Here is a 110,089-nt window from a genome sequence, read left to right as displayed (position 1 = left end):
CCTCGTGCGGCGCCGCGCGGGGGCGGGGAGCGGCCGGAGCTCCTCGGGGCGGACGGTGGCGGCGCCCTCGTCCAGGGCCGTCCGCAGCAGCTCGTCGGAGAACCTGGTCATCTTTCCTCCTCGTACCGGTCGCGGAGCGCGTCCAGGCCCCGGGAGATGGTCGACTTGACGGTGCCGGGCCGCACGCCCATGGCCGCGGCGATCTCCGCCTCGGACAGGTCGAGGTAGTAGCGCAGGACGATCGCCTCCCGCTGCCGGGCGGGCAGCCGGCCGAGGGCCCGCAGCACGCGCCGCCGGTCGTCGGCGATCAGCGCGTCGCTCTCCGCCGACCACACCGGCTGCGGGGTCTGGAACAGCCGGTGCGTCAGGGCCCTGCGGCGCAGCAGCGTCCGGCCGCTGTTCAGCACGGCCGTGCGGGCGTACGCGAGCAGTTCCGCCTGCGCTTTGGGCAGCCCGCTTCCTCTGCCGCGCCGCTCATGGCGCCGCTGCATGCGGGCGTACACGTCCTGGACGATGTCCTCGGCCGTGCCCTGATCGCCCACGAGCAGCACAGCGAGCCGTACAAGCGACAGGTGATGGGCGTGGAACAGCGCCGCCAGCCCGTCGCCCGCCCCATGGTCGGCGACGTCATCACCGCCTTCGCCGGGTCTCTCCGACATGTGCCCGGGCGTGCCGCCGCCGGCGGCGGACAGTCCGCGATGCAACCTCATGCCTTGAGAACCAACGAACCCGCAAAAGGTTGCTTCACTCCGTCCACAATCTCCCTGACGGCCCTTCCCGCCTCCTCATTGGGCGGACGCACCGCCCCGCACACCCGCCGCTAGGCGCGGTCACCGTTCCCCTGGCCCGATGCCATGCCGCCTTTGGGGCGACCATAGGCTGCCCTTCATGACCGGCGAGTACCAGCACTGGGAGAACGTCCCCACGCGGTGGAAGGACAACGACGTCTACGGGCACGTCAACAACGTCGTCCACTACTCGCTCATGGACACCGTCATCAACGAGTGGATGATCCGGACGGCCGGTTTCGACCCGGTGACGTCCGCCGCCATCGGCCTCTGCGTCGAGTCGCACTGCGAGTACAAGGCCGAGGTGTCGTTCCCGGACGCGATCAAGGTCGGGCTCCGCATCGGCAAGCTGGGCCGCTCCAGCGTCCGCTGGGAGGTCGGCATGTTCCGCACGTCCGACGGCGCCCTCATCGCCGAGGGACACTTCGTGCACGTCTTCGTCGACCGGGACACCCGCCGCCCGGTCGAGATCACCGGCCCCGTCCGCACCGAGATGGAGAAGCTGATCCCATGACCGAGACCCGCGCGGCCGTCCTCGTCGAGTCCGGACGCCCCGCCCCCTACGCCGACTCCCGCCCGCTGGAGATCACCGACCTGCGCCTCGACCCGCCGGGCCCCGGCGAACTCCTGGTACGGATCGGGGCCGCGGGCCTCTGCCACTCCGACCTCTCGGTCATCAACGGCTCCCGCCTCCGGCCGCTCCCGATGGCCCTCGGCCACGAGGCCGCCGGCGAGGTGGTCGAGACGGGCACCGGGACGGAGTTCGCGCCCGGCGACCGCGTCGTCCTCGCGTTCGTCCCGGCGTGCGGGCACTGCGAACGCTGCGTCGGCGGGCGCCCCGCCCTCTGCGGGCCCGGCGCGCAGGCCAACGGCGCGGGCACCCTCCTCGGCGGCGGCAAGCGCTTCGTCGCCGCGGACGGCACCCGCCCCAACCACCACCTGGGCGTCTCCGCGTTCTCCGAGTACACCGTCGTGTCGGCGCGCTCCGCCGTGAAGATCGACCCGGACCTGCCGTTCGACATCGCCGCGCTCTTCGGCTGCGCCGTCCTGACCGGCGCCGGCGCCGCCCTCTACAGCGCGGCCGTCACCCCCGGCGACACCGTCGCCGTCTTCGGCCTCGGCGGCGTCGGCCTCTCCGCCGTCCTCGCCGCCAAGGCCGCCGGCGCCGCCGTGGTCTACGCGGTCGACCTCGTCCAGGACAAACTCGACCTCGCGGCCTCGCTCGGCGCGCACCCGGTGCCGGGCGGCCCGGACGCCACGGAGGCGCTCCGCGACCTGACCTCCGGCGGCGCCGAGAAGGTCATCGACACGACGGGCGTCGTCCCCGTCCTGGAACAGGCGTACGCCGCCACCCGCTCCGGCGGCACGACGGTCACCGTGGGCCTGCCCGCCCCCGGTGCGCCGCTGACCCTGCCCGCCCTCAGCCTCGTCGCCGAGGAGCGGACACTGCGCGGCAGCTACCTGGGCTCCTGCGTCCCCCGCCGCGACGTCCCCCGCTTCATCGCGATGTACCGCAACGGCACCCTCCCGGTGGACGCCCTGCTCACCGGCAGCCTCCCGCTGGACGACATCAACACCGGCTTCGACCGCCTCCACACCGCCAAAGCAGTCCGCCAGGTCATCACCTTCTGACCTCTGCGCCGGCGAAACCGGCGATTCAGGCGATGCGTCCTATCTGTGCTGTGGACGAGAACGAACGGCACAACACGGAGCCCCTGAGCGGCTGGCAGAGCCTCCGCCTCGGCCTCATCGGGGCGTCTCTGATATTCGCCGTCTTCGCGCTGATCCGTGCGGGGTTCGGCTACCACGAGGCGTCCGTCCTGAGCGACGACCGCGTAGTGGTCAACGGCCAAGTAGGCGACGTCGAGCATCGCAAGGGCAAACAACACGCGAGAGTACGCTTCACCACCCGCGACGGCCGCGCCGTATCCGCCGAGGTCAGCGCATGGAAGGACCTGCCGGCCGAAGGCGACCGCGTGACCGTCTGCTACGCCCGGCGAGACCCCGAGTCCTACGTCCAGGACGCCCGCATCTGCCCCAACTTCGCCGGGCCGCGCTCCGAAACGAAGTTCGCCCTCGTCCTCCTAGCCTTCGCCGCCGCCCTATGGCTCCCCGGCCTACTACGCCGCCTCGCGGCATGAGTCCAGGACGGGTTGCGGTATGTCACAGGTGGTTCCTAGCGCCAGGGATCGAGGGCGTGCTTGCCCTGGGTGGCGCCGGCTTCGAGTTGCCGTAGCACCTCGGGCCCGTCGGCCAAAGAGTGAACCTGGGGAGTGCCCGGCGGGTAGACGCCGTTGCTGACGAGCGCCTCGATCTCGGTGAGCAGCGATCGGTAGAGGGACGGAGCCTCATCCGCGAGCGCACCGATGTGCAGGCCCTTGATCTGGACGTGGTGGGTGAAGACCAGGTCGCGCGTGGTGACGGCGGCGTCGCCCGAGGCGGCGCCGAAGACGACGATGCGGCCGGTGAAGGGCTTGGTGACCGCCAGGCTGGTCTCGAACGTGGCCTTGCCCACCGATTCCAGGACCGCGTCGACCCCGGCCCCGCCCGTCAGCCGGAGGATCTCGGCGGTCAGTCCGGGGTGGCGGCCGTCCAGGACCTCGTTGGCACCGAGTGCCTTGACGGCGGCGTGCTTGGCCGGGGAGGCCGTGGCGATGACACGGGCGCCGTAGTGGCGGGCGAGGCGGATCGCGGCCTGTCCCACGCCTCCGGCCGCGGCATGGACGAGCACCGCGTCGCCGGCCCTGATCTCACCCAGCGGCTTGAGCGCCGCCAGCGCAGTGGCCCAGTTCAGCACCATCCCGAGCGCTTCGGCGTCGCTCCAGCCGTCCGGCACGGGCAGGACGCCGGCGGCCGGCATCGTCATGTACTGCGCGAAGGCGCCCGGACCGGCTCCGACGACATGGGTGCCGAGCGGAAGCGGACTCTCGACGTCCGCGCCGACCCCCACGATCTCGCCGGCGGCTTCGAAGCCCGCCACGTAGGGCGGCTGCGGCCCTCCGCCATAGGTCCCGCAGGTCTGCATGACGTCGGCGAAGTTGACCCCGGCTGCCCCGACGCGGACCAGGTACTCGCCGGGCCCCGGGGTGGGACGGCGGTGACCGGTGTCGAGGCCCAGGTCGTCCGGCCCCCGGTGCGAGCGCTGGATCAGTGCCCGCATCGTCTGGTCAGCGGTCTGCCGCAAGTCGTTGATCTCCATGCGCCAGAATGTAGGAACCTGACACTTGCGTCAAGGTCAAGCGGCTCTCAGAGACCGGTGCGACGGGCCTCCCGAAGGTAGGCGTCCAGGGCCGCCTGCTGATCGCTGAGAACGGCGATGCGTGAAGCGAGCCGATCGCGATGGCTCCGCACCTCATGCAGGAACTCCGCGGACACCGCCCCGGTCCCGGCATCGGTTCCGTCGGTGAGACCGGGCAGGACTTCCCTGATCAACCGCACCGGCAGGCCGGACTCCAGCAGGGAGCGGATGACGAGCACCCGGTCGATCGTGGACTGGCAGTAGTCCCGGAACCCGTTCCCGAAGCGGCCAGGGACGATCAGGCCCTCATCCTCGTAGTGCCGCAACGATCGAGCACTCGCACCACTGACCCGCGCCGCCTCGCCGATCTTCATACCGACGCCAACACCCAAGACCACCAAGACCTTCCACCCTCATCTTGCATCCGGCGGATACTGCGTCGGCATGCCCGGCAATGGTCCTGCACGGCTGCCCGTCAAGCACTGCCGGAGGGGTGTTCCGCTATCAACCTCTGGAGGTCGAACGTGAGGAGCATGGCATAGCCACCGATCGCTGCCATGTTCTCGAAGATATCCCTGGCCACTGCCTCTTCGTGCGCCTTGTCGCTTTCGAAGGAGCGCAGTGTGATGACTATCGGATACTGGGAGAAATTGATGCCGTAGTCGTCTTCGAAATCGTGGTGCAGTTCGACCTCCACCGCCACTTCGCGAGTTTGTCCGGCATAGGCGATGGGATTGTCCTTTGCGGCGAGCTTGCACATTCGGCAGTCGGCGGCCGTCGCTATGTCGCTCACCAGTCGTTCTATTGAGTTGTTAGTTCGAATAAATATCTCATGATAGCTGCTCATAGTGCTCCTCAAGGCCAACTTATCTCGTACCCGTCACCTAGGATCCGGATTGTATCCATGCGCCCTGGGTTGTGGCGCAGGAACCGCTCCAGGCCCTCTCTCGCTCCATCCTCTGTCAGTGCGGTGCCGCGTGTGTCGATGATTGCGTTCGATGCCTGTCCCTTCGCCTTGTTCAAGGCGTTCTTGACGCTCCCGGGTACGGCACCTGGATCAAGGCTTTTGAACTCGACGGGAACGTCGTCCACGAGAGCATCCGGTGTTCGCGTGCCGTCGACCTTGGATTCTGGCACTGCCTCCACGCGGCGGCCCTCTGAAACCAGCAGGTCTGCAATCAGGCGCTCTCCCTGATTGAACTTCTTTCTAGATTCATCGAGCTTTCCGCTTTTGGTGCCCTTCTCGATGGGGTCGAGTTTTGGTTCCTCGTGGTCTCCGGTCAGCTTGTTGGTTTTGGGGGCTTCGGCGGCGGCTTCTTGGAGGGCTCGGGCGGAGGTGGCGGTTTCGGATTTGCCGGTGCGGCGGAGGGCCGCGGCCAGGCGGGCGGCGACGCCCGAGCCTGAGCCCGTACCGCCGGTCACCGCGGTGATGACGATGGTGGGAGCGGCCTCGCCGAAGGCGCGGACGGGGTCGCGTTTCCATTCTTCCCAGTTGACGGCGGCCTTGGCGAAGGCGATCGGGTGCTGGACGCCCTGGGCCAGGCCCTGGATCTGGCCAACGGGGCCGCGCTCCAGCCAGCCCTTGGGCTTGATCGCTAAGTAGACGGGGGCCGTCGTGGGGTTGCCGGCCAGGGCGCTGAGACCCATGTCCTTGACACCCTGGCCGAGGCCGGGGAGGTAGTGGTGGACGTAGGCGTTCCAGCCGTCGTGCAGGACGTTGCCGGTTTTGGCGGGCTCGACGACCTGCTGCTGGTCTGTCTTGAGGAGTTCTTCGCGGCTTCGGCGTATTGCGGGCTTCTGGTCGGAGACGGTCTGGGCGGCGCGGGAGATCGTGCGGGCGGGGGCGGTGCTGAGGCCGAGGTTGGCGAGGATTTCGGAGAGGGCCTGGGCGGCGTCCTCCCAGGAGTTCGCGGTGCGGGTCAGTTCGGTGCTGAGTTGGTCGAGGGCGTCGGGTGAGCCGCTGCGTGCGGTGGAGGCAGAGCGGCCGCCTCGGGGAGGGCCCGGGATGTACGGTTCGCGGACGCGCGGTGGGCCGGCTCCGGCGGCCACCTGGCGGACGGAGTCGAAAGCGGCGTAGAAGGCGGCGCGGACGTCCTCGTGCTGGTCCGCGAGGGTCTTCTGGAGGCGCTGTCCGGCGGGGCCTGTCAGAGCGCCGTCTAAGAGGAGGGTGTGGGCGCGTTTCAGGGCGGGGCCGTGTTCTTCGGCTAATCGTGCGACGTGGGGTAAGAGGGACGCCGCTTGTTCTGCCCGGTCCATCGAACCTCCTGCCCGACGGATTGTCAGGTTAGGGGTCGTGGAGCCGTTGGGCTATGGGGTTTTGCGGCCTGGTCAGGTCAGGAGTTGGGTTGTGAGGAGTTGTTCGAAGTCCTTCTCGAAGGACTCGTAGAGGGTGCGGAGGGCCGGGCCCGGCCAGGCGGGTGGGAGGAGGGGCGGGGGGAGCAGCGGGTCGTTCAGGAGGTGGCGGAGGACGGCGGCGGCCAGGGTGAAGCGTTCGGCCATGCCGGTGGTGCCGGAGAGGGCCGTGCGCAGGGTTTCGGCCTTGGACGTCCAGGCGTCCAGGTCCCAGAGGGTGGCGGCCAGGGCGGCGGGGTCCTCTTCGGGGCGGCCCTGCAAAAAGGTGCACTGGCGGACGACCGGCTCCGGGCGGGTGCGGGTCAGGTTGGCGGGGCGCAGCCAGGTGCCCTCGCGAAGTTCGGCGAGGCGGAGCGCGGACATGGCCTGGCGCAGGGCGGTGCGGTCGGCGGCGGGGCGGCGCTCGGCGGTGATGACGGCGATCTCCCACGTGCCGTCCCATGGGCGGGTCGGCGGGCGGCGGGCCTCGTCCTGGCGGGCCTGGCGGGCGAGGAGGCGGTCGGTGAGCGCGTACCCGCCGGGGGTCTGGACGAGGTCGCCGGCGGCCACCATGCGGGAGAGCGCGACCCGGACCGTCCCCTCGGCGATGCCGAACAGGTCGCCGACGCGGACGAGGTGGCGGGCCGGGAGCCGGGGCGGGTGGACGCCGAGCAGCGTGCTCAGCACGACCGAGCGGGCGGTGAGCGGGCGGATGTCCGGGTGGTCCATGGCGGGCTCGACCCTACCCGGCTAGGGGGTCCCGTTCGGGGACGGTCCGTGCGGCACGGGCGGCAGGTAGACCGTGGCGAGGAGGCCGCCGGCGGGACGGGGGCTGAGGTCGAGGGTCCCGTCGTGTGCTCGGACGATGCTGTGCACGATGGCCAGCCCGAGCCCGACGCCCGCGTGCTCGTCGGTGCGCTGGCGCTGGGTTCCGCGTTGGAAGGGCTCGATGAGGGTCGGAATCAGCTCCGGCGGTACCGGCCGCCCGGTGTTCTCGACCCGCAGGACGCTCGCGCCGTATCGCGATTCGGTGTGGACGGTCACAGTGCCGCCGGTGGGGAGATTGTGGACGATCGCGTTCTGGACGAGGTTGGTCACCAGCCGCAGGATGAGTTCCGCGGAGCCGAGGGTCTGCGCCTTGTCGCCGGTGACGGCGAGCGTGATCTGGCGCCGTTCGGCGAGGGGGAGCAGCGTTTCGGCGGCCTCTTCGGCGACGAGGGACAGGTTGACCACCTCGCGGCTGAAGTTCCTGCGGTCGGCGCGGCTGAGCAGCAGGAGGGCCTGGGTGAGGTCGATCGCCCGCGTGTTGACCGTGTGGAGGCGTTCGATGAGCTGGTCGTGGCCCCGCGCGGGGTCGTTGCGGGCGACGTCCAGGAGCGTTTGCGAGATCGCCAGCGGGGTGCGCAGCTCGTGGGAGGCGTTCGCGGCGAACCTCTGCTGTTCGGCGACATGGCGTTCGAGCGTCTCGAGCATGGTGTCGAAGACGTCGGCGAGTTCGCGGAACTCGTCTCCGGGGCCTTCCAGGCGGATCCGGTGGGACAGCGACCCCTGGGAGGCCAGCCGTGCCGCGTCCGCGATCCGGGTGAGCGGTGCGAGCATCCGGCCGGCGAGGAGCCAGCCTCCCACCAGGCCGAACACCAGCAGGAAGGCCATCGCCGCGGCCGCGCGGGGGACGAAGGCGCGCTGGAGGTCCTCGCGGCCGGGGATGAACGGCGGCGCCGGCCGCCCGTGCCGGTGGGTCCATGGCCCGAGCTGGACCGCGCCTTCCGGGACGTACCGCAGGAGGAACACCCAGACCACGGCCAGCAGCAGGGCGCCGGCGACCATGAGGAAGCCGGCGTAGCTGAGGGTGAGTTTCAGCCGGGCGCTGAGCCCTGGACGCCTATCCATGGGCGCCGCCGGGGTGGATGAGCATAGTTGCAGGTTAAGCGGCACTTCATATCGCCCACGTATGCAAACTCGGGGCATCACCCCGGGTTCGTGGGCACGGGCACGGTGGCGGTGTCGACCAGGCGCGCGACCAACTCCTCGTAGGGAAGTCCGACTGCGGCGAACATCCTCGGCACCTGGGACTGGGCCGTCATGCCCGGCATGGTGTTGACCTCGTTGAGGACGGGTCCGTGGTCGGTGAGGAAGAAGTCGATGCGGGCGACACCGGCGCAGCCGAGCGCGTCGAACATCCGCAGTGCCGCCCCGGTCAGGGCCGTCCGGTCCGCCTCGCCGAGGTCGGCGGGCACGCTGAACCTCGCCGACCCGTCGTACTTCGACTGCGTGTCGAACAGGCCGCCGGCGTGGATCTCCAGTGGCGGCGACGCCCGGCGGCGGCCATCGGCCTCACGTAGGACGGCCACGTCGATCTCCCGTCCCGGGACGACGTCCTCGATCAGGATCCGGTCGTCGAATCGCGCCGCACAGCGCAGCGCCTCGCGCAGCTGGGAGGCGTCGCGTGCCAGGGCGACACCGAAGCTCGACCCGGCCGAGGTCGGCTTCACCACCACGTCCGTCTTGAACTCGATGTCGGCGATCTCCGCCGCCGTCACCAGCCGGCCAGGGGCGGTGTGGATTCCGACGGCCTCCGCCACGAGCTTGGTCGCCCACTTGTCCATGCCGAGCGCTCCGGCGCGCAGGCCCGAGCCGACCATCGGTTTGTGCGCGAGGGCGCACAGTGCTGCCAGCGTCCCGTCCTCGCCGGACGGGCCGTGGATCGCGGGGAAGACGGCGTCGGCGCGTTCTATGACGCCCAGTGCCGCCGCCAGGGAGGCGATGGTGCTCGGCGCGAGCGCGTCCGTTTCCTGCCTCCACGTGCCGTCGCGGTCGATGGTCAGAGTGTCGACGCCGAACCCGTTGGAACGCAGCGCCTGCGCGATCGCCGCGGCGGTCGCCAGGGAGACGTCGTGCTCGGCGTTCTGCCCGCCGCCGATGACCGCGATTCGCCGTGTCATGCGATGCTCCTTTTCACACGCGGCCCGATGCCGGTGACGATGGTGTGCGGGATGGTCCCGGCCCAGCGGGCCCAGTCCCGGATGGTCGGGGAGGCGCCCCCCGCCGGGCCGAAGACGGTCGCGGACGTGCCGGTCCGGAAGGCGTCGGCACCGGTGTCGATCACGATCTGGTCCATCGAGACGCGTCCGACGACCGGGAGGCGGCGCCCGGCGATCTCGACGCCGGCCTGGGGCGAGCACTCGCGCGGGATCCCGTCGGCGTACCCGACCGGCAGGACGCTCAGATGGGTGGCGCGATCGGTGACGTACGCGCCGCCGTAACCGACCGGGGTGCCCGCCGGGACCGCCGCCGTGTGCACGATCGGCGCGGTCAGCCGGGACGCGCCGTGCATCTCCACGGTCTCGGACGGGTCGATGCCGACCAGTCCCGCCCCGACGCGGACCATGCTGAAGTGCGTCGCCGGGTCGGTCAGCGTGCCCGACGTGGCCGCGAGATGGACGAGCGGCGAACCGAGCCCCGCGGCTTGGACGGCCTGCCGTGCCCGGCGCATACGGGCGACGGCCGGCGCGTTCGCCGCAGGGTCGGCCCGGTCGGCCAGCGGAAGATGCCCCATGACGCCGGTGACGCGGATCTTGCGAGCCTGCTGGGCACGCTGAGCGAGGCCGATCAGGTCGTCCCACCGGTCGCCGGGGCAGCCGCCACGGGACATCCCGGTGTCCATGTGGAGATGGATCCGCACTGTCGACACGGTCTGCGCGACGAGCGCTTCGAGTTCGTCCACCGACCCGACCGCGACATCGACCCCGGTGGCGGCCACCGCCTCGGCGTCGATCCCGGAGGGGTGCAGCCAGGTGAGGATCGGCACCGCCAAGCCGGCGGCGCGCAGCGCGGAGGCGTCCGCGAGGCTCGTCGTCCCGAGCCATCCGGCACCGGCGGCGACGGCGGCTTCGGCGACCGTGACGGCGCCGTGGCCGTAACCGTCGGCCTTGACCACGGCCATGATCGTGCTCCGGGTCCGCGCACGGACCTCGGCCACGTTCGCGGCCACCGCCGCAGGCAGCGTCTGCAAGGTCGGGGGCGGAAATGTGCCTGAGCGGCGCTCAGGCGAGACTGCGAGCCGATTCACGGCTGCCTCCACGGGTGCTGGGGCGGCTCCGCGTACATCGGCGGACGACGGTCGGCGGCGGCATCCGGATGCGGCAGCCGGACCGGCTCGAAGGTGCGGTACTCGAAGTGCCACCACTCGTTGCCGTAGATGCGGTAGAGCCCGTACCGCCCGCCGTGCCGTTCGAGCCACCGCGCGCCCTCGGTCGGCCGGACGTCGATCGCGAGCCCCCGCACGTGGCTGGACTCGTCCGGTGGCAGCACCCGGCGCCGCGCCGCGGGCACCGAGCCGGTGCGCCGCACCTCAGCGGTGAAGAGCCGGTGCTGTTCCGCCGCGTCCCGGTATCCCGAGGTGAGGCCGATCAATTGCCCGTCGCGCCAGAACGCCTCGGCCCGCGCGTGCGTGAACGCCAGCAGCGTTTCCGGTGCCAGCCCGCTGAGGTTCTCGGCGGGGAAGCGCATTCTCAACGCCCATTGGCAGGCGAGGAAACGGGCGCGGCCCGGTGCACGGCAGAAGGCGATCGGCACCAGCAGCACCGCGAGGAGCCGAGTGACGGTCGCCAGGAGGCGCACTTTCAGCGCCGAACACGAAATCGCCACGACTCACCGCCGAAGGGTCAGGTCGTGGGCGGGGCCTCGGGCGGTCAGGGAGTGTGATGCGCTGTGGGGCATGCCTCCACTGAAGAGGGAAGGCTGTTGCGGTGCCGTATGCGGTTTTCAATACGCTCGCGATACACCGACATTCAGCCCGACCGCAGCGAGGGTGCTCAGGCGGGGGTGCTCAGCCGGGGGACACGAGGAGCCGCCAGTCGCCGCGTGCCTCGATGTGGAGGAAGGTCGAGCCCGCCAGCTCGCCGTCGGCGGAGGAGCGTCCCTTGCCGGACAGGACGCGCGGACCCAAGGCGAATTCCGGGGTCAGCTCGGTGACCCGGTAAGCGCCCCCGTCCCTGTGCTGCATCTGGATTCGCGCCGATCCGCCGATGTAGCGGCAGAGGAAGGCGCCGCGTGAGGCGATGGCCTGCTCGACGGTCGGGACACTGTCACCGGGTTGCAGCCAGGCCGACCACGTGCCGCCGCACTGGATGCGCAATTGGACGGGCCACTCGCTCTCCAGAGAGAGCGGCCGCACTATGCGAAAGGCCAGCGGCTCCTCTTGGAGGCGCACGGCCTTTCCCTGGTGGACGCGTTCGACCCGCGCGCCTCCATGGAGGCGGACGATGAGCACCGATGGCACGTCCCATTTGGGGCGGTGCAATGTCGCTTCGCCGGCGCCCGCCCTTTGACGTGCTGTTTCTTGCCCAGATTCGGCGGGGCGACCTTGAACGGGGCGGGCTGCTTCCCAGGACGGGACGACGGCTGAGCCGGCTTTCGGCGGACAGGCGCGGGAGCGGGAGCGGGTGCCGGGCGGACACCGGTCGCGATCGGCGGCAGGCCCTCGGTCAGCCGGACGGCGTCGGCCGCGCACACGTCGACGTCGCGCGGGGCGCCGCCCGGCGGGGCCCAGGAGACGCGGTTCACGGACGGGCCGTGGCGCGGGTCGAAGAAGCAGAGAGGCCGGCCGGACAGGGCGGCGTTGGCGCGGGCGAGCGCGGCGCGTCCTTCGGCGAGGGCGCGCAGGACGTCGGCGGCGTCGTCCCGGTCGCGGTCGCCCAGGAAGCGGACCTTGGCCTGCTCGTAGGCGTCGAGGGCGCGGGCGTAGTCGGCCATCAGCGCGGGGTCGGCGCCGTGTTCGTCCGGGTCGAGGGGGAGGAGCGCGAGTTCCTCGCCGAACGCGGTGATGTCGGCTTCGATCTCCGCGAGTTCGTCGTCGCGCCGCCGCCTGAAGATTCCGAACACCGACCGCCCCCTGTGATCAGGCAGATCGTATCGATGTGCGCGTTTCGGGCGCGACGCTGTTACAGGCTTCCATCATGTGACGAGAAAGCGTAATGTCGGACCCATGACGTCCTATCTGATCGAGCCGTTCGACCGGCTGCCGTTCGGCGGCGCGGAGAAGGCGCGCCGGTACGCGACCGAGCGCTACCAGGGGGCCGCCGGCCGCAACTGGTACGACTGCGACCCCACGCTGCGGTTCCTCATGCGGCGCCACCTCGGGGACGGCTTCGGCTGGGCCGAGCCGCGCCTGAAGGAGATGGGCGCGCTGATGGGCGGGCCGATCGCCGAGCGGGCCGAGCAGACCGACCGGAACCCGCCGCGGCTGGAGAAGTACGACCGGTGGGGGCGCGACGTCAGCGAGGTCGTCATGCCGCCGTCGTTCGAGGCGGCCCGGCGGGACATCGTCGCGACGTCGTTCACCCGGCCCGGCTTCGTCGCGGAGGCGAAGGCGAACGGGGTCGACCCGGCGCCGCTGGGCGTGGCCTGGAGCTACCTCCTCGACCAGGCCGACATCGGCATGGCGTGCGCGCTCGGGACCGGCGGCGACATGGTCGTCCAGCTGACGGAGATGTTCGCGCCGGAGGACGTCAAGGAGCGGGTGCGGGAGCTGTTCGCGGCCGGGGAGATGTCCGGCGAGGCGGCACAGATGCTGACCGAGCGGTCGGGCGGGTCGGATCTGGGCGCCCTGGAGTCGACGGCGTCCAAGGACGGGGACGCCTGGCGGGTGAACGGGCTCAAGTGGTTCGCGTCCAACGCCAACGGGTCGGCGTTCGTGGTGCTGGCCAAGTCGGAGGGCGCCGCCGACGGGGTGCGGGGCATCGCGCCGTTCCTCGTCCTGACCGAGCGGCGGGACGGGACGCGCAACGGCGTCCGGATCCGCCGGCTCAAGGACAAGCTCGGCACGCGCTCCGTGGCCTCGGCGGAGATCGAGTTCACGGACGCCGAGGCGTTCCTGCTGGCCCCGTCGTCCAGCGCCGGGCAGGGCGGCGACGGCAAGGGCCTGGCCCGCATGATGGAGCTGACCAACGGAGCGCGCCTCGGCATCTCGATGATGGGCCTCGGCTGCGCACGCCGGGCGCTGGTCGAGTCGCTCTGCTACGCGCGGGCGCGCGAGGCGTTCGGTGCTCCACTGGCCGACCAGCCGCTCATGCAGAGGAAGCTCGCCGAGCTGATCGTGGAGACCGAGGCCGCGCAGGCGCTCGTCTTCGACGGCTATCTAGGACGCCCCAGGCTGCGCATTGGGGCGGCGCTCATCAAGCTGAGGGCGGCCAGGCTCGGTGTGACGGCCGCCAGCGACGCCATCGAAATCCATGGCGGGAACGGCTACATCGAGCAGTGGCCGGTGGCGCGCCTTCTGCGCGACGCCCAGGTCAACCCCATCTGGGAGGGCGGCGACAACATCCTGTGCCTGGACGTCCGCCGCGCCATCGAACGGCAGGACGCGCACGAGCCGTTCCTGGAGAGGCTCACGCAGGCCGTCCAGCAGGCGCCGCAGGGGGACGACGCCACGGCCGAGTTGGTCGGCGAGCGCATCGAGAATGTCCGCCAGGCCATAGCTGCATGGCGCGGCCTGGACAGGACCGTCGCCGAGGCGCGCCTCTTCCCGCTCGCCCAGTACATGGCGGACGTCTATGCGGCAGCCTTGCTCCTGGAGCAGGCGGGCTGGGAGCGCGCCGACTCCGGCACGGACCGCAAGGCGCTCGTCGCCCGCCTCTACGCCCGGACGCACCTCGCCGACGCCGGACCGCTGCGCGCGATCGACGCCCCCGCCGAGGACCTCGACCGCTTCGCCGAACTGGCGGACGGCGCGTTCACCGGCGACTAGCCCGACGGCGCCGCGGCGCGGGCCGGTGATCATTGACCGAACAGGATTCGGGCCCGTAGGTTCCTGGGAGGCGGCAGCCCCGATCGAGGAGCGATGCGATGACGCTTACCGTGGCCGAGGCGGGCCTGGACCTCGCCGATCCGAAAGCCTACGCCGACGACCGGCGGCTGCACGCGTCGCTCGCGCTGCTGCGCCGCGAGTCGCCGGTGCACCGGGTGGACGCCCCCGACTACGACCCGTTCTGGGCGATCACCAGGCACGAGGACGTCCTGGAGGTCGAGCGCAACCACCAGATCTTCCTGAACGCGCCGCGCCCGCTGCTCGGCACCGCCGAGTTCGACCGGCTGAACCGGGAGCGGGCCGAGCAGGGCATCGCGCTGCGCACGCTCATCCACATGGACGACCCCGACCACCGGGTCATCCGGGCGATCGGCGCGGACTGGTTCCGGCCGCGCGCGATGCGGGCGCTGGAGCCGCGCATCAAGGAACTGGCGAAGCGGTACGTCGACCGGATGGTGGAGCGCGGCGGCGAATGCGACTTCGCGCAGGAGGTCGCCGTCCATTTCCCGCTGTATGTGATCCTGTCGCTGCTCGGGCTTCCGGAAAGCGACTTCGGCCGCATGCTGAAGCTGACGCAGGAGCTGTTCGGCGGAGACGACGCCGAGTTCCAGCGGGGCACGAGCAACGAGGAGAAGCTGCAGGTCCTGCTCGACTTCTTCGCCTATTTCCAGGAACTGACGGTGGCGCGCCGCAAGGACCCGACCGACGACCTCGCGTCCGCCATCGCCAACGCGCGGGTCGACGGCGAGCCGCTCAACGACTTCGACACCGCCTCGTACTACGTCATCATCGCGACGGCCGGGCACGACACCACCAGCGCGACGATCTCCGGCGGTCTGCACGCCCTCATCGAGCACCCCGACCAGCTCGAACGGCTCCGCGAGAAGCCGGAGCTGATGCCGTTCGCGGTGGACGAGATGATCCGCTGGGTGACGCCGGTCAAGGAGTTCATGCGCACCGCCACGCGGGACTACGAACTGCGCGGCACGACCATTCGCGAGGGCGACGCCGTCCTGCTCTCCTACCCGTCGGCGAACCGCGACGAGGACGTCTTCGACGACCCGTTCGCCTTCGATGTCGGCCGCGACCCGAACAAGCACCTCGCGTTCGGTTTCGGCGTCCACTACTGCCTCGGCGCCGCGCTCGCCCGCATGGAGATCCGCGCGTTCTACGAGGAGCTGCTGCCGCGCCTCCGCTCGATCGAACTCGCCGAGGAGCCGGTGGGCATCGCCACCACGTTCGTCGGCGGCCTGAAGCGCCTCCCGATCCGCTACTCCATCGCCTGAGCACGGCCCCCTCCCTCCTCCCGAAGGAAGCCCTGGTGCAGATCAACGCCGCGGTGCTGCGCGCCGCAGACGCCCCGTACACGATCGAGTCGCTCGACCTCGCCGACCCCGGGCCCGGCGAGGTGCTCGTCAAGATCGCGGGCGCCGGGATGTGCCACACCGACATGCTCGGACGGGTGCCGGGCGACCTGGTCGCGAAGCCGGTCGTGCTCGGCCACGAGGGGTCGGGCGTGGTCGAGGCGGTCGGGCCCGGCGTCACCGGCCTCGCCCCCGGCGACCACGTGGTCATGTCGTTCGACTCGTGCGGGACGTGCGACACCTGCCGCACCGCGCGCCCCGGCGCGTGCCCGCAGATGATGGCGCTCAACATGCTCGCGGTGCCGCTGGACGGCGTGCCGCGCGCCACGGCCGGCGACGGCGAGGCCGTCCACACCCGCTGGTTCGAGCAGTCGTCGTTCGCGAGCCACGCGCTCGGGACCGTCCGCAACGTCGTGCCGGTCACCGCCGACGCGCCGCTCGAACGGCTCGGGCCGCTCGGCTGCGGCGTGCAGACCGGCGCGGGCTCGGTGCTGATCTCCCTCGGCGTCCGCGCCGGCGACAGCATCGCGATCTTCGGCGCGGGCGCGGTCGGGCTGTCCGCCGTGATGGCCGCGCGGGTCGCGGGCGCGACCACGATCGTCGCCGTCGACCTGCACGAGTCCCGGCTCGACCTGGCCCGCGAGCTGGGCGCCACGCACGTGCTGAACGGGGCGGACGCCGACATCGCCGGACAGATCCGGGCGATCTCCGGCGGCGAGGGCGTCCGGTACTCGTTCGACACCACCGCCGTCCCCGAGGTGGTGTCGACGGCGGTCGCGTCGCTGTGCACCACCGGCGTCTGCGGCCTCGTCGGCGTCGGCGCCGCCGAGTACCGGCTGGACGCGAACCTCCTGCTCATGGGCCGGACGGTCAAGGGCATCATCGAGGGCGACGCCGTCCCGCACACGTTCATCCCGACGCTGATCGAGCTGTGGCGGCAGGGCCGGTTCCCGTTCGACCGCCTCATCACGACCTACCCGCTCGACCAGATCAACCAGGCCGAGGGCGACACGACGTCCGGGAAGGTCGTCAAGCCGGTCCTGATCCCCTAGCCGGGCGTCAGAAAGAGGGCCGGCCACCGGTCCGAAGCGCTCGACCGCGCCTAGACGACGCGGTGGAGGAGGGCGTCGCCGCGTATGAGCCGTCGGCAGTTCTCCGCGGCGACGGTGAAGTAGCGGTCCCAGGTCTCACGGGTCAGCCAGGCGACGTGCGGCATGACGACGACGTTGTCCAGGGCGAGGAGCGGGTTGGACGCGTCCGCCGGCTCCTGCTCGAAGACGTCGAGTCCGGCGCCGCCGAGCCGGCCCGATGCCAGCGCGTCCACCAGGGCAGCTTCGTCGATGACCGCGCCGCGCGCCGTGTTCACGACGATCGCGCCGCCCGGCAGCAGCGCGAGCCGCCCGGCGTCGAGCAGGTGGTGGGTCTCGTCGGTCAGCGGCACGTGCACCGACACGATGTCGCTCGCGCGCAGCAGGTCGTCCAGCTCCCGCCAGGCAAGGTCGTCGCGGCGCGGCCGCCGCGACGTGTAGAGGACGCGCGCGCCGATCGCCTCCAGCATGCCGCGCAGCAGCGTCGCGATCTCGCCGCCGCCGAGCAGGCCGACCGTCCGTCCGGCCAGTTCCCCGCCGACCAGCGCCCGGTCGGCGGGCCAGCCCGCGCCGCGCCGCGTCCGCGCGTCGAACGCCACGACCCGGCGCAGCGCCGCCAGCATCAGCAGCAGGGACGTCTCCGCGACGGCCTGCGCGTTCTGCCCCGGCATGTTCGCGACCGCGATCCCGCGCTCCTTCGCCGCGTCCAGGTCGATCGTGTTGACCCCGGTGCCGAGCTTCTGGACCAGCCGCAGCTTCGGCGCCCGGTCCATGTCGGCGGCCGTGAGCGGACGCAGCACGTGCCAGACGACCTCGGCGTCCGGCAGCAGCTCCGCGAACCGCGCGTCGTCCTGCTCGGAGCAGCTCACGATGTCGAGACCGGGCTCGGCGTGGTCCATGTCGTAGTGCAGCAGCACCCGCATGCCGCCCCCCTTCCGTCCTTCGGGGAACCCCGGGTCGGCGCCGGGTCTTCCCCCCGGATTATCGTGCGGATCATGGGGAGGAGTCCCACCGAACCGCGCGAGACGAGGTAACGCCATGTGGACGGACGTCCCCATCATCCAGGCGCCGATGGCGGGCGGCCCGTCGACGCCCGCCCTCGCCGCCGCCGTCTCGGACGCGGGCGGCCTCGGCTTCCTCGCCGCCGGCTACAAGACCCCCGAGGCCATGCGCGCCGACATCGCCGCGACCCGGGAGCTGACCTCGCGCCCGTTCGGGATGAACCTGTTCATGCCGTCGCTGGACGAGATCGAGCCCGCCGAAGTCGCCGCCTACCGCGACCGCCTCGCGCCCGAGGCCGACCGCCTCGGCGTCGCCCCCGGCACCCCGGGCGCCCGCGACGACGCCTACGAGGCCAAGGTCGCCGACCTGCTGTCCGACCCGCCGCCGTTCGTCAGCTTCACGTTCGGCTGCCCGTCCCCGGACGTCATCGCGGCGTTCCAGGCCAAGGGCGTGACCGTGATCGTCACCGTGACGTCGGTGGACGAGGCGCGCCAGGCGTCCGCCGCCGACGCCCTCTGCCTCCAGGGATCCGAGGCGGGCGGGCACCGGGGGTCGTTCACGAACACCTCCGACGAGCCGCTGCCGCTGCGCGTCCTGCTGCACTCCGTCCGCGCGATGACCTCGCAGCCCCTCATCGCGGCCGGCGGCCTCGCCTCGGCCTTGGACATCGCCGAGATCCTCTCCCTGGGCGCCGTCGCCGCCCAACTGGGCACGGCGTTCGTCCGCTGCCCGGAGAGCGGCGCCAGTGCCGTCCACAAGGCCGCCCTGACCGACCCGCGCTTCACCTCCACCGCACTGACCCGCGCCTTCAGCGGCCGCCTCGCCCGGGGCCTGGTCAACCGCTTCCTCACCGACCATTCACCGCACGCACCGGCCGCCTACCCGGACGTCCACTACGTGACCTCACCCCTGCGCAAGGCGTCCGCCGCACAAGGCGACCCGGACGGCGTCAACCTCTGGGCGGGCGAGTCCTTCCACAAAACAACCGAAACCCCCGCCGCCGACCTAGTACGTGCCCTAACCCCCCGCTAATGCCGGACTTGGGACGGCCGTCACGCCCACACCGAGAGCGACAAGATCTCGGTCGCGCCGCGGCGTGGGGCTCCTAGAGGTCGTTGCCCCAGTCCCAGAGGGCTTGGAGGACTGGGCCGAGGCGGTGGCCGTGCGGGGTGAGGGCGTATTGCGTCCGGGGCGGCCATCCCGCTTGGCGGCGTCGTTCCACCACTCCGCACTGGACGAGATGCGCCAGGCGGTCGGCCAGCACCTTGTCCGACAGCACGGGCAGGGCCTGCCGCAGTTCGGTGAACGACCGGTCTTCGCGCAGCAGTTCGCGGACGACCAGCGTCATCCAGCGTCCGCGCAGCACGTCGAGCGTGATCTCCACCGGGCATGAGGGGGTCGGCTCGGCCACGGCGGCGCGCGGATCGTCGGGCAGGCCCGGGTGGCCAACCGTTTGGTGAGTCACGAAAGCGCCTCCTAGCGTTGCCGCGTTCCTGCCCTGTCTACCCGAAGGACACCGCATGCCGCGCCTTGCCGACCGTCCCGAAGACGTCCCGCACGTGTTCGCCGAACGCTTCAACTCCGGTGACCCGTCAGCGGTCGCGGAAATGTACGCCGAAGGGGCGGTCTTCGTCCCCGTTCCGGGCACGCCGCTGACGGGCGATGACGCCCAGGCCGCCAATGCCGAATTCATGTCGCTGGGCGTGCCGATCGCCGTCGTCCCACGCCATGTCCACACGGCGGGCGACCTGTCGCTCCTCATCGTCGACTGGGTGATCGAAGGCCACGACCGAGACGGGAACTCCGTCCGCATCGAAGGCACCGCCACCGACGTGGCCCGCCGCTGCCCGGACGGCCACTGGCGCTACATCATCGACAACCCCTTCGGCACCGCCCCGGCCCCGGCCTGACGGGCGTCCTGTTTGGCGAATGGCCTCAGGGGTAGCCGACCACAGGCAGTGACGGACTTTTCGACCCTTCCGACGCAGACGCCCAGGGGGTTGCAGAACGTGCAGGACAACTCGAAGCCGCAAGTTCTCTCGGAGCCGGCGCCGCCCTACCCCAAGCAGCGGCAGCGGCCGCCCGGCAGCGAGCAGGACGCCGAGCTGAAGCCCCGCTACCAGGCGGAGCGCTACCGCGCGGCGGACAAGCTGCGCGGCAAGGTCGCGCTGATCACGGGCGGAGACTCGGGCATCGGACGCGCGGTGGCGGTGCTCTACGCCCGCGAGGGCGCGGACGTCGCCATCGTGTACCTGCCGGAGGAGCAGCCGGACGCGGAGGAGACCCGCCGCGCCGTGGAGGCCGAAGGGCGGAGGTGCCTGCTGCTGCCCGGCGACCTGGCGGAGGCGTCGTTCTGCCGCGACGCCGTCGAGCGGACGGTGCGGGACCTGGGCGACCTGAACATCCTGGTGCAGAACGCGGCGCACCTGAACAGCCAACTGGACCTGTCGCAGCTCTCCTACGAGGACTGGGACCGCTCCTTCAAGGTGAACGTGTACTCCTACTTCCATCTCGTGCAGGCCGCGCGCCCGCATCTGAAGGCGGGCGACTCCATCATCGCGACCGCCTCGGAGGAGGCCCTCAAGGGCAGCGACACAATGATCGACTACGCGGCGAGCAAGGCGGCCCTCGTCAACTTCACCAAGTCGATCGCCTTCCATCTGGCCAAGGACGGCATCCGCGCGAACGTGGTGGCCCCGGGCCCGACCTGGACGGTGCTCAACATCGCCGACCCGAACATGCCGGAGGACGGGCTCGCGAACCTCGGCAGCGAGGGCCCGATGGGACGCGTCGCGCAGCCGGAGGAGATGGCGCCGGCGTACGTGTACCTGGCGTCCGACGCCGACTCCAGCTACACGGTGGGCGAGATCCTCGCCGTCACCGGCGGGCTGACCACCACGCGCTGATCCCCGGTCAGGCGCGTCGCTCCCGGGGCTCGGCGGTGGTCCAGTTCCAGTTGGCGATCGTGGTGCGCATCGCCAGCCCCCGGGTCACTCGCCCGCTTCGCCTTCCCGGATCCGCGCCCTCCCTCTGCGCCGTTCACGCCATGCGAGAGGAACCAAGAAGATCCACAACCCGGCACTGAAGGCCAAGGAGGAGTGGCCCGAGCCCATCAGCGCCGACATGGCGACGAGACCGAGCGACCATGCGAGCGGACGCAGCAGGACCGGACGGTCTGCTTGATCCCACCCCCGCGTCCGAGCATGCCGCCGAATGTAGATCTCGGCGAGCACGCCCACGCCCACCTGGGCGCACGCCCACACGACGAACCAGGCCGACCAGAAGAGCAGTTCGCCGCGAACGGCGCTGGCCACGGAAACGAGTAGGACGGCCAAGAGCGCCAACAGCCGTCTGCCGGGGTTCTGCCTCACCCACCACCTCCAGGACGCTCGTCCGAAGCGTCCACCGTCCGACAGCTCCCTACATGAAAGCGCGAGCACGGACGCTTGAACACGGGGTTCTTCGGCGGTCGCGATGTCCGAGCGCGGCATGGCGGCCGGCGCGTCCGGACGTGCCGGCTGCGGGCATCCGCATCCTCGTTGACTGCCGTTCGCACTAGGAACTAAAGTACTTCGTACTACATACATTCCGTATCGCGAACAATGGAGGGCCCCATGAACGAGCGCGTGACCCCCGGCGGCTCTCAGTGAGCGCCGCGGGGCCGGACGGCGCCGCACCTGCCGAGGCGAACGGGGGCAAGACCCTGGCCGCCCTGGTCGTGGCGGTGTTCGTGTATGCGCTGATGCAGACCGTGGTGGTCCCGGCGCTGAAGGTGCTGGAGACGGGCCTGCACACCACGTCCGCCGCGGCGGCCTGGATTCTCACCGCGTTCCTGCTGTCCAGCGCGGTGCTGACGCCGGTGCTGGGACGCCTAGGCGACCAGTACGGCAAGCGCCGGGTGATCCTGGCGGTGCTGGCGGTCTACACGGTCGGGATGGCGGGCGCGGTCGCGTCGCAGAACATCGGCCAGCTCATCGCCGCCCGCGTCTTGCAGGGCGCGGCGCTGGCGGTGGTGCCGCTGTCGATGGCGATCCTGCGGGAGGCGCTGCCGGTCCGGCGGCTGCCTTTCGCGATGGGGCTGGTGTCCGGCGTCGTCGGCGCCGGGGCGGGCGCCGGGCTGATCGTCGGCGGGCTGCTGGCCGACCATCTGTCGTGGCGCTGGCTGTTCGTCCTCGGGACCGTCCTCGCGCTGGTCAGCCTGGTGCTGGCGGCGCTGTGGGTGCCCGCCGACCGGCGCACGGCACCGGGCGGGATCGACATGCCGGGCACCGTGCTGCTGGGCGGAAGCCTGGTGGCGATCCTGCTCGCGCTGGCCAAGGGGCCATCGTGGGGCTGGTCATCCGGACGGGTGCTGGGGCTCCTGGCCATCGGCGTGGTGCTGTTCGTCGCGCTCGTCGCGGTGGAGCGGAGCAGGCGCGACGCGCTCATCGACGTCGCCGAGCTGGCCGACCGGCCGATGCTGATGACGCATATGGCGGCGTTCCTGTTCGGCGCCGGCTCCTACTTCTTCTACCTGGCGCTGCCGCTGTACGCGCAGCAGCGTCCCGCCGGAACGGGCGTCGGGTTCGGCGCCTCCGTCACCGAGGCCGGCCTGCTGATGCTGGCGGGCGCGCTGGCCGTGATCCCCGCCGGGATGGCGGTCGGACGGCTCGCGACGGCGCTCGGTCCCCGCTGGCCGATGGCGGGCGGGTTCACGCTCATCACCGCCGCGTCGGTGCTGTTCGCTCTCGCCCACGACCACAAGTGGCAGCACGCGGTGTTCTACGCCGTCGTCGGGGTCGGAACCGGCCTGGTCATCGGCGTGCTGCCCAAGCTGATCGCCGACATCGTGCCGCTGGAGCGCACCGGCACCGCCAACGGCCTGAACAACATCGCCCGCACCGTGGGCAGCGCCGTCGGCACCGCGCTGGCCGCCGCCGTGATCGCCTCGGCGAACGCCCCGCGCGGCGCGACGCCCGACTCCACCTACACCACGCTGTTCTGGCTCGCGGCCGCCGCCGGCGCACTCGGTGTGGTGGCCGCCTTCCTCGCCGTGCGCCGCCGCGTCGCCGCCGACGCCCCGGCCGCGGGCGCCGCCCGTCCGCAGCAGCCGCAGACCGCCAAGTGAGACCGACCACCGAGTGAGACAGAGCATGAGCGTCTTCAGCACGGCCGAACTCGCCTACCTGCGCGACGGAGACCCGCGCCGGCTCGGGCGGCTCGCCACGGTCGGGGCGGACGGCGTCCCGCACGTGGTGCCCCTGGGCTGGTCCCTCGATCCGAGCGCGACCTTCATCGAGATCGGGGGCCGCGGCCTCGTCCGGTCCAAGAAGTTCCGCGACGTGGCCGCGACCGGCCGCGCGGCCCTGGTCATCGACGACGTGCTGCCGCCGTGGCGGCCGCGCGGAGTCGAGATCCGAGGCCGCGCGGAGGCCGTCCCCGGCCCGGCGGCGCACATCCGCCTGATCCCCGAGCGCGTCATCAGCTGGGGGCTCCACGACGGCCCGACCATCGAGGCCACCTACCGGTCCCGCGACGTGGCCGGGGGCGGACATGCCTGACTACGGGCACCGCCTGCGCTTCGCCGCCACCATCGTCCCGACCGCCCATGGCTCGGGGCGGAGACGGCCCCGGCCGTCCGGAAACTGGTCGAGGTCGAACGCCGAGCCTTACCGGCAACGCCGTGCCTGACCAGTAATGCCGTGCCTGACCGGCAACGCCGTGCCTGACCGGCTCACGGGCGTCGAGCGGGTCTCACGTCACGGCGGCCGGCCGGACGAAGCCCTGCTCGGCCAGGATCAGCGCGACCGCTGACGCCAGCCGGTCGCGGTCGTCGCGCTCCAGCCGTTCCACCATCGAGTCCAGCCGTGCGACGACATCGTCGTGCGCCCGGCCGGCGAGCCCCGCGCCGTCTTCGGTCAACGCGACGCGCCAGGCCCGCCGGTCGGCCGGATCGGCCACCCGGGCGACCAGTCCGCGCTTCTCCACCCGGTCCACCAGGCCGGTCATGCTGGACCGCTCCAGATGCATCAACCGGCTCAGATCGGTCATCCCGAGCGGCTCGTCCAGCAGCATGCACACCAGCTGCAAATGCTGCGAGGTGAGGCCGTGGTCCCGGGCGACGTCGGCGAACACGTGCTGCACCAGATGCGACAGCCGGACCAGCGCGTCGGCCATCCCCAGCCCACCGGGCCCCGGAATCGTCATCACCCACCTCCCGCCGGAAGTCTAAACGCCACCCCTCGCAAGCCCCTGGAGAGTGGAGCGGTCTCAGTGGAGGCGGTTGTGCAGGGGAGTGGCCAGTTCGGTGGTGCTCAGGACGAGGGCCACGGTGTAGTCGATCAGATGGTCGCGGCCGATGCCGAGGTCTCCGCGGAACCAGGTGGTGAACAGGTCCCACAGGCCGGCCGTGAGCGTCAGGCCGGTCATCTCCAGGTCGATGTCGGGCAGCAGGACCTGGTCCAGGGTCGCGTGGGTCTCGGCGGCGAAGATCGCGGCCAGCGTCCGGACGATCTCGATGCGGCGCCGCTGGAGCAGCGGCGAGGCGGGGAACGCGTGGGTGAGGATGTGGGCGCGGCGCGGGTCGCCGGTCAGGAAGTCGAGGACGGCGGTCACCGCGGCGCGGGTGCGGGCCTGCGGCTGCCGGGGCGCCCGGTGGGCGGCCGAGAGGATCACGTCCGTGCCCAGGGCGACCTGGTCGTCGACGACCGCGAGGAGCAGGGCGTCCCGATCCGGGAAGCTCTCGTAGAAGTAGCGGTCGTTGAGCCCGGCCTCCGCGCACACCTTCCGGACGGTCGTGGCGGCCAGCCCCTCGGTGCCGAGCAGTTCCAGCCCGGCCGCCAGCAGCGCGGCGCGGCGGCGGGCGCGGCGCTGGTCGGCGGGCACGCCGCCGTACGGGCGCGCGGGTGCGGGCTCGGAGGTCACAGCCCAGATTGTGCCCCATCCCTTGACTTCACCCGCAGATCTGGGGACGCTGAACACCAGATATCTGGTGTGACGCTTCACCAGAATCGCGGACGAGACCGGGAGCGTGAGGTCCGATGGCCACCGAGACCCCCCGAAAGCTGACGCCGGGGGACATCGACCTGAGCGACCTGCGCTTCTGGACCCGCCCCCTCGACGAGCGGGCGGCGGCGTTCGCGGTGCTGCGCGCCCAGCCGAAGCCGGTGTTCCTCGTCCTGCCGAAGCTGCCCTTCCTCCCGCAGAGCCCGGGATCCTGGGCGCTGACCCACCATGCCGAGGTGACGGAGGCCAGTCGCCACCCCGAGGTGTTCAGCAGCGAGCCCAGCGCCACCAGCCCGGCCGACATGCCCCGCTGGATGGACAAGTACTTCAACTCGATGATCGACATGGACGACCCGCGGCACGCCAAGATCCGCCGGATCGTGTCCCGGGCGTTCACCCCGAAGATGCTCGCCAAGGCCGAGGACGACATCGCGCGCCGCGCCGCCCGGATCGTGGACGAGCTGATCGAGGCGGGCGGCGGCGACTTCGTGTCCCGGTGCGCGGCGCGGCTGCCGGTCGAGGTCATCTGCGACATGCTCGGCATCCCCGTCGAGCACCACCGCCGGGTCGTCGAGTGGACGAACGTCATCGTCGGCTACAGCGACCCCGAGTACGTCGGCGCCACCTTCGACTACGGCGGCGGCAAGGCGAAGATCGGCCGACTGGCCACGATGCGCATGCTGGGCACCGTGGCGTCGGCGGGCTGGCGGCTGCACCGGCTGGCGTTCAAGCTCGGACGGCAGCGCCGGGCCACGCCCACCGACGACCTGACCTCGGCGCTCGTCAACGCCAACGTCGACGGCGAGCGGCTCAGCCCACGCGAGTTCGCCGCCTTCTTCCTACTGCTCGTCGTCGCCGGCAACGAGACCACGCGCAACGCGATCGCGCACGGCCTGAAGCTGTTCACCGAGCACCCCGACCAGCGCGAACTTCTCCTCGCGGACTTCGACGGACGCATCGGCGGCGCCATCGAGGAGATCGTCCGCTACAGCAGCCCCGTCATCTTCATGCGCCGCAACCTCACCCGCGACTACGAGATGAACGGCCACACCTACCGCAAGGGCGAGCGGGTGACGCTGTTCTACTGGTCCGCCAACCGCGACGAGGCCGTCTTCACCGACCCGGACCGCTTCGACATCCTGCGCTCACCGAACCCGCACGTCGGCTTCGGCGGCCCCGGCCCGCACTTCTGCCTCGGCGCCAACCTGGCCCGCCGCGAGATCACCGTGATGTTCCGCGAGCTGTTCACACGCCTGCCCGACATCGCCGCCGGCGACCCCGACCGCCTGATGTCCGGCTTCATCAACGGCTACAAGCGCCTCCCGTGCACCTTCACCCCGCCCGCCGCCCGTCCCCGCACCCCCGCGTGACGGCCGCCGCGAGACGCTACCGGGCACGGGCCGGTGTGACTAATGTGCCACTGTGACGCAGGACGTGGGAAAGGTCGTGCTCGGCCGGTACCGGCTGCTCGAGGTACTGGGCGAGGGCGGAATGGGCGCCGTCTGGCGCGCGCACGACGAACGCATGCGCCGGGACGTGGCGCTCAAACAGCTCAAACTCCCCCTGGGCCTGGCGGCCGGGGAGCGCGAGCAACTCGTCGCGCGCATGGAGCGGGAGGCGCGCTCCGTCGGAATGCTCAAGCACCCCGGCGTCATCACCGTCCACGACCAGTTCCACGACGACGACGGCCTGCCCTGGATCGTCATGGAACTGGTCCGGGGCCGCTCCCTCGCCGATCTCCTCCGCGACCACGGCCCGCTGGACGAGGCGGAGACCGCCCGCATCGGCGCGCAGATCGCCGAGGCGCTGGCAGTCGCGCACCAGGCGGGGATCGTGCACCGCGACATCAAGCCCGCCAACATCCTCCTGGAGGGACGGCGGGTCGTGGTGTCCGACTTCGGGCTCGCGGTCGTCCCCGGCGAGACCACCCTCACCGCCACGGGCGCGCTGCTGGGCACCCCCGCCTATCTGTCCCCTGAACAGGTCAACGACCGGGAGGCGACCGCCGCCTCCGACATGTGGTCCCTGGGCGCCACGCTGTACGCCGCCGTCGAGGGCCGTCCCGCGTTCACCGGCGGCTCCATGGCGGCGCTGCTGCTGGCCATCTCCCGGGGCGACCCGGCTCCCGTCCAGCGTGCCCGGCGGCTGGCGCCGATCCTGCGCGACCTAATGCGCCTCGACCCCCGGCACCGTCCCACCGCGCAGGCCGCCGCAGCCACCCTCGCAGCCCTCGCCGGAGCGGCCCCCGCCGCACCTGCCGCCACGGAACCGGCCCTGCCGGCCCCGGACCTCGCCGTCCCACCGCTCCCGCAACTCTCCCGCCGCACCTATCTCGTCACCGCGGGCATCGCGGCCCTCGCCTTGGCCGTCCCCGTCGGCTACGCCGCGACCCAGGAGAACGGGTCAGGACGCCCCCGCAAATCACCTTCCCCCACCGCACCGTTCCTCATCGGACAACCGCTGGCCGGCCACACCCTCTCCGTCAACGCAGTGGCGTTCAGCCCGGACGGCAGAATCCTCGCCTCCGCAAGCGACGACCGCACAGTTCGGTTGTGGGACGTCGCCACCCGCACACCCCTCGGCGCACCCCTCACCGGCCACGAGAAAGACGTCACATCCCTGGCGTTCAGCCCCGACGGCAAGACCCTGGCCACCGGCAGCCGGGACACGACCGTGCGCGTGTGGGACGTGGCCACCCGCAAACCCATCGGCAAACCCCTCACCGAACACGAGGACCCGGTCAGGGGGGTGGCCTTCAGCCCTGACGGCAAACTGCTGGCCACCGCGGACGTGGGCAGCCTCCTGCTGTGGAACGCGTCCACCCGCAGACCCATCGGCGGCCCCCTCGAACAACGCGGCACCTTCGACACGATCGCGTTCAGCCCGCACGGCAGGACGCTGGCGGGAGACGCCTACGACGTGGTGTTGTGGGACGTATCAGGCCGCAAGCCCCGCGCCCGCGCCATCAAAGGCGACACCACCGGCGTCCTAGCGGTGGCGTTCAGCCCGGACGGCAAGCTGCTGGCCGGTGCCGGCGAGAAAAAGCAGGACGACGTGCGCCTGTGGGACGTGGCCGCCCGAACCCAGCTCCCCCAGTCCTTCGTCAACCACACGGAAGACGTCAACGCGGTGGTGTTCAGCCCGGACGGCAAGACCCTGGCCACCGGCAGCTCAGACCAGACAGTGCAGCTATGGGACGTGGCCACCGGCAAACCCCAGGGCGACCGCATCGGCGGCGACGAGGGCACCATCCGCTCGGTGGCCTTCAGCCCTGACGGCAAAGCCCTAGCCACCGCAGGCTCCGACAACGCCGTACGCCTATGGCACCTCCCACCCACCCCCCACCAAACCCCCGCCTAAAACCACCGTCAGAGGCCAACGCCCTGCAACACCAACCAGCGCAACAGAGCGCTGAACGCGAGGCGGCAGACAGCGCTGTGTCAGCCGCGAGCGCAGCCTCCCCGACTTCCGTAAGTGGCCCTGCCTCTCTGCTCCGGGGACGAAGCAGAGAGGCAGGGCCGGCGGTGACGGGGGACGGCCCGAACTCCCCAGCCAGGGCCGTGCCGACGTCACCGCCGGAAGCGAAGGACGACCCCGAGGCCCTCCCCGCAGGTCGTCCCTTCGCTGGTTTTCAGGTGCGGTCGATGACGGCGAAGACGACCTTGCTGACGTTGCCGGCCAGGGCGCGGATGCCCCAGCAGCGGGCGTACTGGTCGAGCCGATGAACAGGCCCCGTCCCGTCTCGCTGGACGAGTCGGCCGCCAGCATCTGCGGAAGCCCGCAGGCCGCGTCCTGGACCTCCATCCACAGCGCGTCGTCCTTGGTGCGGCCTCGACCTGGCAAGGCGCCGAATGGGTACGGTCGGCCAGTGGAGCTGCCGGTTCGTCCCCAAGACCGAACAGGACTGCCAGGGCGCCGACAACCGCAGGTTCCACGAGCGGAACCGGCTGTGGCGCAACTCCACCGGCAAGGTCACCGACACCACGGGGCGTCCGCAGGGCTCCTACTGGGTGTGGGTGTCCAACGCGCCCACCACACCACCGACCTTCACCCAGTGCCAGAACCATATGTGACGACAACCCGCTATCCCGACCGGCGGGCACGTACTCCGTCGGCCGGCCATGCACCGAGGGAAATACGATCTCCGAACATGAACGACCTCTATCCGATGGAAGTCAGCCTCAAGGACCGTCATCGCCTAGTCGGTCAACTGGACAACAGCAGCCAGTCCCTGCGTGAGGGCGGCGACCCGGCCGAAGCCGACGAATACAGTGCGATCTTCTACGAGCTGTGGGAGCACACCAGCCACCGCACCATCGAATTACCCGAGGAAACCACCGTCACGGTGGCGCTGACGCCCGATCACTGGTTTCTGCTCGCCGAACTTCTCGACGTGTCGGCCTTCCAACGCGCCGGCCTAGACCCCCAGGACGCAACGCTCGCCCGGAGCCTTCGTGACCGCATCCGCGAAGGGCTCGGCGACCACCTGCCCGCGCCCCCGCAGCCTTCAGCGCCGCAACATCACACCACCAGCGTCCACATCGACGAACTGGGCTGCTATGCACTGTTCGCCGCACCAGGCACCGATCACCCTTTCCCGGTCAGCGCATACCGCCTCGACGACAACGCCTGGCTGGACGAAGGCAACGGGCTCGCCATCCGCTCCCACATCCTCACCGGCACCCGCAACGGCGCCGTCGACCTCACCGCCGAACTCCTGGACGGCCCCCCACCACTGGAGACCGACCCCTGGGACGACATCGCCGAATACTCCTGGCCGTTCCACACCATCGATGTCCCCGGCCCCCCGCCCACGACGGGCACACTCCGGGCTGCCGCCCCCGGACACCAGGCCGTCACCCTGATCGAGTTCGACCGGGTCTGGCCGTCCACGTGCATGTACCGAACCCGGGTAAGCGTCCAAGGCCGCGACGCCGGTACCGACGAACAGCACCTGGTCCAACTGTGGCGCGCGCCATCAGCACCCGAAAAGCTGATCAAAGCAACCGACCTGACCGGCCACCGCCGCCGCGCCGGCAAACCATAGGCAAGCAGCAAGACCGGATATCCGGCGGCCTCGGCAGCCACCGATGGCGCGACGTCCGGCCGGGTGGGCGGCGCGACCTCGCGCGACACGGACGACACGGGCGATGCACCTTCGGCGGACGGAGGCGACGTGGCCGCGTCGAGGTGGGCGGGTGCCATGGGACGCGTCGGGTTCATGGTCATGTCGCCCGGCCCGGGTCCCACAGCGTGGGGGCACAACTCGGCCCGCTCGGCGTCCTGCCGGACTTCTTGTCGGCGAAGACTTGCGTGCACCCGGCCGTCTCCACTGCGTGCATCTGCCGGTTCAGCCGCTGCGCTCCGGTCGACACCCGCGCGTACTTGATCAACGTGCCGGTCAGCGCGGGCTCGACGGCCAGGGGTCGTCTTCGAGAGAGCCGTCCAGGAGCGGGCCGGCGGGGAGTTGGGCCATGACGAGCGGAGGAATGAGAATCCGCGCTAACGGTCGTCCCGGTGGTGTCGATACCACAACTTCTCGTTCGGATGCGTGTCGAGCCGCCGCTCACCGACTGTCATCGGCGCGGTCGTCCGGCTCGGCATGACGTCCAGAGGCGACCGTAGCCGCCCGTCCCCGGGATTCGGGCTCGGTTCCAGACGGCTCCCTGCGCCAACAGGGGGCCGTCGCCGTTTCCGGTGGGGCCCTGCAAGCCGTGAAACCAGTGTGACCCCGTTTCCAGCGACATCCGAGATGACACCCGTCAAAAGGGGGTAACACGTGCAGCCGAGGATGAGCGCGTCAGTCATCAGCGCCCCGCGCGCAGGACGAACGACCCGCCGACCTGGTCTCCGGCCGGTGGCGCCGGGGCCGGACTGCTCGTCGAGCCAGGCGCGCAGGACGTACGGCAGGAGCATGTCGATGAGCGGCGTCAAGTTCGCGTCGGAGCCGACGCGGGGTGTGCGGAGTCCTCGTCCACGAGGTCGACGGTGGCGCGGAGCGAGCGGTGCTGCCCGACCGGGCGGTCGCAGCGTCCGAGTGCGAGTTTCGCCCCGAACTCGCGCCGCTGGACAAGGTGACGATTCGCGGTCGAGCCGCCCGGCCCGCGACATTCCATGCCCGGGCGCTGGCGACCAGCCACCGCGCCAACGGCGATCACCGGGACGACGCCGGTGATGGTCGACTCGGCCTGACTCGGGGACAGTGCGGTGTCCCGGTTCCGGCGCGACGTCCTCGGTCAGCCCGGTCCTCTCCTGCCGGCACCGGGTGACGAACGTACTTCCGGTTCATTTCCGCGCGATGAACCGGAAGCACGCCGGTGGCGTCTGAGCACGCCGTTGAACGAGGCCGGAGAATTGATCAGTGCGCGTCCTGGTCAGCCTGCCAGGGCCTTGTCCCAGTCCACGGACTTGGCCCAGTCGGCGTAGCTGTGCCAGCGCACGGCGGGGTATTTGGCGCGCAGGCCATCGATGTCGATGAAATCGGTGTTGTTCTCGAAGTTCTCGAACATGGTGGCCACCTCCTCGCCGGCCCACTTCCGCACCATGTCCATTGGCATTTGCTGATAGGGGATCTCCCGGCCGAGTACGTCGCTGAGAATCCGGGCCGCCTCCTGCCCGGTGACGCGGTCGGAGGCGATGTCGATCCGCTCCCCGATGAATTCGCCGGGATTCTCGACCGCGTGCACGGCCAGTCCGGCGATGTCCAGGACGGTGACCTGGTCGAGCGGTTTGCCGGGGGTCAGCGGGTTGGCGAGCATGCCCTCGCCGAGTCGGCTGAAGCCTAGGTTGAGCGCGTTCTCCATGAAGTACACCGGGCCGAGCACCGTCGCGCGCACCGGTCGCTCGCGCAGGTACGCCTCGATGATCTGCTTGCTGTCGGCGTGGTCGACGCTGGTGGCCTCCATCCGGTCACCGCCCCGCACGGAGGAGTACACCAGGTGGGCGTCGAGGCGCCCGACGGTGTCGACGAGCAGCCGCCCCTGCGCGACCTCTTCGTCCTTGCCGCCCTCGCCGAACGGTACCGACAGGCCGAAGACGGCCTCGGCGCCCGCGCAGGCCCGCTGGAGCGCCTCGGGGTCGGCGAGGTCGCCCACGGCCAGCCGCGCTCCCTGGGCCGACAGCTTCTTCGCGGCCGGTGACTCCTCCGAGCGGACGTAGGCCACGACCTCATGACCGCGTTCCAGGAGCAGGTGTGTGACCGCTCCGCCCTGCCGGCCGGTGGCACCGATGACGACGGTTTTCGTCATGACAGATTTCTCCCATTGGCGTAGCGATCTGGAAAGGGTGTTGCCTTCGACGAGTCTGTAACCTCAACTGCGGTCGAGGTCAACACCGACCTATTTTCGCGGCCGCCAACGCAACCTGAACGATGTGGGTGAAGAAGGTGAGCCGCTCTGCCTTTGGCGATTTGGGACCGGCAAGTCACATCTGCTCTCGCGCCGGGCAGTGAAATGCTCGTCCGCGAGCCGGTCCAGGCTTCGCCCACCTGGCATAAGGCATTTCGGGACCTGCCGGGCGACTGGAGTCTTCAGTCAGTGTCGTTGCGGAGGGCGTTGTCGATGAGGACGGCGGCGATGGCGGCGGCGGTGGGGAAGGACTCGGCGTTGAGGACCCGGGTGCGGGCCGAGGCGCCGTCGAGGAGCAGCGCCAGTTGTTCGCCGAGCTGTTCGGGGTCGCTGGCGCCGGCTTCGCGGGCCGTTTCGGTGAGCCGCGCGGCGATGGCGAGCTTGTACTCGCGTGCGTATTCGGACGCCGGGTGCTCAGGGTCGTGGATCTCGACGGTCGCCGCGATGTAGGGGCACAGGGGCGTGAGCTCGTCCGGGCCGGACGCGGGCACCTCGAAGGCGGCGAGGAGTCGTTCGCGGGGTGTGAGGTCGGTCCGGTCGAACACCGCGGCCATGAGGCCGGGATCGAACCGGCGCAGGTATTCGGCGACCAGTTCGTCCTTGCCGGTGAAGTGCTGGTAGGCCGTGCGCTTCGAGACCTGGGCCACTGCGCAGAGTTCGTTCATGCCGGTGCGGTTGATGCCCTGGCTGCGAAACAGCTGCTGTGACGCGCTGAGGATGCGCTCGCGCGCGCCCCTGCCTCGGCGCAGGCCCTGCGGGCCCTTCTCCACCTTCGTCATACCTTCATTCTACCCCGGTCGGTACCGATCGGTGTACATAGCTTGCGCCGCCTGCCGGCCGTCAGCTACGTTACGTACACAGATCGGTTTACAAAGGAGCGAGTGGGCATGGGAAAGCTCGATGGCAAGGTGGCGGTGATCACGGGCGCGTCGACCGGCCTGGCGCTGGCCGGCGCGAAGTTGTTCGTTGAGGAGGGGGCACATGTCTTCATCACCGGCCGGCGGCAGGAGGCGCTGGACGAGGCGGTGAAGGTGATCGGCCGGAACGTGACGGCCGTGCGGGGTGACGCGGCCGACCTGGCCGACCTGGACCGCCTGTACGAGACGGTCGAGCGGGAGAAGGGCTCGATCGACGTGCTGTGGGCGAGTGCCGGGATGGGGGAGCCGGGCAGGCTCGGTGAGATCACCGAGGAGCAGTTCCACCGCACGTTCTCGCTGAACGCGCGCGGCACGTTGTTCACGGTGCAGAAGGCGCTGCCGCTGTTCAACGACGGTGGCTCGATCTTCATGACCGGGTCGAACGCTTCGATGAAGGGCTACCCCGGGTGGAGCGTGTACTCCGGGAGCAAGGCCGTGCAGCAGGCGTGGGCCCGGGTGTGGCTGAACGAGCTCAGGGACCGGCGGATCCGGGTGAACGTGCTCACCCCGGGCCAGGTCGCCACGGCCAAGCAGGAGGAGCTGTTCGACGAGGAGACCAAGAAGCAGTTCGAGTCCCTGATCCCGCGGGGCGAGATGGGCCGTCCCGAGGAGATCGCCACGGTCGCGCTGTTCCTCGCCTCGGACGACTCGAGCTACGTGAACGGGCTGGAACTGACCACCGACGGCGGCACCACGGTGATTTGAGAGAACCACCGGCACACGCCGCACACCCGAGTTCTAGAGACCAAGGAAGAGAGCACACTCATGAGCAGCATCAGCATCATCGGCACCGGGAACATGGCCCGGACGATCGGCGCGCTGGCGGTGGCCGGCGGCAACACCGTCGAGGTCATGGGCCGCGATCACGCCAAGGCCGCCGACCTGGCCGAGGCTCTCGGCGGCGGCGCCACGACGGGAGAGTGGGGTGCCGTCCCGGCGGGCGACATCGTCGTCGTGGCCCTGCTGGCCGACAATGTCGTTCCGGTCGTCGCCCACTACGGGGACGCCCTCGCGGGCAAGGTCATCATCGACATCAGCAACCCGTTCAATGCCACGGGCGACGGTCTTACCCACCGCGAGGTCACCTCGATCGCGCAGGAAGCCGCCAAGGTGGCCCCCGCCAGTGCCAGCGTGGTGAAGGGCTTCAACACCATCTTCCGTCACGTCCTGGAGCAGGGGCGGCCCGACGTCTTCATCGCCGGCGACGACGCGCAGGCCAAGGCGAACGTGGAGGTGTTCATCAAGAGCCTCGGCCTGCGCCCGATGGACGTCGGCGGCCTGGAGATGGCGCACTGGCTGGAAGGAGCGGGTGTGCTCACCATGGGCCTCGCACGCCACGGTGTGGGGGGCTGGAACTTCGCCCTCGGCGTCACGGAATTCCCCGCTTGAGCCCTACCGCATCCACCCGATGCCCCGGTCAGGGGGTGGTGGGCCACCAGGGGGTTGTGGTGGTGAGGGTGCGTTGGACGTTCGTGACGCAGTGGATGTCGCCGCCGGCCGTGCCGACGTAGTGGGAGTAGTCCCAGTCCTCGATCCAGTGGACGCGGACGCCTGCGCCGCGCAGTGCCTGTTCTGTGGCTTGCTGGAAGACGTCTTGGCCGCCCTGGCGCGGCCCGTGCTGGGCCGGGGCCAGGTAGCCGCCGGTGCCCGTGCTGATGCCGTTGGCGGCGTCCGGCAGGTAGGTGACGGTGAGGTTCTTGCGCGGGTAGTCGTCGGGCAGGTCGAGCTTGGTGAACAGTGCCGGGACGCGGATGACGTCGCGTTCGGTGATGCCGGCCTTCTCGCGGAACTGGCGGAGGGCTCGGTCCACGCCGGCCGCCGCGATGCGGGTGCCGTTCACCAGTTCCGGCTTGCGGAGGGCCTGGGCGACGGTGAGGCCCGGGAACTGGGTGTTGGACGGGGCGACGCCCTCGACCAGGCGCTGCCCGCCACCGCCGGTGGCGGCGACCTTCTTCAGCAGGTCCATGCCCATCCGCGGGTCCGCGATGACCATGGCCCAGCCCTTGCCTCCGCGCCGGGGGACGAAGTGGAGGAACTCGTCGATGTGGCCCACGCCGAGCCAGCTCGTGTCGACGGCGATCGGGTCCTGGTAGCCCTGCGCCTCCAGCATCTGGACGAACTTCGCGTCAGGGGTGAACTTGCCCTCGCCGCCGTAGACGATCCGGCCCGTGCGGTACTTGCCGTAGGGCGGGATCGTCCCGAAGTTGCCGCTCGAACTGGCCGAGCCGTAGTACAGGTTGTCGTCGGGGCGGTCGACCGCCGTGGCGTCGAACTGCTGGAGCCCCGCGACGCCCGGTCCGCGCATCATGGTGAAGACCGGGCGGGACGCGTCCCGCAGCGGGCGGTCGCGGGCCGGGAAGTCGGGGGTCACGGCCGGGGACCGGAGGTTCACCACGATGCGGTGCTCCTTGCCGCCCGGGCCGGGCATGGACGCGTAGCCGGCCTTGAACATGTCGCCCATCCACTGGTCGCCCCCGGCCGGGGACTCGATGAACGGTTTGCGCAGCCCCTCGGCGTCCAGCGCGCGCCGCAGGTCGCGCCGGTACGCCTCCTGGCCCTTGACGGGCTTGTCGGGGGCCTTCCCCTTCTCCAACGTGACGGGATCCTTGGGGTTCGCGACGACCGCGCGGTCAAGGGGGAGGAGGTCGTGCTGGAAGAGGACCGGCGCCACGCGCAGCCGCACCTTGTCAGACCGGGTCCGGGCGCCGTCGGTCACCGTCAGCGTGAGGTCGCTGAACCCCGACCACGCGGCCGGGTCCCGGACGACGTCGCGGGCCTCGACGGCGAGCCGCACCCCGCGGCGGAGTTCGTCCGCGCGGAGCGCGCCGTCCGCGCCGAGTGCCGTGAGACGCCCGTCGCGCTGGACGAAGATCCGCACCTTGTCACGCGACCGGGCGTCGGGCCGCAGCGTCGCCCGTGCGGAGCCGGACACGCTCTTCATCACCGGGATCTCCAGCGGCGCCAGGTCGGCGGCGTCGGCCGCGCCGTTCACCACCGTGTCGGACGCGTCGTTGCACGCGGCCAGTGCGGCGTCGGTGAGCCGCTTGCCGTTCTTGCCGGCCGTGGGGCAGCGGGAGGCGTCGTCGTCGAGGTTCGGCAGCATGATCGCGCCGCGAGTGGCCGTCCACGCTGCGCGCCGGGCGTCGTCGGCGGGGGACAGCCGTCCGTCGCGGTTCGTGTCGGCGCGCAGCAGCGCCTTGCCGGACGACCCCGACGGCGCGCCCGCCAGCCCGGCCTCGGCCGTGGCGCCGCAGCCCGCGAGGCAGGCCACCGCGGCCGCGGCCAGCCCGGTTCGTACGATTCGCTTGTGACCGTTCATACGGACAAGCCTCGCGACCAGGGCACCGGGCGGGCATCGGCTGTTCGGCAGATCTTCTCGGCGGGCTCCTCGTCCGTTCGGCAGAGGCGGCCGCGCGCCATTGCCGCCGGAGCGCTGGTCGCCGCCCTCGCAGTGGCGGCTGCAGCGGGCACGCCGGGAGTGGGGCCGCTGATCACTGTTCCGGCCTGGCTGGCCGGTGCCGCGCTGGTCTTCATGCTCGCGTTTCCGGACGTCCGGCCGGGCGCGATCGCGGGCGCGGCCGGAGCCGGCTCGCTGGTGGCCACCCTTGCCTACCAGGGGCCGGCCGACAACCGGACGGGCGGCTGGTGGCTGGCCGAGTCGGTCGCGGCGGCGGTCGTCGTGCACCTGGTGGTGCGGCGCGCGGACGCCCGGCCCGCCGCGATCGCGGGTGTGGCGGTCGGCGCTGCGGTGACCGTGCTTCCGCTGCGGCTGACGTTGCACGTCGTCCCGCCCGCGAGTGCCGGAGGTGCGGTGCTCGGCTGCCTGTTCTGCGGGCTCGGCGCGGCGGTCGCCGCCGGTACCGGGCTGTATCTGCGGTCGCTGGACGCGCGCCGGTCCCGGGCGGTGGCCGAGGCGCGGCGCGCGCAGCGCCTCGACCTGGCGCGCGACCTGCACGACTTCGTCGCGCACGAGGTCGGCGGGATGATCGTCCAGGCGCAGGCCGCCCAGATCGGCGGCGACACCGCGGCGGCGCTCCGGCGGATCGAGGCGGCCGGGGCGCGGGCGATGGCCTCGCTGGACCGCACCGTCCACATGCTCCACGACGACGGCCCCCGCGACGGCCCGCACGGCCTGGACGAACTGCCCGCGCTGGTAGAGGGGTTCGGCACGCCGGACGGGGCCCGGATCCGGCTGGCGATGGACGCCGTCACCCCTCCTCCCGAGGTCTCGGCGACGGCGTACCGGCTGGTCGTCGAGGCCCTGACGAACGTCCGCCGGCACGCCCCGGGCGCGACCGCCGTCGACGTCTCCGTCACCGCGACCGGGCCGGACCTTCGCGTCGCCGTCACCGACGACGGCCCCAGAGGCCGCACGGGGCTGCTGCGCGAGCGGCGGCGGAGCGGGCTCGGGCTCCCCGGCATCGCCGAGCGCGTCGAGGCCCTCGGCGGCGACTTCGGCGCAGGTCCCGCAGGTGATCGGGGCTGGCGGGTGGTCGCGCTCATCCCGCTACGATCGCCGCCATGACCACTCGGATCGTCATCGCCGACGACGAGGCTGACGTCCGTGGCGGCTTCCGCATCATCCTGGACGCGCAGCCCGACATGGAGGTGGTCGGGGAGGCCGCCGACGGTGTCGCGGCAGTCGAGACGGCGCGGCGGCTGCGTCCCGACGTCGTCCTCGCGGACATCCGGATGCCCCGCATGGACGGCCTGGAGGTGACCCGGCTGCTGGCGGGCCCCGGCGTGCCCGATCCGCTCCGGGTGCTCGTCGTCACCACCTTCGACCTCGACGAGTACGTCCACACGGCCCTGCGCGACGGCGCCTGCGGCTTCCTGCTGAAGCGCTCCGGCCCCACGCTGCTGGTGGAGGGCGTCCGCGCGGCGGCGGCCGGGGACGCGCTGATCAGCCCCACGATCACCACCCGGCTGCTGCGCCGCTTCGCCCCGCCCCGCCCGCGCGCCGACGACGAGCGCCTCACCGGCCGCGAGACCGAGGTCGCGACCCTCGTCGCGCGGGGCCGCACCAATGCGGAGATCGCCGCCGAGTTGTCCATCACGCCCGGCACCGCCAAGACCCACGTCGCGAGCATCCAGCACAAGCTGGGCGTCCGGAACCGCGTCGAGATCGCCGCCTGGGCCTGGGAGACCGGCCGGCTCAGCTGACGTCCGGCGGCGGTGAGCCGCGGCGCCGGGCCAGGTGGGTGCGGGCGGGCATGCTCGGTCATGGTCTTTAAAGTTCCCTATCGCTCCCTCCTTCGCGTATGTTGGGGAGCAATGGACGACAAGATGTACTCGGTCGAGGAGGTCGCCGACCTTCTCGGGCTTCATGTGCGGACGGTGCGGCGGTACATCCGGGAGGGGCGGCTCAAGGCCGTCCGGATCGGCAAGCAGTACCGGATCGGGCGCGACGACCTGGACGAGCTGACCGGGAGGCCAGAGCCCGGCGGCCGCGCGGAGACGCGGGTCGAGGTGTCGAGCATCGTGCAGGTCGACGGTGTCGACCGGCACATGGCGGACCGGCTCGGCACCCTGGTGGTGAGTGCCGCGCAGAGCGGGCCAGACCCCGGGCGGCCGGTGCACATCCAGGTCGTCCATGACGAGGAGGGGCAGCGCCTGAAGGTCGTGCTGCTCGGCGGCGCGGCGGCCACGGCCGAGGTGCTGCGGTTGATCGACGCCGTGCTCGGTGAGGGCGGCGTGCTCGGACGGGAGGCCGGCGATGACTGATGTGGTGCAGGAGCGGGCCGGGGTCCAGGTGCTGGTCTGCGACCCGGACGGCCCGCTGGTCGCCACCATGCAGGACGGGCTCGACCTGGTCGGCGCGACCTACCTCGGTGCCGAGGTGGTCGCGGTGCCCGCCGGCCGGCTGGACGCGCGCTTCTTCTCGCTGGGCACCCGTTTCGCGGGCGACCTCATGCAGAAGTTCGTCCAGTACGGGGTGAAGCTCGCGGTCGTCGGCGACATCTCCGCACATATGGCGGAGAGTTCGGCGCTGCGCGCGCTGGTGCGGGAGTCGAACAGGGCCGGCCACGTGTGGTTCGTCCCGGACCTGGAGGCGCTCGACGCACGGCTGGCGGGGACGGGGACGGGGACGCCATGAGCGTGATCTACAAGTCGGCGGAAGGGGAGCGCGAGCTGCTCGGCCACTACCGGCGGGCGCTGGACGACTGGCCCGTGCCCGCCGAGCGGGTCAGGGTGCCGACCCGCGAGGGGGAGACGTTCGTGCTGGTCTCCGGGCCGCCGGACGCGCCGCCCCTGGTGCTGCTGCACGGCTCGGGGGCGAACGCGGTCATGTGGCGGGAGGACGTCGCGGTGTGGTCGCGGCACTTCCGCACCCACGCGGTGGACCTCGTCGGCGAGCCGGGGCTGAGCGCGCCCTCGCGCCCCGCCCTCGGCACCGGCGCGGTCGCGCTGTGGCTGGACGACGTGCTCGACGGGCTCGGGATCGCGGACGCCGCGGTCGTCGGCACGTCCCTCGGCGGGTGGACGGCGCTCGACTACGCCGTCCGCAGGCCGGAACGCGTGACCCGCCTGGTGCTGATGTGCCCCGGCGGCATCGGACGGCAGAAGATCGGCTGGGTGTTCACGACCCTGCCGGCCCGCGTGTTCCGGCGCGGCGGCCTGCGGGAGTCGGCGATGACCGTCACCGGCCTGAGCCGGGAGAGCGCGGTGCTCGACGGCGTCGTCCGGACGTTCGCGCACTTCAACCCGCGCAGGGAGAAGCTCCCGGTGTTCCCCGACGACGCGCTGCGCGGCCTCGGCATGCCGGTGCTCGCCATCGTCGGCGGCCGGGACGCGATGTTCGACTCGCGGCAGACCGCGCGGCGCGTCCACGAGTGCGTCCCGCAGTCGACGGTGAAGCTGCTCCCGGACGTCGGCCACGCCATCTTCGGGCAGACCGGGACGATCGACGCATTCCTCCGGACCTGACGCGTCCCTCCGGGGCTGGCGCGGGGTCAGGCCGCCGGCCGGGGGTGGCGGTCGGCGGTCAGGGCGGCGGCCGTCAGCGTCTTCATCCGCAGGCAGGCCCGGTCGTAGAACTTGAGCTGGGTGGGGCGGCCGAAGACGCGGAAGCCGAGGCGCTCGATGGGATGCGGTTCGACCGCCGGCTGCGAGAACGCGTGGATGTGGAACTCGACGTCGCCGGTGTCGAGCCACTTGCGCACCTCCTGGTCCATCTGGCCGCGTTCGAGGTGCCCCTGCAGCGTGCGGTAGTTCCAGCCGTACACCCGGACCTGGCGTCCGTTCAGCTCGACGGTCTCGTCGATGACGTCCCCGACGCGGACGCCGAGGTAGAAGCGCAGGCCGTAGAAGTGGCCTTCGAGCAGCATGTTCCGGCCGGGCTCGGGCGGGCCGGCGCCGCTCACCCTCCGGATGATGGACGGGTCGGCGTACTCGTAGTTCTGGACGAGCAGGCGGGCGATCTGCCAGCTACCGCCGGGCAGCGGCGGGCCGGGCGGCTCCGGAGGGAGCGGCTGCCGGTAGTCGTCGACCTCCCAGCCGCTCTCGGGCTCGTGCACGTCGTGCTGGCACGGGTCGAAGTTCAAGGGAAGGCGGTGCAGGCGCGCTTGAAGGCGCGTCCTGCGCAGAAGCCGTCTCCCGGGCTTCATCGCGGCGCCTTGCGGGAGGCCCGCTGGACGGCGGCGTACGTCGGGCCGCGAACCTGCTGGAGCAGCCCTGCGGGCTCCAGGCCCTCCACGGGATTGCGCGCGGGATTGAAGCGCCTGGGGTCGGTGGGGGCGAGCCCGAGCAGCCGGAGTTCCCCGAACCGCTCCCAGCCGCCGAACTCGCTCGCCACCAGCAGCGTCAGCGAGAACGGCCGGTCCCGTACGGCGCGGTCAAGGGAGCGCAGATCGGCCGGGACGGACGGCGAATGGTGGACGGCCGCGCCGAGGATCAGCCGGCGGTCACCGGCCCGGTACGGGAGCAGGGAGCCGTAGAAGGCCGGGCTCCACGCGCCTTTCAGGTGGAGGAGGCGGCGGCCGAGCACGGTGAGCCCGGTCGTGGCCAGCAGCAGCTCCGCGTCGTCGCCCGACGGCTGCCGCCAGCGCAGCGCCAGGCCGAGGATGTCCGGCAGGACGGACGGGAGGCCCATGGCGCGGGAGAGCCGCACCTCGGCCGGCAGCTCCGTGCGGTCGTCCAGGAAGGGGACTCCCCAGTACTGGGACGTCCCGTGCAGCAGCAGTGTGGCGTCGAACAGCAGCCCTTCGGGATGCAGCGGACGGCTCCGCACGCGGGCCGCGAGAGCGAAGGGGTGCTTGAACGCCCCGGTGACCGCCCCGGTGACCGCTCGGGCGACGAGGCTCTCCCCGGCGGCCGACCCGCTCGCCCGTTCCGTCTGGACCTCCACCTCGCCGACCATCCGGCCGCCGGCCAGCTCGGCGACCCGGGTGCAGAAGTGCGCCCACATGTGGAGCTGCATCTCCTTGGCGATGCCGACCTTCTCGTAGAGAACCGCCGCCAGCCGTTCCCCGCTGCGCGCCCACGACTCGATCGTGAACACGAGGTCGTCGCCGTCCGGTGCCCGCGCGGCGCGGAACTCGATCTCCCCGGCCTCCAGATGGCCGCGCAGCGTCGCGAACCGGAACGACTCCGGGGTGCGCTCCACCACCCGCACCGGGCAGTTCCACGGCCCCGGCATGTGGACGACGTACTCGTCCTCCACCTCCAGGGGCCGGGCGCCGCCGGACGTCTTGTCGAAGACGGCGACCTCCACCGGCGAGGCCGCGTTGAGGTCGGCGCCCAGCCGGGTGATCAGCTCCGCCGGGCCGAGCGGGCTGCCGGCGATGCGGACCGTGTAGCGCCGCTGGAAGACCGGGCCGACGCCCTGCCGCGCGTCCTGCACCCCGCCGCCGGGACGGCGCGGGATCCGCCTGACCTCGGCGACCGCCTCGGTGCGGAGCCGGCGGCGCCGGATCCGGCGGGACGTCCGCAGCCAGCGCCACGCCGCGAGCCCCATGCCCGCCGGCCAGCGCGCCGCGCGCACGCGCCGCCGCCACTGCACTCGCACGACGCCTCCCCCGAAGCCGTCCCCGCCGAAGCCGCCCCTGTTCGCGGGACGGGGCCTGCCTACCCGGTCTGACCAGGGCGAACCCACCGGTGCCAGGAGAGCGTGCGCCGCCCGGACCCGGTCAGGCGTCGCGGCCGCGATCGCGGTCGCGCGGCCTGCGTTCCAGCGGACGGAAACCACCCTGAACCGGGTAAGGTAGGCCGAAAGTTCCGCCCTGTGTCCGCGGATCAGCAGTCAATGCTGCCCGAGGTGAGGAACATGGCGAACGAACGCGGCGTCGGCGACGGCGCCCACCAGGCCGCCGGCCGGCTGGCCGGCGCACTGCGCTCGATGGCGGTGATCTCCGGCGTGGACGGCGCCGCCCTGATGATGGCCCCCGAACCGAGCGAACCGAGCGGGTTGCGCGCGGTCGGCGGATCGACTCCCGAAGGGCTGAACCTGCAGTACGCCCAGCAGTTCGTGCAGGCGGGCCCCGCCCACGACGCCGTCTTCACCGGCCACCCGGTCGCCGTGGACGACCTGGACGGCCACCCCGACCGGCCCGGATACGCGCGGCTGGCGCTCACCGCGGCGCCGGTCAGGGCCGTCCTCGCGGTCCCGGTCCAGGTCGGGGGCGACGTTGTCGGGGCGCTGAACTTCTACCAGTGCTCGCCGTGCACCTGGACGAGCAGGCAGATCGCGGTCGGGGAGCACCTCGCCGACACCGCCGCCGAACTGCTGGTCCGCCTCGCCGCGCGTCCGGCCGCCGGCGACGGCGCGCACGGCCGGCCGTAGCGCCTCCACATCTCGTCTACCACCGTTCTCCCACTCAAGGATGTGGAGCATGATGCATATCGACACCGACGCGTTGAACTCCAGTTTGGAGGTGCTGCGCAAGGCGCCCGTCGACTCGGACGTCGGACGCGCCCTCCAGCGGGTGGTCAGCTCGGTGGACCGGCTCTTCGGCTACGACGGCGCCGGGATCATGCTCATCGACGATTCCGAGGCCCTGGTGTACGTGGCCGCGTCCGACGAGGTGGGCCGGTCCCTGGAGGAGGCGCAGGCCAGCGCCGGCCAGGGGCCCTGCTACGAGACCTACGTCGAGGGCAGGCCCGTCTCCACCAAGGACGTCCGCTCCGACCCGCGCTGGCCGCAATTGGTGGACGTCCTCGACGAGCGGGTGCGGGCCGTCGCGGGGGTGCCGCTGCTGCTGGGCGGCAGCCCGGTCGGCACGCTCAACGTCTACCGCTCCCAGCCCTACGGCTGGGACGACTCCGACTTCTCCGCGCTGCGCGCCTACGCCGGGCTGATCGGGGAGCTCATGGCGGCGGCGCTGACGTCCCGCGAGCACAGCACCACCGCCACCCAGTTGCAGTACGCCCTGGACTACCGGGTCGTCATCGAACGCGCCATCGGCTTCCTGATGGCCACCCACCGGCTGGACGCCGTCTCGGCGTTCGACCGGCTGCGCAAGCAGGCCCGCGACAGCCGCCGCCGCGTCGCCGACCTGGCCGCCGAGATCCTGCGCGAAGGCACGTCCTAGCCCCCGGAACGCCCCCGGGACCCCCGGAACCCCCGGAACCCCCGACCGCACCGCTTTCCCGCCCGCTCCGCCTCGGCCCGGCCCCTGACCCCTGCCCGGTCCCGGAGAATCCACCCTTGCCCATGGAGGCTCTGTGACCACCGCAGATGGGCGCCGCCCCGCCGGCGCCCGCCCGCCCGTGCCCGACCCGCCCGTGCCCGTCCCGCCCGTGCCCGTCCCGCCCGTGCCCGTCCCGCCGGTCGAGACCAGCCTCACCCGCGCCGACGGGACGCCGCTGCTGGCGGTCGGCACCCGCTCCGACGGCACGGCCGTGGAGCTGCGCCTGGAGGGCGAGCTCGACGTGGCCGGTTCCGAACCGCTGCGCCGGCACATCGCGGCGGTGATCGCCGCGCACGACCCGCAGCGGCTGCTGCTGGACCTGTCCGGGCTGAGTTTCGCCGACTCCAGCGGCCTGGCCGTGTTCGTGTGGGCGCACAAGGAGATGACCGGCCGCGGGCGCGAGTTCTGCCTGCGCCGACCGCAGCCGAAGGTGCTGCGCGTTCTGCACATCACCGGTCTCCACACCCGCCTGGACGTCACCGGCACCGGCGGAGCCGAGCCCGGCGCCCCCGACGAGGACGGCCCGTTCGGGACGTACCGCCGCACCGTCCGATGACCGGCGCGGCCGGGAGCGCCGCCGGGTTCGCGGCCGGGTTCGGCTAGCGCTTCCGGCCGAGGCCGCAGAACTGGTAGACCGGCTTCGGCGGCCCGTCGAGGCCGCTGACGGCCGGGCGCCACTGCGAGCAGGACACGACGCCCGGCTCCAGGAGTTCCAGGCCGGTGAAGAAGCGCTCCAGCTCCGCGCGGCTGCGCAGCCGCATCGTCGCGACCCCGGCCTGGTTGCTCATGTCGACCGCCTGCTGCGCGGCCTCGCCCTCGACCTCGCCGGTCGGGTGGGCGATCGCCAGGTGGCTGCCGGACGGGACGGCGGCGAGCAGCCGGTCCACGACCCGCTGCGCCTCGTCCTCGCCGGGGATGAAGTTCAGGATGCCCAGCATCATGATGGCGACCGGCTGGGAGAAGTCGAGTACCGCCGACGCCCGCTTCAGGATGGTCTCGGGGTCGCGGGCGTCCGCCTCGATGTAGTCGGTGGCGCCCTCGGGGGTGGACGTCAGCAGCGCGTGCGCGTGCGTCAGCACCAGCGGGTCGTTGTCGACGTACACGATGCGGGACTCCGGCGCGATGCCCTGCGCGACCTCGTGGGTGTTGCCCGCGGTGGGCAGGCCCGTCCCGAGATCGAGGAACTGCCGGATGCCGGCCTCCCCGGCCAGGTGGGCGACGGCGCGGCCGAGGAACCCGCGGTCGGCGCGGGCCGAGGCGACGATGTCGGGGATCACCGCCTGGATCTGGTCGCCGAGATCCCGGTCGACGATGTAGTTGTCCTTGCCGCCGAGCCAGTAGTTCCAGACCCGCGCCGTGTGCGGGACGGAGGAGTCGATGGCCGGCCGGTCGCCGGACGGCCCGTTCGCGGGGGAGGTGCCGGTCATGCGCCGAGACTAGCCATTCCCGGCGATCCCGGCGGGCCGAAACCGCTTTGTGGTGCCATTTCGGATATCGGCGGTGTTTTTCCCGGGTTATGTGCGCGCCGCCGGGCGTGGCGATGTGTGGCGACCGGGTGAGGGGTAGCCCTACCGCTGATCACTTAGGCGACCACGGGTCCGGTGGGGAGGGGCGTCCGCATGACCGCCGATGGACGGTTGGGCACGATCACCACGAGCGTTCCGGCGCGGCTGGACCGGCTGCCGTGGTCGCGGTTCCACTGGATGATCGTCGTCGGCCTGGGCACGGTCTGGATCCTCGACGGCCTCGAGGTCACCATCGTCGGCTCCGTCGCCGCGCGGCTCACCGAGCCGGGCAGCGGCATCGAGCTGTCGCCGTCCGACATCGGGCTCGCGGCGGCGATCTACGTCGCGGGGGCGTGCCTCGGGGCGCTGTTCTTCGGCCAGCTCACCGACCGGTTCGGCCGCAAGAAGCTGTTCATCCTCACGCTGGTCGTCTACATCGCCGCGACCGTCGCGACCGCGTTCGCCTTCGCGCCCTGGTACTTCTTCGCCTGCCGGTTCGTCACCGGGATGGGCATCGGCGGCGAGTACGCGGCGATCAACTCGGCGATCGACGAGCTGATCCCGGCCCGCGCCCGCGGCCGCGTCGACCTCGCGATCAACGGCAGCTACTGGGTGGGGTCCGGGCTCGGCGCGCTGGCCGCGCTGCTGCTGCTGGACACCTCGTTCTTCGCGCAGGACTTCGGCTGGCGGCTGGCGTTCGGGATCGGCGGCGTGCTCGGCCTGGCGATCATGCTCGTCCGGCGGCACGTGCCGGAGAGCCCGCGCTGGCTGTTCATCCACGGCCGCCAGGAGGACGCCGAGCGGATCGTCGACCGCATCGAGGGGGAGGTCCGCGCCGAGACCGGCCGGGACCTCGCCGACCCGGGCGAGAGCATCACGGTGCGGCAGCGCCGGGCCATCCCGTTCCGGGAGATCGCGCGGGTCGCGGTCAAGGTCTACCCGAAGCGGGCGACGCTCGGGTTCGCGCTGTTCGTCGGGCAGGCGTTCCTCTACAACGCGGTGACGTTCGACCTCGGCACGATCCTGAGCAAGTACTTCGACGTCGCCTCCGGGGCGGTGCCGTACTTCATCGCGCTGTTCGCGTTCGGCAACTTCCTTGGCCCGCTGCTGCTCGGGCGGATGTTCGACACCGTCGGCCGCAAGCCGATGATCTCCGGGACGTACTTCATCTCGGCCGCGCTGACCTGCCTGCTCGGGGCCTTCCTGGTGGCGGGGACGCTGTCGAGCTGGACGTTCATCGCGCTGGTCTCGGTGACGTTCTTCTTCGCCTCGGCCGGCGCCAGCTCCGCCTACCTGACGGTCAGCGAGATCTTCCCGATGGAGACCCGCGCCCTCGCCATCGCGTTCTTCTACGCGATCGGCACCGCCGCCGGCGGCATCACCGGCCCGCTCATCTTCGGCAACCTGATCGACAGCGGCGCCGTGGAGAAGGTCGCGATCGGGTTCTTCGTCGGTGCGGTGATCATGGCGCTGGGCGGCATCGCCGAGCTGTTCTTCGGGGTCCGCGCCGAGCAGGCCTCGCTGGAGAACATCGCCCGGCCGCTCACCGCGGAGGAGGCGGCGGAGGAACCGTCGTCCGGCGAGGCCGCGGCGGCGGGCGCGGCGGGCACGGCGACGGGCGGGGCAGGCACGGCGACGGGCGCGGCAGGCCGGGCGAACCGGCCGGCGCTGGAGGCCCGGCGGCACGCCGAGGAGGGGCGGGCGCGGGCCGCCGAGCACCGTGCCGCCGTCCACGAGCTGCGCCCGCACGCGGACGAGGGCGACGCCCGCGCCCTCGAACGGCTCCGCGTCGAGGAGGCCCTCGCGCAGATCGCCGAGTGGGACGCCGAGCGCCTCACCGAGGAGGCCACCGCCCACGACGAGCGGGCCGCCGCCGAGCGCGCCCGCGACGACACCGAGCGCGCGGCCGCCCTGGGCCGGGCCGAGGCGGCGGACGAGCGGGCCCGCGGGCTCCGCGAGCGGGTCGAGGCCCTCGCCGCGGAGGACGAGGAGAACTCCGCGCTGCACGCGGTCCTGGCCGCCGCGGCGGACGAGCGGGCGCGGGCGGGCGAGCAGCGGGCGATGGCCGCCGAGACCCGCGGGCGCGCCGCCGGGCTCGACGGGACCGAGGCCGAGATCGCCCTGGAGCAGGCCGAGACCTACGCCGAATGGGAGCGCATGCACACCGAGCTGGCGCTCGCCCATACGGCCCGCGCCGACGGCGACGAGGAGGGGGCCGGCGCGCACGAGCGGCGGGCCGCCGTCCACCGGATGCGCGCCGAGTCCGCCGCCGACCGGATGGAGGCCGCGCAGCACCGCTCCGCCGCCGAGTCGCTGGCCGCCGAGGCGGGCACGGCCGAGCAGGCCGAGCGCGAGCGCGCCGAGGCGGCGGACCGGGAGCGGGCGGCGCGCGAGCGCGACGAGCGCATCCGCGCCCGCCTCCTGCGCCGCGAGCGGGAGCGCCGCACGGGGCTGCGCCGGTTCCTGCCGGGCCCGGGGCAGACCTTCTACTCGCCGGGCATGATGACCGGCCGGTCGGCCGAGTGGGCGGCCGGCGCCGACGTCGCCCTGGACCGCGAGGTCACCGCCATCGCGCAGGCGCTCGCCGAGCACGGCCCGACCGGCCGCACCCGGCTCGCCGAGATGGTCGGCGCCCGCTACTGGGGCCCTGGACGGTTCCGCGCCGCGCTGCGCGAAGCCGTCCACGAGGGACGGGCGCGCCCCCTCGCAAGCAACCGGTACGGGCCGCCCGAGAACTCCGACACGAACGCGGAGGCATGACCGATGAAGACCTGCCGCATCTTCGGCCACGACTTCCGCTTCACCGCCGACGGCGCGACCATGCGCTGGACGTGCGCGCGCGGGTGCGGTGCCGGGGGCGCGAAGGAGTACGGCACCGCGTCCGAGGCGCAGCGCTACGCCCGCGCCTTCGACAAGAAGGACACCGACGACATGGGCCGCCGGGCACCGCTCGTGGGCCTCTTCCCTCTACGCATGGCGCACGCCATGCGAAAGCGGGTGCAGCGCTAGAGCCGGTCAGCCGGTCAGCCGGTCTGGTGGGTGAAGGTGTGGGTCTGGCCCGGCTCGACGTAGGTCGCCTGGTCGCCGAAGCCCCGGCGTTCCAGCTCGCGGCGGAAGTCGTCCAGGGGCGAGCTGAAGACGCTGTAGTCGTTGTAGTGGACGGGCACCGCCCGCGCAGGACGAACTGTCTCGAACAAGTCGGCACCCTGGGTGGCGTCCATCGTGACGATGAGCCCGCCGGGCAGCTTGGTGCCGCCCAAGTGCAGGACGGCGAGGTCGATGTCCCGCGTACGGCGGGCGATCTGATGGATCCCGTCGAACATCAGCGTGTCACCGGTGATGTAGAGGCGGAACTGCACGTCGCCGGTGGCCGGACCGAACTCCAGGAGGCTGCCCATCACCGGGGGCAGCAGCATGCGGGCCGCGCCGGGCGCGTGCCGACCGGGCATCGAGGTGATCCGGAGCAGCGCGCCGTCCTTCACCATGGTGTGCGTCTCCCAGGTGCGCAGCCCGACCGCGTGCCGGAAGCGGTGCCAGCCCTGGAGCCGCCGGGCCGCGTGCGGCGTCGTGACGATGGGCAGGCCCCGGTCGAGCTTCGCGCGGGCGACCCGGTCCCAGTGGTCACCGTGCAGATGGGACAGGACGACGCCGTCGATGCGCGGCAGTTCCTCGATCCGCAGGGCGGGCTCGGTCAGCCGTTTGGACGTGAGCCCGAACCCCAGATACGCCCGCTGGCCGCGGTGCAGGAAGTTCGGGTCGGTCAGCAGCGTGAACGGCCCGCAGCGCAGCAGGGTCGTCGCGTTGCCGACGAATTGCACGGTGAGCTGCCGCAATGCCAGGTCAGGTGCGGTCTTCATGATCGTTCCCCCCTTTCCGCCCTTCGGCGGGTCATGCCCCGGTGAGCGCCGCCGAACCACCCGGCGCCCCGCGCGCCCTTGGCCGGCGCATCGCATCGTCTTGACCAATTGCTTCATAATTCGTGCATCACAAGATGCGGCAATGGAGGCCAATGCGATGAGCGACATCGAACAGGCTCCACCCGGGGTGGACAGCACGATCCCCAGCCCGGCCCGAATGTACGACTACATCCTCGGCGGCTCGGCGAACTTCGCGGTCGACCGCGAGGCCGTGAAGAAGGTCCGCGCGCACATGCCCGACCTGGACGACGCCGCGTGGGCCAACCGCGGGTTCCTGCAGCGCTCGGTGCGGTGGCTGGCCCAGCAGGGCATCCGGCAGTTCATCGACGTGGGCGCCGGCCTGCCGACGGGCAACAACACCCACGACGCGGTGCAGAAGGTCGCCCCCGACGCGCGGATCCTGTACGCCGACAACGACCCGCTGGTCTCGATCCACGCGAAGGCCCTGCTGGAGGGCGTGCCAGGGACGGCGTTCATCACGGCGGACTTCCGCGACCCGGAGGGCCTGCTCGGGCACGAGGAGACCACCGCGATGATCGACCTCACCGAGCCGGTGGCGCTGCTGCTGGTGACGGTGACCCACTTCGTGCCCGACGAGGACGACCCGTGGGGCGTCGTCCAGCGGTACGTGAGCCGGCTCGCGCCGGGCAGCTACGTGGCGCTGTGCGCGATCAACAGCGACCACCAGGTGAGCGAGGAGCTCGACCAGGTGACCGCCGTGTACGCCAAGTCGTCGTCCGGCGGCGCCTACCCGCGGCCCCGCGCGGAGATCGAGCGGTACTTCACCGGCCTGGAGATCGTCCCGCCGTACGAGGGGGCGCCCGCGGAGCTGTGCCATGTCGGCCTGTGGGGCGCCGAGGACCCTGACGAGGCCGATAGTGATGGGTCGCGGCTGGGCTACTGCGCTGTGGCGAGGAAGCCGGCATGAGGAAGCCGTCGGCGGCGGAGCTGGGCGTCGATCCGGACGCCCTCGACTGGCAGCGCTCGGCGAGCGACGAGGGCGGAATCGAAGTCGCTTTTGTCGGGGAATGGACCCTTTTGCGCACTTCCGGCGACCTGATCTCGGTCTTCGACCAGCACGAATGGGCCTGCTTCCTGGACGGCGTGCGGAAGGGCGAGTTCGACCGCGCCGCGTCGTGAGGCCGGTCCCGTGACCGCGATTCGTGAAGCACTTCCTGATCCGGCCAGATCTGTGATTCACAAATTCGGAAGGCGTATGCTGATGGCGGCCGTATGTCAAGGGAGGTGGCGTCGATGAGCGAGGCGTACGGCGCCACCATTGCCAAGCGGGGGCTGGCGCGCCGCCTTCGGGACCTGCGCGTCGCGGCCGGATACACGGCCAACCAGGTCTGCGACCGGCTGAACTGGGGAAGAGGCAAGGTCGGCCGGTTCGAGGCCAACAACTGGGTTCGGCCCGAGCTCAGTGACATCCGCGACCTGGCGCGCATCTACGAGGGCAGCGACCTCGACGAGCTCGAGGATCTCGCGACGCGCGCCCGGAAGCGGGCCTGGTGGCGTGACTACCCGGACGTCTTCGACAACGAGTTCCCCGGCTACGAGGGGGACGCGTCGAGCATCCGGGTGGTCATGCCGCTGGTGCTGCCCGGCCTGCTGCAGACCCTGCCGTACATGCAGGCGCTGCTGACGTCCGGGACGCGGACGCCGGAGTGGCGGGAGCAGGCGCTGCGGGCCCGGCTGCGCCGGCAGCAGATCCTCGACCGCGACGACGGCACCGCGCCGGAGCTGACCGCGGTCATCACCGAGGCGTCCCTGATGTACGAGTGGGGCGACCCGGGCGACCGCCGCGCCCAGCTCCGCCACCTGCTCGCCATGTCGGCCAGGCCGAACGTCGAGATGCGGCTGCTGCGCTTCGCCGACGGCCTGCATCCGGGCATGTCGACGCTGGTCAACATCTTCCGGTACCCGGACGGGGAGCCGGCGATGGTCTTCCTGGAGAACGACGCCGATATCCAGGAGATCGACGATCCGACCAAAGTGGAGGCGTATGACGAGATCTTCGAGCAGATCCGCGGGGCGGCGCTGAGCGCCACCGACACCGCGAAGCACCTGGAGAAACTCATCGCGACGCTGGAGTGAAATGGACCTCTCTCAGGCACGGTGGTTCAAGGCCACCGCGAGCGCGAGCAGCAACGGCGGCTGCGTCGAGGTCGCCGACCTCGGCACCGCGACCGGGCTGCGCGACAGCAGGACGCCCGAAGCGGGGGCGCACGTCGTCCCCCGCTCGGTCTTCGCCTCGTTCCTCGACGACGTGCGCGCCGGCCGCTACGACCGCTAGCACGCGGAACGGGCCCTGACCGGGCCGCACACTCGATCCCCCAGGGCTGCACCCCTGGGGGATCTTCATGTGTGCGGCCCTCTCTCAGGCGCCGTCCACGCTACAGCGGCGGGCCTCGTTCGTCCCGGGTCCGCCGGTACGTTCCCGCATCGCCGTGTACGAACGTGGTTTGTGCGCTAAAGGGTACATCGGTGAACGTCTCAACTGTCAGTGCATGATCCTTGCCATGTTCCGCGTCCGGCGGCCAGAAATGTGCGAAGCTTGTATCTGTGATTCACACATAGCGACTCGCGAACCTCTGAGGTTCAGGTCGCGAATGTCTGAATTGCGAATGTCTCCCAGACCACCCGAGGTGGGCGTCATGACGAAGGCCGCAGCGACGTGCGGGATTCCATGGAGGCTGGAGAGCGGCGGCTGCGCGGCACTGCCCCTGCCCGGGGACGACACGATCGCGCGGGTCGCCCGCGCGCACGTGACCGGCCTGCTGCCCGCGCTCGGACTCGCCGTCCAGGACGTCGACGACATCACGCTCATGGTCAGCGAGCTGGCCACGAACGTCTTACAGCACGCGACCCCCGGCGACGGCCCGTCCGGCGCCGAACTCTGGGTCTACCAGCGCGCGGACGGGCGCGGCGCCGACGAACTGGTCGTCAAGGCGTTCGACACGCTCCGCGCCTGGCGCCCGCAGGCGCCCGCGGGCCCGATGCTCGAACACGGCCGCGGCCTGGAGATCATCGAGCTGCTGACCGGCGGCCGCTGGGGGCACCACCCGTCCCGCTCCCGGCTCCGGTCCACGGCCGTCCGGGGCAAGGCCACCTGGTTCGCGCTGCCCCTCCCGCGCACCGCGCGCCGCCACCGGCACAACTGGCGCATGGACGGCCCGCACGCCACGCGGGACCTGCACGCGCTGCTCGTCCAGCGCGGCGTGCACGATCTCGTCCCGGGCGACGAACTCGGCATCTCCGTCCTGTCCGGCCAGGGCGACCTGACCGTCTGGTGCGAGTCGGCGACCTTCCGCTGGTGCGCCCGCACCGGCGAGACCGGCAAGCTCCCGATCACCGACATCACCGAGGTCTGCGAGCAGCTCGTCCGCATCTGGGAGACGCTCAACCCCTGACCCGCGGCAGGGTCACCCCTGGCCGCGCAGGTAGGCGAGCACGGCGAGGACCCTGCGGTGCGTGTCGTCCGTCTGCGGCAGGTCGAGCTTGGCGAGGATGCCGCGGACGTGCTTGCCCACCGTGGCCTCCGTGACGACGAGCCGCCGGGCGATGGCGGCGTTGGAGCAGCCCTCGGCGATGAGCGCGAGCACCTCGCGCTCGCGCGGCGACAGCTCGGCGAGGGGGTCCCGGCGCCGGCGGATGAGCTGCCGGACGACCTGCGGGTCCACCACCGTGCCGCCCTCCACCACCCGGTGCAGCGACGCGGCGAAGTCGGCGACGTCCACCACCCGGTCCTTGAGCAGGTAGCCGACGCGGCGGCCCGTCCCGGAGTCCAGCAGGTCGGCGGAGTAGCTCAGCTCGACGTACTGGCTGAGCGCCACGACCGCGAGGTCCGGGTCGGCGCGGCGCAGCGCGACGGCGGCGCGCAGGCCCTCGTCGCAGAAGCCCGGCGGCATCCGGATGTCGGTGACGACCAGGTCCGGGCGGTGCTCGGCGACGGCCGCGAGCAGCGCCTCGGCGTCGCCCACGGCGGCGGCCACCGCGAACCCGAACCTCGCCAGCAGGCCGGCCAGGCCCTCCCGCAGCAGGGCGCCGTCCTCGGCGAGGACTACGCGGACGGCGGTTCGCTCAGGCTGCACGGAAGCTCCACACGGACGACGGTCGGCCCCCCGGCGGGGCTCGACACCAGCAGTCTGCCGTCGATCACCGCGACCCGGTCGGCGAGGCCGGTCAGCCCGGTGCCGAGGCGCGGGTCGGCGCCGCCCGCGCCGTCGTCGGCGACCTCCACGGTGAGGACGCCGCCGTCCCACCGCGCGGTCACCTCCGCCCGCGCGGCGCCGCTGTGCTTGGCGGCGTTGGTGAGCGCCTCGGCGGCGGCGAAGTAGGCGGTGCCCTCCACGTGGTGCGGGGGCCTGCCGGGCAGGTCGGCGTCGACCGCGACCGGGAGCGTCGACCGGTCGGCCAGCTCGCCCAGCGCCGCCGCGAGCCCCCGGTCGGTGAGCACGCGGGGATGGATGCCGTGGACCAGCTCGCGCAGCTCGGTCATCAGCTGCTTGGCCTCCCGGTGGGCGTCGGCGACGCCCTCGGCCGCCGGGGACCCGGGCGGCAGGTCCATGCGGGCGAGCCCGAGCTTCATGGTGAGCGCGACGAGCCGCTGCTGGGCGCCGTCGTGCAGGTCGCGCTCGATGCGGCGGCGCTCGGCGTCGAACGCGTCCACCAGCCGGGCCCGGGACCGCTCGACCTCGACCAGCTCGGCCTGGAGCCGCTCCCCGGAGCCGTGCTGGAGGAGCGTCCGGGCGAGTGCGGCCTGCGCGCCCGCGACGAGCGCGAGCAGGTACGGGACGGCGGGCAGCAGCACGAGCGCGGCGATCGCGTACGGGAGCGCGTCCGCCGGAGTGGCGACCTTCACCGGCCCGAGCGCCATCGGCCCGTCCCCGCCCAGCAGGATCAGCGGCGCGGCGGCGGCACCGAACTGGAACACCAGCACGGCGAGGAGCGCGGCGTAGAGCACCGGGACGAGCGCGGCCACCAGCAGGAAGTAGCCGAGTTCGCGCCAGGTCGCCGGTTCGGTGCAGCGCGTGCGCAGCCACGGGCCGAAGCCGGGGGCGGACGGACGCCGGTGGCCCGAACGAGCCGGACGGGCGTCCACCAGCCGCAGGCGGCGCCGCTCCAGCCGCGCCAGCGGCAGCGTGACCGGCGGCCCGAGCACGGCGGCGAGCAGGGCGCCGAGGACGACGAGGAGCGCCCGCTCGCCCAGCCCGGCGTCCGGGGACACCGCCAGGAGCCACAGCAGCGCGGGCACGGCCAGCGGCACCCACGCGGCGAGCGCGACCGGCACGGTGGACAGCGCGAACGCCGTGGCGCGCCACGGCCAGCCCGTCAGCAGGAACCGGCGCCGCCCCATCGCGGCCAGCGCGGTCGCCGGCGCGATCGGCGGCGGGTCGGTCGGCACAGGCGTACGGTAGCCGAGCCTTCCGGGTGCGGAGTCCGGGTAGTGCTGGGCATACCCCGAAGTCGGGGGCCTGCCGTGATGTGGCGCGGGGTGCCTCGGCGGTGGGATCGAGGCATGAGACGAAAGCCCTCCGCACGGATGATCCTTCCCCTGGCCGGCGTGACCGGCATGGTGCTGGTCGCCGGGCTCGTGCCCGCGCTGCCCGGCGGTCCCGAGGCGTCGGCGCGACCGGTCGCCGCACCGTCCGCGAGCTGGTCGCAGAGCTGGGGGACGGCGATGCAGCGGCCCCTCAACGGCGGCGAGGACGACGGGCCGAACTGGTCGGTGGCGGGTTTCCGCGACCACTCGCTGCGGCAGGTCGTCCGGCTGAGCACGGGCGGCACGCGGATCCGGATCCGGCTGTCGAACCGCTACGGCACGTCCCCGCTGCGGGTCGCCGCCGGTGCGGTCGGCCGGTCGGGAGGCGGCGCCAAGGTGTGGCCGGGTACCGCGACCGCGCTGACGTTCGGCGGCGGGCGCTCCGCCACCGTCCCGCCGGGCCGGGAACTCGTCAGCGATCCGGTGGCGCTCACCACGGCGCCGCTGGAGAAGCTGGCCGTCACGCTCCGGTTCACGGGCGCCACCGGGCCGGCGACCTTCCACCGCTTCACCACCGCGCCCGCCTACCGGGCGCCCGGCGACCACCTGTCCGACATCGGCTCGGACGCCTACACCGAGACCACCGACGCGCTCTACTACCTGGCCGGCGTCGACGTGACCGGCGGCACCGCCGGTACCGGCTCCGTGGTGGCCTTCGGCGACTCGCTCGTCGACGGGGTCGGCGCGTCCCCCGGCGCCGACGCGCGGCTCCCGGACGCGCTCGCGGAACGGCTCGCCGCCGCCCGCCGCCCGCTCGGCGTCGTCAACGCGGGGATCGGCGGGAACCGGCTGCGGTACGACTCGGCGTGCAGCGGCGAGAAGGCCACCGCCCGGTTCGCCCGCGACGTCCTGGCCCGGCCCGGCGTCCGGTCGGTCATCGTGCACCTCGGCGCCAACGACATCCGCGACACTCCCGGCGACCCGTGCCTGGTGCCGGGCGGGCCGTCGACCGCCCGGCAGGTCATCGCGGCCCAGCGGCAGCTGATCCGCGCGGCTCGTGCACGCGGCCTCAAGGTCGTCGGGACGACCATCCTGCCGATGAAGGGCGCCCTGTTCCCGGTGTGGACGCCGCAGGTGGAGAAGGAGCGCGACGCCGTCAACCACTGGATCCGCACCAGCGGCGAGTACGACGCGGTCCTGGACGCCGACCGCATCATGGCCGACCCCGCCGACCCTGACCGTCCACGCCTTGCCTACGTCTACGAGGACGGCCTGCACCCCAACGACGCGGGCTACCAGGCCCTGGCGCGCGGCATCGACCTGGGCGCCCTGCGATGAACCACCCGCCGCCCCCGCCTGTGCAACTGCATGAGGTGAGCAGGCACTACGGGACGGGCGAGGCGCGCGTCCATGCGCTCGCGGGCGTCAGCGTCGCCTTCCCGGCCGCCACCTGGACCGCCGTGATGGGCCCGTCCGGTTCCGGCAAGTCGACCCTGCTGCACTGCGCCGCGGGCCTGGACCGGGCGTCCGCCGGACGCGTCGTGCTGGCCGGGCAGGACATCACCCGCGCGACCGACGCCGCGCTGACCGCGCTGCGGCGCCGCGCCATGGGCTTCGTCTTCCAGAACTTCAACCTGGTCGCCTCGCTGACCGCCGAGCAGAACGTCGCGCTCCCGCTGAGGCTGGCCGGCGCCCGGCCGTCCCGCGCGGACGTGCGCGCCGCGCTGGCCGGCGTCGGGCTGGCGGAGCGCGCGCGGCACCGGCCCCGCTAACTGCGCATGATCGGCGGGAGCCGCCCGCAGATCGTCCGGTTGCTGCTGGGCGAGGCGTTCCTGCTGGGGCTCGCCGGCAGCGCCCTCGGCATCGCGCTGGGGGTGCCCGCCACCTGGGCGCAGGGCCGGCTGCTGATCGGGATCGGGCTGCTGCCGGACGACTTCTCCGCGCGCTGGTCCAACGGGGTGCTGGTGCTCTCGCCGTGCGTGGGGATCGGCGTCGCGATCTGCGGGGTGCTCGCCGCCGCCTACCGGGCGGCCCGGGTGCGTCCGCTGGACGCCCTGCGCGGCGCGCCCCGCGCGACCCGCGTGATGACCGCCGGCCGCTGGCTGGCGGGCGTCTCCTCGCTCGCCCTCACGGTGCTGCTCGTCGCGGCCGGGCACGGCGCCGACCTGCTGGGCGCCCTGCTGATCGCGATGGCCGTCTCCGTCTTCGGATCGATCGCCCTCAGCGCGCTGAGCCCGCTGGCCGTCCCGCTGTTCGGCCGGCTGCTCGGGACGGTGCTGCGCACCAGCGCTCTCGGCGACCTGGCGCAGGCCGGACTGCGCGACGCGGTACGGCGCAGCGCCTCGACCGCCGCGCCCCTCATCGTCCTGGTCGGGCTGCTCATCGGCCTCACCGGCGCGCTGAACTCGCTCGCCCGCGCCACCGGCACCGACCTGCAGCGCATCACGGCCGTCGACCTGGTGGTGACCTCGACCGGTGCCGCCGCGGCCCGCATCCCGGACGTGCCGGGCGTCGCCGTGGCGTCCGCGCAGAGCCGGGTGGAGATGTCGGTGACCGTCCGGCACCGCGTTGAGCAGCGCTCCTACCGGCGGACGTACCACGCGGGGATCACCGCGGTCGACGCCGCCGCCTACCGCCGCACCCACCGCCTCGTGCTGCGCTCCGGATCCCTGGACGCGCTGCACGGCCGCACGGTCGCGATCGGTCCCCGGCTCGCCGCCGAGGGCGTCCGCAGCGGGACGGTGACGGCGCGGATCGGCACCCGCGAGCTGAAGCTGCGCACCGTCGCGCGGATGCCGGAGGTCCTGGAGAACGGCAGCGACAACTTCCTGGTGCCGCGCGACCTCGTCCCCGCCGCGATGCTCGCGGACGCGCCGACCGAGACCCTGGTCCAGGTCGCCCCCGGGACGTCGCCGCGTGCGGTCGCCGGCCGGATCCGCGCCGCCGGCCTCGGCGAGGTGCGCACCTTGGCCGGGTGGGCGGACGCCAGGGTGGCCGAGCAGCAGCGCGGCACGATGGGGATCATGTCCGTGCTGATGGGCATGTCCGGCCTGTACGCGGCGATCGCGGTGGTCAACGCGGTCGTGCTCGCCGCCGCCGAGCGCCGCACCGAGTTCGCCGTCCTGCGCGCCACCGGGCTGAGCCGCGTGCAGGTCGTCGTGATGGCCGCCGTCGAGGCCGCGGTGGTGACAGTGATCGGCCTGTCGCTGGGCGCCCTGGTCGCGGCGGCGGCGCTGGCGGGCTTCCACCCGGGGCCGGGCGGCGTGCGCATCCTCGCCGTGCCGTGGACGCTCTTCGGCCTGCTCGTCGCGGCGTCCCTCGCCATCACGACCGCGGCCGGGGCGCTCACCGCGATGGCCGCGACCCGGCCGTCCCCGACGACGCTCCTCGCCGCCCGCGAGTGAGGCGGGCCCCCAGCCGCGCGGGGGCGCCGGCTGTGCGTCGGAAGACGCAGAACGGGACGAACACTCTCGGTACTGTTGGCGTCAAATAGACGATCATGTCCAGCAGGGTGTGGGGGTGGGATGTCCGGGGCGGGACTCAAGGCGCTCAAGGCGGGGGATCCGGAGCAGGTCGGCCCCTACCGGCTGCTGGCCCGGCTGGGGGCCGGCGGGATGGGCCGGGTCTATCTGGGACGCTCGCAGGGACGGCGGCTGGTCGCGGTCAAGGTCGTCCACCCGCACTTCGCCGACAACGCCTCGTTCCGGCGCCGGTTCGCGAAGGAGGTCGCCGCCGCGCGCCGCATCGGGGGCTTCTACACGGCGCACGTGGTGGACGCCGACCCCGACGCCGACCCGCCGTGGCTGGTGACGGAGTACATCGCCGGGCCGACGCTGCAGGAGGCCGTGGACGAGAACGGCCCGCTGCCCCAGGCGTCGGTGGCGGCGCTCGGCGCCGGCCTCGCGGAGGGGCTCGGTGCCGTCCACGAGCAGAACGTGATCCACCGGGACCTCAAGCCGGGCAACGTGCTGCTGGCCGGGGACGGCGCCCGGATCATCGACTTCGGCATCGCCCGCGCGATGGACGCCACGTCCCAGAGCCTGACCCTGGTGGGGACGCCCGGCTACATGTCGCCCGAGCAGTACCTCGGCGGCGACATCGGGCCGGCGAGCGACGTGTTCTGCCTGGCCGCCGTGCTGACCTTCGCGGCCACCGGCCGCCACCCGTTCGGGGAGGGGCCGCCGGACGCGCTCGGCTACCGCGTCCGGCACGAGCAGCCCGACCTGGCGGGCATCCCGGCGGCGCTGCTGGAGCTCATCGCGGCGGGCCTGGAGAAGGACCCGGACGACCGTCCGCCGACCGAGGAGTTCCTGGACCGCTGCTCCGCGCTGGCCCCGGACGAGGGCATGTCCCTGCCGGAGACGTTCGACACGATGATCGCCACCCGCGTCGCCGAGACGGAGGTCTTCGCGGGAAGCGCCGGCGCGGGGAAGAAGTCCGGGCCCAAGCAGAAGCAGAAGCCGAAGCCGCCGCCCAAGCCCAAGGCGCCGCCCAAGCCGAAGGCGCAGACGCCGCCCAAGCCCAAGGCGCCGCCGCAGCGGCAGCCGCCGCGCCCACCGGTCGCACCGCCGGCTAGGCCACCGGTCAAACCGCCGGCCCCGGCAGGCGGCATCGCGGCCGGGGTCATCGGCGTCCTGCTGGTCGCCCTGCTCATCGCCGTCGCCGCCCAGGACCGGTCGAGCCCATCGGACAACGCCGGCTCGTCGTCGTCCACGTCGTCGCCCACCTCGACCAGGACCCGGACGTCCGGCACCTACGGCGGCTCGGACACCACCCGCTCGTCGAGCCCGACGCCGACCCCCGACCCGACCTTCGAGGCGTTCGACGAGATCAGGGTCGGCGACTGCCTGGACGCCTACCAGGACCCCTACGACTCCTCCGAGTGGAGCGAGAACAAGCCGACCGCCGTCTCCTGCGGCCGGAGCGACGCGTACCTGAAGGTCTACGACGTGGAGGATTCCAGCAGCGGGTGCGACGCCGAGCTGCTCGACGGGGAGGACTGGTGGAGGTCGCCCTACCACGACGGAGAGCGGATCTATCTCTGCGTGCGGCGGCAGTTCAGGGACGGCGAATGCTTCCTGGGTAAGAAGAGCTCGAAGGACGGCAGCACGGCGTCCATCACCGGGCACGGCCTGATGACCTCGTGGAGCTGCGGTAAGAACACCGTCCCCCGGGGGTTCAACTACATCCTCCAGTTCACCGGCTACTACGAGTCCAGGTGCCCGAGCGGCTCGCTGCGATGGAACGACTTCCGCAAGGGAGTACTCTGCGCCCGCATCGTCTGATCAATGGCGAAGGCGCGGTGAGTCGGTCCCGCCCTAACCACTCGACTTTGCGGCGGTGACGGCGTTGCGCAAGGCGGTGAGGAAGGCCTTTCCGTCGGCGTCGTCGCCGAGGGCGATATGGAAAGAGGCCGCTTCCGGCATGCCCGACCACAGGCCGGTGGCGCTGACCCCCGTGTCCGGGACGAGCGGCGAGGGCGCGTGGATGCTGACGTCCCCCAGCCAGATCGACCGGACGTGGACGCCCCGGCGCTTCCCTGCCACGGCCACCACCAGATAGGTGGGCGGGAGCAGCGCGACCGTCGTGTGCTCGCCGTCGGGGTCGCCCGTCCCCGTGAGCCTCGCCAGCGGCCCCGGCCGCTTGAGCCGCACGCTGCGCGTGACGCAGCACCACCGCGCGGTGCCGAGCACGTTCCCGAGCAGATGCTCCTGGGCGTGCGCGGCGATCGCCGCCCGTACCTGCGGATCGAGCGCCCCGGGCTCCGTCCGCCTGCTGGACCGTTCGTACAGACGCTTCATTCTCCCCGACCTCCCGAAAGCCCGATGCGAGCGTACGGCGGGAGAAGACGCCTGGAAGTGCCCCCGTCCGACAGCGGTCATACCATCACAAAAACATCGATGTAGCGCCATCGCCACTGGTCGGGGAAATATGTGTGAATTGTCGTCCAAGGCAGCGGGATGCCTTGACTTCGCCATTTCGGCCGATCTCCTGGAGCCCGGCCGCATCAACGTGTCCGAGCGCTGGGAAAGCGGCGAGGACGTCGAGCGCTTCCGAGGATGGGCCCGTCGCCGGAGCAGTCGGCGCAACTTCGCGGCGCCGAGGTCAACCGCTACCTGATCTCAGCGGTTGAGGCCCCGTAGCGAGGCCTCAGCCCAGAGGGACCAGGGCCTCATGCCAGCGGGCCGTGTCCGTGTACTGGTGGAGCCAGGAGATCCGGCCGTCGGTGACGCGCCACAGGTGGACGAACTCCGCCTCGTACCGGCGCTCGGTGGAGCGCGCGGTGCCCCGGTAGTGGCCGGTCACCACCACGAGCCCGTCGCCCGTCTCGTGCGAGGTCTCGGCGTAGGGGGCCGTGTCGTACTCGGCGAAGATGGCGCCCCACACGCGGGTGAGGGTCTCCTCGGGGCCGTGGAACGTGCCGCCCGCGCCGAACGGCAGGCCGGGCGCGGTGCGGGCCTCGAACTCCGGATGCAGCAGCGCGAGGATCGCGGCGGCGTCCCGCGCTTGCGTGGCGGCGTAGAACCCGGCGACGAGATCGGCGTCGGCGGTCATGGGCACCTCTTTTAGAGAAGATGTTCTAGAATGCTCCCACTACTAGCATGGAGGGCGCTGCCATGGGAAGACCGGCCAAGTTCGGCGAGGACCGGATCCTCGACGCCGCGCTGGCGGTGGTCGCCGAGGACGGGCCCGGCGCGGCCACCATCGGCGCCATCGCGGCGCGGCTCGGCGCCCCGTCCGGCTCGATCTACCACCGGTTCGGGTCCCGCGACCTGCTGCTCGCCACGCTCTGGGCGCGCTGCGCGCACCGCTTCCAGGAGGGGTTCGTCGCGGCCCTGGCGGCCGGCGACGCCGAGGCGGCGGCGCTTCACACGCCCCGCTGGTGCCGCTCGCATCCGGACGAGGCCGCCGTCCTGCTGCTCCACCGGCGGCAGGACCTGGTGGCCGAATGGCCGGAGCGGTTCGCCGCGCTGAACCAGGAGAGCGCCGCCGCCCTCGACTCCTTCACCGAACGGCATCCGGGCCTGGAACGCGAGCGGCTGCTCTTCGCCACGGTCGACGTCCCCTACGGCGCCGTCCGCCGCCACCTCCTGGCCCGCCGCCCGCCCCCACTCGAGACCGACACCTTCATCACCACCACCTGCCGCGCCCTCCTCCCGCCCTGACCGGGACACGGCGGCTGCCCGCCGGCGTTAGCGGAGGTCGAATTTGACCTTGTCGTTCTCGATGGAGGTCACGGTGATCGTTACTGGGCCCACCCGGGCGCGCTGGCCGTTGGCGAGGGTGGTGGGGGTGGAGCCGTTCGCCGAGATCGTGACGCCCTGGCCGGAGATCTGGGAGACGGTGACGTCGACGTCGTTGACCTCCACGGTCTGTCCGGCGCCGGTCACGGTCACGTGGCACTCGCCATTGACGCAACTGTGCGAGTTGGACTGGCATCCGCCGAGCACCAGGACGCCCCCGGCCGCGAGAGCGGCGAGGACCGGGACTGCGCGCTTCACATAAACCCCCATGTCAGGCGATGTCGGAGGTATTGATGCGCCGTTCGGCCGCCAGGTTCCCCTCGCCGGAGGCTGAAACCTGCCAGCCGGGAGGTCAGGGCAGCCAGCGGCCGTCGCGCATGAGGTCGCGGCCGGGCAGTTCGTTCACCTCGCGCCACGCCTGGACGCGGTGGGGGGTGATCCGGAACCAGCGGTAGGCGCCGCCCGCCGCGCGGGGGTCGAAGCCCGAGTGCGCGGCGAACCGGTCGGCCCGCTCCGGCGGCAGCGCGTCGAGGTCGAGCACCTCCACGGTGCCGTCGAGCACGGACACGTCGCGGGTGTCGCCGAGGGCGAGCCGGACGGTGCGGCCGGCGGCGAGGTTGCGGCCGGTGGGGCTGTCGGCCGGGGTGGCGGCGAGCAGCGCCTCGCCGTCCCAGTCGAAGGACAGCGGCACCAGGTGGGGGACGCCGTCCGGCGAGGCGGTCGCCACCCAGACGTCCACGTCGTGGGCGAGCCGGTGCTCGGTGTCGCGGCGGCGCTCGGCGCGCGAGCGCGGGGCGGGGAGGGTCATGGTCGCTCCTCGGGTCGTGGCCGGCGGACGTCCGGCGGGGCTCCAGGCTCTCCCGTCCGGCGAGCGGGACGCCTCCGTGCCGAGCACGGAACCCGCCACGGATAATGGGCCGGTGACCACGATCTCCGCCCGTGAGGCCGAGGTGCTCGCCCTGGTCGGCGCGCACCTGAGCAACGCCGAGATCGCCGCGCGGCTGGTGCTGTCGGTCCGCACCGTCGAGTCGCACGTGTCCGCGCTGCTGCGCAAGCTGGCGCTGCCGGACCGGCGGGCGCTCGCCCGGCACGCCGACGAGGTCGCCCGCGCCGAGCGGACGCGGTCGGCGCCCGCGCTGCCGGCGCCGCTGACGGCGTTCATCGGACGGGTCCGCGAGCGCCGGGAGCTGGCCGCGGCGGTGCGGGCGAACCGGCTGGTGACCGTGGCCGGGCCCGGCGGGGTCGGCAAGACGCGGCTCGCGCTCGCGGCGGCGGAGGACCTGGCCGGCGACTTCGCCGACGGGGTGTGGTTCGCGGACCTGGTCCCGGTCAGCGAGCCGGGACGGGTGGGCGCGGCGGTCGCGGCGGCGGCGGGCGTCGGGGAGCAGCCCGGACGCGGCATCGACGACGCGGTCGCGGCGGCGCTGGCCGACCGCCGCGCGCTGCTGGTGCTGGACAACTGCGAGCACGTCCGGGACGGGGTGGCGCCGTTCGTGGAGCGCTTGCTCGCCGCCTGCCCGGAGCTGCGCGTGCTGGTGACGAGCCGGGCCCGGCTGATGGTCCCGTTCGAGCAGGTCGTGGCCGTCCCGCCGCTGTCGCGGGACGGCGGCGGCGAGTCCGAGGCGGTGGCGCTGTTCCTGGACCGGGCGGCGGTGGCGGGCCTGCCGCCCGACCCGGTGACGCGCGAGCAGGCCGTGGCCGTCTGCGAGGGGCTCGGCGGGATGGCGCTGGCGATCGAGCTGGCGGCGGCGCGGTGGTCCACGCTCGGGCTGGACGGCCTCATGACGGGCCTCTCCGACCAGCTGCGGATCCTCACCGGCGGGCCCCGCGCCGACGACCGGCACCGGTCGGTGCGGGCGGTGCTCGACTGGAGCCACGACCTGCTGGAACCTGCGGAGCAGGCGCTGTTGCACCGCGTCTCGGTGTTCGTCGCGCCGTTCACCGCCGGGGCCGCCGCCGAGGTCGCCGGGTTCGCGCCGCTGGATCCGGCGGCCGTCGTCGACGGGCTCGGGGCGCTCGCCGAGCAGAGCCTGCTCTCGGTGGCGCCGTCCGCGTCCGGCACCCGGTACCACGCGCTGGAGACGATCCGCCAGTACGGGGCGGAGCGGCTCGCCGAGACGGGCGAGCTTGCGGACGTCCGGGCCCGGCATCTGCGCTGGTGCCTGGCCAACGCGTCCGCCCTGCGGGAGACCGGCGGCGCTGACTGGCGCGCCCGGTTCGACGACGCCGCCGAGGACATGCGGGCCGCGCTCACCTGGGCCGCCGACCTGCCCGAGCGGCGCCCGGACGCCTACCGGCTCGCGCTGCCCATGGCCGAGCTGGCCTTCGCCCGCAACCTGCTCGGCGAGGCGCAGCAGCGGTTCGAGCAGGCGGCGGGGCTCGCCGCCGACGGCACCAGCGCCGCGGCGGCGCTGCGGCACGCCGCCGCCGTGGCCGGGTGCCGCAGCCTCGACGGCGAGATGTACCGGCTGCACCGCGCCGCCGCCGAGGCCGCCCGCCGCGCCGGTGACACCGCCGGCGCCGGACGCGACCTGGCCGCCGCCGCGACCGTCGCCTACCGGTTCTCCAGCTCGTTCGAGCGCACCCCGCCCGCCGCCGAGGTGTCGGCGATCCTCGCGGAGGCGCGGGAGCTGGCCGGCGACTCACCGGCCGCCGAGGCGGCGGTCGCGCTGGCGGAGGCGGCGGTGGAGGCGGACGCGTTCGGCGCCGTCCAGGGCGACCCGGAGAACCCGGCGGCGGAGACGGTCCGGCAGGCGGAGCGGGCGGTCGAGCTGGCGCGGCGCGCGGGCGACCCGGTGGCCGAGTCCGCCGCCCTGGACGCGCTCTCCGGTGCGCAGAGCTGGGCGGGCGACCCCTTCGCCGCCGCGGCCGCCGCCCGGCGCCGGATCGCCCTGCTCTCCGCCGAGCCGGACGGCCCCGCCGGCACGCACGAGCTGATGGACGCCCTCGCCATGGCCGCAGGCACCGCCGTCGGCGTGGGGCGGCTGCCGGAGGCCCGCCGCTGGGGCGGGCAGCTCGCCGACCATCCGCTGCTGGCGGAGGCGGGGCATCACGCCACGTCCTGGCTCCTCGTCGCGGACGCGTTCAGCGGCCTGGCGGGCGAGCTGCTCCCGGTCAGCAACCGTTTCCTCGAATCGTGGGAGCAGAACGGCCTGCGGTCGCGGTCCCTCGCGCCCGCCGCCGCGTCGGTCGCGATGGTCCACGGCCTGCGCGGCGACGAGGACGCCCGCGCGTCCTGGCTCGCGATCGCAGCCCAGGCCGGCCCCGAAGGGGACAACCGCCTGGGCTACGGCGCGGTCTTCGACGCCATGGTCCTGCTCCACCACGGCGACGCAGGCGCGGCCCTGGAACGGGTCGCCCCGGAGCCCGGCCAGGTGTGGAAGTGGGTCTGCTGGGTCTGGCTGCACTGGTACACGGCGCTGCGCGCGGAGGCGGCGGTGCTCGCCGGGCATCCCGAGGCGCGGGGCCGGATCGCCGCCGCCCGGACGGTCGTCACCGGCAACCCGGTCGCCTCCGCGCAGGTGGACCGGGCGGAGGCGCTGCTCGACGGCGACCTCCCGCGCCAGCTCGCCGCCGCGGCGGCGTTCGAGGCGGCCGGCTGCCCGTACCAGGCGGCGCGCACGCTGTTCCTCGCCGGCGGCGACCACGCCGCCGCCGGAGAGGCCGCGCTCGCCGGGCTCGGGCTCGCCCCGGCGACCGTCCGGTAGGCGCGGGCGCGTTCAGTTCACCGCCCGCTGCACGAGGGCGGCGATGCGCTCCTCCACCTCCGGCGTCACCTCGGTCAGCGCGAACGCGGCCGGCCACATCGCGCCGTCGTCGAGCTTCGCCGGGTCGTTGAACCCGAGCGTGGCGTAGCGGGCCTTGAACTTCGCCGCGCTCTGGAAGAAGCAGAGGACCTTGCCGTCCAGCGCGTAGGCGGGCATCCCGTACCAGAGCCTCGGCGTGAGGACGGGCGCGGCGTCCGTGATGACGGCGTGCACGCGCTCGGCCATGACCCGGTCCGCGTCCCCCATCTCGGCGATCTTCGCGAGGAGGTCCCGCTTCGCCTCCGCGGCCTTGTCCGCGGCCGAGCCGCGCCGCGCCGCCTTCTTCTGATCCTGCGCGTGCTCCTTCATCGCGGCCCGCTCCTCGGCGGTGAACCCCTCGTACGTGTTGCTCTCGGCCATGATCACTCCTGTGTTCTCGCTGGTCGGCGACCGCCTCTCCGGGCCGGTCGCCGTGTTAAGAGCATCGCTGGCCGGCGGTACGGGCGGCATCCGTGCCGAGTACGGAACGCTCCACGGACGGCTCGTCCGCGTCCGGCCACGGAGAAGCGGCACGGAGGCCGGGTAAAGCTTTCCCCTGCTGTTCACCTGGGCGTGGAATGCTTGTTATCTGGGTGTGCGTGCCGTTTGTCGAGCGTCGTTGAGGGAGCAGCCCGTGGCCGAGAGGCATCTCGAGATCGAGCAGAAGTACGATGCCGCCGCCGACTTCGTCCTGCCGGATCTGGCCGGGCTGCCGGGCGTGGCGGCGCTCGGGGAGCCCGAGACCCATGAGCTGCACGCCACCTATTTCGACACCCCCGACCTGCGGCTCGCCGCCAACAAGATCACGCTGCGCCGGCGGCGCGGCGGCCCGGACGCGGGCTGGCACCTGAAGATGCCCGCCGGCCCGGACAGCAAGCAGGAGCTGCGCGCGCCGCTCGGCCGCCCGCTGGCCGTCCCGGCACGGCTCGCCGGGCTGGTCGCGGTGCACACGCGCGGCGCGGAGCTGCGCCCGGTCGCGACGCTGGAGACGCGGCGGACGGTCGTCCGGCTGCTCGGCGCGGACGGGGCCGAGCTGGCGGAGGTCGCCGACGACCTGGTGACCGGCCGGGGCGGCGCGGACGCCGCGCCCGAGCGGTGGCGCGAGATCGAGGTCGAGCTCGGGACCGGCACCGCCGACCTGCTGAAGGCCGCCGGGAAGCGGCTCCGCAAGGGCGGCGCGAAGCGGGCCAAGTCGTCGTCCAAGCTCGGCCGGCTGCTCGGCGACGCCGTCGCCCCGTCGGAGCCGGCGGCGGCGCGGTCCGCGGCCCGGTCGCGGATCGCGGCGGCCACCTGCAACGGCAAGGCGCCGGCGATCACGACCGGCGAGGTCGTGCTGGCCTACCTCGCCGAGCAGGTCGAGGCGATCGTGACCGTCGACCCGAAGGCGCGGCTGGGCGAGGACGACGCCGTCCACCGGATGCGGGTCGCCGTCCGCCGGACGCGCAGCGCGCTGCGCAGCTACCGGCCCGTCCTCGACCCGGAGCGGACGGCGCCGCTCGGCCCGGAGCTGCGCTGGCTCGCCCAGGTCCTCGGCGAGGTCCGCGACCTGGAGGTGCTGCGCATGCGGTTCCAGGGCGCGCCCGCCTTCCTGCTGGACGACCTGGAGCGGCGGGAGCGGTCGGCGTACCGGCGGATGAACACCGTGCTGAAGGAGCCGAGGTACTTCGCGCTGCTCGACGACCTGGACCGCCTGGTCGCGGACCCGCCGCTCGGCGCGGCGGCGGCCCGCAAGGCCCGCAAGGAGCTGCCCGGCCTCGTCACGCGCGCCTGGGACCGGATGGCCGGGGAGTACGCGTCGATCCGGACGGCCGCCGACCCGGAGACCGCGCGCCACGAGACCCGCAAGGAGGCCAAGCGCGCCAGGTACGCGGCGGAGCTGGCCGTCCCGGTGCTGGGGATCGGGGCGAAGCGGGTGGTCAAGGACGCCAAGCGCTTGCAGGAGGTCCTCGGCGGCTACCAGGACGGCGTCATCGCCATGGAGCACCTCGCCGCCGCGGCGAAGCGCACGAAGAACCCGGCGGACGCGTTCACGCTCGGCGTCCTGTACGGCAAGGAGCAGATCGAGGCGGAGAGCGCCCGCGACCGCCTGGCCACGACCTGGTCGCAGACGCTCGGCCCGTCCTTCTGAGCCTCCCCCTGCTAGACGTCCCCGGCGCTGTGGCGCTCCAGTGACGCCAGCGAGCCCTCCGCGAGGTGCGCAGCCCAGAACTCGCCCTTGCGGAGGCTCGGGTCGTCCGGGACGTTCTCCCCCATTTCCTTGCACAGCCCGGTGACGAGCGCGGACACGACCTCCCCGTGCGTGCACACGACCGCGCCGGCGCCTGCCAGGGAGAGCAGCCGTTCAACGGCCTCTTCCGGGCCGGTGTCACCGATGGTGAATGCCGCTTCCGTGGCGATGGACGCCCGCGTAACGCGCGCATAGGGCAGGACGGTCTCCAGGCAGCGCGCCGTCGCCGAACTGATCACCCGCATCGGCCCGTAGGCGTGCAGCAGCCCGGCCAGGGCGGCGGCCTCGCGCCGCCCGGCGGCGTCCAGCGGGCGCAGCTCGTCGGCCTCCCGCCACTCCCGCTTCTCCCCGGCGGACGCGTGCCGCAGGATCACCAGCGGCGCCGTGTGTACGGGCCCCCGCAGGAACGCGTGCAGAAGGTCGATGTCGTGCCGGTAGCTGAGCCTGGCCTCCGCCTCGGCGGCCGGGAGCCAGACCAGCTCGTCCACCTCGTGGTTCGGGGTGAACGCGCTCTCGGCGACCGGCCGGGCCGCCCAGTAGTCGACCCGCTTCGTCCGGTCCCCGATCGGGTAGGCGACGGTCGGGAGCCGGTGGCCGAGGCGGGCGGTGATGCCGGTCTCCTCCTCGATCTCGCGGACGGCGGCGCGCAGCACGTGCTCGCCCGGGTCGACCTTGCCCTTCGGGAACGACCAGTCGTCGTAGCGGGGCCGGTGGATCACCGCGAACTCCGGCCCCCCGCCCGGCCCGTCCCGCCACAGCACCGCCCCCGCGGCGTGGATGACCTCAGCCATCGACCGTCCTCCACCGGCGGCTCTTGACCAGGTGCGTCTGGATGTCGAGGAGCGTCTCGCCGGGGCGGGCCCGGCCGCGTGTCCAGGTGCCGTCGCCGTCCAGCGCCCAGGCGTGCGTGCCGGGCTCCATCGCGCGGTCGAGCAGCGCGAGCAGGTCGTCGCGCTGCGCCCGGTCGGTGACGGTGACGAGCGCCTCGACGCGGCGGTCCAGGTTGCGGTGCATGAGGTCGGCGCTGCCGATCCACACCTCGGGCTCGCCGCCGTTCTCGAACGCGAACACCCGCGAGTGCTCCAGGAACCGGCCGAGGACACTGCGCACCCGGATCATGTCCGACAGGCCGGGCACGCCGGGACGCAGCGCGCAGATGCCGCGCACCCAGACGTCCACCGGCACCCCGGCCCGCGACGCCCGGTACAGCGCGTCGATGATCACCTCGTCCACCAGCGAGTTGCACTTGATCCGGACCCGGGCCGGATGGCCGGCCCGGCGGTTGTCGATCTCGTGCTCGATCCGCTGCACCAGCCCCGACCGCAGGCTGTTCGGCGCGACGAGCAGCCGGTGGTAGGAGCTCTGCCGCGAGTAGCCGGTCAGGTGGTTGAACAGGGCGCTGACGTCCTCGCCGACCTCGGGGTCGGCGGTGAGCAGCCCGAAGTCCTCGTAGAGGCGGGCGGTCTTCGGGTGGTAGTTGCCGGTGCCGATGTGGCAGTAGCGGCGCAGCTGGCCCTCGTCGTCCTGCCGGACGATCAGCGCGAGCTTGCAGTGCGTCTTCAGCCCGACGAACCCGTACACGACGTGGCAGCCGGCCGTCTCCAGCTTGCGCGCCCACGCGATGTTGGCGCGCTCGTCGAACCGGGCCTTCAGCTCGACGACCACCACGACCTGCTTGCCCGCCTCGGCGGCGCTCATCAGCGCGTCCACGATCGGGGAGTCGCCGCTCGTGCGGTACAGCGTCTGCTTGATCGCGAGGACGCGCGGGTCGGCCGCCGCGTCCTCGATCAGCCGCTGGACGGTCGTGGTGAACGAGTCGTAGGGGTGGTGGACGAGCACGTCCCGCTCACGGATGGCGCCGAAGATGCTCGCATCCTCCGGCAGCGCCTCCTTCGACGGGACGAAAGGGGGGTACTTCAGCTCCGGGCGGTCGAGGTCGGCGATCGCCGCGAGGCCGCCGAGGTCGAGCGGCCCGCCGACGCGGTAGATCTGGCCCTCGTCCACCGCCAGCTCGGAGGTGAGCAGCTCCAGCACGCCCGCGGAGATCGACTCCTCCACCTCCAGCCGCACGACCGGGCCGAACCGGCGGCGCAGCAGCTCGCGCTCCAGCGCCTGCAGCAGGCCCTCGCTGATGTCGTCGTCGATCTCCAGGTCCTGGTTGCGGGTGACGCGGAACGCGTGGTGCTCGACGACCTCCATCCCGACGAACAGCTGCCCGAGGTGCGCGGCGATGACGTCCTCCAGCGGCGTGAACCGGTCCGGGGACGCCTCGATGAAGCGCGGCAGCAGCGGCGGCACCTTGACCCGGGCGAACATCGTCGCGTCGGTCTCCGGGTCGCGGACGATCACCGCGAGGTTCAGCGACAGGCCCGAGATGTAGGGGAAGGGGTGCGCGGAGTCGACGACCAGCGGGGTGAGCACCGGGTAGATCCGGTCGCGGAACAGCCGGCGCAGCCGCTCCTGCTCGGTCTCGGCCAGCTCCTCCCAGCGCAGGATGTCGATGCCCTCGTCGCCGAGCGCGGGGCGGATCCCGTCCCGGAAGCAGGACGCGTGCCGCCGCATCAGCCCGTGCGCGACCTCGCCGGTGCGCTCCAGCACCTCGCGGGGCTGCCGGCCGCTCGCGGACTGGACGGCGAGCCCGGTCGCCATCCGGCGGGCCAGGCCCGCGACCCGCACCATGAAGAACTCGTCCAGGTTGCTCGCGAAGATCGCCAGGAACCGGACGCGCTCCAGCAGCGGCAGGCCCGGGTCCTCGGCGAGCTCCAGGACGCGCTGGTTGAATCTCAGCCAGCTCTCCTCCCGATCGAGGAAGCGGTCGTCCGGCAGCGCTTCGTCCGGATGGGGGAGCTGTCCTGGATTGACGGTCATACCGTGATCTTTCCTGACCAAGATGAACGACAGTCGAACTCGGGGATGTCACCGAAGTATCAGACACTCCGATCATGCCCGCGGTTCCCGCTGATCACACGGTATTTCCGCATGCGTTGCCCGCCGTTCCGGCGGCCGTCCCCGGCGAACGTCCCCGGCCGCCGGTCAGGTGTCGCGGCCGGTCACGTGCGCGCTGCGCGCGGTGTCGGCGCCGCCGTCGTGGTAGAGGACGGACGCGCCGAAGCACAGCAGCGCCACGATCACGGCGAGCCAGGCGACGACGCGGCCCGCCCGCAGCCCGTAACCGCAGGTGATCCAGAGCAGGTGCAACCCCCAGCGGCGCAGCGGGTCGCGCTCGCCGCGCCGCCGCATCTCCAGCGCCCCGTACCGGAAGTCGCGGGCCAGCCGGCCCCGGTCGGCGGCGGCGCTGGCGCGGGCCAGCTCCAGGTAGAGCGTGCGCAGCCGGTCGTCGTCGGCGGCGGTGCCGGCGGAGCCGAGCGCGAGGTCCTCCGCGAGCACCGCCCGCCCGCCGTGCGGCTCGCGCCCGTGCGGGTGCCCGTGCGGGTGCCAGGGCAGGTGGGGGTGCCAGGGTAGGTGCGCGCGGTGGTGCGGCACGGTCGCGAACGCGCAGTCGCCTGCGAGCGCCAGCGTGTCCGGGTGCCGCAGCCCGAGGAACCCGCAGCCGCTCAGGTCGACGCCCGCGAGCCGCAGCCGGGCCGCGTCCACCCCGCGCAGCGAGACGACCCGGACCGCCGCCGGGCCCGCCGCCGGCGGCTCCGCGAGCCCCTGGATCGGATGGGCCAGCGCCTCGACCGCCGCCGGACCCTCGAACACCGCGTCCTCCAGGTCGAGTTCGGCGTGCCGCAGCCGGAACCCCGCCTCCCCGTGCACGGTGACGCCGCGCGCCGTGACCTGCCGGGCCGCCGCGTGCACCCGCAGCCGGCCGTGCACGGTCGCGTCCGACAGCCCGATCCGCCCGGCGGCGGTGAGCGGGCCGAGCCAGACGCCCTGCCGGAACCGGGTCCGCTCGAACCGGGCGTGCCGCGACACCTGGACCCGCTTGAACGAGACGGGGCCGCCGAAGCGGGCCGCCTGCATCGCCGCGTCCCGCCCGAACCGCGCGCGGTCGAAGCAGGCCGCGCCCATGAACACCGCCCGCCGGAACGAGGCGTCGGCGTGCCAGCGCGCCTCCCCGAACACGGCGTCGCAGGTGAACACGGCCTCCTCGAACGAGGCGTACCGGTGGAAGCGCGCCGCGTGGAAGGAGGCGTTGCGGCCGAACCGGGCGCCCCGGAACGAGACGTTGCCGAAGAACCGCGCGTCGTAGAACGAGACGCCGCCGAGGAAGCAGGCGCCGTCGAACGAGCTGTCGCCCTCCACGCAGGCGCCGCGCAGCACCGCGTCGGACGGGAGCACGGCGCCGTCGAAGCGCGTCCGGCCGAGGTGGGGGCGGCCGTCCGGGCCGGTGACCGCGTCGAGCACGGCGTCCAGGAGCCACGCGGGGACGGTCACGCCGCGCAGGTCCAGGTCGGCGCCCGGCCGCAGCGTGCCCAGGAACGCCTCGAACTCGCGGGGCCGCAGGTGGGCGGCGCACCCGCCGCGCGGGCCTGCGGCCCGTCCGCTGCACCCGTGGACGGCCGAGCAGCGCGGCCAGAACACCGACGTCGAGGAAGGCTCGTGTGATGTCACGGTCTCGTTCTACCCATGGCGCCGCGCGGAGTGAAGGTCTCCCGGTGGCCAGGTAGGTGCAACCCCGCCGCCACCCGCCGGACTCCCCGGCACGGCCCCGGATTAAAAGGGGGGTTGTTTTGTCAGACCCTCGCGTAATGATTTGTGTTATGAGCAGAGACACCCATCCGGGGGTGCAGTGCCCGCACTGCCAATCGCATCTCGCGCTCGTCCCCGTGCCTGGAAACGCTGTGCCTGGAAACCCCGCGCCTGGAAAATCCGCCACCGTCCCCGCCGCGATCCCCGCCACCGTCCCCGCCCTGCCGATCGTCGCGAAGGAGGAATGGCAGCCGCCGCCCGTCGCCGAGGTACTCGCCGTTTACGCCGGGCGCGCCAAGGACACCAAGACCGCGACGCGCGGCGCCGCCAAGGTGCGGGAAAGCCTCAACCGCGCGAAGGCGGCCGCCGCCCAGCGCCGGACCGCGCAGAGAACGGCCCGGCACACCCCCAAAAGCGCCTGATCATCTTTCCGGGCCGCACCGTTCGACGGGCGCGCCGGGTGTATACCGTTCAGGAACGCGCAGGACGCTGCTGGGGGAGAATCGGTGAGTGCTCGGATTCTGGTGGCCGAAGACGATGCGAAACAGTCCCGGCTGATCCGGATCTATCTGGAGCGGGAAGGGCACGCGGTGCAGGTGGCGGCCGACGGCCGCGCGGCGCTGGAGCGGGCCCGCTCCGCCAGGCCCGATCTCCTCGTCCTCGACGTGATGCTGCCGCTGGTCGACGGGCTCGACGTGTGCCGCATCCTGCGCACCGAGTCGGACGTCCCCATCCTGCTCCTCACCGCCCGCACCACCGAGGAGGACATGCTCCTCGGCCTCGACCTCGGCGCCGACGACTACCTCACCAAGCCCTACAGCCCGCGCGAGCTGACCGCGCGGGTGCGGGCGCTGCTGCGCCGGTCGCGGAAGGCCGCCGGGGCGGCCGAGCCCGCGGTGCTGCGGGTCGGCGCCCTGGAGCTGGACACCGCGCGCTTCGAGGTCAGGGTGGGCGGACGGCCCGTCGCGATGACCGCCAAGGAGTTCGCCGTCCTGGAGACGCTGGCCCGGGAGCCGGGCCGGGCGTTCACCCGGGCGCAGATCGTCGAGCGCGTCTTCGGCTTCGACCGCGACGTCCAGGAGCGGACCGTCGACGCCCATGTGATGAACCTGCGCCGCAAGCTCGACGAGGCCGCCCCCGGCGCGTCCCGCCTGCTGGAGACGGTCTACGGCCGGGGCTACCGCCTCGACGACGCGGCGGGCTCAGCGGCCTCCTGACGCCGGCGCCCCCGCGCCGCCCGCCGGAGCCGCGGGCAGCGCGATGGTGAACGTCGTGCCCGCCCCGACCTCGCTGCGCACCTCGATCGTCCCGCCGTGGTCGGTGATGATCTGGCGGGCGATGGACAGCCCGAGACCGCTGCCGCCGGTCGCCCGGCCCCGGGACGCGTCCGCCCGCCAGAAGCGGTCGAAGAGCCGGGGCAGGTCCGCCGCAGCGATCCCCGTGCCGGTGTCCCGCACCTCCACGACGGCCGACCCGTCCCGGGAGGCCAGGGCCAGCGTCACACTGCCGCCCGCCCCGGTCGCGCGCAGCGCGTTGCTCATCAGGTTGCCGACGACCTGGCGCAGCCGGTCCGGGTCGGCGGTCACCAGGACGGGCTCCGGCGCCTCCAGCCGGAGCGCGACGCCCGCCGCCTCCGCCTGGGCGCGGTGGGCCGTGCGCGCGGTCTCCAGCAGCTCGCGCAGGTCGACCTCGGCGGGGTGGTAGGTGAGCGCGCCGGCCTCCGCCAGCGCGAGGTCCTGGAGGTCGTCCACGATGCGCTGCTGGAGCAGCGCCTCCTCGTGCAGGGAGTCGAGCAGCTCGGGAGTGGGGTCGACGACGCCGTCCCGCAGGGCCTCCAGGTAGCCGCGCAGGTTGGCCAGCGGGGTGCGCAGCTCGTGCGCGATGTCCCCGATGAGGCGGCGCTGGCGCTCCTCGCCGGCCTGGAGGGAGTCGGCCATGCGGTTGAACGCGCCGCCGAGCTGCGCGATCTCGTCCCGGCCGGAGACGGGGACGCGGCGGCCGAGGTCCCCCTCGCCGAGCCCCTTCGCGGCCAGCGTCATGGCCCGGACGGGCCGCAGCACGGCCCGGCTCAGCACCAGGGCCGCGAGGACGGCGGCGAGCGCGACCCCCACCGCGACGGCCACGGTGGGCGCGGCGGCCAGCGTGGGCGGTGACTCGTCCTGGACGCCCAGGCGGACCTCCAGGCGCGGCGGGGCGACGGCGGCGGTCCGCTCGTTGAACACCCGCTGCAGGCAGTCCCGGGGCCGGGGCTCCGCCGTGCACGACCGGACCGCGTCCAGATCGCGCGCGGTCGGCGGCCTCGCCCCGAGCTTCGGCTCCGCGCACCGCGCGGGCCGCCGGTCGGCGCTGAACCGGGGCACCCCGAAGTCGTCCGGTACGGCCGTCACCTTCGCCCCGGCGCCGGTCAGGCAGGACGCGTACGCCATCGCGCTCCGGTACTCGACGATCGCCGTGGCGGTGAGCTTCGCCTGCGTGAACGGCGTCTGGCCGTCCCGGAGCGGGAGGACGGGCCGCGGGTCGACCACCACCGGCGGCTGGCCGCTCGGCGGGCGCGGGTCGCGGCCCGCGAGGGCGTCGGAGTCGGCGAGCAGGACGTCGGCCTCGGTGGCGACCCGGATGCGCTGGCCGGTGTCCCGGGAGAGGCGGGCCACCGCGGGCGAGACCCCGTCCCAGCCGCCGTGCGCGAACCCGTACGCGCGCAGCTCGCCGGTGATCCGGGAGACCTCCTGCCGGCCGGCGGTGACGGTCTCCTGGACCTGGCGGTTGACCTGCCGCAGCGTCAGCCAGGCGGTGGCCGCGGTGGCGGCCAGCGCCACCAGCATCAGCAGGCCGAGCACGCGGAACCGGAAGCTCACCGTGCCTCCTTCTTCGCCGACGTGTGCCTCACGTGCCGGACGTCCTCATGTGCCGGACAGGGCCTCCCGCGGCGCCAGCCTGCTCGCGCGGACCGCCGGGTACAGGCCGGCGATCATGCCGATCACCAGCGTCGAGGCGATCCCGGCCAGGCTCGCCCACGCCGGGACCACGGTAGGCCAGCCGCGACTGAGCGCGTACCCCGCCGTGATCAGCGTCCCGAGGACCGTCCCTGCCAGGCCCCCGATGAGCGACAGCAGCAGCGACTCGGTGACGAACTGCGTGCGGATCTGGCCGCTCGTCGCCCCGAGGGCGCGGCGCAGGCCGATCTCCGAGCGCCGCTCCAGCACCGAGATGACCATCGTGTTGCCGACGCCCACGCCGCCGACGAGCAGCGCGACGCCGCCGAGGCCGAGCAGCAGCCCGGTCAGCGCCGACTCGGTCGCCTCGCGGGCCGCCAGCGCGTCGGACGGCCGGGAGATCTGCACCTCGTCCGGCCTGGCGGGGTAGGCGGTGGCCGCGAGCACCGCCCGCACCGCCGTGACCTGGCTGTCCTCGGCGCGGACGTACACCGTCGACGGATGGCCGTCGAAGTGCAGCCTGCTCCGCGCCGCCTGCCAGCCGACCAGGGCCGCGCCGTCGAGCTCCGGGGCCAGCGGCACCGGGTCGAGGACGCCGATCAGCGAGAACCAGCCATCGCCGAGCCAGACCCGGGTGCCCGGCGTGTACACGTCGAGCCGCCGGGCGGCGGTGGCGCCGAGCACCACGGCCGGGTACCGCGCGGTCGCCGCGTCCAGCCAGCGCCCCCTGCGGACGTGCCCGCCGACGGCCGGAAGCAGTTCGGTGCCGGCCGCGAGGACGGTCAGGGAGCCGGTCCGGCCGATGGGGATGCGGTCGTTGCGGTACACGTGCGCGCCGGTCGCGCCGGTCGCGGCCACCTGCCGCACCGGCGGGATGCGGCCGACCATCGCGACGGACTCGTAGGGCAGCTTCGCCTTCTCGCCCGCGAGGGACTCGCCCGGCGCCACCCGCAGCAGGTTCGTGCCGAGGGCGTCGAGCCGCCGGTCCACCTCCGCCTGCCCGGACCCGGAGATGCCGACCACCGCGATCATCGCGGCGACGCCGATGGCGATGCCGAGCGCGGAGAGGAAGACGCGCAGCGGCCGGGTCCGCAGGCCCGTCCCGCCGAGCCGCACGACGTCCGCCGGGCCGAGCCGGGCGGCGCGCAGCCGTCCGCCGGGGCCCGCCGCCCGCCGGGCGCTCACCGCGCCACCCCCGTCGGCGCCTCTGCGGGCGTGTCGGCGACGAGGCGCCCGTCGCGCATCTCGATGCGCCGGGGGAGTTGCGCCGCGATCTCGCGGTCGTGCGTGATGACCACCACGGTGGTCCCGGCCTCGTGCAGGTCGCGCAGCAGGGTCAGCACGGCCGCGCCCGAGGCGGAGTCGAGGTTGCCGGTCGGCTCGTCCGCGAGCAGCACCGCCGGCTCGCCGACCACGGCGCGGGCCACCGCGACCCGCTGCCGCTCGCCGCCGGAGAGCTGGTCGGGCAGGTGCCGGAGGCGGTGGCCGAGCCCGACCCGGGCCAGCGCGGCCGCCGCCTCGGCCCGGCGGCGCCGCAGCGGGACGCCCGCGTACAGCAGCCCGTCGGCGACCGCGTCCAGGACGGGTGTCCCGACCGCGAGGTGGAAGTGCTGGAAGACGAAGCCGATCCGGGTGGCCCGCAGCGCGGAGACCTCGCGGTCGGACAGCCCCGCCACGTCGTGGCCGTCCACCAGGACGCGGCCCGCGGTGGGCCGGTCGAGGCTGCCCATCAGGTTGAGCACGGTGGACTTGCCGGAGCCGGACGGGCCGACGATCCCGACCAGTTCCCCGCGCCCGATCCGCAGGCTCACGTCGCGGACCGCGGTCACGCCGCCCGGATAGCTCTTGGAGACGGCGTCGAACTCGACGACCGTCCGGGGCCCGCTCACTCCGGAATCCTCACCTTCAGTCCCGCGTGCACCGCCGGACCGCTCACTTCGACCCTGCCGTCGGCGAACAGCCCGGTCCGCACGGGGACGAACCGCCCGTCCGACGTCTCCAGCCCGTGCCCGCCCTCCGCGAGCGCCACCAGCGCGGCGACCGGGACGGTCAGCACGTCCGCGACCTCCCGGCCGACGTATTCGACGGTGACGGGACCGGACTCCAGCCGCCCCAACGACTTCTGGTCGGCGATGCCGATCGTGACTGGCACGGTCGGCGCGCCGCGCTCCGCACCCTCCTCGGCGGTACCGGCCTCGGGCGCGCCGGCCTGCCTGCCCACCGACGCCACCTCGCCCTTCACGTGCTTGCCGTCGGGCAGCTGGATCCGGACGGCCGTGCCGCGCACGGCCCAGGACGCCTCCGCCGCCGACGCGTTGACCACGACCTTGCGCGCCGTCCCGGTGTAGGTGAGGGCGCTCGGGTCGGCGGCCGCGCCCGGCCGGACGCCCGGCCGGCCGATCCGCACCTTCCCGGACGAGTAGACGACGTCCCCGATGCCGACCGTGCCGGTCTCGGGCATCCCGAGCGACCGCTGCCAGCGCTCGACCGCCTCGGCCGTCTGGGCGGTGAACTTCTCGTCGACCGTGAAGCCGGTGTAGCCGAGCGCGGCCAGGTTCGTCTCGAACTGCAGGACGTCCATGCCCTCGGGCCGCGCCGCCGCCGCGGACCCGGTGCTCGCGGGCGGGGTCCGTGGGCGCGCCGCCCCCAGGCTCCGGTACATGGGCAGTGCCCCGTACAGGAGCACCACCGGACGGTCGTCGACGCGCAGCAGCGTGCCGCCCCGCCTCACCACCGCCCCCGCCTTGGGCAGCCAGGTCACGGTGCCGGTCGCCTTGACCGGCAGGGGTATCTCCGTGCCGTAGCCCAGCCGCCCGTCGATCCGCGTCCGCTCGGTGAGCGTGGCCTTGGTCACCGGGACGAGCGAGCCCGTCCTGGCCGGCGCGCTCGAACCCTCGTCCCCGCCGCCGAGCCCCAGGGCGCCCAGCACGGCGACCGCCGCCACGACGGCCACCGCACCGGCGATCAGTGCCGTGCGCCGCCGCCCGCCGCGCGGCGGCGCGTCGGCCGTCCCGGGCGCGTCCTCGATCCGCGCCACCGTGTCCGCCACGATCAGCCCTTGGCGGGGCCCGGGTCAGCCGGGACGCCCACGATCGGCCCGCAGATCCGGATGGCCCGCTTCGCGCCGGCCGAGTCCTGGTTCCATTCCCCCTCCAGGGAACCGTCGGGGTCGGGGTCGGGGAAGTCGGGCGCCCCGTTCTCCTGCATGCACTTCGCGTACCGCTGCTTCACCTTGATCTGCTCGGCGGTGAGCTTGGGCTGGTTGGCCTTCTCGATGGCCTCGGGCACGGGCTTGAGGAGGTCGGAGCACTTCTCGGTGGCGGCCCGGAACTTCGGGTCCTTCTTCAGGGCCCGGTTGCCGCCGAAGTCGATGTTCCCCTTGGCGTCCGGGTCGGGGGCGTCGACGCCGTTCGCCCGCAGGCACTTCACGTACTCGCGGCGCGACTGCACGAAGAGGGCCACCTCGTCCCCGCCGGTCTTCCCGGCCGCCCCGGCGGCCGGCGCGGTCGCGGCGCCGGTCGCCGCCGTCGGGACCTTCGGCTCGTCCTCCCCGCCGCCGCAGCCGGCCAGCGCCAGCACCGCGATCGAGGCCGCCGCGGCCAGCGCCATCCGTTGAGTCCGCACCGGTTCTCCGCTCTCTCGTCCGGCCCGGCCGCGGGCGCGGCGGGCGGACCGACCGTAGGACGGGGCCGATGAAGAACCTGTGAAGAACTCGTCAGCTGATCATGTGGTCGGCGTCGCCGGGGGATCGCGCCCGGCCCGCTGTGAAACCGCGAGCGCGTCGCCCGCTACTACGCGCGGCGCAAGTAGGTTGTGGCTGGTGCATACCGGTCAGTCGGGTGCCCTTATATTTGCTCAACGACAACCAAACCCCCGCCCGATTCACCCGGTTGCGCCCCGACCGAAGGAGCTGAGACATGGCCGCGATGCACAGTCGCGGTGCGGAGCGACTCCTCGGTGTCGCCGGCTCCCCGCACCTCCTGCTGGTCGAGGACGACCCCGGCGACGCCTTCCTGTTCGAGGAGCTGCTCGCCGAGGCGCAGCCCGGCGTCCGGATCACCGTCGCGACCACGCTCCGGGAGGCGCTCGACGCGCTCCGGCCCGAGATCCAGTGCGTCATCGTCGACCTGTCGCTGCCGGACGCCCGCGGCCTCGACGCCCTGCACCAGGTGCGCGAGCACGCGCCCACCACCGCCGTCCTCGTGCTGACCGGCCTCGCCGACGCCCATGTCGGCGTCGAGGCCGTCGCCGCCGGCGCCCAGGACTACCTCGTCAAGCAGGACGTGGACGGCGCGCTGCTCACCCGCGCCATCAGCTACGCGATCGAGCGCAAGCGCGCCGACGAGTCCGAGCGGCAGCTCGTCGAGGCGCGCGCGCTGAGCCGGGAGAACGCCCGGCTGGAGCGGGGCCTGCTGCCCGTCCCGATCCTGACCGACGGCACGCTGCGCCACCACACCCGCTACCGGCCCGGACGCGACCGCGCGCTGCTCGGCGGCGACTTCTACGACACCGTGCAGACCGACGACGGCGCCGTCCACGTGGTGATCGGCGACGTCAGCGGGCATGGTGCCGACGAGGCGTCGCTCGGGGTGCGGCTCCGCATGGCGTGGCGGACGCTCGTCCTCGCCGGGCACACCGGCGCCCGGCTGCTGGACACGCTCGACGCCGTCCTGGAGCACGAGCGATGGGGGGAGGAGATCTTCACCACCGTGTGCATGCTGACGGTCGCGCCGGACCGGCGCAGCGCCCGGATGCACCGGGCCGGGCACCCGCGCCCGCTGCTGTTCGGGCCGGGCGGCGTCGAGGTGGTCCCGGACGAGCCGCGCGGCCCCGCCCTCGGGCTGATCCCCGGCGTCGACTGGCCCGCCGTCGACCTGGAGCTCGGCGAGTCGTGGGGGATGCTGCTCTACACCGACGGCCTGATCGAGGGGCGGGTCGGGGACGACGCGTACCTCGACCTGTCCGGGCTGGTGGAGCTGGCGAAGACGGCGCACGGCGCGGGCCGGCGCGACGAGGTGCTCATCGACGGCCTGATCGCGGAGGCGGAGCGGCTGAACGGCGGCGTCCTGTCCGACGACCTGGCCGTGCTGCTGCTGAGCCGGGGAGACGGCTGATGGCGGACGAGCGGCCTCCCGCCGAGGAATCCCCCGCCGAAGAGTCCCCCGCCGAGCAGCCCGCCGGCTTCCCCAAGGAGCTGCGGATGAGCGGCCCGGCGGTCGTGATGCCCGCGGACGCCCTGCCCGAGGGGCACGGGATGGGCCGGCTCCGGCTCGTCCGGATCTACCAGGTCGGCGCGTTCGTCCTCGCGATCCTCCTGCTGGCCGCGTTCACGCAGGCCGGGACGGCCCTGTTCGGGAGCCGCGACGCGCGGGACGTCCTCATCAACCAGGTCGACCCGGCGACGCTGGAGCAGTTCCGCCTCACCACCGCCGTCACGAGCCAGGACATGGCGATCCGCGACTACGCGCAGGACGGCGGCGCCGCGCAGGTGGCCCGGTACCGCGACGCCGTCCGGCTGGAGGCGGAGTCCGCGGCGCGCATGCGGCGGCTGCTGGCCGGGGTGCCGGGGAGCGGCGACGTCGACAGCCTCCTGGACAAGGCCACCGCCGACTCGGCCGCGTGGCGCACCGCCTTCGCCGACCGGGTCGCGGCCGGGCCCGGCGGCCAGGGCATCGACCCCGACGAGAGCCGTGAGGCGCGCCGGCTGCTCAACCAGGCGCGCGGCGACATGACCCCGCTGCAGATCGGCCTCACCGAGCTGCACGACCGCGCCGCCGAGAAGGTGCGGTCCCGCGCGAGCGCGGCCCAGTGGTCGACGGTCGCGGCGCTCGTCCTGGTCGTCGTGGCCGCGCTGGCGCTCGCCGTGCTGCTGCGCCGCACCGTGCTGATCCCGGTGTCCAGCCTGACCGGACGCGTCCGCGCCGTGGCCCAGGGCGACTTCGACCACCCGCTGGACGTGCCGGGGCCGGCCGAGATCAACGAGCTGGCGGCGATCATCGACGCGATGCGCGACCGGATCATCCGGCAGTGGCGGATCAGCGAGGAGAAGACCCGGCTGCTCGACGAGCAGACCGCGGAGCTGCGCCGCTCCAACTCCGAGCTGGAGCAGTTCGCCTACGTCGCGAGCCACGACCTCCAGGAGCCGCTGCGCAAGGTCGCGAGCTTCTGCCAGATGATCGAGCGCCGCTACGGGGACCAGCTGGACGACCGCGGCCGGCAGTACATCGAGTTCGCGGTGGACGGCGCCAAGCGCATGCAGGCGCTCATCAACGACCTGCTGAGCTTCTCCCGGGTCGGGCGGATGGCGCGGCCCGAGGAGTCGGTCGACCTCGGCGCGGTCGTCCGGCAGGCCCTGGACAACCTCGCGGCGCTGCGCGAGGAGACCGGCGCCGAGGTGGACGCCGCGGACCTGCCGCACGTCCCCGGCGACCGCACCCAGCTCACCCAGCTCTTCCAGAACCTCATCGGCAACGCCATCAAGTTCCGGCGCGAGGGCGTGCCGCCCCGGGTGGTCATCGACGCCCGCCGCACCGGCGGCGAGTGGGAGTTCCGCTGCGCCGACAACGGCATCGGCGTGGAGCCCCGGTACGCCGACCGCATCTTCCTGATCTTCCAGCGGCTGCACCCGCGGGACGAGTACACCGGCACGGGCATCGGCCTCGCGCTCTGCAAGAAGATCGTCGAGTTCCACGGCGGGCGCATCTGGCTCGACGGAGACGACCGCGGCGACGAGCCCGGCACCACCTTCCGCTGGACCCTGCCGGTCCACGCGCACATCACCAACGGAGACGACGGATGAACGAAGGCCCGCACCCCATCGAGGTCCTGCTGGTCGAGGACGACCCGGGCGACGTCCTGCTGACCGTCGAGGCGTTCGAGCACAACAAGGTGAACAACACCCTCAGCGTCGTCAACGACGGCGAGCAGGCGATGGCGTTCCTGCGCCGGGAGGGCGACTACGCCGAGGCGCCCCGCCCCGACCTCGTGCTGCTGGACCTGAACCTGCCGCGCAAGGACGGCCGCGAGGTGCTCGGCGAGATCAAGGCCGACGAGGACCTGCGGAGCATCCCGGTCGTCGTGCTCACCACGTCCGAGGCCGACGAGGACATTCTGCGCAGCTACCACCTGCACGCCAACGCCTATGTCACCAAGCCGGTCGACTTCGACCAGTTCATCTCCGTCGTCCGCCGGATCGACGACTTCTTCGTCACGGTGGTGAAGCTCCCGCGCTGACTCCGCGCCGACCTTGCGCCGATCCCGCAGGGCCTTGACGAGGGCCGGGCGCCACCTGGAGGGGCCCGGGTGCCGCACCGGGCGCCGTTATGTAACAGTGGGAGGCATGGTCGGAACGTCGGGTGAGGGAGCCGCGGAGCCCACCGCGGCGGCCCTGGACGACGTGGCCGCCACCCTGATGACCGTCTGGTCCCGCCCCCACAACGCCCAGGACGTGCCCGTCCCGTCCACGCAGCTGCGCGCGCTGCTCGTGCTGGAGCGCGGCCCGGTCAACATCAGCAGCCTGGCGGGCGAGCTGGGCGCGCTGGTGTCCTCGGCGAGCCGGCTGTGCGACCGGCTGGAGGCGTCCGGCCTGCTGGCCCGCGACCCCGGCCGCGACCGCCGCGAGGTGACCGTGCGGCTGAGCGCGGACGGGCGGGCGCTGGTCGGCCGGCTCCGGGAGCGGCGGCTGGCGGAGCTCACGCGTGTGCTGGCCCAGATGCCGGCCTCCGCGCGCGCGGCGCTGCTGTGGGGGCTCACGGAGTTCCAGGAGGCGGCCGCCAAGCCGGACGGCGAGGACGACTCGCTCTCCATGCTCGCCTGAGCGCGCCCGCCTGCCCCGTCCGCTTTATTCGAGTAAGTCGCAACCCTCCGCAACACACCCACAAAATCGGCGCTTAGCGCTAATTGTAATGGCGGCTCGCCGTCCTTTTTCGCCATTCCCGATACGGCCGCCCGCGCCACTACTAATATCCGGGCCCATGGCGACCACTAACGCTCCGCGGTACTCCCGTCACGCCGCGCTGCTCGGCGCGGCCGCCGCCGTGCTGCTGCTCGGCGGGTGCGGCGGCGCGGCCCCGCACCGCACGGCGTCCGCCGGCGAGCGGAGCGCCGGGCCGAGCGCCGGCGGCGCGGGCACCGCCAAGGTCCCCGAGGCCACGACGTTCACCACCGTCCGCGGCGCGCCCGAGGACGCGGCGCGGGACGGTGCCGCCGGCACCCCCGACGGCACCGTCGTGCACCCGATCCGGCCCGCCCCGGTCTTCGACCGGCCCGGCGGGCGCCGCATCGCCACGCTGCCCTCCACCCAGCTGGGCGGCCCGACCTGGGTGCCCGTGGTGGAGACCTCCGGCGACTGGCGGCGCGTGCTGCTGCCGAGCCGTCCGAACCGGGCGAGCGGCTGGGTCGCCGGCACCGGGCTGCGCACCGCGCACACGCCCTACAGCGTCCGGGTCGACGTCGCGAAGCGGCGGCTCACGCTGCTGAGGTCCGGGCGCCGGGCGGGCCGGTGGACGGTCGCGGTCGGCGGCGCCAAGACCCCGACCCCGGCCGGCCGGACGTTCATCATGGCCTCGGTCCTGCCCGCGAAGAAGACGCCGAGCCCGCTCGTCCTGCCGCTCGGCACCCACTCGGCGACCCTGGACACCTTCGGCGGCGGGCCGGGCACCGTCGCCCTGCACGGCTGGCCCGACGCCTCCGTGTTCGGCAAGGCCGTCACCCACGGCTGCGTGCGGGTGCCGGCGGACGCGCTGAAGGCGCTGTCCCGCGTCCCGCTCGGCTCGCCGGTGCTCATCACCGCCTGACACAGACCCCGCTCAGCCAACCTCAACGAGAACCTTCCAGAATCGGAGCACACCCATGCGTCACCGCCATGTCGTCAGCTGCCTCGCCGCCGGCCTGCTCGCCGGCGGGCTCGCGGCCGTCCCGGCGCAGGCCGCCACCGCCCCCGGGGGCGAGGGGTCCGCGTACGGGCTGGCGATCACCGGGCCGATCGATGTCCCGCCGGTGCCGGCCGTCTCGTCCGCGACCGAGGAGGTCGACAAGAGGCTGCTGCGGGAGAACCACACCGACCTCGCCGACGCGGAGGCGCTGCACGTCAGCGCCGCGCCCGCCCGCGCCCGCTCGACGGTCGCGCGGCTCGCCGTCCCGTCCGCCGACCTGCTCGCGAGCGCCGTGTCGGCCAAGTGCGTCGACGGCCGCGGCTCCGCGCACCTCGCCCGCGCCGTCCTCGCCGGCAAGCGGCTGGACGCCTCGCCGCCGCCGAACACCACCATCCCGGTCGAGGTGGACGGCGTCGGCAGGACGGCGCTGGTCCTCAACAAGCAGCAGCGCACCGCGGACGGCCGGCTCGCCGTCACCGCGATGGAGCTGGCGCTACCCGGCGACAAGGGCACGCTCCGCGTCGCGTCCGCCACCTGCGGCCGCGGCGCCCCGGCGCGCACCCCGAAGGAGGCGCCCGCGCCGACCCCCGTCGAGCACGACATCCCGGTCACCGGCTGACGGCGGCACGGCCGGGTGACCGGCGGTCCGGCGGCCCGCGCCGCCGGACCGGTCACCCGGCCCGCGCGCCGGTCACCCGGCCAGCGACTTCTCGAAATGCACGATCGCGCCGGTGCGGTGCACCCGGTCGGCGATGCGAAGCTCCTCCGTGAACGCCCGCATCAACCGCAGCCCCCGGCCGTGCTCGGCCAGGGGCGCCGCGTCGGCGGGCTCCCATTCCGTTTCTATGACGCTTCCGTCGCCTTCCCCCGCGTCCGTGCCCCCGTCGATGACTTCCACGACGCAGCGCGCCCCGTCCATCCGCGCCCGGACCTCGTACTCCATTCCGGACGCGGCATGCTGGATGACGTTCGCGCACGCCTCTCCGAGCGCCAGCGCGATATCGGCACGGATCTCGGAACCCACTCCGAGACCGCGAAGGGAGGCGTCGAGCGTGTGCCGCACCAGCGGAGCGCTCTCGGCGTTCCTCGGCAGGGTCATTTCGAGAACGACCTCCATGCCAACCGCCTCCGTTCCCTCTAGCAGGCAGATTTCCCAGCAGTCACCCCGGGAAACTCCACCCACCGGAAAAACGCGCCGTCCGGCGGTGACCGGGTATATGGAGAAATCCCGCTCTCCCCGGAGAACCAGTCGCCGGCCTCGCGGCGGGCCGCCGCACGCGGCCGCGTCGCGCGAGGTCTACCTCATGGTGCGCCGGCTCCATGCCTGTGCGGTCAGGGCGGTGCCGGCCCCCATCAGGGCGACGCCGAGGGGGACGTGGACGGCCGTCTCGCCGCTGTCGCCGAGAGCGAACTGGACGAGGGTGAGCGCGGCCGTCACCAGGCTGGTGGCCAGGGGGCGGGCCGACCCGCCGCCGCGCAGCACCAAGGTCGCAGCGACGATCGTGACGAGGAGGGCCGCGACGACGATGCCGGACGTGGTCCTGTGTATTTCGCTGCCGTTCTCGGCACCGTCCAGTAGCAGGCCCGCGGTGATTCCCTGGACCAGCATGGAGGTAGCCAGGAAGGCGGACCCGGCTTTCAGGAGCCCGGAGAAGCGAGGCGGCGTGGAGGCGGCCGGTTCGTGGACGGCGTGGGCAGATGAGGACGACAACGGTCACTCCTTGAGGTAGACGACTGCTCGGTGTTCCAGCGTGTTCGGTCGGGGGTGTCCGGCGAGGTCGGGTTCCCAGCCGGGCATGATGCGTATCGCGCCGTCCAGGAACGCCATGTACCAGCCGGGGATCGCGCCGGCGGTGATGGCGCCGGGCTCGAACGGTCCGACCTGCCAGATCGCGTTGATCTGCGCGAACCCGCCGAGCAGTGGGGCAGGATCGTGCCGGTCGGCGAGGCGACCATGCCGAGGGTGCACAGGCCCACCCAGATCAGCCAGTTGAGCAGCCGCGGACGGCGGAATCCGCCGGTGAAGAACAGCCGGAGCGGTTGCAGTGCGATGGAGGCGCAGAAGATTGACGCCGCCCAGTGGTGGATCTGCCGCATCAGCAGGCCGCCGCGCACCGCGAACGAGTAGCCGGTGATCTGCGCGAACAGGAACGTCCAGTGGTCCGCGGGACCCGTACCGGCGCGTCGGGCCGGGGCCGTTCGTGCTGCCCAGCGTGCTTCTGACAAGCAAGCCGACGGTCGAGGGGAGCGAACGGGCCGACGAAACCCGGCCGCTCCCGGGAACGGGCGCTCCCCTCGCCTCTGACCGACCCCTCTTGTTCATGGACTCCCCCCGAGGAATTCGTAGATCCGTCCGCATGACCTCGGGCGCGCCTCAGATGTGACATCACGCCGCGAACTCCTCAGTCCGGGCATTCGACCCGCCACTCGGTCACATGGCGGGCGCGGCGGCGGTCGTAGGGCTGAACCCCTGAAGTCCGCACCGGATGTATCCAAGGAGATGTTCATGGCAAGAGAGAGCGCGGCCCCCGCGGCCGCAGAGCCGGATCCTGGAGCGGAAGGCCCGCCGAGGCCCGACGCCAGGCGGTGGCTGGTGCTCGCCGTCATCTGCGTCGCCCAGCTCATGGTCGTCCTCGACGTGACGGTGATGAACCTCGCGCTCCCGCCCGCGCAGGACGATCTGGGGTTCACCGACGCCGACCGGCAGTGGATCCTGACCGCCTACCTGCTGTCGTTCGGCAGCCTGCTGCTGTTCTGCGGACGGCTGGCCGACCTGATCGGCAACAAGCCGACCTTCCTGGCCGGCGTGACCGGATTCGCGGCCGCCTCCGCGGTCGGCGGCGCCGCGAACGGCTTGGAGATGCTGGTCGCGTCGCGCGCCGGCCAGGGAATCTTCGCCGCGCTCCTCGCACCGGCCGCACTGTCGCTGCTGGCCACGACGTTCACCGACCCGAAGGAACGGGGCAGGGCCTACGGGGCCTTCGGCGCGGTCGCGGCCAGCGGGGCGGGACTGGGACTGATCATCGGCGGCGGCCTGACCTCCGCGCTGTCCTGGCGCTGGTGCATGTACATCAACGTGGTGTTCGCCGCGATCGTGCTGCTCGGGGCCGCGCTGCCGATGGGCGGCAAGCCGAGGCCGTCCGGCGTCCGGCTGGACGTGCCCGGTGTTGTGACCGTGTCGGGCGGGATGTTCTGCCTGGTCTACGGCTTCTCCAACGCGGCGGACGAGAGCTGGGGCACGCCCTCGACGTGGGGCTTCCTCGCCGCCGGGGCCGTGCTGCTGACCGTTTTCGGGTGGTGGCAGACGCGCGCCGCGCAGCCGCTGCTGCCGCCCCGGGTCGTCCTCGACCGCAACCGCGCCGGCGCCTACCTCACCATGCTGGTCGTCGGGGGCGGGATGTTCGGCATCTTCCTGTTCCTCATCTACTACATGCAGACGATCCTGGGCTATTCGGCGATCAGATCGGGAATGGCGCTGCTGCCGATGGTCGTGCTCACCGGCGCGGCGGCCAACGTGGGCAACATCAAGCTCATGCCGAGGTTCGGGCCCAGGCCGCTGGTCTTCGCGGGCCTGACGCTCAGCGCGGGCGGCACGGCCTGGCTGACCATGATCGACGCTGACTCGGGTTACGCGTCGGTCCTGCTGGGGCCGACCCTCGTCGCCGGCGCCGGCATGGGCCTGCTGTTCGCCTCCGGACTCCAGACCGGGACCTCCGGCATTGCGGCGCAGGACGCCGGCGTGGCCTCGGCGAGCCTCCAGATCGGGCAGCAGCTCGGCGGCGCGATCGGCACCGCGCTGCTCAATACGATCGCGGCAAGCGCCACCACCGGTTACTTGGACGACCACGCGCGAGGACGGCCGAGCCCGGAGCTGATCGAGCTGGCGGCGGTCGACGGCTACATCACCGTGTTCTGGTGGTCCGCGGGTATCTTCGCGGTCGGTGCGGTCCTGTGCGCCCTGCTGCTGCGCGGCGGCCCGCTGTCCGAGCCCGAAGACCCGCCCATCGGTGCCGACGCCGCCGCTGCCGGGAAACCGATCGAGGAGGCGGGAGCACCACGGCCGTGACGCTCCGTCCGGGGCGGCCCGCGAGGCGGGGGCCGTGCCGCCCCGCGGGCGTCCTGTCGGCCTGGGGCATTGCCCGACCCACTCGAAACTCAGACGGACGCCATGTCCGCACCGACCGAGGGGAGATGTGCTCATATGAGCGAGCAGGACTGGCTGGCCGAACGCTTCGAAAGTGATCGCGCCCGCTTGCGCGCGGTGGCGCACCGGATGCTCGGCTCGCAGGCCGAGGCGGAGGACGCCGTCCAGGAGACGTGGATCCGGCTGAGCCGTTCGGATACCAGCTCGGTGGAGAACCTGAGCGGCTGGCTCACGACGGTCGTCTCCCGGGTATCGCTGAACATGCTCCAGTCCCGGAGATCCCGCCGCGAGGACCTCTTGGACGCGGCCGATATCGTCGGGCCGGGCGAACCGGGTGCGGACGGCCCGGAGGGGGAGGCGACGATGGCCGATTCCGTCGGCGTCGCCATGCTCGTCGTCCTGGACAGGCTGACGCCCGCCGAGCGGCTGGCGTTCGTGCTGCACGACATGTTCGCCGTCCCGTTCGAGGAGATCGCGACCATCGTGGACCGCTCTCCCACCGCCGCCCGCAAGCTGGCCAGCCGCGCCCGCCGCCGCATCCAGCAGGCGGGTCCGGACGCGACCGCCGGCCGCACCGACGACGCGACCACCGCTCAGACGGCCAAGGCCGAACTCGTCCGCGCGTTCCTTGCCGCCTCCCGCGGCGGCGACTTCGAGCCGCTGCTGGCCACGCTCGACCCGGACATCGTCGTGCGCGCCGATGAGATGACCGTCCGGCTGAGCGCGCAGGCGGCGGTCCGCGGCGCCGGGCTTCTCGCCGTCGAACCCGAGATGCGCGGCGCCGACGCCGTCACCCGCGCCTTCGCCGGTCTCTCCTGGGCCCCGCGCCTCGCGCTCATCGACGGCACCGCCGGCCTGGTCTGGGCCCCGAACGGCGAACCGCGCGTCGCGTTCCGCTTCACCGTCGCCGGCAACAAGATCACCGCCATCGATATCCAGGCCGACCTGACCGGCCTCGCCGTCGCCCTGTGCTGAGAACGAGGCACCGACCGGCCTCCGAGGAGCCCGGTCGCTGCCGGGTTCCTTCCCGGGCCGGGCAGGCCCGGGAAGGAACCAGAACATCGTGCGGTTATGCCCGGACCTGCGGCAGGAGGCGTTCCAGCGGAGCGGGCAGCCACCAGGCGCGGCGGCCCATCAGCTGCATCGCCGCCGGCACGATCAGGCAGCGGATGATGACCGCGTCCACGAGTATCGCCACCGCCATGCCGAATCCGGCCTGCTGGAGAATGCGCTCCTCACTGAGCACGAACGAGCCGAACACCGCGATCATGATGGCTGCGGCCGCGGTGATCAGCGAGCCGGTGTGCGCCAGTCCTTCGCGCACCGCCAGTACAGGGTCGCCGGTGCGGAGCCACTCCTCGCGGATCCGGGAGACCAGGAAGACCTCGTAGTCCATGGAGAGGCCGAAGACCAACGCGAAGATCATCACCGGCATCCATGCCTCGATCGGGCCCTTCTCGACGCCGAAGAGGCCCTCCTGGAACACCAGTGTCATCGCGCCGAGCGCCGCGCCGATGCTGAGCAGGTTGAGCAGTGCCGCCTTCAGCGGGATCAGCAGCGAGCGGAACACGGCGGCCAGCAGCAGCAGCGAAAGACCGACGACGATGACGATGAACGGCACCATCCGGTCGGAGACCTTGGCCGCGTAGTCGTCCGCGGCGGCCGTGGGCCCACCGACCAGGTACTCGGCACCGGTCCGCGCCGACACCTCCGGCAGCACGTCGTCCCGGATCGCCGAGACGAGGTCGGCGGTCTCCCCGTCCGACGGAGCGGAGTCCGGGAACACCAGCGTCGTCGCGGCCGTCCCGTCCGGGGTGGGCACCGGATCCGCCACCGCCGCGACGCCGGACGCGCTGGACAGCGCCGGAGCGGCGGCGGCCGCGGCGGCCGCGCCGCCGTCGGTCACCACGATCAGCGGGCCGTTGAACCCGGGACCGAACCCCTTTGTCAGCAGGTCGTAGGCCTCCCGGCTGGTGCTGCCGGAGGCGTCGCTGCCCGCGTCGCCGAACCCCAGCCGCATGCCCAGGGCCGGCACGCTGAGCGCGCCGAGCAGCACCGCGGCCGCCACCATCGCGGCGAGCGGCCGACGCTGCACCCCGGCGGCGAGCCTGCGCCAGGCCGCGCCCTCCTCCGGCCTGCCCTTCGCCGCGCGCTTCTCGGCGCGGGCGGTGAAGATGCGGGCGAAGCGGCGGCCGAAGACGCCGAGCAGCGCGGGCAGCAGGGTGAGGGAGGCGATCATGGTGACGAGCACGGTCAGCGCCACGCACAGGGCCATGCCCCGCAGCGCGCCGAGTCCCAGCGCGACCAGGCCGAGCAGCGCCACGATGACGGTGCTGCCGGCGACGAACACCGAACGCCCGGCGACGTCCAGCGCCTTCTTCGTCGCCTGCTCGGTGTCCATGCCGCGTACCAGTTCGTAGCGGTAGCGGGCGAAGACCAGCAGCGCGTAGTCGATGCCGACGCCCAGGCCGACGAGGATCATCACCGGCGGTACCCAGTCGGCGATGGTGAAGACCTGGGAGGCGAGCACGATGGCGCCGAGCGTGGACCCGACCGCGAACAGGGCGACCATGATGGGCAGCCCGGCCGCGATCACCGTGCCGAACATGAACACCAGGACGACCAGCGCGACCAGGATCCCGATCCCCTCGGCCGCGCTGGTCTCCCCCGCTCCCAGCAGCCGGGCGGCGTCCCCGCCGAGCTCGACGCGCAGCCCGTCGCCGGCGGCCCGCCGCGTCGCCGCGTGGATGGGCTCCACCTCCGCCTTGGTCATCTCCGTCGAGGGGATGTCCAGGACGATGGTGGCGTAGCCGATGGTGCCGTCGGTGGAGAAGACGGCGTCCCCGGCCTGGTACGGGCTGTGCACCTCGGCGACATGCGGCAGCCCCGCGACGCCGTCGAGCATGCTCTCGACGCGCTGCTGGACGCCGGGTGCGCGCAGCCCGCCGTCGCCGGCCAGGACGACCTGCAAGGTGTCCCCGGTGCGTGCGGCGCCGTGCCGGGCCAGCAGATCGGCCGCGGCCTGCGATTCGGTGCCGGGCAGCGAGTTGTCGTTTCGGTAGTCGTCGCCCATGACACTGGCGCCCGCCCAGACGCCGGCGAGCACGGCGGTCCACAGGAGCAGAGCCAGCCAGCGATGGCGGTGAGCGAAACCCGCGACGCGGGCGAAGACCCCCTCTGGAGACGCGCTCCGAGGTCCCTCTTCTTTGTCCAGTTCTGTGAGTGTCATCCTTCTTCCCCTGACGGTGCCTGTCGGTCAGCGGGCCGGCCGGCCTCCGCACCCCCCTGACCGTGCGAACCCGCGATGTGTGACCCGTCGGGGGAGCCGGGCGGCGCGCGTCACACTCGGCTCCGCCGCTTGGTCATCAGGCCATGGGGATGACAAGGACCATGCACGAAGCGGCCGGGATGACCCGTCGCCATGGAGGTTCGCGATGCAGTACGCCCTGCTGATCTATGCCGGCGACGGGCCGGAGGAGGCGTCGCGGGACGCGGACCTTGACGAGATCGGCGCCGAGTATTCCGCCCTGGCCGATGACCCGCACTACATCGGCGGTGCGGGCTTGGAGCCGGCCGAGACGGCGACGAGCGTCCGGATGGCCGGTGGCCGCACGCTGATCACCGACGGGCCCTTCGCGGACACCAAGGAGGTGCTCGGCGGCCTGTGCCTGATCGAGGCGGCCGATCTGGACGAGGCGCTGGAACTGGCGGTGCGGATCCCCGCCGTCCGGCTCGGCGGCACCGTGGAGATCAGGCCGGTGGCACGATGCTGACCGTGCTCGATGACGTCTTCCGCGCCGAGTGGGGCCGGGTGGTGGCCTCGCTGGTCGGGTTCCTGCGCGACTTCGACCGGGCCGAGGACGCGGCGCAGGAGGCCTTCGCCATCGCCGCGGAGCGCTGGCCCGTCGCGGGCACGCCGGACAACCCGGGCGGGTGGCTGGTCGCGACGGCCCGCAACCGGGCGGTCGATCGGATCCGCAGGGAGCGGACCCTGGCCGGGAAGTTGCACCTCCTGGCGGCGCCGGAGGGCGCGATGGACGAGCCCGGCGAGACTCTGATCGCGGACGAGCGGCTCGAACTGCTCTTCACCTGCTGCCATCCCGCGCTGCCGCCGGACGGCCAGGTGGCGCTGACCCTGCGGGCCGTCGGCGGGTTGCGGACCGACGAGATCGCGCGGGCGTTCCTGGTCTCGGAGGAGACCATGAAGCGCCGCCTGTCCCGCGCCAAGGCCAAGATCAAGAAGGCCGGGATCCCGTTCGCGGTCCCGGCCCCGCACCTGCTCCCGGACCGCCTCGGCACGGTGCTGGCCGTCGTCTACCTGATCTACAACGAGGGCTACCGCGGCCGGGTCGACCTCGCCTGCGAGGCCGTCCACCTGGGCCGGGCGCTCACCGAGCTCATGCCGGACGAGCCGGAGGCGCACGGCCTGCTGGCGCTGATGTCGATCCACCACGCCCGGCGCCGTGCGCGGTTCCGCGGCGAGGATCTCGTCCTCCTCGACGACCAGGACCGGACGCGGTGGGACCTGGACCAGCTCGCGGCCGGACGCTCGGCGCTCGACCGGGCGATGGCGCTGGGCGGCCGCGGCGTGTACGTCGTCCAGGCCGCGATCGCGTCGCTGCAGGCCCGCGAGCGGATCGACTGGCCGCAGATCGCCGGGCTGTACCGGCGGCTCGCCGAGCTGACCGGCTCGCCGGTGGTCGAGCTCAACCGCGCCGCGGCGGTGGCGCAGGCCGGAGACCCCGCCGCGGCGCTGCGCACCGTCGACGGCCTCGACCTGGACGGCTACCCCTACTTCCACTCGACCCGCGCCGAACTGCTGCGGCGCCTCGGCCGCGCCGACGAGGCCCGGTCGGCCTACCGCCGGGCACTCGGGCTGGCCGCCACATCCCCGGAACGGCGCTTCCTGGCGAGGCGTCTCGAAAAAGTCCGGTCCTCGGCGGTCCCCCCGGCGGCGGTCCGTTCGTCACCCGGGTATGAACCGCGATTCGCCAGATCAGGAAGAACGCAATAAGGCGTTGTTCAAAAGCGTCATCGACGCAAGCAACGCGCACGACCAGGAACTCATGTGGAAGGCCATCGGCGAGGTCTTCGAGCCCGATGTGCGGATGGGCACCCCACTGCCGATCAAGGAGACCGGGGCGGACGCCGTCAAGGCGGTGTACTCCGCGCTCCACCGGGCGTTCCCCGATCTGCACATCGCGGTCCAGGACGTGATCGCGGAGGGGGACAAGATCGTCTCCCGGCAGGCCGTCACCGGGACCCACACCGGCGAGGCCTACATGGGCGTCCCGGCGACCGGTGCGTCCGTCGCCTACAACGAGATCTTCGTCCTCCGCTTCGAAGCCGGCCGAGTCGCCGAGACCTGGGGGGTCGTCGATGTCCACACGCTGCTGTGGCAGCTCGGCGCGGTCCGGCTCTGACAAGCGCGCCGAACGGCACATCCAGCCCACTCTGGCAAGTCACCCACGATAGGAGATCACCATGGACGCCCGGTTCAACCTGTACGGGACGGCCGTCGGCATGAAGTTCGGCAAGCTCATCACTTCCGCGGGCCGCGCCACCGAGTCGGCCCTGCCCACCGAGACGCGGGAGCTGGTCGCCCTCCGGGTCAGCCAGATCAACGGCTGCGGCTTCTGCGCCGACGCGCACACCAAGGAGGCCGAGCACGCCGGGGTGAGCCGGACCCGGATCAACCTGGTGGCGACCTGGCGGGAGGCGACGGTCTACAGCGAGGCCGAGCGCGCCGCCTTCGCACTCGCCGAGCAGGCGACCCGCATCGCCGACTCCTCCGAAGGCGTCAGCGACGAGGTCTGGGCCGACGCCGCCCGGCACTACGACGACGAGCGGCTCGCGGCGCTGCTGTCGCACATCGCCGTCATGAACGCCTTCAACCGCCTCAACGTGGTCGTCCGCCAGCCCGCCGGGGACTACCAGCCCGGCCAGTTCGGCTAGCCGATCCGCGACTCCGCCAATCCCGGAAGGGGAAGATCTCATCATGTCCGCATCCAGCGTGGCCGAGCAGGACGGTCCCCAGTCGCGCCTGCCCAACCCGGCCCGGTTCGTCCCCGAGCTGCCGGAGATCGCCGTGGCCATGTCCAAGGCCGTGGAGAACGGGTCGATTCCGCAGACCACGATCACCCTGGTGCAGCTCCGCCTCGGGCACCTCGTCGGCAGCACTTACCACGTCGTCCAGCAGAGCGCGACGCTCCGCGAGGCCGGAGAGCCGGAGGAGCGCATCACCGCCGTGGCGACATGGCAGGACGCGCCGTGGTTCACCGACGCCGAGCGCGTCGCACTGGAGCTCGTGGACGCCATGCTCACTCCGAACCCGTTCGGGGAGCGCGTCTCCGACGAGCTGTACGCCAAGGCGTCCGGCCACTACGACGACAAGGCGCTCCACACGCTCTGCATGGCGATCGGCCGGAGCTGCTTCTTCGTCCCCCTGACCCTTCTCGGCAAGCCGGTCCCCGGCCGGGAACCCGGCGAGAACTGGAGGGAATAGAGCCAGTCGGGCCCAGGGTGAGGGCGCCGGCCGCGCCCTCACCCCGGGCCGGGGACGCCTCGGCGTCGGCAGGCCGGGGACTCGTCCGTCAGGTGGCGTGGTTGAGCACGAGGCCGGGGAACGGCCAGTTCTCGATCTTGAGGAGCCGACCGGTGCTGGAGGCGGTCACGTAGGCGGTGCGCATGTCCTCGCCGCCCCAGGTGATGTTGGTGATGCCCGGGTCGCCGTCCACGTCGATGTCGACGAAGCGGACCAGGTCGCCCTTCGGGCTGACGATCGAGATGCCCGCGTGCACCATGGACGCGACGCACACGTTGCCGTGGCCGTCCACGCCGAGCGAGTCGAAGTTGGTGTAGTCGGCCGCCGTGTAGAGGAAGTTCCCGCCGCCGGAGCCGCCGAGCGACTTCCCGCCCTTGATCTGGCCGGGGCCGGTGACGTCCCACCACCAGACGCGCGCCGTGTAGGTCTCGCTGACGTACAGGCGCGTGCCGTCCGGAGAGAGGCCGATGCCGTTCGGGCCTTCCATCCCTCCGGCGATCATCTCGATGGACGAGCCGTCCGCCTTGGCGTAGAAGAGGCGGCCCTTGTCACCGGTGACGCCGTCGCTCTTGCCGTAGTCGGTGAAGTAGATGCCGCCGTGGGCGTCCACCACGAGGTCGTTGGGGCCGCGGAGGCCGTCGCTGTAGAGGGTCTCGACGGACCCGTCCGACAGGTCGACGGCCTGGATGCTGCCGCCCTTGTAGTCGGCGGGGATGCCGCCGGCGAACACGAACCCGCCGACCTCGAAGCGGTTGAGGCCGCCGGAGTTGGCGATGTAGACGCGCCCGTCCGGGCCGAGCGCCGACCCGTTCGGGCCGCCGCCGGTCTCCGCCGCGACGGACGTGGTGCCGTCCGGCTTCACGCGGGTCAGCGTGCCCCGGTGCAGCTCGACGACGAGCACGTCCCCGTTCGGCAGGACGGTCGGGCCCTCGGGGAACAGCAGCCCCTCGGCCAGCTTGGTGATCTTCATTTTCTTTCCCTTTCGCGGACGCGGCCGGCCGGCGGCGGCCGCGGTGCCGGACGTGCCGAGCGTGCCGAGCACGGCCGCCGTGCCGAGCCCGCCGAGCAGCGACCTGCGGGTGAGGCTTCTCAACCGAGCTCCCGCAGGATGCGGCGTGCGGTGCTCTGGATGTGGACCTCGTCCGGCCCGTCGTAGATCCGGGCCTCCCGCGCGTGCCGGTACATGCGGGACAGCGGCGTGTCGTCGGTGAGCCCGGCGGCGCCGTGCACCTGGACGGCGCGGTCGATGACGTTGTGCAGCATCCGCGCCCCGACGACCTTGATCGCGCCGATCTCGATCCGCGCCTGGCTGCCCGCGTCGATCTGCTCGGCCGCCTGGAGGGTGAGCAGCCGCGCGGCATGGATCTCGGTGTAGGAGTCGAAGACGTGCTGCTGCATCAGCTGCTTCGCCGACAGCGGCTCGCCGAACGCCACGCGGGTCCCGAGGCGGGCGCACATCAGCTCGAACGCGCGCTGTGCCTGCCCGAGCCAGCGCATGCAGTGGAAGATGCGGCCGGGGCCGAGCCGGTCCTGGGCGATGACGAAGCCGTGCCCGCGCGGGCCGAGGAGGTTGTCGGCCGGGACGCGCACGTCGTCGTAGGCGACCTCGTAGTGGCCGCCGTTGATGCCGAGGACGGGCGTCTCCCGGACGATCCGGTACCCCGGCGTGTCCGTCGGCACGACGATCATGCTGAAGGAGCGGTGCGGGGCCGTCCCCTCGGGCTCGGTGCGGCACATGACCGTCGTGTAGGCGGCGTCGGCGGCGCCCGTCGTGAACCACTTGCGGCCGCTGATGACCCAGTGGTCGCCGTCCAGCACGGCCTTCGTCCGGAGCTGCGTCGGGTCGGAGCTGGCGATGTCCGGCTCGGTCATCGCGAAGCTCGGCGAGACCTCGCCCGCGACCATCGGGGCCAGGTAGCGCTCGCGCCAGCGGGGGCTCGCGTACTTGTGCAGCATCAGCGAGTCCTGGAGGGTGAACGTGCCGAGGGCGAGCTGCCCCCACTCGCTGCGTCCCTGCACCTCGTTGACGTAGACGTAGTCGAGGAACGGCAGGCCGCCGCCGCCCAGCTCGGCGGGGTGGCCGAGCGCCCACAGGCCCTCGGCCTTCGCCTGCTCCCGCAGCTCGCGGAGCGTCTCGCGGTCGCCGCCGTTCAGCGCGGGTTCGGCCGGTTCGACGCGCTCGGTCATGAACGCGTGCACGGCGTCCCGGACGCCGCGGACCCGCTCGGGCACGGGGAACAGCATCAGCCCGCCCCGGTCAGGTCGGCCGAGATGTCGCGGTTCCCGTAGCCCTCGGGCGCCGCGACCTCCACGATCGGCTCGGGGCGGTCGTCGAACTCCAGCCGCAGCGCGCGCGACATCGTCGCGTGCATCTCGTACATGCAGGTGATGTAGGTGAGCTGGAGGATCTCCTTGTCGGAGAGGTGCTCCTTGAGGATGTCGAAGACCGCGTCGGGCGTCCGGCCGCCGTCCAGGACGAGGCAGTCGGTGTAGGCGAGGACGGCCCGCTCCAGCGCCGAGTAGCAGTCGGCCGTCTGCCAGTGCGGGATGGACTCGATCTTCTCCTCGGCCATGCCGAGCGCCCGCATCTGCTTGCAGTGCTGCGAGAACACGAACTGGCTGCCGCGCGCCCAGCCCGCCCGGCACTGGCCCAGCTCCCGCAGCACCGGGTCGAGGTCGGCGTTGCGGTACAGCGCGAAGCCCCGGACGGCGTGCCGGAACACGTCGGGGGACTGGGCGAACACCGTCCACCAGTCGCCGGGCGAGCCGGTCGCGGTGCCGTGGTCGACGGCCGGGTCGCGGTCGGGCGCGAACAGGTGGTCGTAGAAGAAGAGGATGCGCTCGTCGGTGACTTCGGCGCGGGGGACCTCACGCAGTCGCGGCATGCTTGTCCTTCGGAACGGTGCGGTCGGCGGCGGTCTTCGGCTCGTGGGAGACGTCGGAGTCGTCGAACTCGCGCGTCCAGCAGGCGAATTCGAGGAGGATCCCGTCGGGGTCCTGGAAGTAGAAGGAGCGGACGAACACGCCCTCGTCGAAGTCGCGGGAGACGCCCATCGGGCTGTCGTCGTGGTTCAGGATCGGGCTGACCGTGACGCCCTTCTCCTTGAGCCGCTTGCGGTACTCCTCGAACTTCTCCGGCGGGACGTGGAACGCGACGTGGTTCATCGACCCGACCGCGCTGAGCAGCTCGCCCTGCTCGGGGCGTCCGGCGGGCGCGGAGATCCCGGGGACGCCGTCCGGCGCGTCCGGGAACCAGAAGAACGCCACGCAGTCGCCGCCGCCGCAGTCGAAGAAGAAGTGCTGGCCCATTCCGGCGGGCAGGTCGAGGGTCTTGATGAGCGGCATTCCGAGGACGCCGGAGTAGAAGTCGATGGTGCGTTTCATGTCGGACGACACCAGCGCCAGGTGGTTGATGCCGCCGAGTTCGAACTCGGTGTTCACGGGACCTCCTTGAATCGGGAGCGCAGTTCGCGTTTCAGGACCTTGCCGGCGACGTTGCGGGGCAGTTCGGGGACGAACTCGACGCGGCGCGGGACCTTGTAGCCGCCGAGGTGCTCGCGGGCGAACGCGATGACGTCGTCCGCCCCGATCTCCGCGCGCGCCACGACGGCGGCGCAGACCGACTCGCCCCAGCGCGGGTCGGGGACGCCGAACACGGCCGCGTCCGCGATCGCCGGGTGCCGGTAGAGGACCTGCTCGACCTCGCGGGACGCCACGTTCTCCCCGCCGGTGATGATCATGTCCTTGATCCGGTCGACGATGTAGACCATGCCCTCGGCGTCCCGCCGGACGACGTCGCCGGTGCGGAACCAGCCGTCCCGGAACGCCTCGGCGGTCAGCTCCGGCTCGCGCCAGTAGCCGCGCATCACCTGGTCGCAGCGCACGACCATCTCGCCGGGCTCCCCATCGGGGACGTCGCGGAAGTCCTCGTCCACGATCCGGACGTCGGCGAGGTCCATGACGCGGCCGGCGGCGGCGAGCAGGTGCGTCTCCCCGGCGGCGGCGCGGCGGTGCTCGGCGATCCCGAAGTGCAGGATGTTGCCGCCCAGCTCGCTCATCCCCATGCCCTGGTAGAAGTCGCAGCCGAGGACGTCCATCCCGCGGCGCAGCACCTCGGCCGGGATCGCGGACGCGCCGTACCCGATGGTCTCCAGCGTCCCGAGGTCGCGGTCCTCGATGCCGGGATGCGCCAGCAGGAACGCGATCATCGTCGGCGCCAGCCCGGTCTGCGTGATCCGCCACTCGGCGACCCGCCGCAGGAACGTGTCGTTGTCGTAGGACCGGACGATCCCGACCGTCGCGCCGCGCATGTGGTAGACGACGGCGGTGTAGCCGCCGACGTGGCAGAGCGGGAAGCAGAACAGGAACCGGGTCGCGTCCGGGATCTCCCAGTGCGCCACCGAGCCGACCACCCCGGTGACCAGGTTGCGGTGGCTGAGCATGACGCCCTTGGGGCGGCCGGTGGTGCCGCTGGTGTAGACGAGCCAGGCGACGGAGTCCTCGTCGGGGCGCGGCGGCTCGGTCGCGGGCGCCTTCTCGACCAGGTCGCGGTAGTCGTCGTCCAGGTTCAGGACGGTCTTCACCGACGGCATCGCGTCGCGGAGCCGGTCCATCTCCTCGACGTACTCGCTGCTCACGATCAGCACCGACGCCTGCGCGTGGTCGACGAGCCCCGCGATCTCGGACGGGTGCAGCCGGTGGTTGAGGAAGGTCAGCGCCATCCCGGCACCCGGGACTCCGTAGTACAGCTCGAAGTACTCCGGCCGGTTCCCCGACAGCACGGCCACCCGGTCGCCCGGCTCGGCGACCGTCAGCAGGGCGTTCGCGGTGCGCCGCACCCGGTCGCGCAGCTCGGCGAAGGTGACGGACTCGTCCTCGAACAGGACCGCCGCGCGCTCGGGGTGCTTGCGCGCCGCGTACTCGACGATGTCGTTGATCAGCATGCCCGGCCCGCCATCGCGCCTCCAGGGAGTTGACTTGACAGTCATATCAAGTTGCTCGATGCTCGGATACTGTTCCCGCGAGCATCGGGTTGTCAAGGCCCCGGAGAGAGGAACCACGGTCATGCGGAGCGGCGACGAACCCGGCGGCCAGCCGCTCACCGAGCGCGGCGCCCGGACCAGGGAGCGCCTGCTCACGGCCGCCCGCGAGGTGTTCGAGGAGCACGGCTTCCTGGAGACCCGCGTCGCGCACATCACCCGGCACGCCCGGGTCGCCTACGGGTCCTTCTACACCTACTTCCCGTCCAAGGAAGCGGTGTTCCTGGAGGTCGCCGACCGGCTGTTCGCCGACATGACCGACCACGCCCTCGTCCCGCTGACCGGTCCGTCCCCGGCCGCCCGCATCCGCCGCGCCAACCGCGCCTACTACGAGGCGTACCTGCGCAACGCGAAGATGATGGCGATCATCGAGCAGGTCGCGACGTTCAACGCCGAGTTCCAGGAACTGCGGCGCAAGCACCGGGCCGCGTCCGCCGAGCGCTCCGCGCGGGCGATCGCGCGATGGCAGCGCGAGGGGCTCGTCCCGCCCGACCTCGACCCCGAGACCGCCGCCCGCGCCCTCGCCGCGATGGTGGACCACTCGCTGTACCTGTCGCTCGTCCAGGGCAACGACCCCCCGGGCACCGATCGGCTCCTGGACACCCTGGACACCCTCACCGTCCGAGCCCTCGGCCTGCCGTCCTGACGAAGGAGACCCGTGGAACTCGCCGACCGCTTTATGACCGCCATCACCTCGGGAGACGTCGACGCACTCCGCGCGATCTACGCGCCGGACGCGCGGATCTGGCACAACGGACCCGGCCCCGGCGGCGGCTCCGAGCAGAGCGTCGACGACAACCTCCGCACGCTGCGCTGGCTGTCGCGCAACCTGGCGGACTTCCGCTACGAGGAGATCCGCCGCGACCCCCTGCCGGACGGCTACGTCCAGCGGCACGTCCTGCGCGGCGCCCTCCCCGACGGCACACCGGTCGAGATGGCCGCGTGCCTGTTCGCGACGGTGTCGTCCGGGCGGATCACCCGCATCGAGGAGTACGCCGACACCCGGGGCAGCGACCCGCTGCGCGACCTCGCCGCCGCCCAGCGCGCGGCCCGCGCATGACCCCCGTGGCGGCCGCCCTCGCGGCCCGCCTCGACGCGGAGATCACCGGCCTGCGCCGCCTGTCCGGCGGCGCCAGCCGCGAGACCTGGTCGTTCGACGCCGGCGGCCGCGCCCTGATCCTGCGCCGCGACCCGCCCGGCTCCCCCGACCCGACCGCGATGGCCCGCGAGGCGGCCCTGCTCGCCTCCGCCGCCGCGGCCGGCGTCCCCGTCCCCGCCCTCGCCGACCACGGCGACGACCTGGCCGGCGCCCCCTTCCTGATCATGGAGCGCCTCCCCGGCGAGACGATCCCCCGCCGCCTCCTGCGCGACGACCGCTTCGCCGCCGTCCGCCCCACCCTGGCCCGCGACCTCGGCGCGATCCTGGCCCGCCTGCACACCATGGCGCCCGTCCCGGACCTCCCCGACCTCGACCCCCTCGACGCCCTCACCGAGTACTACGCGAACTTCGAGGCCCGCCCGGCCGTCGAACTGGCGCTCCGCTGGCTGGACGACAACCGCCCGCCCGCCTCGGGCCCCCGCACGGTCGTCCACGGCGACTTCCGCAACGGCAACCTGATGATCGACGAGACGGGCGTCCGCGGCGTCCTCGACTGGGAACTGACCCACCTCGGCGACCCGGCCGAAGACCTCGGCTGGCTCTGCACGAAGGCCTGGCGCTTCGCCTCCCCGCACCCCGTGGGCGGCTTCGGCCCCCGCGAAGACCTCCTGGAGGGCTACGCCTCCGCCGGCGGCACCCCGCCCACCCCGGAGGAACTCCACTGGTGGGAGGTCTACGGCACCCTCCGCTGGCTGATCCTGTGCCGCCACCAGGCCGAGCGCTACCTGACGGGCTCAGACCCGTCCATCGAGTACGCCGTCCTGGGCCGCAAGGTCTGCGAGCAGGAACACGACCTGCTCCTAGCCATGGGCCTGACCGAACCCACAACCGTCCAAGACCCCCTGGAAACGGCCCAACCGACCAGCACACCTCCACACGACCGCCCTGACGCACGAGCCCTGATCGACGCAGTAGGCACGTTCCTCCTCCAGGCAGAGCAGCCCGACGACCGCCTACGCTTCCACGCCCGAGTAGCCGCCGCGGCCCTGGCCATAGCCCGCCGAGAACTCCTCCTAGGCGAAGCCCACAAGAAGGCTCACAAAACCCGCCTCCGCAACCTCAACTGCAAAACAGACACAGACCTGGCAAAGGCGATCCGCGAAGGCGCCCTAGACACCCGAATGGACGAGGTGACCCAGGCGGTACGCGACTCGGTAGTGGACAAACTCACAGTCGCCAACCCCCGCCACCTATCCCTCCCCGGCGCCTGACCTCCCGCCGAAAAGCATGACCGCCACCGGGCAGAAGTGTCCGTGGTCGGCGGCGACCGGCAAGAGGCACCGCACGATGCGCGCGATGTGAGGACGGACGTACGCGCAGATCAAGGCGAGTAGGCACTCGCCGCCTGGTCAGCCGGTGGGCCCCTCGCTGCCGCGTCCGGTGGCCGTGCATAGTTCTCGGTATGCCTCGTTCAGTTCGGTCGCGGGGACGTCGCGGGCCTCCACAGCAGCGATCACTTCGGCTGCACGCCAGTAATTCGACGGCACCAACCGTCCGCTCGTGACCGCCTCCAACGCCGTGTGCGCCGCCTCGTCCGGCTGGTCCGCGGCGAGCAGCGCGAGCGCGAGGTCGAGCCGCGCCGACGCCGCGCGGCGAGGACGCGCCGGTCCAGTGGACGGACGCTCAAGGCGCGCCAGCACACCCCTTGCATAAAGCTCGGCCGCGGGGTCACCGACCCATGCGAGCGTGGTCGCCGTGTAGGCATCGCTTTTGGCCGGGTCGTACCGGAAATGGTGCTCGGGACGCTCGGGCATGGGGAGAGGCTCGACGAGCCGCTCGACGCTTGAAAGGGCACTTCTCGTCTCTGTGGCGGCGCCCAGCCGAGCCCACGCCCTTCCCTCCTGCGCGGTGGCCTGGATGAATGCCGATCCGCCGCGCGGCGCGACCTCCTGCGCCCCCCGGGCGAAGGTGATCGCGTCCGCGTAGTCGCCATCGGTGAGCCGCTGCCAAGCGCGCGTCTCCAGCGTCCACGCGAGGATCTCGCGGTGGTCGGCGTGCTCGGCGAACTGGGCGGCCGTGCGGAGCCGGGCGGCGGCGGAAGGGCGCCGCCCTAGGTCGATGTCGCACGTCGCGGCGAGCAGCGACAGCCAGGCGCCGACGACGACCAGGCGGCGGCGCTCGGCGAGCGTCATGCGGACGTCCATGAGCGCGGAAACGTGGCCGAGGTACCGCCCGACGCGTGCCCGCAACTCGCCTGGCGCGGTGCGCGGATAGGCGGACGCGAGATCGTCCACAGCCGATTCGAGAGCGACGAGGGTGTCCTCTCCAACGTCGCTCGCGGCGACGCGGCGCACCAGTTCCACCGCTTGGATCTCGTCGTCCAATGGCGCGGCGGCGGCCAGTGGAGCCGACGGCGGTCGGAGCGCCGCCAGTTCGCCGCCCGCGTCGAGGACCTCGTCGAGCCGCTCAGCCGGCGCCGCCGACGGTGACCGCTCGCCTCGGGCGACCCTCGACAGGTAGCCGTCATCGCACGGGACGAGCCGGGCCAGCGCGCGTTGGCTGATACCCCGCTCGGACATCAGCGTGCGGACCTTCTCGCCGAACGTCATCGCATCGCCCCGTTTCGTCCGGGTCGACCCGTTGCCACTTGCTGCCCGCGTCGGCCTGGCAACAGGCAGTGGCTTCCACGCTAACTCGGGGCGCGGTCGAGTGGGGGACGAACGACGTCGCATGACGCGAAGACGGCCCCGGTCGGCGGGTGAACCCCGGTGTTCCGGGGCCTGACCGTGTGTGGTTCCTGGAGCAGGGCGGCCGGATCGCGGCGACGATCATCGACATGGGCGGCGGGATGTGGCGCGTCCGCGCACCGGAGGGGAACGTCCGCACCGTCACCATCCCAGACGGCACCATCACCCCGGCGTTGTACGTGGCCGAGCGGGTCACCTAGAGCGGCCAGTGGGGGCGGGTCAGGTGAGGTGGTACTTCATGCCCATGTGGGAGGGGCGGAAGCCCATCTTCTGGTAGAAGCGGATGGCGTCGGGGCGCTGGCGGTCGGTGGTGAGCTGGACGACGCGGCAGCCGCGGGCGCGGGCGCGGTCGATGGCGTAGTCGATCATGAGCTGGCCGACGCCGCGGCCGCGCTGCTCGGCGGCGATGCGGACGCCCTCGATCTGGGCGCGCTCGCCGCCGGTGTAGGTGAGGCCGGGGATGAAGGTGAGCTGGAGGGTGCCGGCGAGCTCGCCCGCCACCTCCGCGACGAGCACCGTGTTGTTGGGGTCCTTCTCGATCGCGGCGAAGGCGGTGAAGTAGGCCTCCGGGATCTCCTCGCCCGGTGTTTCACGGGTCGATCCCAGGGGATCGTCGGCGAGAAGCCGGACGATCTGGGGGAGATCGGCCGCGGTCGCCTCGCGGAAGGTCACTTCTTGATCACGCTGCACACCTCACAGGTTATCCGGACGCTAAGTTGCAACGTTCACGCATGTCTTGTAGTACTACGTGTTGTAGTACTACGTTGAGTGGAGACCACCCCGGCCGAGGAGAACCCCGCACGGTGGTCTCGTCGCGGCGCAGGGAGAAGCCAATGCACGTCAACGAGAACAACGAGAACGAGGAGCACTGGACCGACCACGCCATCTGCCGCGGTGCCGATCCGGACCTGTTCTTCCCGATCGGCTACTCGGCGCCGGTGCTCCAGGCGCAGGAGGACGCCGCCAAGGCGATCTGCGCGAACTGCCCGGTGAAGGCCGAGTGCCTCGCGTGGGCGCTGAAGGTCGGTGAGCCCGACGGCGTCTGGGGCGGGACGACCCCGGAGGAGCGCCGCTACCTCCGCCGGACGGCCGAGGCCCCGGCGCGGCGGCCGCTGCCCGTCATCGTGGTGCGCGGCGACGCCTCCGAGTCGGAGCACGCCTCCGCCGCCTAGGGGAGCAGGGCCACCTTGCCCACGACGCGGCGGTTCAGCAGGTCGTCCAGGACGCCTGCCGCCGATGCGAGCGGTGCCGTACGGGGCGGCACCGGGGTGAGGTCGCCCTTGGCGACCATGGCGAGGAGTTCGTCCAGGAGGGCGCGCTGCGCGTCGGGGTTCGCCATCGACCAGGCGCCCCAGTCGACGCCGACGATCGCGCGGTTGCGCAGCAGCACCTGGTTCAGGGGGAGGGACGGGATGTCCCCGGAGGCGAACCCGATCACGACGTAGCGGCCCCGTTCACGCAGGGAGCGCAGGGCGGGGTCGGCGAGGGCGCCGCCGACGGGGTCGTAGACCACGTCCACGCCGCCGTCCGACCATGCGCGGGCGGCCGTCTTGATGTCGTCGCTGGTGGCGATGGTCTCGTCCGCGCCCGCGTCGCGGGCGGCCTGCTGTTTCGCCTCTGTCGAGGCTGCTGCCAGGACACGGGCACCCATGGCCTTGGCGATCTGCACCGCCGCCAGGCCCACGCCGCCGCCGGCGCCCAGGACCAGCACCGACTCGCCGGGCCGCAGGGCCGCGCGGTCGCGGAGGGCGAACAGGGCCGTGCAGTAGCTCTGCGTGAACGTGGCGGCGCGGGGGAAGTCCAGTTCGTCCGGGATCGGGACGGCCGAGGACGCGGGCACCGCCACCTCGGTCGCGAAGCCGCCGAGCCCGCACATCGCGAGGACGCGCTCCCCGGTCGGCAGCGTCCCCGCCACCTCGCTGCCCGGCACGAACGGCAGCGGCGGCTTGATCTGGTACCGGCCCTGGACGAAGAGGGCGTCCACGTAGTTGACCCCCGCCGCCTCGACGGTGACGAGCACCTGACCGGGGCCGGGGACGGGGGAGGCGGTCTCCGTGACGACGACCGAGCCGAGTTCCTCGCAGATCGCAGCGCGCATCCGCCCACTATGCCGGAAACGCCCGCTGGCACCTTCCCCGCCTCCCGGTCGTTGACGGTTCAGGGACGTCCAGACATACGGTGGCTGACATGAGCTTTACCCCCGACCGGCAGCGTTCCGAGGAGCTGGCGAAGCACGGGTTCCGGGCGCTGTCGTCGCTCGTGCTGATCGTCTCCGTGACCGCCGTGATGTGGGTGCTGGAGGCGTTCGACTACACGACCGACGGCTGGCTCGACCGGTTCGGGATCCAGCCGCGCGACGTCAACGACCTCCCGGACATCTTCACCGCCCCCTTCATGCACGCCGGGTTCGGCCACCTGATGGCCAACACGCTGCCGTTCCTCGTCCTCGGGTTCATCGCGGCGGCGCGCGGCATCGCCAAGTTCCTCGCCGCCAGCCTGATCATCATCGTGGTCGGCGGGCTCGGGGTGTGGTTCCTCAGCTCGGCGAACACGCTCGGGTCCAGCATCCTGATCTTCGGCTTCTTCGGCTACCTGGTCGGACGCGGGATCTTCGAGCGGCGGCTGCTCGACATCGGCATCGCGGTCGCCGTCGTCGCCGTCTACGGGACGATGATCCTCGGCGTCATCCCCGGTGACCCCGGCATCTCCTGGCAGGGCCACCTGTTCGGCCTCGTCGGCGGCGTCCTGGCCTCCTGGTTCCTGCGCCGGAGCTAGTTCGGACGGACGGTGACGTCAGAGACGACCGCGTCGCGCGGGGTCTCCAGGGCCGCGACCAGGACGCGGGCGACGGTGCCCGGCGCCGCGAAGTCGTCCTCGGCGTAGCTCTGGCCCTCCTGGGCGCGCACCTTGCGCTGCATCTCCGTGGCCGTCCGGCCCGGGTAGACGGTCGTCACGCGCAGCGCCGGCTCCTCGGCGCGCAGCGAGTCGGCGAGGGCGCGCAGCCCGAACTTGCTCGCCGCGTACGCCGACCACTCGGGGTTCGCGCGGAGCCCGGCGGTGGAGTTCACGAAGACGACGTGCCCCTGGGCGGCGCGCAGCGCGGGCAGCAGCAGGCGGGTCAGCTCCGCCGCCGACACCAGGTTCACCGACAGGTGCTCCATCCACTCGTCGGCCTCCAGCTCGGCGACCGTCGACAGGTGCACCATGCCCGCCGCGTGGACGACGCCGTCCAGCCGCGGCGGGATCCCGGCCATCGCGAGGGACGCCTCGATGCGGCGCGGCTCCGTCAGGTCCAGCGGGACGGTCGTGACGGTCCCGGCGCGCGGCGGCGCCGTCACCGCGCCGGGGTTGATGACCTGGGTGGCGGCGTGCGCGCCGGTCTCCAGCGTCCGGGCGAGCGCGCCGAGGCGCTCGGGGGAGCGGCCGGTGAGGATCAGGTCGTGCCCGCGCTCGCGCAGCAGCTCGGCGACCGCCGTGCCGATGCCGCCCGTCGCCCCGGTGATCAGATACGTGCCCATGGAGTCCCATTCTCGTCGGTCCCTATCCGGGTGGACGCCCGGGGCGGGGTGTTGGTTCGGCGGGTCGGCGGGGCGCCCCCGCCAGGGCGCGGCCTAGTTGGGGCGCAGCACCCGGGTCACGCCGGCGATCAGCGCGGTGGCCAGCACCCAGCCCGTCGTGACGAGCCCGTAGGCCACCCACCGGGACCAGGCCACCGCGTCGTACGACAGCTGCTGCCCGAACGTGTCGAGCGGGATCAGCAGGTCCAGCGTGTAGATCAGCGCGTGGAAGGCGGGCAGCTCGTTGCCCGGCTTCACCGGACGGGGGTGCTCGATCGAGAACACCGTCGTCCCGAGGGCGAGCAGCGCGGCGAACCAGGCGAACGCGAGCCACGGCCGGTAGCCGAACCCGACCGTCCAGTCCAGGAGGTGGTTCCACGCCTTGGCGACGGGGTGGAGCCTGCGGCGGCGGGCGCGCAGCTTGGCGAGCTGGACCTTGCGCGCGAGGTCGTCGTGGCCGATGCCGTGGTACCAGGCGGCGAGCTGCTCGTACGGCTGGAGGTGGAACTCCTTGTCGCGCGCCACCCAGCTCAGCCGGTCCTTGAACTCGGCGCCGCGCAGCGTCTGGTACGTCAGGCCGTTCAGGTACAGCTCGTCCGGCCAGACGGACGGATGGTCCATGATCAGGTCGATCCGGGAGAACGACAGCGACACCCGGCCCTTGATCTTCTCCTCCGGCCACAGGAGCAGCTCGTCGGCCTGGATGTGGCTGGCGTGCAACGCCATCCGGGCCGGGTCGCTGGAGTCGAGGCGCGCCTTGCTGAACGACAGGATGCCGTTGAAGCGGCCGCTGCGGAGCCGGACGGTGCCGTTCGCGGTGAAGCCGTTGCTGAGCTCGGCCGCGTCCTCGACGACGATGTTCTGCGCGTCCAGGGCGATCCGGCCGGGGTTGTTCAGGACGGTCCGCTCCATGAACAGGCCGCCGTTCATCCGCGCGCCGACGAACCGGATCCCGCCGGTGATCTCCGCGTCCCGGATGAACGTGCCGACCTCGACGACGAGGCCGCCGCTGAAGATCGCCCACTTGGCGGGGTCGGTCACCGTGATGCGGGTGCCGTTCATCCGCAGGCCGCCCGAAAGCTGCGCCCTCGGCAACTGCACCGAGCCCTCGATCTGCGACCCGGACAGGCTCATGTAGCCGTCCGCGCGGAGCCCGCCGCCGTCGAAGCCGGGCATCCGGCAGTTCGCGAACCGCAGCTGCCGGGTCTCGGCGTTGGAGAAGTTCGGCTCCTCGACGAGCCGGCACTCCTCCAGCCGCAGTTCGTGCTCGGTGGTGCCGCCCTTGAGGTCGATCTGCCCGGTGATGTAGGCGCCGCGCAGCCGGACGGCGGCGACCGCGCCCGGCCGGGTCTCGCCGGCGCCGAGCAGCAGCCGGGTGATGGTCTCGGCGCGGACGATGCGGTCGGGGTCGGGTCCGGCGGGCCGGTCGTCGCCGAGGACGACGCGGGCGCCGGTCGGGAACGCGGCCCACAGGCGCCGTTCCGCGTCGTTCAGTCCGGGGGGCTGGGGCACGGAACCTCTTTCTACGCGGCGATCCCCTCCGCGATCAACTTCGCGGAGGGGATCCCTGAAGGACGCCTCGGAGCCGGACGCCTAGAAGAAGCCCCGGCGGCGGCCGGCGTCCTGGAGGAAGCCGTCGAGCTGCTGCTCCCAGTTGGTGTGGTCGACGGTCGCGTAGTCGACGGTGAAGCGGCTGAACGCGTCGTGCCCCTCGGTGAACACGCCGCCGCGCTTGTCCAGCTCCAGCACGACCTCCATGGACTGCGGGTAGGACACGAACGTCACTTCGAGCTGCTTGATGCCGCGCGCGTACTGGCCCGGCGGGTAGAACTCGATCTCCTGGTAGAACGGCAGCTCCTGGTGGACGCCCCAGATGCGGCCCTTCTCGCAGTCGGCGTTGCGGAACTGGAAGCCGAGGTTGGAGAAGGCCGCGAGGATGCGCTCCTGCGCGGGCAGCGGGTGGACGGCGATGGGGTCGAGGTCGCCCGGGTCGAGCGCCCCCGCCACCTCCAGCTCGGTCGCGATGCCGACCGTGGTGCCGTGCAGCGCGCGCCCGTACATGTGCGTGAGGGGAGCTTCCCACGGGATGGGCATCTGGAACGGGACGCTGTGCCGGGCGCCCTCCTGGAGGCTGAAGCCGCCCGCGACGGGCATCTTCGCGTACTCCAGGTTGGACGAGTACTCGTTGTCGCCCGACTCGACCTCGACCCTGGTGCGGAGCGCGAGGTTCACCGACTTGATGTCGGAGTTGTACTGGCCGCCGATGATGGTGACCTCGCCCGTGACGACGCCGCCGGGCGTCGTGTTCGGGTCGTGCAGGATCGTTTCGATCGATGGGCCGCCGATGCCCATCGCCTGCCGCAGCTTCTTGAAGACCAAGGTCGGTCCCTCCCGTGTCCGAGCACTCCCCGCGCTCTCGTCCCATAGACGCTGTTACGGGAGATTACGTTCCGGAGAAACGGTTGTGACCTGCGAACGGCCGGGCCCGCTGGCCGCCTGCGGCCAGCAGACCCGGCGCGCGGCGGCCGGCGGGCCGTCCGCCCGGCGCTCAGTGGCCGCCCGCGAGGTTCAGCCCGATCACGCCGAGGATGATCAGCGCCAGCGCGCCGATCTTGACGGCGGACACCTGGTCGCCCATGACGAGCATGCCGAGCGCCGCCGTCCCGACGGCGCCGATGCCGACCCAGACGGCGTAGGCGGTGCCGACGTCGAGGTTCTTCAGGGCCAGGTTGAGCAGCCCGAAGCTGGTGACGGCGAACACGAGGAAGCCGACGGACGGCAGCGGTTCGGTGAAGCCCTTGCTGCCCTTCAGGCAGAGGGCCATGGCGACCTCGAAGAGGCCGGCGACGATGACGAGGACCC

At 72.6% G+C, this 110,089-nt stretch carries 118 protein-coding genes and 2 pseudogenes (2 of these 120 running past the window's edge); 60 read left to right on the top strand and 60 right to left on the bottom strand.

Translation table 11 applies throughout. The features are described 5' to 3' along the window. Positions 1-111 carry the beginning of a hypothetical protein gene (locus tag HUT06_RS41790; RefSeq protein ID WP_176200746.1) on the bottom strand. 948 nt of this gene lie to the left of the window's left edge, so 111 of the gene's 1,059 nt are visible here — the first part of the coding sequence; its start codon is at positions 109-111; its stop codon lies off the left edge, out of view. Beyond that, positions 108-659 (bottom strand): SigE family RNA polymerase sigma factor, encoded by a 552-nt coding sequence (locus HUT06_RS41785; protein WP_176200745.1) that lies wholly within the window; start codon positions 657-659, stop codon positions 108-110. The genes HUT06_RS41790 and HUT06_RS41785 overlap by 4 nt, the downstream gene beginning before the upstream one ends. A 229-nt stretch (positions 660-888) precedes the next feature. Here HUT06_RS41785 and HUT06_RS41780 point away from each other — a divergent pair, with 229 nt between their 5' ends. From HUT06_RS41780 to HUT06_RS41770, 3 genes are read left to right on the top strand one after another with little or no spacing between them, the layout of a single operon-like run. Next, a complete protein-coding gene (locus HUT06_RS41780) occupies positions 889-1,302 on the top strand; it encodes a thioesterase family protein (protein ID WP_176200744.1) in 414 nt (137 codons plus the stop codon). After that, the gene (locus HUT06_RS41775) at positions 1,299-2,420 is read left to right on the top strand and encodes a zinc-dependent alcohol dehydrogenase family protein (protein ID WP_176200743.1); all 1,122 of its coding nucleotides are present in this window, start codon (positions 1,299-1,301) and stop codon (positions 2,418-2,420) included. The genes HUT06_RS41780 and HUT06_RS41775 overlap by 4 nt, the downstream gene beginning before the upstream one ends. 50 nt (positions 2,421-2,470) lie before the next feature. Further along, a complete protein-coding gene (locus HUT06_RS41770; RefSeq protein ID WP_176200742.1) occupies positions 2,471-2,929 on the top strand; it encodes a DUF3592 domain-containing protein in 459 nt (152 codons plus the stop codon). A gap of 35 nt (positions 2,930-2,964) precedes the next feature. Here HUT06_RS41770 and HUT06_RS41765 read toward each other — a convergent pair whose 3' ends face one another. From HUT06_RS41765 to HUT06_RS41715, 11 genes are all read right to left on the bottom strand, one after another. Next, positions 2,965-3,987: an NADPH:quinone oxidoreductase family protein gene (locus tag HUT06_RS41765; protein ID WP_176200741.1), complete on the bottom strand. Its 1,023-nt coding sequence runs from the start codon at positions 3,985-3,987 to the stop codon at positions 2,965-2,967. A gap of 47 nt (positions 3,988-4,034) precedes the next feature. Beyond that, complete coding sequence (locus HUT06_RS41760; protein WP_176200740.1) at positions 4,035-4,400, bottom strand: MerR family transcriptional regulator; 366 nt, start codon at positions 4,398-4,400, stop codon at positions 4,035-4,037. Positions 4,401-4,501: 101 nt separating this feature from the next. Next, entirely contained in the window at positions 4,502-4,873 is a 372-nt protein-coding gene (locus HUT06_RS41755) for a hypothetical protein (RefSeq protein WP_176200739.1), read from the bottom strand. 8 nt (positions 4,874-4,881) lie between these two features. Next, positions 4,882-6,282 (bottom strand): hypothetical protein, encoded by a 1,401-nt coding sequence (locus HUT06_RS44210; protein ID WP_217711659.1) that lies wholly within the window; start codon positions 6,280-6,282, stop codon positions 4,882-4,884. 72 nt (positions 6,283-6,354) lie between these two features. Beyond that, positions 6,355-7,086 (bottom strand): PaaX family transcriptional regulator C-terminal domain-containing protein, encoded by a 732-nt coding sequence (locus tag HUT06_RS41745; RefSeq protein ID WP_176200738.1) that lies wholly within the window; start codon positions 7,084-7,086, stop codon positions 6,355-6,357. Positions 7,087-7,107: 21 nt separating this feature from the next. Continuing rightward, positions 7,108-8,247 (bottom strand): HAMP domain-containing sensor histidine kinase, encoded by a 1,140-nt coding sequence (locus HUT06_RS41740; RefSeq protein WP_176200737.1) that lies wholly within the window; start codon positions 8,245-8,247, stop codon positions 7,108-7,110. 77 nt (positions 8,248-8,324) lie between these two features. Next, positions 8,325-9,299, bottom strand: coding sequence for a D-alanine--D-alanine ligase (locus tag HUT06_RS41735; protein ID WP_176200736.1), 975 nt, complete (start codon positions 9,297-9,299; stop codon positions 8,325-8,327). After that, a complete protein-coding gene (alr, locus tag HUT06_RS41730; RefSeq protein ID WP_217711658.1) occupies positions 9,296-10,348 on the bottom strand; it encodes an alanine racemase in 1,053 nt (350 codons plus the stop codon). Before alr ends, HUT06_RS41735 begins: the two co-directional genes overlap by 4 nt. Positions 10,349-10,422: 74 nt before the next feature. Continuing rightward, positions 10,423-11,004: a M15 family metallopeptidase gene (locus HUT06_RS41725; protein ID WP_254715669.1), complete on the bottom strand. Its 582-nt coding sequence runs from the start codon at positions 11,002-11,004 to the stop codon at positions 10,423-10,425. 181 nt (positions 11,005-11,185) lie between these two features. Beyond that, entirely contained in the window at positions 11,186-11,533 is a 348-nt protein-coding gene (locus tag HUT06_RS41720) for a hypothetical protein (RefSeq protein WP_176200734.1), read from the bottom strand. Beyond that, positions 11,533-12,240 (bottom strand): hypothetical protein, encoded by a 708-nt coding sequence (locus HUT06_RS41715; RefSeq protein ID WP_176200733.1) that lies wholly within the window; start codon positions 12,238-12,240, stop codon positions 11,533-11,535. The genes HUT06_RS41720 and HUT06_RS41715 overlap by 1 nt, the downstream gene beginning before the upstream one ends. 103 nt (positions 12,241-12,343) lie before the next feature. Here HUT06_RS41715 and HUT06_RS41710 point away from each other — a divergent pair, with 103 nt between their 5' ends. From HUT06_RS41710 to HUT06_RS41700, 3 genes are all read left to right on the top strand, one after another. Then, complete coding sequence (locus tag HUT06_RS41710) at positions 12,344-14,104, top strand: acyl-CoA dehydrogenase family protein (RefSeq protein ID WP_176200732.1); 1,761 nt, start codon at positions 12,344-12,346, stop codon at positions 14,102-14,104. Positions 14,105-14,202: 98 nt separating this feature from the next. Continuing rightward, positions 14,203-15,450, top strand: coding sequence for a cytochrome P450 (locus tag HUT06_RS41705; protein ID WP_176200731.1), 1,248 nt, complete (start codon positions 14,203-14,205; stop codon positions 15,448-15,450). A gap of 35 nt (positions 15,451-15,485) precedes the next feature. Continuing rightward, positions 15,486-16,580 carry an NAD(P)-dependent alcohol dehydrogenase gene (locus HUT06_RS41700; RefSeq protein WP_176200730.1) on the top strand — a complete coding sequence of 365 codons (1,095 nt, stop codon included), beginning with the start codon at positions 15,486-15,488 and terminating at the stop codon, positions 16,578-16,580. 50 nt (positions 16,581-16,630) lie between these two features. Here HUT06_RS41700 and HUT06_RS41695 read toward each other — a convergent pair whose 3' ends face one another. Beyond that, positions 16,631-17,539, bottom strand: a complete 909-nt coding sequence (locus HUT06_RS41695; protein WP_176200729.1) for a D-isomer specific 2-hydroxyacid dehydrogenase family protein — start codon at positions 17,537-17,539, stop codon at positions 16,631-16,633. A 115-nt stretch (positions 17,540-17,654) separates the two neighbouring features. On the opposite strand from HUT06_RS41695, the gene HUT06_RS41690 reads away from it, so the two are divergent. Then, positions 17,655-18,650, top strand: coding sequence for a nitronate monooxygenase (locus HUT06_RS41690; protein ID WP_176200728.1), 996 nt, complete (start codon positions 17,655-17,657; stop codon positions 18,648-18,650). Positions 18,651-18,723: 73 nt separating this feature from the next. Here HUT06_RS41690 and HUT06_RS41685 read toward each other — a convergent pair whose 3' ends face one another. Continuing rightward, positions 18,724-19,083 carry a helix-turn-helix domain-containing protein gene (locus HUT06_RS41685; protein ID WP_217711657.1) on the bottom strand — a complete coding sequence of 120 codons (360 nt, stop codon included), beginning with the start codon at positions 19,081-19,083 and terminating at the stop codon, positions 18,724-18,726. Between the two features lie 55 nt (positions 19,084-19,138). On the opposite strand from HUT06_RS41685, the gene HUT06_RS41680 reads away from it, so the two are divergent. After that, complete coding sequence (locus HUT06_RS41680) at positions 19,139-19,528, top strand: DUF4440 domain-containing protein (RefSeq protein WP_176200726.1); 390 nt, start codon at positions 19,139-19,141, stop codon at positions 19,526-19,528. 99 nt (positions 19,529-19,627) lie between these two features. After that, a complete protein-coding gene (locus tag HUT06_RS41675; protein WP_254715668.1) occupies positions 19,628-20,524 on the top strand; it encodes an SDR family oxidoreductase in 897 nt (298 codons plus the stop codon). An 84-nt stretch (positions 20,525-20,608) separates the two neighbouring features. Here the strand turns inward: HUT06_RS41675 and HUT06_RS41670 are convergent, their stop codons facing one another. Then, positions 20,609-20,932 carry a hypothetical protein gene (locus HUT06_RS41670; protein WP_176200724.1) on the bottom strand — a complete coding sequence of 108 codons (324 nt, stop codon included), beginning with the start codon at positions 20,930-20,932 and terminating at the stop codon, positions 20,609-20,611. 332 nt (positions 20,933-21,264) lie between these two features. Between HUT06_RS41670 and HUT06_RS41665 the strand changes: the two genes are divergently transcribed. Together HUT06_RS41665 and HUT06_RS41660 are read left to right on the top strand one after the other, a co-directional pair. Then, positions 21,265-22,725, top strand: coding sequence for an MFS transporter (locus tag HUT06_RS41665; RefSeq protein WP_176200723.1), 1,461 nt, complete (start codon positions 21,265-21,267; stop codon positions 22,723-22,725). A 25-nt stretch (positions 22,726-22,750) separates the two neighbouring features. Next, entirely contained in the window at positions 22,751-23,158 is a 408-nt protein-coding gene (locus HUT06_RS41660) for a PPOX class F420-dependent oxidoreductase (protein ID WP_176200722.1), read from the top strand. Between the two features lie 193 nt (positions 23,159-23,351). On the opposite strand, the gene HUT06_RS41655 is transcribed toward HUT06_RS41660, so the two are convergent. Beyond that, on the bottom strand, positions 23,352-23,774 hold the full coding sequence (locus HUT06_RS41655) for a MarR family winged helix-turn-helix transcriptional regulator (protein WP_217711656.1): 423 nt from the start codon (positions 23,772-23,774) through the stop codon (positions 23,352-23,354). A 93-nt stretch (positions 23,775-23,867) separates the two neighbouring features. After that, positions 23,868-24,521, bottom strand: a complete 654-nt coding sequence (locus HUT06_RS41650) for a TetR/AcrR family transcriptional regulator (protein ID WP_176200720.1) — start codon at positions 24,519-24,521, stop codon at positions 23,868-23,870. A 116-nt stretch (positions 24,522-24,637) separates the two neighbouring features. Here HUT06_RS41650 and HUT06_RS41645 point away from each other — a divergent pair, with 116 nt between their 5' ends. Both HUT06_RS41645 and HUT06_RS41640 read left to right on the top strand, forming a co-directional pair. Beyond that, on the top strand, positions 24,638-25,972 hold the full coding sequence (locus HUT06_RS41645) for a cytochrome P450 (RefSeq protein WP_176200719.1): 1,335 nt from the start codon (positions 24,638-24,640) through the stop codon (positions 25,970-25,972). A 52-nt stretch (positions 25,973-26,024) separates the two neighbouring features. Further along, positions 26,025-27,962 (top strand): WD40 repeat domain-containing serine/threonine protein kinase, encoded by a 1,938-nt coding sequence (locus HUT06_RS41640; RefSeq protein ID WP_176200718.1) that lies wholly within the window; start codon positions 26,025-26,027, stop codon positions 27,960-27,962. 271 nt (positions 27,963-28,233) lie between these two features. Here HUT06_RS41640 and HUT06_RS41635 read toward each other — a convergent pair whose 3' ends face one another. Beyond that, positions 28,234-28,410, bottom strand: a complete 177-nt coding sequence (locus HUT06_RS41635; RefSeq protein ID WP_176200717.1) for a hypothetical protein — start codon at positions 28,408-28,410, stop codon at positions 28,234-28,236. 43 nt (positions 28,411-28,453) lie between these two features. Here HUT06_RS41635 and HUT06_RS41630 point away from each other — a divergent pair, with 43 nt between their 5' ends. Next, positions 28,454-28,675 carry a hypothetical protein gene (locus tag HUT06_RS41630; protein ID WP_176200716.1) on the top strand — a complete coding sequence of 74 codons (222 nt, stop codon included), beginning with the start codon at positions 28,454-28,456 and terminating at the stop codon, positions 28,673-28,675. Positions 28,676-28,752: 77 nt separating this feature from the next. Continuing rightward, entirely contained in the window at positions 28,753-29,649 is an 897-nt protein-coding gene (locus HUT06_RS41625) for a hypothetical protein (RefSeq protein ID WP_176200715.1), read from the top strand. 178 nt (positions 29,650-29,827) lie between these two features. Here the strand turns inward: HUT06_RS41625 and HUT06_RS45055 are convergent, their stop codons facing one another. The 4 genes and pseudogenes from HUT06_RS45055 to HUT06_RS41610 form a co-directional block, all read right to left on the bottom strand. Continuing rightward, entirely contained in the window at positions 29,828-29,944 is a 117-nt protein-coding gene (locus HUT06_RS45055) for a hypothetical protein (protein WP_254715853.1), read from the bottom strand. Between the two features lie 373 nt (positions 29,945-30,317). Then, positions 30,318-30,404: pseudogene (locus HUT06_RS45460) on the bottom strand (glutamate racemase); the annotation flags it as partial. Between the two features lie 572 nt (positions 30,405-30,976). Next, positions 30,977-31,849: an NmrA/HSCARG family protein gene (locus HUT06_RS41615; RefSeq protein WP_176200714.1), complete on the bottom strand. Its 873-nt coding sequence runs from the start codon at positions 31,847-31,849 to the stop codon at positions 30,977-30,979. Positions 31,850-32,130: 281 nt separating this feature from the next. Next, entirely contained in the window at positions 32,131-32,727 is a 597-nt protein-coding gene (locus tag HUT06_RS41610; protein ID WP_176200713.1) for a TetR/AcrR family transcriptional regulator, read from the bottom strand. Positions 32,728-32,835: 108 nt separating this feature from the next. Between HUT06_RS41610 and HUT06_RS41605 the strand changes: the two genes are divergently transcribed. Together HUT06_RS41605 and HUT06_RS41600 are read left to right on the top strand one after the other, a co-directional pair. Then, positions 32,836-33,570, top strand: a complete 735-nt coding sequence (locus tag HUT06_RS41605) for an SDR family NAD(P)-dependent oxidoreductase (protein ID WP_176200712.1) — start codon at positions 32,836-32,838, stop codon at positions 33,568-33,570. Between the two features lie 60 nt (positions 33,571-33,630). Continuing rightward, the gene (locus HUT06_RS41600) at positions 33,631-34,254 is read left to right on the top strand and encodes an NADPH-dependent F420 reductase (protein ID WP_176200711.1); all 624 of its coding nucleotides are present in this window, start codon (positions 33,631-33,633) and stop codon (positions 34,252-34,254) included. A gap of 28 nt (positions 34,255-34,282) precedes the next feature. Here HUT06_RS41600 and HUT06_RS41595 read toward each other — a convergent pair whose 3' ends face one another. Continuing rightward, on the bottom strand, positions 34,283-36,184 hold the full coding sequence (locus HUT06_RS41595; protein WP_176200710.1) for a protein-arginine deiminase family protein: 1,902 nt from the start codon (positions 36,182-36,184) through the stop codon (positions 34,283-34,285). On the opposite strand from HUT06_RS41595, the gene HUT06_RS41590 reads away from it, so the two are divergent. The 5 genes from HUT06_RS41590 (at position 36,173) to HUT06_RS41570 (ending at position 39,792) form a co-directional block, all read left to right on the top strand. Further along, the gene (locus HUT06_RS41590) at positions 36,173-37,390 is read left to right on the top strand and encodes a sensor histidine kinase (protein ID WP_217711655.1); all 1,218 of its coding nucleotides are present in this window, start codon (positions 36,173-36,175) and stop codon (positions 37,388-37,390) included. The two genes, HUT06_RS41595 and HUT06_RS41590, sit on opposite strands and share 12 nt — an antisense overlap. Continuing rightward, positions 37,387-38,028, top strand: a complete 642-nt coding sequence (locus HUT06_RS41585; protein WP_176200708.1) for a response regulator transcription factor — start codon at positions 37,387-37,389, stop codon at positions 38,026-38,028. Before HUT06_RS41590 ends, HUT06_RS41585 begins: the two co-directional genes overlap by 4 nt. 111 nt (positions 38,029-38,139) lie before the next feature. Beyond that, the gene (locus tag HUT06_RS41580) at positions 38,140-38,589 is read left to right on the top strand and encodes a helix-turn-helix domain-containing protein (RefSeq protein WP_217711654.1); all 450 of its coding nucleotides are present in this window, start codon (positions 38,140-38,142) and stop codon (positions 38,587-38,589) included. Continuing rightward, positions 38,582-38,962 carry a DUF4180 domain-containing protein gene (locus HUT06_RS41575; RefSeq protein ID WP_176200707.1) on the top strand — a complete coding sequence of 127 codons (381 nt, stop codon included), beginning with the start codon at positions 38,582-38,584 and terminating at the stop codon, positions 38,960-38,962. Before HUT06_RS41580 ends, HUT06_RS41575 begins: the two co-directional genes overlap by 8 nt. Then, on the top strand, positions 38,959-39,792 hold the full coding sequence (locus HUT06_RS41570; protein WP_176200706.1) for an alpha/beta fold hydrolase: 834 nt from the start codon (positions 38,959-38,961) through the stop codon (positions 39,790-39,792). Before HUT06_RS41575 ends, HUT06_RS41570 begins: the two co-directional genes overlap by 4 nt. A 26-nt stretch (positions 39,793-39,818) precedes the next feature. On the opposite strand, the gene HUT06_RS41565 is transcribed toward HUT06_RS41570, so the two are convergent. Both HUT06_RS41565 and HUT06_RS44205 read right to left on the bottom strand, forming a co-directional pair. Next, the gene (locus tag HUT06_RS41565) at positions 39,819-40,409 is read right to left on the bottom strand and encodes a DUF1990 family protein (RefSeq protein ID WP_176200705.1); all 591 of its coding nucleotides are present in this window, start codon (positions 40,407-40,409) and stop codon (positions 39,819-39,821) included. Between the two features lie 59 nt (positions 40,410-40,468). Then, complete coding sequence (locus tag HUT06_RS44205; RefSeq protein WP_217711653.1) at positions 40,469-41,872, bottom strand: DUF1990 family protein; 1,404 nt, start codon at positions 41,870-41,872, stop codon at positions 40,469-40,471. A 258-nt stretch (positions 41,873-42,130) separates the two neighbouring features. On the opposite strand from HUT06_RS44205, the gene HUT06_RS41555 reads away from it, so the two are divergent. The 3 genes from HUT06_RS41555 (at position 42,131) to HUT06_RS41545 (ending at position 44,049) form a co-directional block, all read left to right on the top strand. Then, the gene (locus HUT06_RS41555; RefSeq protein WP_176200704.1) at positions 42,131-42,646 is read left to right on the top strand and encodes a GAF domain-containing protein; all 516 of its coding nucleotides are present in this window, start codon (positions 42,131-42,133) and stop codon (positions 42,644-42,646) included. A gap of 49 nt (positions 42,647-42,695) precedes the next feature. Next, entirely contained in the window at positions 42,696-43,394 is a 699-nt protein-coding gene (locus HUT06_RS41550; RefSeq protein ID WP_217711652.1) for a GAF and ANTAR domain-containing protein, read from the top strand. A 133-nt stretch (positions 43,395-43,527) separates the two neighbouring features. Then, entirely contained in the window at positions 43,528-44,049 is a 522-nt protein-coding gene (locus HUT06_RS41545) for an STAS domain-containing protein (protein ID WP_176200703.1), read from the top strand. A gap of 43 nt (positions 44,050-44,092) precedes the next feature. Here HUT06_RS41545 and HUT06_RS41540 read toward each other — a convergent pair whose 3' ends face one another. Further along, on the bottom strand, positions 44,093-44,920 hold the full coding sequence (locus HUT06_RS41540) for an SAM-dependent methyltransferase (protein ID WP_176200702.1): 828 nt from the start codon (positions 44,918-44,920) through the stop codon (positions 44,093-44,095). 192 nt (positions 44,921-45,112) lie between these two features. Between HUT06_RS41540 and HUT06_RS45455 the strand changes: the two genes are divergently transcribed. Beyond that, positions 45,113-47,758 carry an MFS transporter gene (locus HUT06_RS45455; protein ID WP_302931869.1) on the top strand — a complete coding sequence of 882 codons (2,646 nt, stop codon included), beginning with the start codon at positions 45,113-45,115 and terminating at the stop codon, positions 47,756-47,758. Between the two features lie 3 nt (positions 47,759-47,761). Further along, entirely contained in the window at positions 47,762-48,007 is a 246-nt protein-coding gene (locus HUT06_RS41530; RefSeq protein ID WP_176200701.1) for a hypothetical protein, read from the top strand. Positions 48,008-48,021: 14 nt separating this feature from the next. Here the strand turns inward: HUT06_RS41530 and HUT06_RS41525 are convergent, their stop codons facing one another. After that, positions 48,022-48,855 (bottom strand): MBL fold metallo-hydrolase, encoded by an 834-nt coding sequence (locus HUT06_RS41525; protein WP_176200700.1) that lies wholly within the window; start codon positions 48,853-48,855, stop codon positions 48,022-48,024. 157 nt (positions 48,856-49,012) lie between these two features. Between HUT06_RS41525 and HUT06_RS41520 the strand changes: the two genes are divergently transcribed. The 5 genes from HUT06_RS41520 to HUT06_RS41500 all read left to right on the top strand — a co-directional run bounded on the left by HUT06_RS41520 (position 49,013) and on the right by HUT06_RS41500 (position 52,328). Next, positions 49,013-49,843, top strand: coding sequence for an SAM-dependent methyltransferase (locus tag HUT06_RS41520; RefSeq protein WP_176200699.1), 831 nt, complete (start codon positions 49,013-49,015; stop codon positions 49,841-49,843). Continuing rightward, positions 49,840-50,055 carry a DUF397 domain-containing protein gene (locus tag HUT06_RS41515; protein ID WP_176200698.1) on the top strand — a complete coding sequence of 72 codons (216 nt, stop codon included), beginning with the start codon at positions 49,840-49,842 and terminating at the stop codon, positions 50,053-50,055. Before HUT06_RS41520 ends, HUT06_RS41515 begins: the two co-directional genes overlap by 4 nt. A 114-nt stretch (positions 50,056-50,169) precedes the next feature. Beyond that, a complete protein-coding gene (locus HUT06_RS41510; RefSeq protein WP_176200697.1) occupies positions 50,170-51,012 on the top strand; it encodes a helix-turn-helix transcriptional regulator in 843 nt (280 codons plus the stop codon). A 1-nt stretch (position 51,013) separates the two neighbouring features. After that, entirely contained in the window at positions 51,014-51,211 is a 198-nt protein-coding gene (locus HUT06_RS41505; protein ID WP_089328881.1) for a DUF397 domain-containing protein, read from the top strand. Between the two features lie 361 nt (positions 51,212-51,572). Further along, the gene (locus HUT06_RS41500; protein WP_176200696.1) at positions 51,573-52,328 is read left to right on the top strand and encodes an ATP-binding protein; all 756 of its coding nucleotides are present in this window, start codon (positions 51,573-51,575) and stop codon (positions 52,326-52,328) included. A 12-nt stretch (positions 52,329-52,340) separates the two neighbouring features. On the opposite strand, the gene HUT06_RS41495 is transcribed toward HUT06_RS41500, so the two are convergent. Beyond that, positions 52,341-53,009, bottom strand: a complete 669-nt coding sequence (locus HUT06_RS41495) for a response regulator transcription factor (RefSeq protein WP_176200695.1) — start codon at positions 53,007-53,009, stop codon at positions 52,341-52,343. Further along, a complete protein-coding gene (locus tag HUT06_RS41490) occupies positions 52,979-54,322 on the bottom strand; it encodes a sensor domain-containing protein (protein WP_254715666.1) in 1,344 nt (447 codons plus the stop codon). The genes HUT06_RS41495 and HUT06_RS41490 overlap by 31 nt, the downstream gene beginning before the upstream one ends. A gap of 114 nt (positions 54,323-54,436) precedes the next feature. On the opposite strand from HUT06_RS41490, the gene HUT06_RS41485 reads away from it, so the two are divergent. The 4 genes from HUT06_RS41485 (at position 54,437) to HUT06_RS41470 (ending at position 59,685) form a co-directional block, all read left to right on the top strand. Further along, positions 54,437-55,738, top strand: coding sequence for an SGNH/GDSL hydrolase family protein (locus HUT06_RS41485; protein ID WP_217711651.1), 1,302 nt, complete (start codon positions 54,437-54,439; stop codon positions 55,736-55,738). A gap of 35 nt (positions 55,739-55,773) precedes the next feature. Then, the gene (locus tag HUT06_RS41480) at positions 55,774-56,172 is read left to right on the top strand and encodes an ATP-binding cassette domain-containing protein (RefSeq protein WP_254715665.1); all 399 of its coding nucleotides are present in this window, start codon (positions 55,774-55,776) and stop codon (positions 56,170-56,172) included. A gap of 6 nt (positions 56,173-56,178) precedes the next feature. Then, positions 56,179-57,804: an ABC transporter permease gene (locus HUT06_RS41475; RefSeq protein ID WP_176200693.1), complete on the top strand. Its 1,626-nt coding sequence runs from the start codon at positions 56,179-56,181 to the stop codon at positions 57,802-57,804. 120 nt (positions 57,805-57,924) lie between these two features. Further along, positions 57,925-59,685 carry a serine/threonine-protein kinase gene (locus tag HUT06_RS41470; protein ID WP_176200692.1) on the top strand — a complete coding sequence of 587 codons (1,761 nt, stop codon included), beginning with the start codon at positions 57,925-57,927 and terminating at the stop codon, positions 59,683-59,685. Positions 59,686-59,718: 33 nt separating this feature from the next. Here the strand turns inward: HUT06_RS41470 and HUT06_RS41465 are convergent, their stop codons facing one another. Continuing rightward, positions 59,719-60,201: a hypothetical protein gene (locus HUT06_RS41465; RefSeq protein ID WP_176200691.1), complete on the bottom strand. Its 483-nt coding sequence runs from the start codon at positions 60,199-60,201 to the stop codon at positions 59,719-59,721. A 349-nt stretch (positions 60,202-60,550) separates the two neighbouring features. After that, positions 60,551-60,955 carry a nuclear transport factor 2 family protein gene (locus HUT06_RS41460; protein WP_176200690.1) on the bottom strand — a complete coding sequence of 135 codons (405 nt, stop codon included), beginning with the start codon at positions 60,953-60,955 and terminating at the stop codon, positions 60,551-60,553. Between the two features lie 62 nt (positions 60,956-61,017). Between HUT06_RS41460 and HUT06_RS41455 the strand changes: the two genes are divergently transcribed. Then, positions 61,018-61,566 (top strand): TetR/AcrR family transcriptional regulator, encoded by a 549-nt coding sequence (locus HUT06_RS41455; RefSeq protein WP_176200689.1) that lies wholly within the window; start codon positions 61,018-61,020, stop codon positions 61,564-61,566. 27 nt (positions 61,567-61,593) lie between these two features. Here the strand turns inward: HUT06_RS41455 and HUT06_RS41450 are convergent, their stop codons facing one another. Together HUT06_RS41450 and HUT06_RS41445 are read right to left on the bottom strand one after the other, a co-directional pair. Beyond that, complete coding sequence (locus tag HUT06_RS41450) at positions 61,594-61,902, bottom strand: hypothetical protein (RefSeq protein ID WP_176200688.1); 309 nt, start codon at positions 61,900-61,902, stop codon at positions 61,594-61,596. 94 nt (positions 61,903-61,996) lie between these two features. Next, a complete protein-coding gene (locus HUT06_RS41445; protein WP_176200687.1) occupies positions 61,997-62,452 on the bottom strand; it encodes a pyridoxamine 5'-phosphate oxidase family protein in 456 nt (151 codons plus the stop codon). Here HUT06_RS41445 and HUT06_RS41440 point away from each other — a divergent pair. After that, complete coding sequence (locus tag HUT06_RS41440) at positions 62,451-65,351, top strand: LuxR C-terminal-related transcriptional regulator (RefSeq protein WP_176200686.1); 2,901 nt, start codon at positions 62,451-62,453, stop codon at positions 65,349-65,351. The two genes, HUT06_RS41445 and HUT06_RS41440, sit on opposite strands and share 2 nt — an antisense overlap. 12 nt (positions 65,352-65,363) lie before the next feature. Here the strand turns inward: HUT06_RS41440 and HUT06_RS41435 are convergent, their stop codons facing one another. After that, positions 65,364-65,810, bottom strand: coding sequence for an iron chaperone (locus HUT06_RS41435; protein ID WP_176200685.1), 447 nt, complete (start codon positions 65,808-65,810; stop codon positions 65,364-65,366). Positions 65,811-66,063: 253 nt separating this feature from the next. On the opposite strand from HUT06_RS41435, the gene HUT06_RS41430 reads away from it, so the two are divergent. Further along, positions 66,064-67,557: a CYTH and CHAD domain-containing protein gene (locus HUT06_RS41430; RefSeq protein ID WP_176200684.1), complete on the top strand. Its 1,494-nt coding sequence runs from the start codon at positions 66,064-66,066 to the stop codon at positions 67,555-67,557. A gap of 11 nt (positions 67,558-67,568) precedes the next feature. On the opposite strand, the gene HUT06_RS41425 is transcribed toward HUT06_RS41430, so the two are convergent. The 3 genes from HUT06_RS41425 to HUT06_RS41415 form a co-directional block, all read right to left on the bottom strand. Beyond that, on the bottom strand, positions 67,569-68,447 hold the full coding sequence (locus HUT06_RS41425; protein WP_176200683.1) for an NUDIX hydrolase: 879 nt from the start codon (positions 68,445-68,447) through the stop codon (positions 67,569-67,571). Beyond that, the gene (locus HUT06_RS41420) at positions 68,440-70,524 is read right to left on the bottom strand and encodes an RNA degradosome polyphosphate kinase (RefSeq protein WP_176200682.1); all 2,085 of its coding nucleotides are present in this window, start codon (positions 70,522-70,524) and stop codon (positions 68,440-68,442) included. The genes HUT06_RS41425 and HUT06_RS41420 overlap by 8 nt, the downstream gene beginning before the upstream one ends. Positions 70,525-70,689: 165 nt before the next feature. Further along, entirely contained in the window at positions 70,690-72,213 is a 1,524-nt protein-coding gene (locus HUT06_RS41415) for a pentapeptide repeat-containing protein (protein WP_176200681.1), read from the bottom strand. A 230-nt stretch (positions 72,214-72,443) separates the two neighbouring features. Between HUT06_RS41415 and HUT06_RS41410 the strand changes: the two genes are divergently transcribed. Then, positions 72,444-72,713, top strand: coding sequence for a hypothetical protein (locus HUT06_RS41410; RefSeq protein WP_254715664.1), 270 nt, complete (start codon positions 72,444-72,446; stop codon positions 72,711-72,713). 84 nt (positions 72,714-72,797) lie between these two features. After that, entirely contained in the window at positions 72,798-73,508 is a 711-nt protein-coding gene (locus tag HUT06_RS41405; protein WP_176200679.1) for a response regulator transcription factor, read from the top strand. On the opposite strand, the gene HUT06_RS41400 is transcribed toward HUT06_RS41405, so the two are convergent. Genes HUT06_RS41400 through HUT06_RS41380 form a run of 5 tightly spaced genes read right to left on the bottom strand, consistent with a single transcriptional unit; the run spans position 73,494 to position 78,848 of the window. Continuing rightward, entirely contained in the window at positions 73,494-75,146 is a 1,653-nt protein-coding gene (locus tag HUT06_RS41400) for a cell wall metabolism sensor histidine kinase WalK (protein WP_176200678.1), read from the bottom strand. The genes HUT06_RS41405 and HUT06_RS41400 overlap by 15 nt on opposite strands. Before the next feature lie 45 nt (positions 75,147-75,191). After that, entirely contained in the window at positions 75,192-76,409 is a 1,218-nt protein-coding gene (locus HUT06_RS41395; protein WP_176200677.1) for an ABC transporter permease, read from the bottom strand. Further along, complete coding sequence (locus tag HUT06_RS41390; RefSeq protein WP_176200676.1) at positions 76,406-77,113, bottom strand: ABC transporter ATP-binding protein; 708 nt, start codon at positions 77,111-77,113, stop codon at positions 76,406-76,408. The genes HUT06_RS41395 and HUT06_RS41390 overlap by 4 nt, the downstream gene beginning before the upstream one ends. Then, entirely contained in the window at positions 77,110-78,273 is a 1,164-nt protein-coding gene (locus tag HUT06_RS41385) for a peptidoglycan-binding domain-containing protein (RefSeq protein WP_217711650.1), read from the bottom strand. Before HUT06_RS41385 ends, HUT06_RS41390 begins: the two co-directional genes overlap by 4 nt. Positions 78,274-78,275: 2 nt before the next feature. Beyond that, the gene (locus HUT06_RS41380) at positions 78,276-78,848 is read right to left on the bottom strand and encodes a hypothetical protein (RefSeq protein WP_176200675.1); all 573 of its coding nucleotides are present in this window, start codon (positions 78,846-78,848) and stop codon (positions 78,276-78,278) included. 293 nt (positions 78,849-79,141) lie between these two features. Between HUT06_RS41380 and HUT06_RS41375 the strand changes: the two genes are divergently transcribed. From HUT06_RS41375 to HUT06_RS41350, 6 genes are all read left to right on the top strand, one after another. Further along, positions 79,142-80,338, top strand: a complete 1,197-nt coding sequence (locus tag HUT06_RS41375) for a PP2C family protein-serine/threonine phosphatase (RefSeq protein WP_254715663.1) — start codon at positions 79,142-79,144, stop codon at positions 80,336-80,338. Further along, entirely contained in the window at positions 80,338-82,023 is a 1,686-nt protein-coding gene (locus HUT06_RS41370; protein WP_254715662.1) for an ATP-binding protein, read from the top strand. The genes HUT06_RS41375 and HUT06_RS41370 overlap by 1 nt, the downstream gene beginning before the upstream one ends. Then, entirely contained in the window at positions 82,020-82,457 is a 438-nt protein-coding gene (locus tag HUT06_RS41365) for a response regulator (RefSeq protein WP_176200674.1), read from the top strand. Before HUT06_RS41370 ends, HUT06_RS41365 begins: the two co-directional genes overlap by 4 nt. Positions 82,458-82,563: 106 nt before the next feature. Further along, entirely contained in the window at positions 82,564-83,040 is a 477-nt protein-coding gene (locus tag HUT06_RS41360) for a MarR family transcriptional regulator (RefSeq protein WP_176200673.1), read from the top strand. A gap of 157 nt (positions 83,041-83,197) precedes the next feature. After that, positions 83,198-84,019 (top strand): L,D-transpeptidase, encoded by an 822-nt coding sequence (locus tag HUT06_RS41355; RefSeq protein WP_176200672.1) that lies wholly within the window; start codon positions 83,198-83,200, stop codon positions 84,017-84,019. Positions 84,020-84,074: 55 nt separating this feature from the next. After that, positions 84,075-84,716, top strand: coding sequence for a choice-of-anchor P family protein (locus HUT06_RS41350; protein WP_176200671.1), 642 nt, complete (start codon positions 84,075-84,077; stop codon positions 84,714-84,716). Positions 84,717-84,788: 72 nt separating this feature from the next. Here the strand turns inward: HUT06_RS41350 and HUT06_RS41345 are convergent, their stop codons facing one another. From HUT06_RS41345 to HUT06_RS45045, 4 genes and pseudogenes are all read right to left on the bottom strand, one after another. After that, entirely contained in the window at positions 84,789-85,196 is a 408-nt protein-coding gene (locus HUT06_RS41345; RefSeq protein ID WP_254715661.1) for an ATP-binding protein, read from the bottom strand. 198 nt (positions 85,197-85,394) lie between these two features. Further along, a complete protein-coding gene (locus tag HUT06_RS41340) occupies positions 85,395-85,706 on the bottom strand; it encodes a hypothetical protein (protein WP_217711649.1) in 312 nt (103 codons plus the stop codon). 105 nt (positions 85,707-85,811) lie between these two features. Beyond that, positions 85,812-86,066, bottom strand: coding sequence for a hypothetical protein (locus tag HUT06_RS41335; RefSeq protein WP_254715860.1), 255 nt, complete (start codon positions 86,064-86,066; stop codon positions 85,812-85,814). Positions 86,067-86,077: 11 nt separating this feature from the next. Then, a pseudogene (locus HUT06_RS45045) lies at positions 86,078-86,194 on the bottom strand (cytochrome b N-terminal domain-containing protein); the annotation flags it as partial. A gap of 409 nt (positions 86,195-86,603) precedes the next feature. Here HUT06_RS45045 and HUT06_RS41330 point away from each other — a divergent pair. Then, on the top strand, positions 86,604-88,163 hold the full coding sequence (locus tag HUT06_RS41330; RefSeq protein ID WP_176200669.1) for an MFS transporter: 1,560 nt from the start codon (positions 86,604-86,606) through the stop codon (positions 88,161-88,163). A 135-nt stretch (positions 88,164-88,298) separates the two neighbouring features. Further along, positions 88,299-89,216 (top strand): sigma-70 family RNA polymerase sigma factor, encoded by a 918-nt coding sequence (locus tag HUT06_RS41325; RefSeq protein ID WP_176200668.1) that lies wholly within the window; start codon positions 88,299-88,301, stop codon positions 89,214-89,216. Between the two features lie 94 nt (positions 89,217-89,310). Here HUT06_RS41325 and HUT06_RS41320 read toward each other — a convergent pair whose 3' ends face one another. Continuing rightward, positions 89,311-91,470 carry an MMPL family transporter gene (locus tag HUT06_RS41320; RefSeq protein ID WP_176200667.1) on the bottom strand — a complete coding sequence of 720 codons (2,160 nt, stop codon included), beginning with the start codon at positions 91,468-91,470 and terminating at the stop codon, positions 89,311-89,313. A gap of 205 nt (positions 91,471-91,675) precedes the next feature. On the opposite strand from HUT06_RS41320, the gene HUT06_RS41315 reads away from it, so the two are divergent. The 5 genes from HUT06_RS41315 (at position 91,676) to HUT06_RS41295 (ending at position 94,746) form a co-directional block, all read left to right on the top strand. After that, on the top strand, positions 91,676-92,014 hold the full coding sequence (locus tag HUT06_RS41315; protein ID WP_176200666.1) for a YciI family protein: 339 nt from the start codon (positions 91,676-91,678) through the stop codon (positions 92,012-92,014). Between the two features lie 2 nt (positions 92,015-92,016). Continuing rightward, the gene (locus HUT06_RS41310; protein WP_254715660.1) at positions 92,017-93,255 is read left to right on the top strand and encodes an RNA polymerase sigma factor; all 1,239 of its coding nucleotides are present in this window, start codon (positions 92,017-92,019) and stop codon (positions 93,253-93,255) included. A 4-nt stretch (positions 93,256-93,259) separates the two neighbouring features. Further along, positions 93,260-93,664: an ester cyclase gene (locus HUT06_RS41305; RefSeq protein WP_217711648.1), complete on the top strand. Its 405-nt coding sequence runs from the start codon at positions 93,260-93,262 to the stop codon at positions 93,662-93,664. A 61-nt stretch (positions 93,665-93,725) separates the two neighbouring features. Further along, positions 93,726-94,196 (top strand): carboxymuconolactone decarboxylase family protein, encoded by a 471-nt coding sequence (locus tag HUT06_RS41300; RefSeq protein WP_176200663.1) that lies wholly within the window; start codon positions 93,726-93,728, stop codon positions 94,194-94,196. Positions 94,197-94,239: 43 nt separating this feature from the next. Then, a complete protein-coding gene (locus HUT06_RS41295) occupies positions 94,240-94,746 on the top strand; it encodes a carboxymuconolactone decarboxylase family protein (RefSeq protein ID WP_176200662.1) in 507 nt (168 codons plus the stop codon). 88 nt (positions 94,747-94,834) lie between these two features. Here the strand turns inward: HUT06_RS41295 and HUT06_RS41290 are convergent, their stop codons facing one another. Genes HUT06_RS41290 through HUT06_RS41270 form a run of 5 tightly spaced genes read right to left on the bottom strand, consistent with a single transcriptional unit; the run spans position 94,835 to position 99,728 of the window. Beyond that, the gene (locus tag HUT06_RS41290) at positions 94,835-95,878 is read right to left on the bottom strand and encodes an SMP-30/gluconolactonase/LRE family protein (RefSeq protein WP_217711647.1); all 1,044 of its coding nucleotides are present in this window, start codon (positions 95,876-95,878) and stop codon (positions 94,835-94,837) included. Then, positions 95,875-97,029 carry an acyl-CoA dehydrogenase family protein gene (locus HUT06_RS41285; protein ID WP_176200661.1) on the bottom strand — a complete coding sequence of 385 codons (1,155 nt, stop codon included), beginning with the start codon at positions 97,027-97,029 and terminating at the stop codon, positions 95,875-95,877. The genes HUT06_RS41290 and HUT06_RS41285 overlap by 4 nt, the downstream gene beginning before the upstream one ends. Continuing rightward, positions 97,029-97,670 (bottom strand): carboxymuconolactone decarboxylase family protein, encoded by a 642-nt coding sequence (locus HUT06_RS41280; RefSeq protein WP_176200660.1) that lies wholly within the window; start codon positions 97,668-97,670, stop codon positions 97,029-97,031. The genes HUT06_RS41285 and HUT06_RS41280 overlap by 1 nt, the downstream gene beginning before the upstream one ends. Beyond that, the gene (locus HUT06_RS41275) at positions 97,654-98,226 is read right to left on the bottom strand and encodes a VOC family protein (protein WP_176200659.1); all 573 of its coding nucleotides are present in this window, start codon (positions 98,224-98,226) and stop codon (positions 97,654-97,656) included. The genes HUT06_RS41280 and HUT06_RS41275 overlap by 17 nt, the downstream gene beginning before the upstream one ends. Further along, entirely contained in the window at positions 98,223-99,728 is a 1,506-nt protein-coding gene (locus HUT06_RS41270) for a class I adenylate-forming enzyme family protein (protein ID WP_176200658.1), read from the bottom strand. The genes HUT06_RS41275 and HUT06_RS41270 overlap by 4 nt, the downstream gene beginning before the upstream one ends. A 121-nt stretch (positions 99,729-99,849) precedes the next feature. On the opposite strand from HUT06_RS41270, the gene HUT06_RS41265 reads away from it, so the two are divergent. From HUT06_RS41265 to HUT06_RS41255, 3 genes are read left to right on the top strand one after another with little or no spacing between them, the layout of a single operon-like run. Then, positions 99,850-100,470: a TetR/AcrR family transcriptional regulator gene (locus HUT06_RS41265; RefSeq protein WP_176200657.1), complete on the top strand. Its 621-nt coding sequence runs from the start codon at positions 99,850-99,852 to the stop codon at positions 100,468-100,470. Positions 100,471-100,482: 12 nt separating this feature from the next. After that, entirely contained in the window at positions 100,483-100,884 is a 402-nt protein-coding gene (locus HUT06_RS41260) for a nuclear transport factor 2 family protein (protein WP_217711646.1), read from the top strand. Further along, positions 100,881-102,194: a phosphotransferase gene (locus tag HUT06_RS41255; protein WP_176200656.1), complete on the top strand. Its 1,314-nt coding sequence runs from the start codon at positions 100,881-100,883 to the stop codon at positions 102,192-102,194. Before HUT06_RS41260 ends, HUT06_RS41255 begins: the two co-directional genes overlap by 4 nt. A 138-nt stretch (positions 102,195-102,332) precedes the next feature. Here HUT06_RS41255 and HUT06_RS41250 read toward each other — a convergent pair whose 3' ends face one another. Then, a complete protein-coding gene (locus HUT06_RS41250; RefSeq protein ID WP_176200655.1) occupies positions 102,333-103,532 on the bottom strand; it encodes a helix-turn-helix domain-containing protein in 1,200 nt (399 codons plus the stop codon). 179 nt (positions 103,533-103,711) lie between these two features. Between HUT06_RS41250 and HUT06_RS41245 the strand changes: the two genes are divergently transcribed. Continuing rightward, on the top strand, positions 103,712-103,870 hold the full coding sequence (locus HUT06_RS41245) for a hypothetical protein (RefSeq protein ID WP_176200654.1): 159 nt from the start codon (positions 103,712-103,714) through the stop codon (positions 103,868-103,870). A gap of 19 nt (positions 103,871-103,889) precedes the next feature. Here HUT06_RS41245 and HUT06_RS41240 read toward each other — a convergent pair whose 3' ends face one another. After that, a complete protein-coding gene (locus tag HUT06_RS41240; RefSeq protein ID WP_368407012.1) occupies positions 103,890-104,360 on the bottom strand; it encodes an N-acetyltransferase family protein in 471 nt (156 codons plus the stop codon). Positions 104,361-104,503: 143 nt separating this feature from the next. Here HUT06_RS41240 and HUT06_RS41235 point away from each other — a divergent pair, with 143 nt between their 5' ends. Further along, positions 104,504-104,842, top strand: a complete 339-nt coding sequence (locus HUT06_RS41235; RefSeq protein ID WP_176200653.1) for a WhiB family transcriptional regulator — start codon at positions 104,504-104,506, stop codon at positions 104,840-104,842. Here the strand turns inward: HUT06_RS41235 and HUT06_RS41230 are convergent. Beyond that, positions 104,839-105,768 carry an NADPH:quinone oxidoreductase family protein gene (locus tag HUT06_RS41230; RefSeq protein ID WP_176200652.1) on the bottom strand — a complete coding sequence of 310 codons (930 nt, stop codon included), beginning with the start codon at positions 105,766-105,768 and terminating at the stop codon, positions 104,839-104,841. The two genes, HUT06_RS41235 and HUT06_RS41230, sit on opposite strands and share 4 nt — an antisense overlap. 89 nt (positions 105,769-105,857) lie before the next feature. Between HUT06_RS41230 and HUT06_RS41225 the strand changes: the two genes are divergently transcribed. Next, on the top strand, positions 105,858-106,445 hold the full coding sequence (locus tag HUT06_RS41225) for a rhomboid family intramembrane serine protease (RefSeq protein ID WP_176200651.1): 588 nt from the start codon (positions 105,858-105,860) through the stop codon (positions 106,443-106,445). Here HUT06_RS41225 and HUT06_RS41220 read toward each other — a convergent pair. From HUT06_RS41220 to HUT06_RS41205, 4 genes are all read right to left on the bottom strand, one after another. After that, positions 106,442-107,188, bottom strand: a complete 747-nt coding sequence (locus HUT06_RS41220) for an SDR family oxidoreductase (RefSeq protein ID WP_176200650.1) — start codon at positions 107,186-107,188, stop codon at positions 106,442-106,444. The two genes, HUT06_RS41225 and HUT06_RS41220, sit on opposite strands and share 4 nt — an antisense overlap. A gap of 93 nt (positions 107,189-107,281) precedes the next feature. Then, positions 107,282-108,739, bottom strand: coding sequence for a hypothetical protein (locus HUT06_RS41215; protein ID WP_176200649.1), 1,458 nt, complete (start codon positions 108,737-108,739; stop codon positions 107,282-107,284). 81 nt (positions 108,740-108,820) lie between these two features. Then, positions 108,821-109,606 (bottom strand): sporulation protein, encoded by a 786-nt coding sequence (locus HUT06_RS41210; RefSeq protein ID WP_176200648.1) that lies wholly within the window; start codon positions 109,604-109,606, stop codon positions 108,821-108,823. A 169-nt stretch (positions 109,607-109,775) separates the two neighbouring features. Next, positions 109,776-110,089, bottom strand: the 3' portion of a protein-coding gene (locus HUT06_RS41205; RefSeq protein WP_176200647.1) for a multidrug efflux SMR transporter. It continues 7 nt past the right edge of the window; the window shows 314 of its 321 coding nt (coding positions 8-321); its start codon lies beyond the right edge, outside the window; it ends in the stop codon at positions 109,776-109,778.

The organism is Actinomadura sp. NAK00032 (genome assembly GCF_013364275.1).
Taxonomy (GTDB): domain Bacteria; phylum Actinomycetota; class Actinomycetes; order Streptosporangiales; family Streptosporangiaceae; genus Spirillospora.
The sequence above is the reverse complement of the archived record's forward strand: the minus strand, read 5'-3'. Positions and strand labels throughout refer to the sequence as shown.

Bases quoted from the DNA above. Each gene is read 5' to 3' on its own strand.
- HUT06_RS41785 (WP_176200745.1), bottom strand. From the start codon at position 659: ATGTCGGAGAGACCCGGCGAAGGCGGTGATGACGTCGCCGACCATGGG.
- HUT06_RS41780 (WP_176200744.1), top strand. From the start codon at position 889: ATGACCGGCGAGTACCAGCACTGGGAGAACGTCCCCACGCGGTGGAAG.
- HUT06_RS41775 (WP_176200743.1), top strand. From the start codon at position 1,299: ATGACCGAGACCCGCGCGGCCGTCCTCGTCGAGTCCGGACGCCCCGCC.
- HUT06_RS41765 (WP_176200741.1), bottom strand. From the start codon at position 3,987: ATGGAGATCAACGACTTGCGGCAGACCGCTGACCAGACGATGCGGGCA.
- HUT06_RS41760 (WP_176200740.1), bottom strand. From the start codon at position 4,400: ATGAAGATCGGCGAGGCGGCGCGGGTCAGTGGTGCGAGTGCTCGATCG.
- HUT06_RS41755 (WP_176200739.1), bottom strand. From the start codon at position 4,873: ATGAGCAGCTATCATGAGATATTTATTCGAACTAACAACTCAATAGAA.
- HUT06_RS44210 (WP_217711659.1), bottom strand. From the start codon at position 6,282: ATGGACCGGGCAGAACAAGCGGCGTCCCTCTTACCCCACGTCGCACGA.
- HUT06_RS41745 (WP_176200738.1), bottom strand. From the start codon at position 7,086: ATGGACCACCCGGACATCCGCCCGCTCACCGCCCGCTCGGTCGTGCTG.
- HUT06_RS41740 (WP_176200737.1), bottom strand. From the start codon at position 8,247: ATGGATAGGCGTCCAGGGCTCAGCGCCCGGCTGAAACTCACCCTCAGC.
- HUT06_RS41735 (WP_176200736.1), bottom strand. From the start codon at position 9,299: ATGACACGGCGAATCGCGGTCATCGGCGGCGGGCAGAACGCCGAGCAC.
- HUT06_RS41710 (WP_176200732.1), top strand. From the start codon at position 12,344: ATGACGTCCTATCTGATCGAGCCGTTCGACCGGCTGCCGTTCGGCGGC.
- HUT06_RS41705 (WP_176200731.1), top strand. From the start codon at position 14,203: ATGACGCTTACCGTGGCCGAGGCGGGCCTGGACCTCGCCGATCCGAAA.
- HUT06_RS41695 (WP_176200729.1), bottom strand. From the start codon at position 17,539: ATGCGGGTGCTGCTGCACTACGACATGGACCACGCCGAGCCCGGTCTC.
- HUT06_RS41690 (WP_176200728.1), top strand. From the start codon at position 17,655: ATGTGGACGGACGTCCCCATCATCCAGGCGCCGATGGCGGGCGGCCCG.
- HUT06_RS41680 (WP_176200726.1), top strand. From the start codon at position 19,139: ATGCCGCGCCTTGCCGACCGTCCCGAAGACGTCCCGCACGTGTTCGCC.
- HUT06_RS41660 (WP_176200722.1), top strand. From the start codon at position 22,751: ATGAGCGTCTTCAGCACGGCCGAACTCGCCTACCTGCGCGACGGAGAC.
- HUT06_RS41655 (WP_217711656.1), bottom strand. From the start codon at position 23,774: ATGGCCGACGCGCTGGTCCGGCTGTCGCATCTGGTGCAGCACGTGTTC.
- HUT06_RS41645 (WP_176200719.1), top strand. From the start codon at position 24,638: ATGGCCACCGAGACCCCCCGAAAGCTGACGCCGGGGGACATCGACCTG.
- HUT06_RS41630 (WP_176200716.1), top strand. From the start codon at position 28,454: ATGGGTACGGTCGGCCAGTGGAGCTGCCGGTTCGTCCCCAAGACCGAA.
- HUT06_RS41625 (WP_176200715.1), top strand. From the start codon at position 28,753: ATGAACGACCTCTATCCGATGGAAGTCAGCCTCAAGGACCGTCATCGC.
- HUT06_RS45055 (WP_254715853.1), bottom strand. From the start codon at position 29,944: ATGCACGCAGTGGAGACGGCCGGGTGCACGCAAGTCTTCGCCGACAAG.
- HUT06_RS41615 (WP_176200714.1), bottom strand. From the start codon at position 31,849: ATGACGAAAACCGTCGTCATCGGTGCCACCGGCCGGCAGGGCGGAGCG.
- HUT06_RS41610 (WP_176200713.1), bottom strand. From the start codon at position 32,727: ATGACGAAGGTGGAGAAGGGCCCGCAGGGCCTGCGCCGAGGCAGGGGC.
- HUT06_RS41605 (WP_176200712.1), top strand. From the start codon at position 32,836: ATGGGAAAGCTCGATGGCAAGGTGGCGGTGATCACGGGCGCGTCGACC.
- HUT06_RS41600 (WP_176200711.1), top strand. From the start codon at position 33,631: ATGAGCAGCATCAGCATCATCGGCACCGGGAACATGGCCCGGACGATC.
- HUT06_RS41595 (WP_176200710.1), bottom strand. From the start codon at position 36,184: ATGAACGGTCACAAGCGAATCGTACGAACCGGGCTGGCCGCGGCCGCG.
- HUT06_RS41585 (WP_176200708.1), top strand. From the start codon at position 37,387: ATGACCACTCGGATCGTCATCGCCGACGACGAGGCTGACGTCCGTGGC.
- HUT06_RS41580 (WP_217711654.1), top strand. From the start codon at position 38,140: ATGGACGACAAGATGTACTCGGTCGAGGAGGTCGCCGACCTTCTCGGG.
- HUT06_RS41575 (WP_176200707.1), top strand. From the start codon at position 38,582: ATGACTGATGTGGTGCAGGAGCGGGCCGGGGTCCAGGTGCTGGTCTGC.
- HUT06_RS41570 (WP_176200706.1), top strand. From the start codon at position 38,959: ATGAGCGTGATCTACAAGTCGGCGGAAGGGGAGCGCGAGCTGCTCGGC.
- HUT06_RS41555 (WP_176200704.1), top strand. From the start codon at position 42,131: ATGGCGAACGAACGCGGCGTCGGCGACGGCGCCCACCAGGCCGCCGGC.
- HUT06_RS41550 (WP_217711652.1), top strand. From the start codon at position 42,696: ATGATGCATATCGACACCGACGCGTTGAACTCCAGTTTGGAGGTGCTG.
- HUT06_RS41540 (WP_176200702.1), bottom strand. From the start codon at position 44,920: ATGACCGGCACCTCCCCCGCGAACGGGCCGTCCGGCGACCGGCCGGCC.
- HUT06_RS45455 (WP_302931869.1), top strand. From the start codon at position 45,113: ATGACCGCCGATGGACGGTTGGGCACGATCACCACGAGCGTTCCGGCG.
- HUT06_RS41530 (WP_176200701.1), top strand. From the start codon at position 47,762: ATGAAGACCTGCCGCATCTTCGGCCACGACTTCCGCTTCACCGCCGAC.
- HUT06_RS41525 (WP_176200700.1), bottom strand. From the start codon at position 48,855: ATGAAGACCGCACCTGACCTGGCATTGCGGCAGCTCACCGTGCAATTC.
- HUT06_RS41520 (WP_176200699.1), top strand. From the start codon at position 49,013: ATGAGCGACATCGAACAGGCTCCACCCGGGGTGGACAGCACGATCCCC.
- HUT06_RS41515 (WP_176200698.1), top strand. From the start codon at position 49,840: ATGAGGAAGCCGTCGGCGGCGGAGCTGGGCGTCGATCCGGACGCCCTC.
- HUT06_RS41510 (WP_176200697.1), top strand. From the start codon at position 50,170: ATGAGCGAGGCGTACGGCGCCACCATTGCCAAGCGGGGGCTGGCGCGC.
- HUT06_RS41505 (WP_089328881.1), top strand. From the start codon at position 51,014: ATGGACCTCTCTCAGGCACGGTGGTTCAAGGCCACCGCGAGCGCGAGC.
- HUT06_RS41500 (WP_176200696.1), top strand. From the start codon at position 51,573: ATGACGAAGGCCGCAGCGACGTGCGGGATTCCATGGAGGCTGGAGAGC.
- HUT06_RS41485 (WP_217711651.1), top strand. From the start codon at position 54,437: ATGAGACGAAAGCCCTCCGCACGGATGATCCTTCCCCTGGCCGGCGTG.
- HUT06_RS41475 (WP_176200693.1), top strand. From the start codon at position 56,179: ATGATCGGCGGGAGCCGCCCGCAGATCGTCCGGTTGCTGCTGGGCGAG.
- HUT06_RS41470 (WP_176200692.1), top strand. From the start codon at position 57,925: ATGTCCGGGGCGGGACTCAAGGCGCTCAAGGCGGGGGATCCGGAGCAG.
- HUT06_RS41465 (WP_176200691.1), bottom strand. From the start codon at position 60,201: ATGAAGCGTCTGTACGAACGGTCCAGCAGGCGGACGGAGCCCGGGGCG.
- HUT06_RS41460 (WP_176200690.1), bottom strand. From the start codon at position 60,955: ATGACCGCCGACGCCGATCTCGTCGCCGGGTTCTACGCCGCCACGCAA.
- HUT06_RS41455 (WP_176200689.1), top strand. From the start codon at position 61,018: ATGGGAAGACCGGCCAAGTTCGGCGAGGACCGGATCCTCGACGCCGCG.
- HUT06_RS41440 (WP_176200686.1), top strand. From the start codon at position 62,451: ATGGTCGCTCCTCGGGTCGTGGCCGGCGGACGTCCGGCGGGGCTCCAG.
- HUT06_RS41445 (WP_176200687.1), bottom strand. From the start codon at position 62,452: ATGACCCTCCCCGCCCCGCGCTCGCGCGCCGAGCGCCGCCGCGACACC.
- HUT06_RS41435 (WP_176200685.1), bottom strand. From the start codon at position 65,810: ATGGCCGAGAGCAACACGTACGAGGGGTTCACCGCCGAGGAGCGGGCC.
- HUT06_RS41425 (WP_176200683.1), bottom strand. From the start codon at position 68,447: ATGGCTGAGGTCATCCACGCCGCGGGGGCGGTGCTGTGGCGGGACGGG.
- HUT06_RS41420 (WP_176200682.1), bottom strand. From the start codon at position 70,524: ATGACCGTCAATCCAGGACAGCTCCCCCATCCGGACGAAGCGCTGCCG.
- HUT06_RS41375 (WP_254715663.1), top strand. From the start codon at position 79,142: ATGGCCGCGATGCACAGTCGCGGTGCGGAGCGACTCCTCGGTGTCGCC.
- HUT06_RS41370 (WP_254715662.1), top strand. From the start codon at position 80,338: ATGGCGGACGAGCGGCCTCCCGCCGAGGAATCCCCCGCCGAAGAGTCC.
- HUT06_RS41365 (WP_176200674.1), top strand. From the start codon at position 82,020: ATGAACGAAGGCCCGCACCCCATCGAGGTCCTGCTGGTCGAGGACGAC.
- HUT06_RS41360 (WP_176200673.1), top strand. From the start codon at position 82,564: ATGGTCGGAACGTCGGGTGAGGGAGCCGCGGAGCCCACCGCGGCGGCC.
- HUT06_RS41355 (WP_176200672.1), top strand. From the start codon at position 83,198: ATGGCGACCACTAACGCTCCGCGGTACTCCCGTCACGCCGCGCTGCTC.
- HUT06_RS41350 (WP_176200671.1), top strand. From the start codon at position 84,075: ATGCGTCACCGCCATGTCGTCAGCTGCCTCGCCGCCGGCCTGCTCGCC.
- HUT06_RS41345 (WP_254715661.1), bottom strand. From the start codon at position 85,196: ATGACCCTGCCGAGGAACGCCGAGAGCGCTCCGCTGGTGCGGCACACG.
- HUT06_RS41340 (WP_217711649.1), bottom strand. From the start codon at position 85,706: ATGCTGGTCCAGGGAATCACCGCGGGCCTGCTACTGGACGGTGCCGAG.
- HUT06_RS41330 (WP_176200669.1), top strand. From the start codon at position 86,604: ATGGCAAGAGAGAGCGCGGCCCCCGCGGCCGCAGAGCCGGATCCTGGA.
- HUT06_RS41325 (WP_176200668.1), top strand. From the start codon at position 88,299: ATGAGCGAGCAGGACTGGCTGGCCGAACGCTTCGAAAGTGATCGCGCC.
- HUT06_RS41320 (WP_176200667.1), bottom strand. From the start codon at position 91,470: ATGACACTCACAGAACTGGACAAAGAAGAGGGACCTCGGAGCGCGTCT.
- HUT06_RS41315 (WP_176200666.1), top strand. From the start codon at position 91,676: ATGCAGTACGCCCTGCTGATCTATGCCGGCGACGGGCCGGAGGAGGCG.
- HUT06_RS41300 (WP_176200663.1), top strand. From the start codon at position 93,726: ATGGACGCCCGGTTCAACCTGTACGGGACGGCCGTCGGCATGAAGTTC.
- HUT06_RS41295 (WP_176200662.1), top strand. From the start codon at position 94,240: ATGTCCGCATCCAGCGTGGCCGAGCAGGACGGTCCCCAGTCGCGCCTG.
- HUT06_RS41285 (WP_176200661.1), bottom strand. From the start codon at position 97,029: ATGCTGTTCCCCGTGCCCGAGCGGGTCCGCGGCGTCCGGGACGCCGTG.
- HUT06_RS41280 (WP_176200660.1), bottom strand. From the start codon at position 97,670: ATGCCGCGACTGCGTGAGGTCCCCCGCGCCGAAGTCACCGACGAGCGC.
- HUT06_RS41270 (WP_176200658.1), bottom strand. From the start codon at position 99,728: ATGCTGATCAACGACATCGTCGAGTACGCGGCGCGCAAGCACCCCGAG.
- HUT06_RS41265 (WP_176200657.1), top strand. From the start codon at position 99,850: ATGCGGAGCGGCGACGAACCCGGCGGCCAGCCGCTCACCGAGCGCGGC.
- HUT06_RS41255 (WP_176200656.1), top strand. From the start codon at position 100,881: ATGACCCCCGTGGCGGCCGCCCTCGCGGCCCGCCTCGACGCGGAGATC.
- HUT06_RS41250 (WP_176200655.1), bottom strand. From the start codon at position 103,532: ATGACGTTCGGCGAGAAGGTCCGCACGCTGATGTCCGAGCGGGGTATC.
- HUT06_RS41235 (WP_176200653.1), top strand. From the start codon at position 104,504: ATGCACGTCAACGAGAACAACGAGAACGAGGAGCACTGGACCGACCAC.
- HUT06_RS41230 (WP_176200652.1), bottom strand. From the start codon at position 105,768: ATGCGCGCTGCGATCTGCGAGGAACTCGGCTCGGTCGTCGTCACGGAG.
- HUT06_RS41225 (WP_176200651.1), top strand. From the start codon at position 105,858: ATGAGCTTTACCCCCGACCGGCAGCGTTCCGAGGAGCTGGCGAAGCAC.
- HUT06_RS41220 (WP_176200650.1), bottom strand. From the start codon at position 107,188: ATGGGCACGTATCTGATCACCGGGGCGACGGGCGGCATCGGCACGGCG.